A 115,343-nucleotide genomic window follows, 5' to 3' on the forward strand; every position below is an offset into this window, starting at 1 on the left:
TCATGATTTCCGGCACCATCACCGATGCTTCCGGTCGTACCCTTTCTGGTCAAACGACTGAAGCGTTCTACAACTCATTACGTCATGCGGATGCACTCACCTTCGGGCTGAACTGTGCGTTGGGGCCAGATGAGCTGCGTCAGTACGTGGCAGAACTTTCACGCATCGCCGATTGTTATGTCACCGCGCACCCGAATGCCGGGCTGCCAAATGCCTTCGGTGAATACGACCTTGATGCAGATGAAATGGCGCGCCAGATTGGCGAATGGGCACAGGCCGGTTTCCTGAATATCATCGGTGGCTGCTGCGGTACCACGCCTGCGCACATCGCGGCAATGAGCAAAGCTGTTGAAGGCGTTGCACCTCGTCAAGTGCCGGAACTGCCTGTTGCATGCCGCCTGGCTGGCCTCGAGCCGCTGAACATCGGTGCCGACAGCCTGTTCGTGAACGTCGGGGAACGTACCAACGTTACCGGTTCCGCCAAATTTAAGCGCCTGATCAAAGAAGATAAATATAACGAAGCGCTGGAAGTGGCACTTCAGCAGGTGGAAAGCGGCGCGCAGATCATCGACATCAACATGGATGAAGGGATGCTCGACGCCGAAGCGGCGATGGTGCGTTTCCTCAACCTGATTGCGGGTGAGCCGGACATTGCCCGCGTGCCAATCATGATTGACTCCTCAAAATGGGACGTCATCGAAAAAGGGCTGAAATGCATACAGGGCAAGGGCATCGTTAACTCCATCTCCATGAAAGAGGGGATTGAGCCGTTTATCCACCACGCAAAACTGGTGCGCCGCTACGGTGCCGCGATGGTCGTTATGGCCTTTGACGAGGTTGGGCAGGCGGATACGCGCGAACGCAAAATCGAAATTTGCCGCCGTGCCTACAAAATTCTGACCGAGGAAGTCGGCTTCCCGCCGGAAGACATTATTTTTGACCCGAATATCTTTGCCGTCGCAACCGGCATCGAAGAGCACAACAACTATGCCCAGGACTTTATCGGCGCGTGTGAAGACATCAAGCGCGAACTTCCCCATGCAATGATCTCTGGTGGTGTGTCGAACGTGTCGTTCTCGTTCCGTGGTAACGACCCGGTGCGCGAAGCGATTCACGCCGTGTTCTTGTATTACGCGATTCGTAACGGCATGGATATGGGTATCGTCAACGCCGGGCAACTGGCGATTTATGATGACTTATCGGATGAACTGCGTGACGCCGTCGAAGACGTCATCTTAAACCGCCGCGATGATGGCACTGAACGTTTGCTGGATCTGGCAGAAAAATATCGTGGCTCCAAAAGCGATGATGGCGCAAATGCCCAGCAGGCGGAATGGCGTACCTGGGATGTGAAAAAACGTCTTGAATACTCGTTGGTAAAAGGTATCACCGAGTTTATCGAGCTGGATACCGAAGAAGCCCGTCAGCAGGCGACGCGCCCGATTGAAGTGATCGAAGGGCCGCTGATGGATGGTATGAACGTGGTCGGCGACCTGTTTGGCGAAGGGAAAATGTTCCTCCCGCAGGTGGTGAAATCCGCCCGCGTAATGAAGCAGGCAGTGGCATACCTCGAACCGTACATCGAAGCCAGCAAAGAAAAAGGCTCTACCAACGGTAAAATCGTGCTTGCCACGGTAAAAGGCGATGTGCACGACATCGGGAAAAACATCGTTGGCGTGGTGCTGCAATGTAACAACTATGAAATTATCGACCTCGGCGTAATGGTGCCAACCGAGAAGATTTTGAAAACCGCACGTGAAGTGGGGGCGGATATTATCGGCCTGTCCGGCCTGATTACCCCGTCGCTCGATGAAATGGTTAACGTCGCCAAAGAGATGGAGCGCCAGGGCTTTACGCTGCCGCTGCTGATTGGCGGGGCAACGACATCCAAAGCGCACACGGCGGTGAAAATCGAGCAGAACTACAGCGGCCCAACGGTTTATGTGCAGAACGCCTCGCGCACCGTAGGCGTGGTTGCGGCGCTGCTTTCTCCGACCCAGCATGATGAATTTGTCGAACGCACGCGTAAAGAGTACGTCACTGTACGTACTCAGCATGGCCGTAAAAAACCGCGTACTCCCCCGGTTACATTGCAAGCCGCGCGTGAAAACGACCTGGCATTTGACTGGGCAAGCTATACACCGCCTGTTCCACATCGCCCAGGTGTGCAGGAAGTCACCGCCAGCATCGAAACGCTGCGTAACTACATCGACTGGACGCCGTTCTTTATGACCTGGTCGCTGGCCGGGAAATATCCGCGCATTCTTGAAGATGAAGTGGTTGGCGAAGAAGCGCAGCGTCTGTTCAAAGACGCCAACGATATGCTCGATAAACTGCATGCGGAAAAATTACTCACCCCGCGTGGCGTAGTCGGTATCTTCCCGGCAAACCGTGTGGATGACGATATCGAAATCTATCGCGACGAATCTCGTACCCATGTGCGGACCGTCGCGCATCATCTGCGTCAGCAAACGGAAAAAGTCGGTTTTGCTAACTACTGTCTGGCCGATTTTGTTGCGCCGAAACACAGCGGCAAAGCGGATTACCTCGGCGCATTTGCGGTAACCGGTGGTTTAGAGGAAGACACGTTAGCCGAGGCTTTCGACGCACAGCACGATGATTACAACAAGATCATGGTGAAAGCGATTTCCGACCGTCTGGCGGAAGCCTTTGCGGAATACCTGCACGAACGTGTGCGCAAAGTCTATTGGGGTTATGCACCAACGGAAAACCTCAGTAACGAAGAGCTTATTCGTGAAAACTACCAGGGGATTCGCCCGGCACCGGGTTACCCGGCCTGCCCGGAACACACCGAAAAATCGACTATCTGGGAACTGCTGGACGTGGAAAATGTGATCGGTATGAAGCTCACAGAATCCTACGCGATGTGGCCTGGGGCGTCCGTTTCCGGCTGGTATTTCAGCCACCCAGACAGCAAATACTACGCTGTGGCGCAGATTCAGCGTGACCAGGTGGAAGATTATGCGCGTCGTAAAGGGATGGCGGTTACCGACGTTGAACGCTGGTTAGCACCGAATTTGGGCTACGACGCGGATTAACCTCTAATTGGGTGGATGACGCTTTCGCTTATCCACCCAACAACACCGATTCCGTAAGTCGGGTAAGCATCAACGCCACCCGACAAAACCTTCCCTCGCACCCTATTACCGCTAATCCATATATACTGGAAAGAGAAGGAATTTCTTCACTCAAACTAACCAGGAGAAAGAGTGCTTACCTTATTGCATCTGCTTTCTGCGGTGGCGTTACTGGTATGGGGTACGCATATTGTGCGTACCGGCATCATGCGTGTTTATGGTGCCAATCTCCGTAGTGTGCTCAGCCGCAGCGTTGAAAAAAAACCGTTCGCCTTTTGTGCGGGCATCGGTGTAACCGCGCTGGTGCAAAGCAGCAATGCCACCACCATGCTGGTGACCTCTTTTGTTGCTCAAGACCTTGTGGCGCTCACACCCGCGCTGGTAATTGTGCTGGGGGCGGATGTGGGTACTGCGCTGATGGCGCGAATCCTGACCTTTGATCTTTCCTGGCTTTCACCGCTTCTGATCTTTATCGGCGTTATTTTCTTCCTGAGCCGCAAGCAAACGCGTGCCGGGCAACTCGGGCGAGTCGGCATCGGCCTTGGGCTTATTTTGCTGGCGCTAGAGTTGATTGTTGCCGCCGTTACGCCGATTACGCAGGCCTCCGGCGTACAGGTGATTTTCGCCTCGCTAACCGGCGATATCATGCTTGATGCGTTAATTGGGGCGATGTTTGCCATCATCAGCTATTCAAGCCTGGCGGCCGTATTGCTGACGGCGACGCTGACGTCTGCGGGAATCATCTCGTTTGATGTCGCCCTATGTCTGGTGATTGGTGCCAACCTCGGCTCAGGCCTACTGGCCATGATCAACAACAGCACGGCTAACGCTGCTGCGCGCCGCGTCGCACTTGGCAGTTTGCTGTTTAAGCTGGTGGGCGGGGTGATTGTGCTGCCGTTCGTCCATCTTCTGGCCGATGCGATGCAAAAACTTTCGCAGCCGGAATCCGAGCTGGTTATCTATTTCCACGTCTTCTACAACTTGATTCGCTGCCTGGCGATGGTGCCATTTGCGGGGGCGATGGCACGATTCTGCCGCCGCGTGATCAGCGAAACGCCGGAAATTGATGCTCGTATGAAGCCAAAACATCTGGACGTCACCGCGCTTGATACCCCGGCTCTTGGGCTGTCCAATGCGGCGCGTGAAACGTTACGCATGGGTGATGTCCTGGAGCAAATGCTGGAGACCTGGAGCAAAGTCATGCACGGCGAGCCGCGCCAGGAAAAAGAGCTGCGCAAGCTGGCCGATGATGTGGATGTGCTCTATACCGCGATAAAACTGTATATGGCGCAGATGCAGAAAGAGGAACTGGCGGAAGTCGAATCGCGCCGTTGGGCTGAAATCATTGAGATGTCCCTTAACCTCGAACAGGCCGCTGATATTCTCGAGCGTATGGGCAGTGAAGTCGCTGATAAATCGCTGGCCGCGCGGCGGGCATTCTCGCCAGATGGGCTCAAAGAGCTGGATATTCTGCTTCAGCAATTAACCAGTAATCTGAAGCTCAGCCTGTCGGTATTTTTCTCAGCCGACGTCAACAGCGCCCGCCGTTTACGCCGTAATAAACACCGGTTCCGCATCCTGAATCGACGTTTCTCCCACGCGCATGTGGATCGCCTTCATCAGCAAAACGTCCAGAGTATTGAAACCAGCTCGCTTCACCTCGGTTTGCTTGGCGATATGAAGCGCCTGAACTCTCTGTTCTGCGCGGTCGCCTATAGCGTGCTTGAACAGCCGGATGATGACGAGCGCGACGAGTATTAACCTCTCAGGCACTTTCAAAATTGAAGGTGCCTTGCTCTGAATGGCCGCGATGCTGTTCAGGTAGGAAAACGAGAAGGGAAAATATTCGTTCAATGGACGACTTAACAAGAGGCACGATTTGAATCTGGAAAGTAGGCCGCAACGTCATTTAACGTTCTGCGAAACGCCTCCAGATAATCCGACAATGTCTCTCCTTCTTGTTCGCATCGACTCTCAGGTAGGGTATATTCCAGGTTTTACGGAGGAACCATGCTGACCAACTCATCTATACGTCTGAACAAATACATTAGCGAGAGCGGTATCTGCTCCCGTCGTGATGCCGATCGTTACATCGAACAGGGAAATGTTTTTATCAACGGCAAACGCGCCGCGATTGGCGATCAGGTATTTGCCGGAGATGTGGTGAAGGTCAACGGTCAGTTAATCGAACCCCGTGACGAAGATGATCTGGTGCTTATCGCGCTGAACAAACCTGTGGGGATCGTCAGCACCACTGAAGACGGTGAAAGAGACAACATCGTTGATTTTGTGAATCACAGCAAACGCGTTTTCCCCATTGGGCGATTAGATAAAGACTCTCAGGGGCTCATTTTTCTTACCAACCACGGTGACCTGGTAAACAAGATCCTGCGTGCCGGGAATGACCACGAAAAAGAATATATCGTTACGGTCAACAAACCGGTCACCGACGAATTTATTCGCGGTATGGGCGCGGGCGTGCCGATGCTGGGCACGATAACCAAAAAGTGCAAAGTGAAGAAAGAAGCCCCGTTTGTGTTCCGCATTACGCTGGTGCAAGGGCTTAACCGTCAGATTCGCCGCATGTGCGAACATTTTGGCTATGAAGTGACGAAGTTAGAGCGTACTCGCATCATGAATGTCAGCATGAAAGGGCTGCCGCTGGGCGAATGGCGGGATTTAACCGACGATGAATTAATTGAGTTGTTTAAATTAATTGAGAATTCTTCTTCCGAGGCCAAACCTGCGAAGAAACCAAAGGCAAAACCTGCCGCGGTGAACGCTGTGAAAAAACCGGTGGTTAGCGGGCCGAAGAGTACGGCTAAAACCCCGGCGGAGCTTGCATCACGCAAACGCTTTGCCCAGCCAGGGCGCAAGAAAAAGGGACGCTAAGTTAGCGTTTCCCACGGGAGTGGTTGTTTGCAGACCAGGAATAGGTTGCAGACGTATCCGGTTTTAATGCTTTTTGCTTTTTAATCTGGCGGACTTTTTTAGCCGCCAACTCACGTTCTGCTATCAGTTGGTCGATATAGGTTTTTTTAACGTGGTTGATTTCTGAGTTTGTCAGGGGGCGACCATGGGCGATGCGTGCGCGGTCGAGTCGCGTTTTCAGTTCGCGCTGCTCGGCTTCGGTCATATCTTGCTGTGTCAGTCTTGATGTGGACATCGTTGCGGCCTCTTAAGAAGTGGCCTCCAGTGTAAAGCAAAGTGCCCGCCAGCTCAGTAAAAATCACCTTCTCGCAGCAAAGTTACCCTTAATACATGAATGAAATACCCTTTGGGTTATCGCCTGAAACGAAAAATGCCGGAAATAAGTCCGGCATTTGTATTCATTGCATGAGTAGAAACTTTTACTCAAACAGATTGTGATGAAGTTTCTGCACCACTTTTTCTGCGTCATCCCCAGGTACCAGGAAGCACAGGTTATAGCTGGATGCGCCGTAGCAAATCATGCGGATGTTGAACGGGTCAAGCACGCCAAACACCTCTTTACCCACGCCGCAGGCCTTGGATAATTTGTTACCGATGATAGCCACCAGCGCCAGGTTCTCTTCCACTTCTACGCGGCAAAGCGAGGAAAGCTCGGTCAGCAAAGATGTGGTCAGCAGGCTGTCATCTGTAGACGTTACGCAGGTGGTATCCAGCGTCAGGGCAATACTGACTTCAGATGTGGTAATCAGATCTACGGAGACGTTGTGATGCGCCAGAATATTAAAGACTTCCGCAAGGAAACCGTGGGAGTGAAGCATACTCAGGCTATGCAGCGTCACCAGGGTTTGTTTGCGGCGCACGGTCAGAGCGCGGAATAACGGCGGATTGTCCGTTTTGTTGCACACCAGTGTACCGCCTGCTTTCGGGTCTTTGCTGGAGCCAACAAACACCGGGATATCGCTACGAACCGCAGGCAGCAGCGTTGCCGGGTGGAGCACTTTTGCACCGAAAGTCGCCATTTCAGCGGCTTCTTCAAAAGCAATTTTGTCGATACGTTTTGCCGCTGGCACCATACGTGGATCGGTCGTGTAAATGCCCGGTACGTCCGTCCAGATATCAACCCGGCTGGCATGCAGCGCTTCGCCCAGCAGTGCAGCGGTGTAGTCGCTGCCGCCACGGCCTAGTGTGGTCGTACGGCCTTTTGATTCGCTGCCGATAAAGCCTTGAGTGATGACCAGGGAGTCTGCCAGGCGCGGTTGAAGCTGTTGGCTTGCTAATTCACCTAAAGCGGCAACATCAGGTTCTGCACGGCCAAAGCGGTCGTTGGTGCGCATGATTTTACGAATATCAAACCATTGCGCGTCGACTTTACGCTCACGCAGGATCTCGACAAACAGCAGCGTAGACATCAGCTCGCCATGGCTTACCAGTTCGTCAGTTAACGCGGTAGACGTGGCAAGCGAAGCGGCTTCAGCAAGCGTGGTGATGTTTTCAAGCAGGCGCTCAACTTCTTCGCGGATGATCTGGGGATTAGCCAAACGTTCGACAATGTCATACTGAATTTTGCGAATCGCATCGAGCTTCACGAAACGCTCAGTCGCTTCAAGCCCGCCTGCCAGCGCAACCAGCAAATTGGTGATACCAGCGGAAGCGGAAAGTACCACGACGCGAACGTTTTCATCAGCAAGCACGACATCGGCGCTGCGGTTCATTGCGTCGTAATCAGCAACGCTGGTTCCGCCAAATTTGGCAATAACGGTGTGTGGGAAAGACATAACAACCTCGTGTCAGGGAGCCATTTTTTATATGGCATAAAAATTTTAAGCCTTGGCACAAGGGAAGAGCGGGAAAGGGGCAGACGTAGAAAAGTAGACCTGAACTACGGTTACACCCAGAAGCGCCCCACCTTGTCTACCTGTAGCGGCTATTTCCGCTATCCGGTATGAAGCATCCGACTGTCGAATACTTCTGGTGACAACCCAAGGGATTCAGCCCCCGTAGTCGATAACGTGCACTGCCATATGCACATTACCTCGGCGCCGCTCCCCCTCTCGTGTTGTCTGCGGAATGGCTCCTCAAACACGATACCTGGGCGACGCGCCTCTTCTGGCTTACTCACAAGTGAGCAAGTAGCCCTCTAGAAATAAAATTTTACGGCCCCGTTGTCAATAAATAACGGGCTACAGATTATTCTTAGGTACAAAAATCATCACAAATCGCTTTGGGAGATATACAATTGACCGCAGTCACAGTTCTCAAATCAAAAGGGTAACGCTATGAAAAATATCAACCCAACGCAGACTGCTACATGGCAGGCTTTGCAGGCGCATTTTGACGAAATGAAAGATGTCACTATCGCTGAGCTTTTCGCTCAGGATGCTGACCGTTTTGGGAAGTTTTCCGCCACTTTCGATGATTTAATGCTGGTGGATTATTCCAAAAACCGTATCACAGAAGAGACTCTGGCTAAGCTGCAAGCGCTGGCGAAAGAGACGGATTTGCAGGGCGCAATCAAATCCATGTTCTCTGGTGAGAAGATTAACCGTACTGAAGACCGTGCCGTGCTGCACGTTGCATTGCGTAACCGCAGCAACACGCCTATCGTCGTTGACGGCAAAGATGTGATGCCGGAAGTGAACGCGGTGCTTGAGAAGATGAAAACCTTCTCTGAAAACATTATCAGCGGCAACTGGAAAGGCTATACCGGTAAAGCGATCACGGATGTGGTTAACATCGGTATCGGCGGCTCAGACCTCGGCCCATTCATGGTGACCGAAGCGCTGCGTCCATACAAAAACCACCTTAACATGCACTTTGTTTCCAACGTTGACGGCACTCACATCGCCGAAGTGCTGAAAAATGTTGATCCAGAAACTACCCTGTTCCTGGTCGCGTCGAAAACCTTCACCACGCAAGAAACCATGACCAACGCCCACAGCGCGCGCGACTGGTTCCTGGCAACAGCGGGTGATAACAAGCATGTAGCGAAACACTTCGCAGCGCTTTCCACCAATGCGAAAGCCGTTGGCGAGTTCGGTATCGACACCGCGAACATGTTTGAATTCTGGGATTGGGTCGGCGGCCGTTACTCCCTGTGGTCCGCAATTGGCCTGTCCATCATCCTGTCTGTAGGCTACGAAAACTTCGTGGAACTGCTGAGCGGTGCCCACGCGATGGACAACCATTTTGCGAATACCCCGGCAGAACAGAACCTGCCGGTGCTGTTGGCGTTGATCGGTATCTGGTACAACAACTTCTTCGGTGCAGAAACCGAAGCGATTCTGCCATACGACCAGTACATGCACCGTTTTGCGGCGTACTTCCAGCAAGGCAATATGGAATCTAACGGCAAATACGTTGACCGTAACGGCAACGCTGTGGATTACCAGACTGGCCCAATCATCTGGGGCGAGCCGGGCACTAACGGCCAGCACGCGTTCTACCAGTTGATTCACCAGGGAACCAAAATGGTTCCTTGTGATTTCATCGCGCCAGCAACCAGCCACAACCCGCTTTCCGATCACCATCCGAAACTACTGTCTAACTTCTTTGCACAGACAGAAGCGCTGGCGTTCGGTAAAGCTCGCGATGTGGTTGAGCAGGAATACGCAGCCGAAGGTCTTGATCCGAAAACCCTGGACCACGTTGTGCCGTTCAAAGTGTTTGAAGGCAACCGCCCAACTAACTCCATCCTGCTGCGTGAAATCACGCCGTTCAGCCTCGGTGCATTGATTGCGCTGTATGAACACAAGATCTTCACTCAGGGTGCCATTCTGAACATCTTCACCTTCGATCAGTGGGGCGTTGAATTAGGTAAGCAACTGGCGAACCGTATTCTTCCAGAGTTGGGTGACGAAGCAGAAATCAGCAGCCACGATAGCTCCACTAACGGCCTAATCAACCGCTATAAATCCTGGCGCGCACAGTAAGCAATTTGAGTTAAATATAAGCCGACGTTATGTCGGCTTATTCATTTTAATAATTATAAGATTATTCCCCTTGTTGCATTATATCCCTGACTCACTTCCGTGAGGTTAATCCTAAAAGTGTGTAATCCCTGATAATTCAGTAGGGTTATTTTCGGATTAATTAGATTTCATTCGCACGTAAAATTATTTTAATTTACTGTTTTTTATGAAATTAATTAAATTATAAATCTCATATAAATATTATTTTTCTAATAATCTTAAAGCGCCATTCCTATTTCCCGTTTCGGCCTGCCCTTATTACTTGTTGTGTATACTCGAAAACGCCTGAAATTCTTTCGGGCAAATCTCCATTCATTCAATGAAGGGAAATTGTTATGAAGAAAGTTCTTTATGGCGCTTTAGCCATATTTACGCTGGCAGCCGCTGGCACCGCGAGTGCTGACCCGATATCCGTGGGTGAAGCAGCCGGTGCTCAGGCAACGAATGTGTCCGCAGGGAGTTCTACTGCGACCAGCGCCAGCACTGTCGGTTCGGCAGTGGGTGTAGCGCTTGCTGCAACCGGTGGCGGTGATGGTTCCAATACCGGGACCACAACCACCACGACGACCAGCACCCAGTAATTTCACGGGTGATTTAACTCTAACCACACTTCGGTGTGGTTATTTCTCCGGGGAAACCTCGTGCAGCAACTCGCAATCCTTCTTGCCTGCCTGTTACTTCAGGCGTGCTCTGACACGACCAAAGGCCTGGGCTCATCGCTCTGGCACAGCGTGGCTGGTGACGATGGCATCCAGCTAACCAATGACGATATTCAGAATATGCGCTACGCCAGCCAGTACATGCGCATTAATAACGGCCCGCAGCTCTTCGTGGTTCTGGCGTATGACGAAAATGACCAACAAAAATGGGTCACACAAGACCGGGCGATGATCGTCACTGAACATGGCCGCATCGTAAAAACTTCAGGCCTTGGGGATAACCTTCAGCAAGTCACAAATCTGGCAAGCGACCCGCTGGTAAAGGCGAATCAGATTATTGATGGTTCTGGCTGGACGCGCCAGATGGGCTGGACTGAGCAACAGCAGGTACGCATGGCGACAGCGCGCTCGACCTTTACCTGGGATGGCACCGACACGTTAAAAGTTGCCGATAGCACTACGCCTGTGCGAGTGCTCGACGAAGAAATTACCGCCGCCGGTAAAACCTGGCATAACCGCTTCTGGATAGACAGCGAAGGGCATATTCGTCAGTCAACACAATATCTAGGCCCGGCTTATTGGCCGATTACCACGGTTCTTCTAAAGGCGGCGAAATAATGAAAATAAACGCCAAAGTTAATCCATGGTGGATGGCGCTTTGCTTATCCACCCTACAACTGAGTGCAGCTTCTTACGCAGCAGGGAACGTGACGCTTTACCCTTCAAATCAACAACTCACCCAAGTTGATAGGCTAGCCGATTTAGTCACGCAACCCGCACTTGCTCACGCCTGGTGGCCGGGCGCTGTGATTAGCGAAAGGCAGGCATCAGCCGTAGCTGAACAGCAGCATCAAAAATTACTGGCAGCCCTAAGCGGATTTGCCGCCGAGGAAGACGGCGACGATGCCGCAGCCATCAACGGCGTGCGTCAGCAAATGCAGGCTATTCACGTGACAGGGCGGCAGTTTGTCAATCTCGACCCCGATTGGGTACGTGTCCATCCTCGCGCCAATGTTCCGTTGCAGGGCGATTACAGTCTTTGGGCTGGTCCGCAGCCAACCACCATCACATTACTGGGTTTGGTTAGCTCGCCAGGCGTGAAGCCCTTTGTTGCCGGGCGCAGTGCGGATGAATATCTGGATGGCATCGACAAACTGAGCGGGGCGGACGATAGCTACGCCTGGGTGATTTATCCGGACGGGAAAACACAAAAAGCGCCCGTTGCGTACTGGAACCATCGCCACGTTGAACTAACGCCCGGAAGCACCCTGTTTGTCGGCTTTAAAGACCGGCTTTTTAACTCTGATTTCAACGAATTGAATCAGCAAATCCTTAACTCTCTGACTCATCGGAGACCGGATTGATGAAGAATAAATATCTCTACAGTCTGCTGGCGCTGGCGATCTCTTCTGCCTGCCAGGCGGAAACTTTCGCCGATCCCGTCGGCCCGTCTCAATCGGATTTCGGCGGTGTGGGCTTGTTGCAAACACCGACGGCACGCATGGCACCTGAAGGCGAATTTAGCCTTAACTATCGCGATAACGATCAGTACCGCTTTTACTCGGCTTCGGTGCAGCTTTTCCCATGGCTGGAAACCACGCTGCGTTATACCGATGTGCGAACCCGTGAATACAGCAGCGTGGAAGCCTTCTCTGGTAACCAGACTTACAAAGATAAAGCCTTCGACATGAAAGTGCGTCTTTGGGAAGAGGGCTACTATTTGCCTCAGGTGTCGGTCGGCGTGCGCGACTTAGGCGGTACCGGCCTGTTCGACAGTGAATATGTGGTGGCGAGCAAAGCCTGGGGGCCGTTCGATTTCTCGCTCGGCATGGGCTGGGGCTATATGGGAACCAGCGGGAACGTGAAAAACCCGTTTTGCGAAGTCAGCGACGGGTACTGCTATCGCGACAACAGCTATAACCAGGCTGGCTCGTTCAACTTCAGCGGTATGTTCCACGGCCCGGCATCTCTGTTTGGCGGTATTGAATATCAAACTCCATGGCAGCCGCTACGCCTGAAAGCGGAATACGAAGGCAATAATTACACGCAGGATTTTGCCGGGAAACTCGAGCAGCGTAGCAACTTTAACGTCGGCGCGATCTACCGCGTCACCGATTGGGCCGACGTTAACGTCAGCTATGAGCGCGGTAACACTTTCATGTTTGGTGTGACGCTGCGGACGAACTTCAACGATTTGCGCCCGGGCTATAACGATAATCGTCGCCCGCAATACCAGCCGCAGCCGCAGGATGAAATTTTGCAGCCGACGGTGGTGGCGAATCAGCTTACGCTTCTCAAATATAACGCGGGCCTCGCCAATCCCAATATTCAGGTAAAAGGTGACACCCTTTATGTGACGGGTGAGCAGGTGAAATACCGCGATTCCCGCGAAGGCATTGAGCGTGCTAACCGTATCATCATGAATGACCTGCCGGAAAATATCCGCACCATTCGCGTCACTGAAACACGCCTGAATATGCCGCAGGTAACGACGGAAACGGATGTCTCCAGCCTGCGTAACCATCTGGAGGGTGAACCGCTGGGGCACGAAACGCAACTTGTGCAAAAACGCGTTGAGCCCGTGGTGCCAGAGAAAACGGAGCAGGGGTATTATATCGATAAATCGAAGGTCAATTTCTCGATAAATCCGGTGCTTAACCAGTCTGTTGGCGGGCCTGAAAGTTTTTACATGTACCAGGTAGGCGTGATGGGAACCGCCGACTGGTGGATGACGGATCACCTCCTGACGACCGGGAGCCTGTTCGCCAACATCGCCAATAACTACGACAAATTTAACTACACCAACCCGCCGAAAGACTCGACGCTGCCGCGCGTACGTACGCATGTGCGTGACTATGTAGAGAACGATATTTACGTCAATAACCTGCAGGCCAACTACTTCCAGTATCTGGGTAATAGCTGGTACGGGCAGGTATACGGTGGCTATCTTGAAACCATGTATGGCGGTGCTGGCGCGGAAGTGCTGTATCGACCGGTCGACAGTAATTGGGCGATTGGCGCGAATGCTAACTACGTCAAACAACGTGACTGGCGCAGCGCGCAGGACATGATGAAGTTCACCGACTACAGCGCACCAACCGGGCATCTCACGGGATACTGGACGCCGCCGTTTGCCAATGATGTGCTGGTGAAACTCAGCGTTGGGCAGTATCTGGCGAAAGATAAGGGCGGTACGCTGGAAATCTCGAAACGCTTCGACAGCGGCGTGGTGGTTGGGACTTACGCGACCATTACTAACGTTTCCAAAGAAGAGTACGGGGAAGGGGACTTCACCAAAGGTTTCTATGTGAATGTGCCGCTGGATATCTTCTCGTCTTCGGCAACCCGCAGCCGGGCGCAGATTGGCTGGACGCCGCTCACGCGTGACGGTGGGCAGATGCTGGGACGTAAGTTTGACCTGTACAGTATGACGAGCGATCGGAGTTTGAATTTCCGCTAAGGACACTCTCACCCCGGTTTGGACCCCACCCCAACCCTCCCCTTTGTACAGTCCGGGGACATCGTGAACACTTGTTCGGGGACATGGTAGACACTTACAACTAAGGCATGAGTACTTCTTTCAGGAGCCGCTTATGCCGTGGGATGCGAGAGATACCATGTCATTACGTACCGAGTTCGTTCACTTTGCCTCGCAGGACGGGGCCAACATCCGGGCGCTCTGTCGTCGCTTTAACATTGCGCCTGCCACAGGTTACAAGTGGCTGCGCCGCTGGCTGGCTGAAGGCCACGCGGGCCTCACTGAGCGCCCGCGAACACCCCGTCATTCTCCCCACTGCACGCCTGAGGCTGTTGTCGACCTGTTACGCCAGGCTCACGCACGCTATCCGGCATGGGGCGCCCGCAAGATAAAGGTCGCACTCGAGCGCCAGGGCCACACCCTGCCTGCCTTCAGCACCGTCCATAACCTGATGGCACGCCATGGGCTGTTGCCCGGCCTCCCGTCCGGCATTCCTGCCACCGGGCGTTTCGAACATGCTGCCCCTAACCAGCTCTGGCAGATGGATTTTAAAGGGCATTTTCCGTTTGCCGCCGGTCGCTGCCATCCACTCACCCTGCTCGATGACCACTCCCGTTTCTCCCTGTGCCTGGCCCATTGTGCCGACGAGCGCCGCGGGACCGTACAGGCTCAGTTGCGGCAGGTCTTCGAACGCTACGGTTTGCCGGAGCGGATGACCATGGACAACGGCGCGCCCTGGGGAGATACCACCGGAACGTGGACAGCGCTGGAGCTGTGGCTGATGCGCCAGGGTATCTGCGTCGGGCACTCACGGCCTTATCACCCGCAGACCCAGGGCAAGCTGGAGCGGTTTCACCGCAGCCTGAAGGCTGAACTGCTGCAGGGGCGCTGGTTCCTCAGCAGTGAGCAGCTGCAGCAGACGTTCGACAGCTGGCGGGACAGATACAACCTGGAACGGCCTCATGAGGCCCTGGGAATGCAGGTGCCGGCATCACGCTACCAGCCCTCATCGCGGCAGTATCAGGCCCGTCCGGCGGCGGCAGAGTATGATGCCGGGATGATGGTCAGGAAGGTGGATATAAGCGGAAAACTCAGTATTAAGGGGATGCAACTGAAGGCGGGCAAGGCGTTTATCGGCGAGCATGTCGGGTTGAAGGAGACAGGAGAGGGACAATATGAAGTGTGGTGGTACAGCACAAGAGTGGGCGTGATCGACCTGAAAAACAGGTCGATCACGATGGGTAAAGGATGTTAAAAAGTGTTCACCATGTGTCCGAACACCTGTCTACCATGTCCCCGGACTGTACACCTTACCAGGGGAGGGAGCCGTTAACTCCTCCCCCTGGTAAGGGGGAGGCTGGGTGGGGGTCATTTAAACGAAAAATATAGATCCAGATCACATTTTTAACGTATAACAGCTCCTGGACTACAACGAAAGGGAGGCTGATATGCCTGCAACACCCCGTGTCGAATGGATCTCTACCGTCATGCAAATGGTGCTCAATTTGGGCCTGCTGGCTCTCGGCATCATACTTATTATTTTTCTCGGCAAAGAGACGTTCCATTTGGCGAATGTGCTTTTTGCACCTGGCGAACAGGCGAGCAAATATCTGTTTATCGAAGGGCTGGTGGTTTATTTCCTCTATTTCGAGTTTATCGCGCTGATCGTTAAGTACTTCCAGTCTGGCTACCACTTCCCGCTACGCTACTTTATCTATATCGGTATTACCGCCATCGTACGATTGATCATCATCGACCATAAGTCGCCTATGGATGTGATCATCTATTCCGGCGCGATTTTGCTGCTGGTGATTACACTTTGGCTATGCAATAGCAGCCGTTTAAAACGCGAATAAAAAAAGGCGGCCTTAGGGCCGCCGGAAATGATAATAAGGTCAAATTGAGGGTTTGCAGTGGCATTACCCTTTATCTATTGGGCTAGCGCTGCGTTGGCTGCCTTCATTCGCCCCAGTCACTTACTTTAGTAAGCTCCTGGGGACTCTTGCAGTTGTCGCCTTGCTCTAACCCGATATCTCTCGGGTAAAATTACATAATGTGAAGCAATAACTAACAGGAAATCTTAACCTTTCACCCCGCCAGCGGTCAGGCCGCTCACCAGCCAACGCTGCGCCAGCAAAAACACCACGGTAATCGGGATAGCTGAAAGCACAGCCGCTGCGGCAAAGTCGCCCCACAGGTAGTTTTGTGGGTTCAGGTATTGCTGCATACCTACCGCCAGGGTGTAGCTGTTAACGTCTCTCAACAGCAGGGAAGCGACAGGCACTTCGGTAATTGCGGCGATAAACGACAGGATAAACACCACCGCCAGAATCGGCACAGAGAGGGGGAGTAACACCAGGCGGAAGGCTTGCCATGGGGTTGCGCCATCGAGCGCCGCGGCTTCTTCCAGCGAGTTATCAATCGTTTCAAAGTAGCCCTTAATCGTCCAGACATGTAGCGCGATACCGCCAAGATAGGCGAAGATTACCCCGCCATGCGTATTCAGGCCGATAAATGGAATGTACTGGCCGAGACGGTCAAACAACGCATACAGCGCCACCAGGGAGAGCACCGCCGGGAACATCTGGAAAATCAGCATCCCTTTAAGCAGCGTTGCTTTGCCAGGAAAACGCATACGGGCAAAGGCGTAAGCGCATGTCGTTGAAAGCGTTACGATCCCCAGCGCGGTAATTGCCGCGATCTTAATTGAGTTCCAGAGCCACAGCAGCACCGGGAACGGCGGCGGCGTTACGCTGCCGTCGGCGTGTTGAACGCTAAAACCTAGCGCCAGCTTCCAGTGCTCCCAGGAAACCTGGTCCGGGATAATACTGCCCGTCGCGAAGTTACCCGGACGCAGTGAAATCGCAATCACCATCAGCAGCGGGAACATGATTGCCGCGATAAAAATCAGCAGCAGTAAGTGCGTTGTGAATAAACGCAGTTTCTGAGATTTGGGTTGAACCATAGCCATAATATTTCATTACTCCTTAAACACCGTTCCAGGCTATTTTGCTTGCCATTTTGAACCTGGGCTGTGCTCAAAATCCTCACGTACTTCGTGTACGCTCCGGTTTTTCCGCGCAGTCCGTGTTCAAACTGACTGCGCCAATTGCGCCTGGTCTTTTCAGGCTTAATCAAACTTCATGCGGGTGGCTTTCAGGTTAACAATCGCCAGCGCGCCAACCAGAATGAAGATAAGCGTTGCGATAGCCGCAGCCAGGCCAAAGTCCTGACCGCCGCCGCCTTCAAAGGCGATGCGGTAGGTGTAGCTCACCAGCAAGTCCGTATAGCCAGCAGGCGTTGTGGTGCCGAGTCGGTCTGGCCCACCGTTAGTTAACAGTTGAATCAGCACGAAGTTGTTAAAGTTAAAGGCAAAACTTGCGATCATCAGCGGCGTCAGCGGCTTAATCAGCAGCGGCAGCGTGATCTTAAAGAAGTTCTGGAACGGGCCTGCGCCGTCCATTGCCGAGGCTTCATACAGATCGTCCGGAATCGCTTTCAGCAAGCCCATGCACAGAATCATCATGTACGGATAACCCAACCAGGTGTTCACGATAATGATCATCGAACGGGCGGTTGTCGGGTCGCTAAACCAGGCGGGTTTGATACCAAACAGCGAGCTCAACATCATGTTGATTTCACCGAAGCTTTGGTTGAACAAGCCTTTGAAAATCAGGATAGAAATAAACGAGGGCACCGCATAAGGCAGAATTAACATTACGCGGTAAATCGCTTTGCCTTTCAGTGATTCCCACTGCACGACACACGCCAGAACCATGCCTACGGCAACGGTCAGGATTACCGTCAGAACAGAGAAAACCACGGTCCAGACGAAAATCGCCATGAACGGTTTCTGAATGCCTTCGTCATGGAATACGCGCAGGAAGTTCTTCCAGCCAATCGTCACGGTGTAGCCGGGGCTTAATTGCTCGTTGCCCCAGTTGCCGTCGGCGTTAACTGATTGATAGAAACCAATGTCGTTATTCGGGCGGTATTTCACACCGCTTTGGTTGTTGGTCAGCTCACCATTTTCACCCTGGGTATAGAGCGGGCGAGTGCCGGAGAACTGGCGCAGGGAGCTCATGGTCAGCGTGCTTTCATCAGGCATTTCAGCGGTGATTTGCGTCAGCGCCGCGCGGTTTTGCGTAATCACGCGCAGATTGGCTTTCTCGCCGCCTGGCAGGGCATCTGCTTCTTTCAGTTTCAGGTGTTGCTCGCCACCAAATTTAAAGGTGTCGGAGATGAAATTTTTGCCGGTTTCGCCGTCGGTGAGGCCCAGTTGCCACTCATCACCCGCAGGATAAAGGCCGAAATTAAAGGTCTTGCCCGCCTGATACTGGCGGTCCATCAGCACCTGTTGGGCGCGCTCTTGCGTCAGTTGGTTGGTGCTGCTGTAGTTGGTAAAAGCGATGGCAATGGTACACACCAGCGGGAACAGGACGAACAACCCCATCCCGGCCAGACCCGGATAAACATAGCGCCAGGCGTATGCTTTGCGGTTTGCATAAATGTATAAGCCAAGTGAGCTTAAAATCAGCGTCATAATGGCGAACAGGTACTCCCCCTGGGCGTACATCAAGATAATCAGATATCCAACCAGCAGTCCCAACAGGCCGATGACTGACCACTTCAGTACATCGCTTTGCCACCAGTGGCTCTTTTTAACAACATCCATGGGGTGTTCCTCTACCTCTACAACGTCTTAAAGCGGTGGATGGCACGGCGTTTATCCACCCTACACACAGAATATGTAGGGCGGGTAGGCCTGCGCCACCCGCCATTTTTTTACTTAGTAATACGTCCCTGAGCGTCTTTCAGCGCTTCGTCTACGGTCTGACGACCGCTAACGGCGTTGATGACGGCGGTGCGAGTGGCATACCAGAAGGCGGCCATTTGCGGGATGTTAGGCATGATTTCGCCTTTCTGGGCGTTATCCATGGTCGCAGCGATACGTGGATCTTTCGCCAGTTGATCTTGGTAAGATTTCAGTGCAACAGCGCCCAGCGGCTTGTCTTTGTTGACTTCAGCCAGACCCTGATCGGTCATCAGGTAGTTTTCCAGGAACTCTTTCGCCAGTTCTTTGTTCGGGCTGGCAGCATTAATACCAGCGCTCAGAACACCCACGAACGGTTTAGACGGCTTGCCTTTGAAGGTCGGCAGCAGCGCAACGCCGTAATTGATTTTGCTCTTCTCAATGTTGGACCATGCCCACGGGCCGTTAATGGTCATCGCCGTTTCGCCTTTGTTAAAGGCCGCTTCTGCGATGGAATAGTCGGTATCCGCGTTCATGTTTTTGTTTTTAATCATGTCGACCAGGAAGGACAGGCCCGCTTTCGCGCCAGCGCTATCCACGCCCACATCTTTCACGTCATATTTGCCGTTTTCGAGCTTGAATGCATAACCGCCATCAGCGGCAATCAGCGGCCAGGTGAAGTACGGTTCTTGCAGGTTGAACATCAACGCGCTCTTGCCTTTCGCTTTCAACTGTTTATCCAGCGCAGGGATCTCTTCCCAGGTTTTTGGCGGGTTCGGTACCAGGTCTTTGTTGTAAATCAGCGAGAGCGCTTCAACCGCAACGGGGTAGGCGATGATTTTGCCGTTGTAACGAACGGCGTCCCAGGTAAACGGATAGACTTTGTCCTGGAAAGCTTTGTCTGGAGTGATTTCGGCCAGCAGGCCAGATTGTGCGTAACCACCGAAACGGTCGTGAGCCCAGAAGATGATGTCCGGGCCATCACCGGTCGCCGCAACCTGCGGGAATTTTTCTTCTAGTTTGTCAGGGTGTTCGATGGTGACTTTAATACCGGTGTCTTTCTCAAACTTCTTGCCCACTTCGGCCAGGCCGTTATAGCCCTTGTCACCGTTAATCCAGATGACCAGTTTGCCTTCTTCTATTTTTGCCAGTGCAGAGGCGGAAAACATCATCGTTGTCAGAGCAGACAGAGCGAGGATGCGGGCGCCAGTTTTAATTTTCATATGTCCCATCCTTTGAATGGTGGTTTGCACGATACCCGTCATCCTTCGAGCTGCAGGGGTGTTGGCTGCAGAAGCTCACCCGAATCACTTACTGAAGTAAGCTCATCGGGACTCGCTTCCTGGCCGCCTACCTGCAACTCGAATGCTATAGGGTATAGATTGAGTAACTCGGCATGGTTAGTTTGCGCAGATGGCAAGTGCTTCTCATCCTCCTTAGCCCTACGCCCCACCCCTGGTATCTGTGATCTGCATTACATAACTGACAGTTATGTGTACTGGAGCACATAAAACGAGGCCGAATTTTGAAACCACGATCACGAAAATCTCTTGCCCCGAATGTAACCGGTTGCAGACCAGCCCCTCTCATCCTCCCATCTCCTCCCCCATAAAAAACAGCGGGGTGGAGGATTCACGAAATGTATAGATCCGTCATAGTCCGACACATCTTGAATTACCTGCCAATGAGCAGCGTGATGGAATGAAGGGAGAAGTACATGGCAAGCGTACAGCTACGGAACGTAACAAAAGCCTGGGGTGATGTGGTGGTATCGAAAGATATTAACCTCGACATTCAGGAAGGTGAGTTCGTGGTTTTTGTTGGACCGTCAGGCTGCGGTAAATCCACACTGTTGCGCATGATTGCAGGACTGGAAACCATCACCAGCGGGGACTTATTTATTGGTGACACCCGCATGAATGAAATTCCACCCGCTGAACGCGGTGTCGGCATGGTGTTCCAGTCTTACGCGCTTTATCCCCATCTCTCCGTTGCGGAAAATATGTCCTTTGGCCTGAAACTCGCGGGCGCGAAGAAAAGCGAAATTAATCAGCGCGTCACTCAGGTTTCCGAAACGCTGCAACTAGCACATTTATTAGAGCGCCGCCCTAAAGCGCTTTCCGGTGGGCAGCGCCAGCGCGTAGCGATTGGCCGTACGCTGGTGGCTGAGCCGCGCGTATTCCTACTTGATGAACCCCTTTCCAACCTTGATGCGGCGCTGCGTGTGCAGATGCGCATTGAGATATCCCGTCTGCATAAGCGCCTTGGGCGCACGATGATTTACGTCACTCACGATCAGGTCGAAGCGATGACGCTGGCCGACAAAATCGTCGTGCTGGATGCAGGGCGCGTGGCGCAGGTCGGTAAACCGCTCGAGCTGTATCACTACCCGGCGGATCGTTTTGTTGCGGGCTTTATTGGCTCGCCAAAAATGAATTTCCTCCCGGTAAAAGTGACCGCCACGGCAATCGATCAAGTCCAGGTTGAATTACCAAACCGTCAGCAAGTCTGGCTGCCCGTTGAGAGCAAAGAAGTTCAGGTGGGTGCCAATATGTCTCTTGGCATTCGCCCTGAACATCTCCTGCCAAGCGATATTGCTGACGTCACTCTTGAAGGTGAAGTGCAGGTTGTTGAACAGCTTGGCCATGAAACTCAGATTCACATCCAAATCCCCGCCATCCGTCAGAACCTGGTGTACCGCCAGAATGACGTGGTGTTGGTAAAAGAGGGTGCCACATTCGCTATTGGCTTGCCGCCAGAGCGTTGCCATCTGTTCCGAGAAGATGGCACCGCATGTCGTCGGCTGCATCAAGAGCCAGGTGTTTAAGCATTCCCATAAAAAGAAAAGCAATGATCTCAGGAGATAGAACGATGATTACTCTGCGCAAACTCCCACTGGCAGTTGCCGTAGCAGCAGGCGTTATGTCTGTTCAGGCTCTGGCTGTGGATTTCCACGGTTATGCCCGTTCTGGTATCGGCTGGACCGGTAGCGGCGGCCCACAAGAATGTTTCCAGGCAACGGGTGCACAGTCTAAATACCGTCTTGGTAACGAATGTGATACCTACGCTGAAATTAAATTAGGTCAGGAAGTCTGGAAAGAAGCTGATAAGAGTTTCTATTTCGACTCTAACATTGCCTATAACTCGAATCAGTTAAGCGACTGGGAAAACGATAACACCCCAGCAATCCGTGAGTTCAACGTGCAGGGTAAAAATCTGATTGACGCATTGCCAGGCGCCAATATGTGGGCCGGTAAACGTTTCTACCAGCGTCATGACGTGCATATGATCGACTTCTACTACTGGGATATTTCTGGTCCTGGTGCAGGCCTGGAAAACATTGATGTAGGGGTGGGTAAACTGGCATTTGCTGCCACTCGCAACACCGAAGGCGGCGGTTCTGCAGCATCAGGTAAATACAATGCCGATGGTACTCGCAATTATAGCAACAAAGTACCGAACGATACCTATGATGTTCGCTGGTCTGGCCTGGAAATTAACCCAGGCGGTACGCTGGAGTTGGGGGTTGACTATGGCCGCACCAACATTCCAGACGATTACTACCTGCAACCAGGTGCAGCGAAAGATGGTTGGATGGGGACCCTTGAACATACGCAAAGTATGATGAAAGGCTTCAACAAGTTTGTTGTTCAGTATGCTACCGACTCTATGACGTCTAACGGTAAAGGTCGCGCGGAAGGCGGTAGCGTGAACAACGACGGTCACATGATCCGCGTTCTCGACCACGGTGCTATCACTCTGGCGGATCGCTGGGACCTGATGTACGTCGGTATGTACCAGAACCTGGATATGGATGATAACCAAGGTACTGAATGGTACACCGTAGGTGTGCGCCCAATGTTCAAATGGACGCCAATCATGAGTACCCTGCTGGAAGTTGGCTACGACAACGTGAAATCCCAGGAAACGGGCGATCGTAACAGCCAATACAAAATTACCCTGGCACAACAATGGCAGGCAGGTGACAGCATCTGGTCCCGTCCGGCACTACGTGTCTTCGCAACCTATGCTAAGTGGGATGAGAAATGGGGCTATGCCAAAACTACTCCTGGTGGTGATAGCGTAACTCGCTTCGCTATTTCCGATTCTACCAGCAACGGCACCTTCTCCAACAGCCGCGGTAACGACGATGAATTCACCTTTGGTGCCCAGATGGAAATCTGGTGGTAATACGGCGTTAATCTGAAGTGAAGAAATGATGGGGAGTTTGCGACTGAACTCCCCATCATGATTACCCTCTATGCCAATGCCTGTTTCGATGGAAAGCGCTATTGCCTGGCTAACTTTCCACCGATTTCCCATTCGAGGTCTATAAAAATGAAAATGAAAAAAAGTCTCCTCGCACTCTGCCTTTCCGCAGGGTTGCTCGCCAGCGTTCCCGGAATTAGTCTGGCAGATATCAATATCGTTCCGCAGGATGTTTCAGCCGCTCCGTCAATTCCTGAATCTACATTACAAAATCTTGTCTGGACGCCGGTTACCCAAAACAAACTGCATACCACAAACCTTGCGACTGGCGGACAGTCTCTGGGGGTCGCTGACATTATTGGCCCAGTAGCGGCTTACAGCGTTCCGGCGGGTATTGGTGAACTGACTATTACCCTTACTAGCGTCGTTGAAAAAGATACGGTCTTCGCACCAAACGTACTGGTTTTGGATCAAAACCTGCGCCCAGCTGCATACTTCCCAAGCAGTTTCTTTGCCTACCAGGAACCAGGCGTAATGTCTGATAACCGCCTGGAAGGAACGTTTAAATTAACGCCAGCATTGGGGCAGCAAAAACTCTATTTATTGGTCTTCACAACCAGTAAAGATGCACAACAAACCACTAAGATGATTGATCCTGCCAAAGCCTATGCCAAAGGCAATGGTAACGCGATCCCAGATATTCCAGACCCTATTGCGAGCCATGGCACGACAGGCACGCTGAAATTGCGAGTAAAAACCTCTTCTGGTTCAAGCATTTTAGTGGGACCACTCTTTGGTTCATCTGGCCCAGATCCTGTGACTGTGGGTAACACAGCAGCTCCTGCTACCGCTTATGCTGCACCTGTTGCAGCAACAGCCGCAGCGCCAGTAGCCGCCCCAGCTCCTGCCGCGAAAAAAGAACCTGTACTTAGCGATACAGAGAGTTACTTCAACCAGGCTATAAAAGAAGCGGTAGCAAAAGGCGATGTTGATAAAGCCCTGAAACTGCTAGATGAAGCTGAACGCCTGGGATCGACTTCTGCCCGTAAAACCTTTATCAGCAGTGTAAAAGGCAAGGGGTGATCGTTTCCCCGCAGTGCTGATGTTTGAAGTTTGGTGCGCATAGTCATGCGCACCTTTTTTTTGCCCATCATCCTTCTTTATCCTTCGAGCTGACTGGGATTTTGAGTGCAGCCGCCTTGATTCAACGCGAATCATTTAGAAGGCTTCCGTTCTGTTAAATTGTTGTGAGCTTTTGCCTGCCACGCTCTACCTATTCTGCGTTACAATGAAAACCGATTTTGTTTCGGAGAAATTCCCATGTCTGACGCGCTTTCGCCACTGCGCGCCTTACGTTTTGAGGCTACGATCCCTGAGGAGCTGAGCGCGTCGCTTCTTGACTGGTTATTGCTTGAAGACTCAATGACCAAACGCTTCGAGCAATATTGCTCGCGGGTTACCGTTCGCATTGTGCGTGAAGGTTTTTTTGATTCGCGTGCCGACCTTCCTGAAGCTGATATGTTGCCCGAAGCCGAACGTTACTGGCTGCGAGAAGTGGTGCTCTGCGGTGACGATGAGCCGTGGCTGCTGGGGCGCACCGTGGTGCCTGAATCGACCCTTGAAGGTCCTGAACTTGCCTTGCAGCAGCTTGGCACTACGCCGCTTGGGCGTTATCTATTTAATACATCTTCCCTGACACGGGATTTTATTGAGATTGGCCGAAGTGCGGATCTATGGGGGCGTCGTTCCCGCCTGAGATTAGCCGGAAAGCCGTTGATGCTGACCGAGCTGTTCCTTCCCGCATCCCCGCTGTACGAAGAGGAAAAATAATGGAGTGGAGTCTGAAACAGGGCAAATGGCAGGCATATCAACGCCTGATGCGGCTTGATAAACCGATTGGTTCGCTTTTATTGTTATGGCCGACTTTATGGGCGCTGTGGCTTGCGACGCCGGGCGTACCGCCGCTGACGATTTTAGGCGTGTTCGTCGCCGGAGTCTGGATGATGCGCGCCGCCGGATGTGTGGTAAATGATTATGCCGATCGCAAATTTGATGGTCATGTAAAACGTACCGCGCACAGGCCGTTGCCGAGCGGTGCCGTGAGTGAAAAAGAAGCGCGCATATTATTTGTGGTGCTGGTGCTGCTCTCATTTTTACTGGTGCTGACGCTTAACACGATGACGATATTGTTGTCGGTAGCGGGTTTAGCGCTGGCCTGGGTTTATCCCTTCATGAAGCGCTACACCCATTTGCCGCAGGTCGTGTTAGGCGCGGCATTCGGCTGGTCAATCCCGATGGCATTTGCTGCGGTGAGCGAATCTGTCCCGCTGAGCTGCTGGCTGATGTTTTTAACCAACATCTGCTGGGCGGTGGCTTATGACACGCAGTACGCAATGGTTGACCGCGACGACGATCTGAAAATTGGCATTAAATCCACGGCAATACTGTTTGGGCGCTATGACAATCTGATCATCGGTATTTTGCAGGTAGCCGTGTTGGCATTGCTGGTATTGATTGGCTGGCTGAACGGATTGGGCGGGGCTTTCTACTGGTCGATTGCTCTGGCAGGCGCGTTATTTATTCATCAACAACGATTGACGGCTAATCGCGACCGCGATGCCTGTTTCAAAGCATTCCTGAATAATAACTACGTTGGGCTGGTACTGTTTATTGGCCTGGTGCTGAGCTTGATGCACTTCTGATTTGTTGGGCTGGAATGTCGGGTGGCGCTGGCGCTTACCCGACCTACGATTCCAGATACGGCTGCATTTGTAAGGCGGATAAGCGCAAGCGCCATCCGCCATCTACGTTTACTCCACCGCAGCCTGCGACGTCGCACTTTCAATCGTCAAACGCACATCCGGCATGATCAGTTCTGCCAACATCTGGTAGACCTTCATGGTTTCGGTTGGCTCCGCGTCTCCGGTATCGCTGATATAGCCTTCATCACGCAAGGTCAGAACCAGCGAGGTGAAGACCGCTTTATCAAAGAATTCCGGTGCGTTAATGCCATGCAATACCGATAAACGCTGGGCGACGGTGCGGCTTTCGCGCTCCAGTGTTCCACGGTTAATGGATGGATTAGCGCTCAGTAGCCAGAAGGTAATGGCGTAACGTTGCAGCGTTTCACGAACACCCGCAGCCAGTAACTGCATGGTGCGTGAACGAGCCGGATTAATCAGCACTTCATCACCCGCAAGGGTAATCAGTTCCTGACGAACCATCTCGTTAAGCAGCAACTCAATTTCACCAGCGAGTTCAGCGGTGTCCCAGCGCAGGAACAGCTCAGCCTTCAGCATCGGGTAGAGTAATTCAACCTGACGCAGGAGTTCGCTGCGGGAAATATGGCGATGCTGCGTGATGATTGCCGCCAGCAGAGAAGGTAACACCAGCATATGCAGAATGTTGTTGCGGTAATACGTCATTAATACCGCCTGCTCGCGCGGCAGAATAATAATGTCACCGATATTGTCTTTCTCTACTTCAAACTTATTCATCTGCAACGCGTGTTCAATCAACGCTTCTGCCGGTTGGTCTGGTGCAGTTGCATCCGGTGAATACGGCACGTTTCGCAGCAGGCTCAGATAACAGTTGAGCTGCTCGGTCAGTTGTTCACGGGTGAGTGAACGCTGACGCGACGCCAGGAGCGCGGTACAGCACAGGTTCATGGCATTCGCTGCCCCTGCATTGTTAATTCGCACCATCAGCTCGGCGGCAATTTCATTAACCGTTGGCGTCAGCCACGCAGGGCGGATCGATTCGATTGGGTCGATGGAATCGCGCCACTCAGGAACACGCTGGTTCAGGAAGGTCATCAACGGCATCGGTTCGCCGAAGTTAACATAGCCCTGGCCGAGATTACGTAGCTTACTCAGACCACGAACCATCTGCATGAAACCTTCTTTTTCTTTTGTCGCACCGCGCAGTTCTTTGGCGTACGTTCCCACTTCCATTACATGTTCATAGCCAATGTAAATCGGCACTAATGTAATAGGGCGAGTACCGCCGCGCAGCATGGCCTGAATGGTCATCGACAGCGTGCCGGTTTTCGGATCGAGCAAACGACCGGTACGAGAGCGACCACCTTCCACAAAGTATTCAACGGAATAGCCGCGGCTAAACAGTTCGCCAAGATATTCACGGAACACGGTGGAATAGAGTTTGCTGCCCTTAAAAGTACGACGAATAAAGAACGCACCCAGACGGCGGAAAATCGGGCCTGCTGGCCAGAAGTTCAGGTTAATCCCCGCCGCGATGTGCGGAGGCACTAGCCCTTGATGATAAAGCACATAAGACAGCAGCATGTAGTCCATGTGGCTGCGATGGCAGGGCACATAGACAATCTCATGGCCGTCGTGAGCCAGTTGGCGCACGCGTTCTGCATTATGAACGTTGATGCCCTGATACAAACGGTTCCAGGTCAGCCCCAACACGCGGTCAGTTAAACGAACCGCTTCATACGAGAAGTTAGCCGCAATCTCTTCCATTAATGCAACAGCGTTTTGCTGCGCTTTTTCGTGGGAGATTTTCTTACTACGCGCTTCATCTTCTACCGCGCGGGCGATAGCTTTTGAGGCCAAAAGCTTGTTAAACAGATCCTGGCGCACCGGCAGACGCGGCCCGATAGTCGCCAGGCGCTGGCGAGCAAAGTGCATACGCGCCACGCGAGCCAGCTTCTGAGCAATTTTCTTGTCTGTACCGTGATCGGTTGCCATCTGGCGCAGAGAAACAGGTGCGGAGAAACGCACGAAGCTGTCGCGACCCAGCCAGGAAACAGCGAAAAATTTCTGAATGCCGTTTAGCATTTTTAATGGCGGATTCACTTCGCCTTTTTCGCGCCCTGGAGAGCGGCCAAACATCACCGATACCGGCACCATCTGCACATCCAGATTAGGATTGCTGCGGTGCAGGTCGAGGTAATCATGGAACAGCTTAATCGACTCTTCTTTCGGCGTGTAATAAGTGAAGACACGCGGCCCGCCATGGATAAAGACATAGCGTGGCAATAAAGCGCCGTCTATTTCTAACGGCTCCAGAGGATCGGGCAAGTTATGCGCGAGGCATTGCGCGCGCAAGGTTAATAAATCCGCCTTTGAGTTATACGGCAAAACGTACATGATTGGGCGAGTGGGATCTAAGCCCAGTTCGGCCTGTGGATCAGCCGGAATGGACTTGCTCTTTACCAGAACGCCTAATGGTAAATTAAGTAATTTGTAGTAAATTCTTGGCCAGCCTGACATAAACGATGTAAAGCCTCAGGTTAATGATGCAAATTCGCCGCAAGAATATCAGAATCTTGTCTGAATTTCTGTGGCGTTCAACTATTGATAAGCATTGACGCAAATAATTTGAAAAGGTTTCCCTAAATGGCGAGTAGCACCACTGGACTTACCCGTATTATCAAAGCCGCAGGCTATTCATGGAAAGGGCTTAAAGCAGCCTGGATTAACGAAGCCGCTTTTCGTCAAGAAGGCGTCGCCGCGGTTATCGCCATTGCCATTGCCTGCTGGTTAGATGTCGACCCTATTACCCGTATTTTACTGATCGGTTCTGTCGTGCTGGTCATGATTATCGAAATTCTCAATAGCGCGATTGAGGCGCTTGTTGACCGTGTTGGCACGGATTATCACGAACTTTCAGGGCGCGCCAAAGATATGGGCTCTGCCGCTGTATTAATCGCCATTATCCTTGCGGTGATCACCTGGGTCACGCTGCTTTGGCAGCATTTGCGATAGTCTTTCCAGAATAGTTAAGTGCCTGGTTTTTTGCTCAATTTGTGGTTCCAAAATCGCCTTTGACTGTATATACTCACAGCATAACTGTATAAACACCCAGGGGGCGGAATGAAAGCGTTAACTACCAGGCAGCAAGAGGTGTTTGATCTTATTCGGGATCATATCAGCCAGACCGGCATGCCACCGACTCGTGCCGAGATTGCTCAACGTCTGGGGTTCCGTTCTCCGAACGCCGCTGAAGAGCATTTGAAAGCACTTGCCCGTAAAGGCGTGATTGAAATTGTTTCTGGCGCATCACGTGGTATTCGTTTGCTGGTGGAAGAGGTCACAGGTATTCCGCTGGTCGGGCGTGTTGCGGCGGGTGAACCGCTTCTGGCGCAGCAACATATCGAAGGTCACTATCAGGTTGATCCTTCGTTGTTCAAGCCGAATGCTGATTTCTTACTGCGCGTAAGCGGGATGTCCATGAAAGACATCGGCATTATGGATGGCGATCTGCTTGCTGTTCATAAAACTCAGGATGTGCGCAATGGCCAGGTTGTGGTTGCGCGCATTGATGACGAAGTTACCGTTAAGCGCTTAAAGCAGCAGGGTAATACCGTCCATCTGCTGCCAGAAAACAGCGAATTTGAACCGATTATCGTTGACCTGCGTGAGCATAACTTCTCCATCGAAGGCTTGGCGGTTGGGGTTATTCGCAACGGCGACTGGCTGTAAAACTTCTTTAGGCGATGCGCATTCCAGCGCATCGCTATCCTCACTCTCTTTCTGGATTAGCCATGCGATTTTTCTCGACGGCTGATAGCGCGCTCTGGCGCCTCGCCTTACCCATGATTTTTTCCAATATCACCGTTCCCCTGCTTGGCCTGGTGGATACGGCAGTTATTGGTCATTTGGATAGCCCCGTTTATCTCGGCGGTGTCGCTATCGGCGCAACGGCAACCAGCTTCTTATTTATGCTGCTATTGTTTTTGCGCATGAGCACCACGGGTTTAACCGCCCAGGCTTTCGGCGCCAACAATCCCTCAGCTTTAGCGCGTGCTCTGGTTCAGCCTTTAATGCTGGCATTAGGGGCGGGCGCTGCGATTATCCTGTTACGTGACCCGCTGATTTCCCTGGCCCTGCATATCGTTGGTGGTAATCAGGATGTGCTCTGGCAGGCACAGCGTTTTCTTGAGATCCGCTGGCTAAGCGCTCCGGCCTCGCTGGCTAATCTCGTGCTGCTGGGGTGGCTACTGGGTGTTCAATATGCCCGTGCGCCCGTTATTTTGCTGGTTGTGGGGAACGTGCTGAATATTGTGCTCGATGTGTGGCTGGTTATGGGCCTGCATATGAATGTGCAGGGGGCTGCACTGGCGACGGTCACTGCGGAATACGCAACGTTTATCATCGGCCTGTTGATGGTGAAAAAGGTGATGGGGTTGCGCGGCATCAGCGTTGAAATGCTTAAACAATCCTGGCGCGGTAACATCCGGCGTTTACTGGCGCTTAACCGAGACATCATGTTGCGTTCATTGCTGCTCCAGGTGTGTTTCGCATCAGTGACTATTTTTGGGGCGCGTTTAGGCAGTGAAATTGTCGCCGTAAATGCCGTGCTGATGACGCTGTTAACCTTCACGGCCTACGCGCTTGACGGCTTTGCTTACGCCGTTGAAGCCCATTCCGGGCAGGCCTATGGCGCAAAAAATCGAGGGCAATTGCTTGAGGTTTGGGGCGCTGCCTGCCGCCAGTCCGGCTTCGTTGCGCTGATGTTTGTGGTGATATACGCCGTGTTTGGCGAGCATATCGTTTCGTTGCTGACGTCTATTCCTGAACTACAGTTGCAGGCCGATCGCTACTTGCCGTGGCAGATAGTGTTGCCGGTGGTTGGAGTCTGGTGTTATTTGCTGGATGGCATGTTTATTGGTGCCACACGCGGGGCGGAGATGCGTAACAGTATGGCCGTTGCGGCTGCGGGTTTTGGCATAACGTTATTTACCGTTCCGTGGTTGGGTAACCATGGTTTGTGGCTTTCGGTGGCGGTTTTTCTTGCGCTTAGAGGCTTGTCGCTAGGTTGGATTTGGCGTCGCCACTGGCGGGAAAATACCTGGTTCAGCCCTTCCTCAAATTGAGCCGCTTGGTTAAAGATTCTTAATTTTCTCCTTACCGCCATATCGTTGACTACAATTAATTTCACGTCCAGCAGAAACAGGGTGTCAGCCAGTCGGCAGCACCGGGACGTTGTTAACTTTTAGCAGTTCTTAACCGAACGATGAGGATATTACTATGAATAAAGACGAAATCGGCGGTAACTGGAAACAGTTCAAAGGCACAGTAAAAGAGAAATGGGGCAAACTGACTGATGATGACATGACTGTCATTGAAGGGAAACGCGATCAGTTGGTCGGTAAAATCCAGGAACGCTATGGATACCAGAAGGATCAGGCAGAGAAAGAAGTCGGCGAGTGGGAAAGACATAACAAGTATCGCTGGTAATCAGCATCTCTCAGATGTGTAAAATCTCATAGGCTACCCTGCCCAGGTACATGGATGTACCGTTCCCTTTCCCCTCGCAATACATTTCAAACAAAGTTCAAACCAGCCAACCTAGCGCGATTTTTTCTTCGACTGAATTGAGTGATCGTGCTCGCACGCATCATGATGGCTACAGGCTTCAACTTCCGCACACGTACTGCACAAACCATGCGCTTCAATCACATTATGCTGTAAAGCAAAACCCAACTGCGCCGCCAGTTGGTGCATGATGTCTTCTACGCCTTGTGCAGCATGCTCTTTCACCGCTCCGCATCTATCGCAGATAAACATCGCTGAAGAGTGCGTTGGCTGATCGATCAGGTGACACAAAACATAACTATTCGTTGACTCTACACGGTGTACAAAACCTTGTTCGAGAAGAAAATCGAGCGCACGATAGACCGTTGGGGGTTTAGCTTGCGGTTCACTGGCGCGTAATAAATCCAGCAAATCATAAGCGCTGATCGCACCCGCTTGCTGCGTCAGCAAACGCAGCACTTCAAGGCGTTGTGGCGTCAGGCGCACATTACGCTGCTCGCATAGTTTTTCAGCCTGCGCTAACACGTTTTGTGAAGTCGTGATGTCCATCAGCATTCCCCTGTAGATTAGCCCTACACTCTATCACAACGTGCAAAAAACGCCGAATGGTGCGCCATTCTGGTCACATCCTTTTGAGATGACTATCCCGGAGTTGGTTATGAATAAACCTGATTGCATTCGCCACTGGCAAGAACTGGAAGGTGAGGACGACTCAACTTACCCGGACAGCGCTGAGCGATTTTCTATTGGCGCGCCACTGGCTCGTAAACTGGGTTTAACACGCCTGGGGATCCACCATGAGCGTCTGTTACCGGGCCGTCGAACTTCCTATCCACATGCGGAAAGCAGCGAAGAAGAGTTCGCCTACGTTCTGGAAGGGCACCCGCAGGTGTGGATCAACGGGCATCTTTATTCCCTGGAGCCCGGCGATAGCGTTGGTTTCCCGGCTGGAACTGGCGTTTGCCATACTTTTATTAATAATACGGAACATGAAGTTCGGCTGCTGATTGTCGGCGAAGCAAACAAAGCTGAAAACAGAATTTACTACCCGTTAAATGCGAGCTATGCCGCACAACGCCAGGATAGATGGATTGATCATCCCCCGCAGTTTTTCGGCCCGCATAATGGTCTGCCTTCACGAAAACCGAACGGTAAACTATAAATAAGTTTGCATGGAAATTTTGAACTCATAATCCCCACGGATAGAAATGGGATTTTAATGGGCGAAACAGCCCACTTTTAAGCTTTTTATTCACAGCAATAGTCCGCCTCGGTTCAGTCATAACTGGCAGGGGCAAATTTTTATATCTGTTAACAGACGGACGAGCGGTGAATGAAAAAAACTAAAACTCTGGTGGCGCTCAGCGCTGCATCTTTATTTGTGGCAAATCACGCCAGCGCGGCGGGTACCTGGTCAGAAGCACGTAGTGATGCAATGGGGGGAACGGGAGTTGCCTCTGCAAGTTACGGAAGTGGGGTATTAACAAACCCTGCATTACTGGCAAAAGCAAAGCAGGACGACTCGGTGACCGTTATTTTGCCGTCTGTCAGTGCGCAAATTACGGATAAAGATAATCTGCAAGATCAGATTGATGACATCAGCGATAAGGTCGACCAATACAAAGACGTTATCGACGATCTAACCCTGCAGGATATCCTTCTCAATCCCGGTGGTTCACTCAATCAATTACAAAGTGCGGCGGGAGATCTGGCGGGAGAGCTCGAAGACCTGCGAGGGAAAACGGCGCAAGCCAAAGCGGGGGCCAGCATTGCCGTAAGCATTCCCAACGATGTACTTTCGATGGCGTTTGTCGCAAAAGCCTACGCCCGAGCGCACGTCAATTCTTCTATCGATCAGCAGGATATTGATTATCTGCACGGCATCGAAAATTCCGATGTTGTTGCCGGTGGCGTAGCTTTGGATGCCGCAATCAATGGCTCTGATACCATCACCCGCAATTTAAACTCTACAGCTTCTGGCCGCGCGGCTATCGTTTCTGACTATGGTGTGGCGCTGGCGAAGCAATTTGATCTTGGCGGTGTGCCGGTTTCCGTGGGCGTGACGCCGAAGCTACAAAAAACCTGGCTGTATAACTACACCACATCGATTTATGCCTATGACAGCAATGACTGGAACAGTAGCCGCTACCGTAATGACGATACGGGTTTCAACGTGGATGCGGGTCTGGCGGCCGATTTTGGAGAAAACTGGACGCTAGGCCTGAGTGGACAGAACTTGATCTCACGTGACATTGATACCAAGGACGTCCTCATTACCAATGGCAGAACGGGTGAAACAGTAAACTACAAAGACACCTACCAGATTCGCCCATTAGTGACGGCTGGCGCGGCCTGGCATAACGATCTTATTACCCTTAGCGCCGATGGCGATCTCACTGAAACCAAAGGTTTCAAAAGCGAAGAAAATTCGCAGTACGTTGGCGTGGGTGCGGAAGTCCGTCCGCTCTCATGGCTCGCGGTGCGGGCTGGCTATCGCGCAGATGTGAAATCAAACGACAGCAACGTTTTTACCGGTGGCGTCGGTTTTGCACCGTTTAATCGTGTTCATGTCGATTTAATGGGGCTGTACGGCGAAGACGAAACATGGGGGGCGGGCGCACAACTCAGCGTCACTTTCTGATGAATTAAGCCGTCGGGACGAGCGGGTGTCCCGACGCTGCTTTATGCTATAGTAGCGACCCTTTTTTAACCGTAGCCCGTAAACGCCAGTGCCTATGTCCTCACAAACCAACCAGACACCTTTCCAGCCGCATCGTTTCTCTATTGCCCCGATGCTTGACTGGACCGACCGCCACTGCCGCTATTTTTTGCGCCAGCTATCAAGCCAGACGCTGCTGTACACCGAAATGGTGACAACCGGCGCGATCATTCACGGCAAAGGGGATTATCTGGCGTACAGCGAGGACGAGCATCCCATCGCGTTGCAGCTAGGCGGCAGCGATCCGGCAGCCCTTGCGATTTGTGCGAAACAGGCTGAAGAACGCGGTTACGATGAAATTAACCTGAACGTGGGCTGCCCGTCTGACCGCGTGCAAAACGGCATGTTTGGTGCGTGTCTGATGGCAGACGCCCAGCGCGTTGCCGACTGCATCAAAGCAATGCGTGACGTGGTTTCCATTCCCGTCACGGTCAAAACGCGTATCGGCATTGATGACCAGGACAGCTATGAATTTCTGTGCGATTTCATCGGCACGGTAGCCGGGAAGGGTGAATGCGAGATGTTTATCATCCATGCGCGTAAAGCCTGGCTTTCTGGTTTAAGTCCAAAAGAAAACCGTGAAATTCCACCGCTGGATTACCCGCGTGTATACCAGTTGAAGCGTGATTTCCCGCACCTGACGATGGCCATCAACGGCGGCATTAAAACGCTGGAAGAGGCAAAAGCCCATCTGGAACATATGGATGGCGTAATGGTTGGGCGCGAAGCCTATCAGAACCCAGGTCTGCTTACAGCGGTCGATCGTGAGATTTTCGGCATTGACTCGCCGGAAGTCGATACCGTTGCTGCGGTTCGTGCCATGTATCCGTATATCGAGCGCGAACTGGCAAACGGCACTTATTTAGGGCATGTCACTCGCCATATGCTTGGTTTATTCCAGGGCATTCCAGGCGCTCGCCAGTGGCGACGTTATCTGAGCGAAAATGCCCACAAAGCCGGTGCCGGCATTTCAGTGGTTGAACATGCTTTGTCCTTGGTTGCGGATAAGCGCTGATATTTAACCGTAATAGTTGGGTGAATTACTCAGGTACTGCGGAGTTGATCACAACCTGGTATCTTTCTGGCTAAGTTTGCAGGTTGCGGCATATCAATTATTTACCAAATCTGACAATATTAACGGGTTGCGAAAAAACGAATTCATCGCGCTGTACCCTACATACTGTGCGAACAAAAAAAGAATGGGCTTCCCTCGGGAAGCCCAAATTCTTTTAGGGAATCAGTAAACTAGAGCCTTGTGTGCTGCGGCTTTCCAGCGTTTTATGAGCAAGAGCAGCATCCCGCAGGGCAAACTTCTGATTTTCAGCGACATCCACTTTTATCACGCCGCTGGCGATTAACGAGAACAACTCGTTGCAGGCTTCTTCCAGCTCCTCGCGCGTGGTCACGTAACCATTCAATGACGGGCGAGTAACATACAGCGAGCCTTTCTGGTTCAGAATACCCAGATTCACACCCGTAACCGGGCCCGAAGAGTTACCAAAACTCACCATCAAACCCTGTCGTTGCAGGCAATCCAACGACGATTCCCAGGTATCTTTGCCCACCGAGTCATAAACCACCGCGACTTTTTTACCCCCGGTAATCTCTTTAACACGCTCAACCAGATTCTCTTCGCGATAGTTAATCGTCTGCCACGCACCGGCATTTTTGGCGCGTTCCGCTTTTTGTGCGGAGCCCACGGTACCAATCAGTTTTGCCCCCAGCGCTTTGGCCCACTGACATGCGATTAACCCAACGCCGCCTGCGGCCGCATGGAACAAGAAAACTTCATTGGCTTTGATATCGTAAGTTTTGCGCAGCAGATAATAGACGGTTAAGCCCTTGAGGAACGACGCGGCGGCTTGTTCGAAGGAGATAGCATCCGGGAGTTTCGCTGCTTTGTCCGCCTGCACGTTATGAACACTGCTGTACGCGCCTAAGCCAGACTGCGCGTAGACCACGCGATCGCCGACTTTAAGATGAGTTACCGCCCCGCCGACTTTGCTCACCACCCCCGCAGCCTCGGTGCCGAGCCCACTTGGCAGCATCGGCGGTGGATATAAACCACTGCGGATATAGGTATCGATGTAGTTGATACCTATCGCTTTGTTTTCAACTTGCACTTCGTGTTCTGCGGGGGATGTCGGGGTAAAATTAACGACTTTTAAGACTTCCGGCCCGCCGTGCTGACTAAATTCAATGCGTGTTGCCATGAGAACTCCTTCTGTTTCCTCGGAGGGAGATAGAGTAAACTCTCGTCTCTCTTATCTGATTTTGGTAACTCCCTCACTATGGCAGGAAATAAACCCTTCAACAAACCGAAAGAACCCCGCGATCGTCAGATGGAAGGGCTGAAAATGCCGCCACATTCTCTGGAAGCGGAGCAGTCGGTATTGGGCGGTTTAATGCTGGATAACGAACGCTGGGACAACGTTTCCGAGCGCGTCGTGGCCAACGACTTTTTCAGCCGTCCGCACCGCATGATTTTCACCGAAATGCAGCGTTTGCTGGAGATGAGCAAGCCTATCGACCTGATCACGCTCTCGGAATCCCTTGAATTACAGGGAAACCTGGAAAGCGTAGGCGGGTTCGCCTATCTGGCAGAGTTATCTAAAAACACGCCAAGTGCGGCGAACATCAGCGCTTATGCTGATATCGTGCGTGAACGTGCGGTTGTCCGTGAAATGATTGCCGTGGCGAATGAAATCGCCGATGCCGGTTACGATCCGCAAGGGCGTACCAGCGAAGATTTGCTCGACCTCGCCGAATCGCGCGTGTTCCAGATTGCTGAAAGCCGCGCCAACAAAGACGAAGGGCCTAAAAGCATCGACCAAATCCTTGAAGCTACCGTCTCGCGTATCGAATCGCTTTACCAGACGCCGCACGATGGCGTAACGGGTGTCGATACGGGCTATCAAGACCTGAACAAGAAAACCGCAGGTCTGCAAAAATCGGATCTGATCATCGTGGCGGCGCGTCCGTCGATGGGTAAAACCACCTTCGCCATGAACCTGTGCGAAAACGCCGCGATGTTGCAGGAAAAACCGGTGCTGATTTTCAGCCTTGAGATGCCCGGCGAACAGATCATGATGCGTATGCTGGCGTCACTTTCCCGCGTCGACCAAACCAAAATCCGTACCGGTCAGTTGGATGATGAAGACTGGGCGCGTATTTCGAGCACCATGGGTATCTTGCTTGAGAAGCGCAATATGTACATCGACGACTCCTCCGGCCTGACGCCAACCGAAGTTCGCTCCCGTGCGCGCCGTATCTATCGTGAACATGGCGGCCTGAGCCTGATTATGATCGACTACCTTCAGTTGATGCGCGTCCCGTCGCTTTCTGACAACCGAACGCTGGAAATCGCCGAGATCTCTCGCTCGCTAAAAGCGCTGGCAAAAGAGCTCCAGGTGCCTGTCGTGGCGCTCTCGCAGCTTAACCGCTCCCTGGAACAACGTGCCGATAAACGCCCGGTAAACTCCGACTTGCGTGAATCCGGCTCCATCGAGCAGGATGCCGACTTAATCATGTTTATCTATCGCGACGAAGTTTATAACGACAACAGCGACGAGAAAGGCATCGCGCAAATCATCCTCGGTAAACAGCGTAACGGCCCGATCGGCACCGTGCGCCTGACGTTCAACGGCCAGTGGTCACGCTTTGATAACTATGCGGGCCCGCAATACGACGAAGACTAAATCCTCGTCATCCTTCAAGCCACACCTGCGTTGGCTGCACTCACTCACCCGAATCACTTACGTGAGTAAGCTCATCGGGATGAGCTCCCTGGCCGCCTTGTTGTGACTCGAATGATTGAGAGGATTGGTGAGAATAAATAACTATTTTGGCAAGGAATAAACATGCAAGCGGCAACCGTAAAAATTAACCGCCGCGCTCTGCGACACAACCTGCAACGCCTGCGTGAACTGGCACCCGCCAGCCGTATGGTGGCGGTAGTGAAAGCAAACGCATATGGGCATGGTCTGCTGGAGACCGCCCAAACCCTGACCGACGCCGATGCTTTTGGCGTGGCGCGTCTCGAAGAAGGCGTTCGCCTGCGGACGGGCGGCATTACTCAGCCCATTCTGCTGCTGGAAGGCTTCTTTAACGCAAGCGACCTCCCGACCATCGCCGAGCAGAATTTCCAGACCGCCGTTCACTGCATCGAACAGCTCGAAGCGCTGGAACAGGCGGAATTAAGCCAGCCGATTACCGTGTGGATGAAACTCGATACCGGCATGCACCGCCTGGGCATCCTGCCGGAAGAAGCCGAAGCGTTTTATCAGCGGCTTTCACGCTGTAAAAATGTCAGCCAGCCGGTGAATATCGTCAGCCATTTTGCCCGTGCAGATGAACCTGAATCTGACGCCACACCGCGCCAACTCGATATCTTTAACTCGTTTACCGCAGGTAAACCCGGCCAGCGTTCTATTGGCGCGTCTGGCGGAATTTTACTGTGGCCGGAATCGCATCTGGATTGGGTGCGTCCAGGCATCATTCTTTACGGTGTTTCTCCGCTGGAGCAAAAACCGTGGGGCGTGGACTTTGGCTTCCAGCCGGTGATGTCGCTGACATCCAGCCTGATTGCCGTTCGCGCGCACAAAGCCGGGGAAGCGGTCGGTTACGGCGGCACCTGGATTGCTGAACGCGACACGCGTTTGGGCGTGGTTGCCATTGGTTACGGGGACGGTTATCCGCGTGCGGCGCCATCGGGTACACCCGTGCTGGTCAATGGTCGTGAAGTGCCGATTGTCGGGCGCGTGGCGATGGACATGATTTGTGTCGATCTCGGCCCGCAGTCAGAAGAAAAAGTCGGTGATAGCGTGGTGATGTGGGGAGAAAATCTTCCGGTTGAGCGCATTGCAGAAATCACAAAAGTAAGTGCTTACGAACTTATCACCCGGCTGACGTCAAGGGTGGCGATGGAGTATCTAGACTAAACGTTTCGGTGGATGGCGCTATCGCTTATCCACCCTACAAACTCGGTTTTCGTAGGTCTGGTAAGGCGCAAGCCGCCACCCTACAAATCGCACAGTGCCGCATATCACGTAGGTCTGGTAAGGCGCAAGCCGCCACCCTACAAATCGCACAGTGCCGCATATCACGTAGGTCGGGTAAGGCGCAAGCCGCCACCCTACAAATCGCATAGTGCCGCATATCACGTAGGTCGGGTAAGGCGTAAGCCGCCACCCGACGTTCGGCATCCGACAAAATATCGCCAGACTCACCAAACCTCTCGATCTCCCCCCAGCTTCCGGTTTACAGTGGTTACCCGCGACACTGTAAACCAGGAGAACCTCACCGTGTTTCAAAAAGTTGACGCCTATGCTGGCGACCCCATCCTTTCCTTAATGGAACGTTTCAAAGTTGATCCACGCAGTGAAAAGGTAAACCTCAGCATTGGTCTTTATTACAACGAAGATGGGGTTATCCCGCAGTTACAGGCCGTCGCGCAAGCAGAAGAGCGCCTGAATGCCCAGCCGCACGGCGCGTCTCTTTATCTGCCGATGGAAGGGCTGAACACCTACCGCAGCGCCATTGCACCTTTGCTGTTCGGGGCTGAACATCCAGCCTTGCTTGAGGGGCGTATCGCCTCTATTCAAACGCTTGGCGGCTCTGGTGCGCTAAAAGTCGGCGCAGACTTCCTGAAAACGTATTTCCCAAATTCGCAGGTCTGGGTCAGCGACCCTACCTGGGAAAACCACGTTGCTATCTTTGGCGGCGCGGGTTTTGAAGTGAACACCTATCCGTGGTTCGATACCGAAACTAACGGTGTGCGTTTTGAAGCGTTGCTGGAAACCCTGCAAACGCTGCCTGCGCAAAGCATTGTGCTGCTGCATCCGTGCTGTCATAACCCAACGGGTGCTGACCTGACAGAGGCCCAGTGGGATGCCGTTGTCGAAATCCTTAAAGCTCGCGAGCTGATTCCGTTCCTCGATATTGCATACCAGGGCTTCGGTGCCGGTATGGAAGAAGATGCCTATGCGATTCGCGCAATTGCCCGCGCCGGGCTGCCTGCGTTGGTCAGCAACTCTTTCTCTAAGATTTTCTCCCTGTACGGCGAGCGTGTCGGTGGACTTTCGGTGGTGTGTGAAAATGCTGAAACGGCGGGCCGCGTCCTGGGCCAGTTGAAAGCGACAGTACGCCGGAACTACTCCAGCCCACCAAACTTTGGTGCGCAGGTTGTGGCCGCCGTGCTTAACGATGAGCAACTGAAAGCCAACTGGTTGGCCGAAGTTGAAACCATGCGCCGCCGTATTCTCGATATGCGCCAGGCTCTGGTCTCAGTTTTGAAGGCTGAGATGCCAGACCGTAACTTTGATTATCTGCTGCAACAGCGCGGCATGTTCAGCTACACCGGCCTGAGTGCCGCTCAGGTTGATCGCTTGCGCGATGAGTTTGGCGTGTACCTGATTGCCAGCGGCCGTATGTGTGTCGCCGGGCTTAACAGCAATAACGTACACCGCGTAGCGAAGGCGTTTTCGGCTGTAATGTAAGTACTCGCTTACCAGGGGAGGGAGATTTAACTCCTCCACCTGGTAAGGGGGAGGCTGGGTGGGGGTCATTAAGGAAAAGGTTGGAAAGAGATTGGTTTTCCACGCATTTCCCATTCTGTGATCATCACCTTTTTCTATGACAAATCCTGAAAAATTCCTTTTACTGCCAGCCGCTGAAAGGTATGGTCGGGTAGATTTTTGACCAGTCATTCTACTTTCTAACGATAAAAATTAACGATCATAAAAGGGAAAACGATGCGCAAAATTACGCTGGCATTGAGTGCCGCTTGTTTATTACTAGGATTAAATCAGTCGGTTATTGCGAAGGTTTCTGCACCTGCGCCGCTGAATCCTGGCGTCACCGTTGCGGAACTGGCGCAACAAGTTCCGGTTCACTGGGTCTCTGTCGCGCAAATTGAAAATAGCCTGTTAGGGCGCGAACCGATGGCCGTTGGGTTCGATATCGACGACACGGTGCTTTTCTCAAGCCCCGGCTTTTACCGCGGGCAGAAAGAGTTTTCACCCGGCAAACAGGATTACCTGAAAAACCCTGAGTTCTGGGAAAAGATGAACAACGGCTGGGATGACTTCAGTATGCCGAAAGAGGTGGCGAGAAATCTTATCGCGATGCACCTCAAACGTGGCGACAGCATCTATTTTGTGACGGGTCGCAGCCAGACTAAAACAGAAACCGTGACCCAAACGCTCCAGAACGATTTCCAGATCCCACAGGCGGAGGTAAACCCAGTTATTTTTGCGGGCGATCACCCCGGCCAAAATACGAAAACACAGTGGCTAAAAGATAAGAAAATCAAAATATTCTACGGCGATTCAGATGGCGATATTACTGCGGCACAAGATGTAGGCGCACGTGGCATTCGTCTGTTACGCGCTTCGAACTCCAGCTATCAACCTTTACCAAAAGCCGGTGCGTTTGGTGAAGAGGTGATTGTTAACTCCGAATATTAATTTTTCCAACCATTCAACACGGCGATGTGCAAAAGCAGATCGCCGTTTTTTTCATCAAAAATCCCCCGTTGAATTTTACTTTTGGCGAGTTGTTCGCACACTTAAAAAGACCATCTTCTTAAACTGGTCAGCACATCGTTTTCACGGGAGTTTTTTAAGGGGAATAAAAATGACTAATTCGGAGTTATTGCAGTACTGCATGAACAAACCCGGAGCGGAACAAACGGTTCATAGCGACTGGAAGGCGACACAAATTAAAGTCGCAGATGTAATGTATGCGATGGTTCATGACGTGGAACAACGGCCTGCGGTTTCGCTGAAGGCAAGCCCGGATCTGGCCGATTTGCTGCGTGAACAGCATCAGGATGTTTTCCCTAGCGCACATCTCAACAAAGCACACTGGAGCACGGTTTATCTGGATGGGACGCTGCCTGATTCGCAGATCTACTATCTGGTGGACGCCTCCTATCAACAGGCGTTATCGCTGCTGCCTCAACAGACAAGGCAGCAGCTTTCAGACTAATTATTTCAATAACGGTTTAAGGAAACGCGCGGTGTGTGAGGCTTCACACGTTGCGACGGTTTCTGGCGTGCCGGAAACGAGAATTTCGCCGCCGCCGCTGCCGCCTTCTGGGCCAAGATCGACAATCCAGTCAGCGGTTTTAATCACGTCCAGATTATGCTCAATCACCACGATAGTATTGCCCTGGTCTCTGAGCTGGTGCAGAACTTCCAGCAGTTGCTGAATATCGGCAAAGTGCAGGCCAGTCGTTGGCTCATCGAGGATATACAACGTTTGGCCCGTGCCGCGTTTTGAAAGCTCACGCGCCAGTTTCACTCGTTGCGCTTCACCGCCGGATAGCGTCGTTGCAGACTGCCCAAGACGAATATAAGACAGGCCCACGTCGATAAGCGTTTGCAGCTTGCGCGCCAGGGCAGGAACGGCATCGAAGAACTCACGTGCATCTTCAATCGTCATATCCAGCACTTCGTGAATGCTCTTCCCTTTGTACTTAATTTCCAGCGTTTCGCGGTTATAACGCTTGCCTCGGCACTGGTCGCACGGCACGTAAATATCCGGCAGGAAGTGCATTTCGACTTTAATTACGCCATCGCCCTGACAGGCTTCGCAGCGCCCGCCGCGCACGTTAAAGCTGAAACGCCCTGGCGTATAACCACGCGCACGGGATTCCGGCACACCCGCAAACAGCTCACGCACTGGCGTAAACACGCCGGTATAAGTGGCCGGGTTTGAACGCGGAGTACGGCCAATCGGGCTCTGGTCGATATCGATAACTTTGTCGAAATGTTCCAGGCCGTGAACATCGCGGTACGGCGCGGGTTCTGCAATCGTCGCACCGTTCAACTGGCGCTGGGCAATCGGGAACAACGTATCGTTAATCAGCGTCGATTTACCGGAACCCGAAACCCCGGTGATGCAGGTAAACAGGCCCACCGGCAGCGTCAGCGTCACGTCTTTCAGGTTATTGCCTTTTGCGCCAACCAGTTTCAGCACTTTTTCTGGGTCGGCAGGCACACGGTTTTTTGGAACCGCAATTTCGCGTTTGCCGCTGAGGAACTGCCCGGTCAGGGACTCCGGCACATCCATGATGTCCTGCATGGTGCCTTCCGCCACCACCTGGCCGCCGTGCACGCCAGCGCCTGGGCCGATATCGATAATATGGTCTGCGGCGCGAATCGCATCTTCGTCGTGCTCAACCACAATCACGGTATTCCCGAGATCGCGCAGGTGAATCAGCGTTTCCAGCAGGCGCTCATTATCGCGCTGATGCAGGCCGATTGACGGTTCATCTAGCACGTACATCACGCCGACCAGGCCCGCACCAATCTGGCTTGCCAGACGAATACGCTGCGCTTCGCCGCCGGATAGTGTTTCTGCGGAACGTGAAAGCGACAGGTAATTCAGGCCGACGTTAACCAAGAATTTCAGACGATCGCCAATCTCTTTCAGCACTTTTTCAGCGATCTGCGCGCGCTGCCCGCTGAGCTTCATGTTCTGGAAGAACTCCATCGCATGGCCAATGCTCATATCTGAAATCGTTGGCAGCGGGGTATTTTCAACAAATACATGGCGTGCTTCGCGGCGCAGACGGGTGCCTTCGCAGCTTGAACACGAACGGTTGCTGATAAATTTCGCCAGCTCTTCACGCACAGCAGAAGATTCAGTCTCTTTGTAGCGACGTTCCATGTTGTGCAGAACGCCTTCGAACGGATGGCGGCGAACAGAGGTATCGCCACGGTCGTTGATATATTTAAATTCAATGCTTTCTTTACCAGAACCATTGAGCACCACGTTTTTCACGCTGGCGCTCAGTTCGTTCCACGGCGTTTCTACATCGAATTTATAATGCTCTGCAATCGAGCGCATCATGGTGAAGTAATAGAAGTTACGGCGATCCCAGCCGCGAATGGCACCGCCAGCCAGCGAAAGCTCACCGTTTTGCACTACACGTTCTGGGTCGAAATATTGCTGCACGCCAAGCCCGTCACAGGTTGGGCAGGCACCGGCTGGGTTGTTGAACGAGAACAGACGCGGTTCCAGCTCGCGCATGCTATAGCCACAAATTGGGCAGGCGAAGTTTGCGGAGAACAGCAGTTCTTCAGCTTTTTCGTCGTCCATATCGGCTACAACAGCAGAACCGCCGGACAGCTCGAGCGCGGTTTCAAATGATTCAGCCAGACGCTGGCCGATATCTTCACGCACTTTGAAACGGTCAACCACCACTTCAATGGTGTGTTTCTTTTGCAGCTCAAGTTTTGGTGGATCGGACAGATCGCACACTTCGCCGTCGATCCTTGCGCGGATATAACCCTGGCTTGCCAGGTTTTCCAGCGTTTTGCTGTGCTCACCTTTCCTGTCTTTAATGATCGGGGCGAGTAGCATCAGGCGCTTGCCTTCCGGCTGCGCTAAAACGTTATCAACCATCTGGCTGACAGTTTGTGCCGCCAACGTCACATTGTGATCGGGGCAGCGCGGCTCACCCACGCGGGCATACAGCAGACGCAGGTAGTCGTGAATTTCAGTGATGGTGCCGACCGTTGAACGCGGGTTGTGCGACGTGGATTTCTGCTCGATAGAAATCGCAGGCGACAAGCCCTCAATGTGGTCAACATCCGGCTTTTCCATCAATGACAAAAACTGACGCGCATAGGCGGAGAGAGACTCAACGTAACGACGCTGCCCCTCGGCGTATAAGGTGTCGAAAGCCAGTGAGGATTTGCCAGAACCCGAAAGACCAGTCACAACAATCAGCTTGTCGCGTGGAATGACGAGGTTAATATTCTTGAGATTGTGGGTGCGGGCGCCCCGAACTTCGATCTTATCCATTCACCTTTCCCGGTTTAAACGCTTTTTGCCAGGCCGCACTGGAGGCCGCCGACGATCACAAACGGCTAATTATGACACAATAAAACCTGAATGAATATCCAGTGTTTTAATGCAACAATGTATACCCCCGCGACATTCTGGAATGCATCCCGCAGCTATAAAGATTAGGGGTGGCGTGGTAGAATCGAGGGTTTACACTATTCATAAAACGTTTCAGGAGACACGATCATGGCCAGCAGAGGCGTAAACAAGGTGATTCTCGTCGGGAATCTGGGTAATGACCCGGAAGTGCGCTACATGCCAAATGGTGGCGCAGTTGCCAACATTACTCTGGCCACGTCAGAGTCCTGGCGCGATAAGCAAACCGGCGAAACGAAAGAAAAAACTGAATGGCACCGTGTAGTGCTGTTCGGCAAACTTGCTGAAGTTGCGGGTGAATACCTGCGTAAAGGTTCCCAGGTTTATATCGAAGGTGCACTGCAAACCCGTAAATGGACTGACCAGGCTGGCGTTGAAAAATACACCACCGAAGTCGTCGTTAACGTGGGTGGCACCATGCAGATGTTGGGTGGCCGTGCAGGTGGGGCAGGTGCAGCAGCAGGCGGTAACGCAGGCCAGCAGCAAGGTGGTTGGGGTCAGCCTCAGCAGCCACAGGGCGGTAACCAGTTCAGCGGTGGCGGCGCACCACAGCAGGCGCGTCCTCAGCAGAGCGCTCCGGCTCCGTCTAACAATGAACCACCGATGGACTTCGACGACGATATTCCATTCTGATCCCCAATTAGATAACGGGAATAATCATAAAAGCCTCGCGAATATGCGGGGCTTTTCTTATTTTATGGCGCGTAAAATAAGAAAAAACTATTTATTAAAATCATGAATGTATTTCATCTCTCCATAAGAAATCCTGCTTGCATTAAAACGTTATCCAGCTAAGTTAATTTGTGCAAACACACACTTAAATCCCCTAAATAATTCGAGTTGTGGGTAGGCGACAAGGGAGCAACAAATCTGTCTGGAATAGATTTGAACAGCGCTTGCGCTGGCCCGAAGGGTGAGCCTCATGGACGAGGCTCATAATCCCCAGGAGCTTACTTAAGTAAGTGACTGGGGTTTGTGAGTGCAGTCAACACCCCCACAACTTGAAGTATGACGGGTATAACTCCACTGGAGAACAGCATGACGGATTGTATTATCCCTGAAATAAAAGCATCAGAAGATGAAATGATTGCCATACGGCATTATCTACATGCTAATCCTGAATTAAGTCTGGAGGAGTTTAAAACCAGCGATTTAGTGGCTAAACAGCTTGAAACCTGGGGATACAACGTTACCCGGGGACTTGGCACTACAGGTGTTGTGGGTTCTCTGAAAAAAGGTGATTCGAATAAATCAATTGGCCTGCGCGCGGACATGGACGCGCTGCCAATTTTCGAGGAAACCCATTTACCCTGGGCCAGCACCGTGCCGGGTAAAATGCACGCCTGCGGCCATGATGGGCACACGACAATTTTATTAGCGGCAGCGAAATATATTGCCTCTAAGGAATGTGAGTTTAACGGCACAGTGCACCTTATTTTCCAGCCTGCAGAAGAGGCCATCGGCGGTGCGGATTTAATGATTAAAGACGGGCTATTTGACCGTTTCCCATGCGATCGCGTTTTCGCCCTGCACAATATGCCGGGATTACCGACGGGCAAGTTAGGCTTCTATTCCGGGAATTTCATGGCCTCGGCGGATACGGTAAAAATTACTATCACAGGCTACGGCGGGCATGGTGCTTACCCCCATCGTACCGTTGACCCGATTGTCACCGGGGCCGCATTAATCACCGCGCTACAAACCATTGTTTCCCGCAATGTGACACCAGGCGAAACCGCGATTGTTACCGTCGGAACATTTAATTCTGGTATCGCTTCGAACGTCATCCCGGAAAGTGCCGTCATGGAATTAACTGTACGCGCCATGAAACCGGAAATTCGCGACCTGTTAATTAAAAGAATTGAAGAATTAGCCGATTTTACGGCGAAAAGTTTTGGCGCGACTTGTAATGTGGAAGTCTACGACTCTTATCCCGTGCTAATTAATGATGATGAACAAACGGCATTTGCCAGAGAACTTGCCGTGGAGTTTTTCGGTAAAGACGCGGTGCTTGATTCCGTTCTGCCCTCTACCGGAAGTGAAGATTTTGCCTTTATGCTGCAAGAGCGCCCTGGCAGTTATTTCTTATTAGGCAACGGAGAAAAGGGCAATAAAGGCGGCTGCATGGTGCATAACCCAGGGTATGACTTTAATGATGACATTATTTCCACCGGTGCCTCCTTCTTTTCCCGCTTAGTCCAAAATTATTGTCGTTAATACTCTGGAGCGAATATGAAGAAATTTATCCTGCCATTACTTGCTCTGCTGGCGACAAGTTCTGCCCTGGCGAACGATATTAAAGAGATCCGTTTTGGCGTCGACCCGACATTTGCTCCTTTTGAATCAAAAGATTCAACCGGTAAAGTCGTGGGTTTTGATATTGATTTAGGCAACGCCATTTGTGAGAAACTCCAGGCTAAATGCGTTTGGGTCGAAAATAACTTCGATGCGATTATTCCTGCCCTTCAGGCGAGAAAGTTTGATGCCATTCTTTCAGGTATGTATATGACCGAGAAGCGCAAAGAGCAGATCGCCTTTACCGATAAAATCTATAATGGCCCCGTTTTCCTGGTGGCGCATAAAAATACCCCCATTAAACCTGAACTTGCATTGCTGAAAGGCAAAACGATTGGTGTTGAGCAGGGCTCTGCCCAGGAAACTTATGCCAATAAAAACTGGCGTAATGCTGGCGTGAATGTGGTTGCCTATCAAGGGGCAGATTTAGTGGTGCAGGATTTGGAGTCCGGGCGAATTGATGCGGCAGTGCTTTCTGGCGTGATGGCGGAATACAGTTTCCTTAATAAGCCGCAGGGGAAAGATTTTGCTATGGTCGGCGGCGCATTACAGGACCCGGAATTATTTGGTGCCGGGGCTGCGATCGGTCTGCGAAAAGATGATGCGCAATTACGCGAAGCTCTAAACGGCGCGATTAGCCAGATCCTTGCCGATGGCACTTATAAAAAACTGGCGGATAAATACTTTAGTTTCGATATTTATTCCGGTACGTGATGGTTTATTCGCACCACTGATAAAAACAAAAAAGGCCTCATAAATATGAGGCCTTTTACATTTTCTAATCAAACGATACCCAAGATGGTGCAAATCAGGTCAACACCATCGGCCATTCCGGTGGAGCATGGCTTGATATCTCAATCATAATGTCTTTGAACGATGCCCAAATCACCGGGAAATCGGCTAGTGACAAGCCTAATAAACCGGTCGCAAACCACAATGACGCGGCGAGGCCGAGTCCGCTGCTTACTACCGCCAAAAACGTGTAGTCAGATTTACGAAATTGAATGTTCAACGTGCTGGCTAAAAACATCAGAACCGCACTGACTAAAGGCCAGCGCATTAGCAAAACGCTGGTGGTAATTGCCGCCATGAAAACTGTTCCTCAAGCATAACTCATCACGCTCAACGGTTATGCGCGACACAAGGCGCGGCAAATACAGCTCAGGGACCGTCAGGGAAATGAGTGGGTGCAGAAAATGTAATAAAGAATCCTGTCTCACAGGATTTGTGAACTATATCACATTTGCTCTTTTAATCGCCAGTTCTACAGCGCATTTTCTGACCCATTTACACATGCTCAGGAAGGAAAATCTCTCGCAAACCCCGTCAGGCGTGGTGGCGATAGTCGGTTGGCGTGCGGTCAAACTCACGGCGGAATACGCGTGAAAATGTTTGCTGCGACACATAACCGTAATCCATAGCGATATCAAAAATCGGCCGTTGGCTGTTACGCAACTCTTTGGCCGCCATCAGCAGGCGACGCTGCCGAATGTATTCACCCAACGTCTGGCGCTTCACCGTACGGAACATCCGCTGAAGATACCATTTTGAATAACCAGATTTTTTTGCCACAACGTCAATGTTCAGCGGTTGATCAATGTGATCGTCAATCCATTCAGTCAATGTGTGAATAATATCCTGATGTGCCATAGACCATCCTCAAGCGTTAGCAGGTTTTGTTGGCAGCGAGTATAATTCCTCAAGTTAACTTGAGGTAAAGCACATTTATGGAAAAGAAATCACCGCGCTTTAAATCTTTACTGAGTCCGGGCGACGTTGCGAAGCGCAGCGGCGTTGCGGTATCTGCTTTGCACTTTTATGAAAGTAAGGGGCTTATCAAAAGCATACGTAACAGTGGTAATCAGCGGCGTTACACGCGTGATGTGCTGCGAAATGTGGCGATCATTAAAATCGCCCAGCGCATCGGCATTCCGCTGGCGACCATCGGTGAAGCGTTTGGCGTATTGCCCGACGGGCACGCTATAAATATGAATGACTGGAAAAATCTGTCGTCGCAATGGCGGGAAGAACTGGACAGACGCATTCATACCTTAACGGCGCTGCGCGATGAACTCGATGGTTGCATCGGCTGCGGGTGCCTTTCACGCGGCGATTGCCCGCTGCGAAATCCGGGCGATAAGTTGGGTGCAGAAGGGACGGGCGCACGTCTGTTGGAAGATTGAAGGCAAAACTAAAGCGCCCAACTTCGGCGCTTTAGTTTGTTCCCGGTCTTTGTCTTTCGATCTATCCCGCTTTTCGCAAGGAGGGTTTCCCCCGACATCAGCGTCCCTCAATCACACTTTCTCAGGAGGTTCCGGATTGCGCTGACAATTTAAGTGTAGATGCCCTTAGCCAGCTTTCAAGCTATTTTGCGTGTTTTTTGAACAATTCTCATACTCCACACCGCTCACCTTTACCTATAGTTAACTCATCTTGCTAAACAGAAGGTTAACCCATGCTTATCGTCCATCATCTCAATAACTCCCGCTCCCAACGCATTTTATGGATGCTTGAAGAGCTACAGGTGCCGTACCAGATTGTTCGCTACCAGCGTGAACCCACCAAGCTGGCACCCGAGTCATTAAAAGCCGTGCACCCTTTAGGCAAGTCACCGGTGGTGGAAGATAACGGCAATATCCTCGCCGAATCCGGGGCGATTATTGAATATCTGCAAGAGACGTACGATCCCGAAAGCCGTTTTAAACCGATCAGTAGCGAAGATAAACTGCGTTACCGTTTTTGGCTGCACTACGCCGAAGGGTCGTTAATGCCGCTGCTGATGATGAAACTGGTCTTTGGAAGTCTGGGGAAAGCCCCCGTTCCGTGGCTGCTACGCCCGGTGGGAAATGTGCTGGGGCAGGGCGTGCAAAAGGCGTATCTGAATAAGCAGATTTTAACGCATGCGCGCTATCTCGAAGATTCCCTGGAAAAATCCCCGTGGTTTGCCGGGCAGGCCTTTAGCGCCGCAGATATTCAAATGAGTTTCCCGGTTATCGCGTTGCTTTCGCGCGGTGGCATCAACGATCTACCGAATCTTCAGAATTGGTATAGCCAGGTGCAACAGCGTCCGGCCTGGCAACGTGCTATTCAGCAAGGTGGGCCGTTCGAGATCCCATAATATCCGTCATTCTTCAATTTGCCTCTTTGTTGGCTGCGTTCACTTGCCGCCGCGATGCAAATCGAATTATTTAGGATATGAGTTTTGATATCGAAAAATCCTATGAGTAAGGGAAAATCATTACCGGTATCTTGCATCATTGTTGCTAAATTGCGCATCGACGATAACGTTTGCGCACGAGGTGGCGATATTTTCATCGGCTAACGCTTTTTTCGCTCAAAAGCGGCAAAGTTCGGTTGAAAATCCATGCAGGAAGGCCGGATAATCGTTTGCCTTAATTTTGACACCCAGTTTGTATACGCGGAGTTAAACGTTTGCTTTTTTTGTGACGCCTCTTTTGTCACAAATGCTGCTCAGGGATATGACGTTTAATTGTCAGTGGATTGTCCACCACGTATACCGACTTCATCATAAAAATCTCAGGGGATTTTTCACTATGTCTAATCATTCTCCGCGTGCGACCGGCGGTCTTGACGCCTGGTTCAAAATATCTGCACGTGGCAGTACCGTTCGTCAGGAAGTGGTGGCGGGTTTAACCACTTTCCTCGCGATGGTCTACTCCGTCATCGTCGTACCGGGCATGCTCGGTAAAGCAGGTTTCCCTCCTGCGGCGGTCTTTGTAGCGACTTGCCTGGTCGCCGGTGTCGGTTCACTGGTGATGGGCCTTTGGGCAAACCTGCCGCTGGCCATTGGCTGCGCTATCTCACTGACGGCTTTCACCGCGTTTAGTCTGGTGTTGGGCCAACACATCAGTGTTCCCGTCGCGCTGGGCGCGGTGTTCCTGATGGGTGTGCTGTTCACCATCATTTCTGCAACCGGTATTCGTAGCTGGATTTTGCGTAACTTGCCGATGGGCGTTGCGCACGGCACCGGCATTGGTATCGGCCTGTTCCTGCTGCTGATTGCGGCAAACGGTGTCGGTCTGGTTATCAAAAACCCGCTGGATGGCTTACCTGTTGCGCTGGGCCATTTCGCCAGCTTCCCGGTCATTATGTCGCTGATTGGTCTGGCGGTAATTATTGGTCTGGAAAAACTGAAAGTCCCTGGCGGCATTCTGCTAACCATTATCGCGATTTCTATTTTTGGCCTGATCTTCGACCCTAACGTTCATTTCTCTGGCATTTTCGCGATGCCTTCACTGAAAGATGAAGCGGGCAATTCGCTGATTGGTAGCCTGGACATCATGGGTGCGCTGAACCCGGTGGTATTGCCAAGCGTTCTGGCGCTGGTGATGACTGCGGTATTCGACGCAACGGGCACCATCCGTGCCGTAGCGGGCCAGGCAAATCTGCTGGATAAAGACGGCCAAATCATCGATGGCGGCAAAGCGCTGACCACCGACTCCCTGAGCTCCGTGTTCTCAGGCCTGGTGGGTGCCGCGCCAGCGGCGGTTTACATCGAATCTGCGGCAGGTACGGCGGCAGGCGGTAAAACTGGCCTGACAGCTATCACCGTTGGTGTGCTGTTCCTGCTGATTCTGTTCCTCTCTCCGCTCTCTTATCTGGTTCCTGCCTACGCAACCGCTCCGGCGTTGATGTACGTCGGTTTGTTGATGCTGAGCAACGTGGCAAAAATCGACTTCGCTGATTTCGTTGATGCTATGGCTGGCCTGATCACTGCGGTATTCATCGTGCTGACCTGTAACATCGTTACCGGCATCATGATTGGTTTCGCCTCTCTGGTGATTGGCCGCATCGTTTCCGGTGAGTGGCGTAAGCTGAACATCGGCACCGTTGTGATTGCTATTGCATTGGTCGCATTCTACGCAGGCGGCTGGGCGATCTAATCTGTGATAGCGGCGGGTGGCGCTGACGCTTACCCGCCCTACGGTTTTTGTAGGTCGGGTAAGCGTCAGCGCCACCCGACATTAACTCCGGATTCAAAACAACATCTCCTGGCCCCTCCACATTCACTTCAAGTCTTTTCCTGTTTCCCTCCGGTGTAAAAAGTTGTTTTACTATCAGGTAAAATAAGATCCTAAAAAGGGTTCCACAAAACACCGCGACTAAGGAAAGCATGGAAATCTTCTTTACCATTCTCATCATGACCCTTGTGGTTTCGCTTTCTGGTGTGGCAACGCGCATGCTGCCTTTCCAGATCCCGCTCCCGTTAATGCAAATCGCCATCGGCGCGTTACTCGCCTGGCCGCACTTTGGTTTGCATGTCGATTTCAATCCGGAACTGTTCCTCGTGCTGTTTATTCCGCCGTTGCTGTTTGCGGATGGCTGGAAAACGCCGACTCACGAATTTCTGAACCACGGGCGAGAAATCATCGGCCTGGCGCTGGTGCTGGTGCTGGTCACCGTCGTGGGGATTGGCTTCCTGATTTACTACCTGGTGCCGGGCATTCCGCTGATTCCGGCGTTTGCGCTGGCGGCGGTACTCTCCCCAACGGATGCCGTGGCGCTTTCCGGTATTGTCGGCGAAGGGCGCATTCCTAAGAAAATCATGGGGATTTTGCAGGGCGAGGCGCTGATGAACGACGCCTCCGGCCTGGTATCGCTAAAAATGGCGGTTGCGGTCGCCGTTGGCACGATGGTATTTACCGTCGGCGGCGCGACCGTTGAGTTCTTCAAAGTGGCGATTGGCGGCCTGCTGGCGGGGATTGCCGTGAGCTGGTTGTACGGTAAATCGCTGCGCCTGATGAGCCGCTGGAGCGGCGATGAACCCGCAACGCAAATCCTGCTGCTGCTGCTTCTGCCGTTCGCCTCTTACCTGATTGCCGAACACATCGGCGTTTCCGGCATTCTGGCGGCGGTTGCTGCGGGGATGACCATCACCCGCTCCGGCGTGTTGCGCAGTGCACCGTTGGCGATGCGTCTGCGGGCAAACAGCGTCTGGGCGATGCTCGAATTTGTGTTTAACGGCATGGTCTTTTTGCTGTTGGGTCTGCAACTGCCGGGCATTCTCGAAACCTCCGTCGCGGCGGCCAATGCCGATCCCAACGTTGAACTGTGGATGCTGTTCCTCGATGTTGGGCTTATCTATTTTGCCCTGATTGGCGTACGATTCCTATGGCTGTGGTCGATGAAACGCATCAGTTTGCGCTTTATGACAAAGCGCCCGCTGGAGTTTGGCAGCTACACCACGCGTGAGTTGGGCATCGCATCGTTTGCCGGTGTGCGCGGGGCAATCACTCTCGCCGGTGTGCTTTCTATTCCGCTGTTTTTGGGGGACGGAACGCCATTTCCGGCGCGTTATGAGCTTATCTTCCTGTCGGCCGGCGTGATTCTGTTCTCGCTGTTTGCCGGGGTAATTATGCTGCCCATTTTGCTGCGTAACGTTGAAGTGCCGGACAAATCCATGGCGCGCCAAGAAGAGCGCATCGCCCGCGCCGCAACGGCAGAAGTGGCGATTGTCGCGATTCAAAAAATGGAAGAGCGGCTGCATGCTGACGTGGATGAAAACATCGACGACCAACTGCTAAAAGAGGTCAGTTCGCGCGTTATCGGGAATTTGCGCCGCAGAGCGGACGGGCGCAATGACGTAGAGAGCAGCGAGCTTGAAGAAAACCTTGAGCGCCGCTTCCGTCTGGCAGCCCTGCGTTCCGAGCGAGCAGAGCTGTACCATTTGCGTGCCACGCAGAAAATCAGCAATGAAACGTTGATGAAGCTGCTGCACGATCTCGATTTGCTTGAAGCGTTGCTCATCGAACAGCATTAAATTTATTGGCCGGGTAACACCGGCCAAAACTCCTTACAACACGCAATCCACGCCTGCGCACTGTGCGAAATATAAACCCCTTCACGCCAAATCATCGAAAGCTGCCAGGTTAAATCGCTATTTAACGGCAGCCACATCAGCGTGTTTTTATCTAACTTCTGGCAGATAATCTCCGGCAGAATCGCAATCCCCACGCCCGCCTGCACCATCGCCGCCAGGAAATCCCACTGCCCGCTGCGCACCGCAATTCGCGGTGTAAACCCATGCTCGTGAAACATCTGAATAAGCTGACGACTTAACGCGAAATCTTCGTTGTAGATAAGCAGCGGGTGAGCGGCAAGCTCGCCGGGATTGATGCTTTCGCGTGTCGTCCACGGGCCGGAGCGGGGCACCAGAACGCATAAGGGATTGTGGAGCAGCGGCATCGTAGAAAAAGCGTGTTCATCTTCCACCTGCAATGCCGTCATGGCTAAATCCAGCTCGCCGTTGAGCACCGCCTGTTGCACCGTTAACCCGCCAAATTCGGAAATCTTCAGTTCAACGCCCGGATAGCGCTGGCGATAAAGGCTAATCGGCCCGGCCATCATCATGCCGACCATCGGCGGAATGCCGAGGCGAAGCACGCCTTTGTTGAGATGGTTAATGTCGCCCAGTTCGGCTTCCAGTTGGCTAAACTCGGCCAAAATCGCCAGACCGCGCTGATAAACCACTTCGCCGGTATCCGTCAGCAGCAGCTTGCGGCCGTCGCGAATCAGCAGCGTGCAGCCGAGTTCGTCTTCCAGGTTGCGCAGCATCTTGCTGATGGTCGGCTGAGTCACGAACATCTTCTGGGCAGCGCGAGTAAAACTTTGCTGGCGAACCACTTCAACAAAATAACGCAGCGTCCTGATGTCCATAACTATTCCCGTTGACTATACCTCTGATGATTTTAATTCATTTCAATCAATGAAGTGAGCTAACTATAATCGCTACCTCACATTTTCAGGAGTGCCGCTCTCATGGCCGTGGCGTTACGTCGTTTTACGCCTGTTGTTTTCCGCCGCATTCAGGTGCCGCTGCAAGTTGCGCTCTATGCGGGGTTGTTTGTGTTTGCCGAGCAACTGGTGGATTGGCTACATCTGCCGCTGCCTGCAAACCTTGTAGGAATGCTGCTACTGCTGGCGCTGATCGTCTGCCGAGTGGTGCCGTTGAACTGGGTTCGCGCCGGTTCTCGCTGGTTGCTGGCTGAGATGCTACTGTTTTTTGTGCCTGCCGTGGTGGCGGTGGTGAATTACGCCGAACTGCTGATGGTCGACGGCTGGCGCATCTTCCTGGTGATCGCCATCAGTACCCTGCTGGTGCTCAGCACAACCGCGCTGGTGGTCGATAAAGTTTACCGCTTTGAGTTAGCGCGTGAAGCCCGCAGGCAGGCGCGTCATGACTAATTTCCAGTTAAGTCTCCTGTGCCTTGGGATCACCCTCGGGCTCTATTTTGCCAATAAAAAGCTCTATCGCCGCTTTCGTAAATTGCCGTTAATGCCGCTGGTATTAACGCCCTTGCTGCTGGTGGTGATGCTGATTTTGGGCCACATCTCCTATCAGAATTATATGGGCGAAGCGCACTGGTTACTTTGGCTGCTCGGCCCGGCGACCATTGCGTTTGCGGTGCCGGTGTATGACAACCTGAACGTGATTAAGCGCCACTGGATGTCGCTCTCCGCGGGCGTCATTACCGCTACGGTAGTTGCGGTGACCAGCTCGGTTTGGCTTGCGCGGTTCTTCACTTTATCGGACGAAATTCAGCGTAGCCTGGCGGTGCGTTCCATCACCACGCCCTTCGCGTTGGCGGCGGCAAAACCCCTCGGCGGGCAGCCAGAGCTGGTGGCGCTTTTCGTGGTAGTGACCGGTGTATTCGGCATGGCGGTGGGGGATGTGCTGTTCTTGCGCCTCGCGATTCGCGAAGGAATGGCAAAAGGTGCTGGGTTTGGTGCCGCTTCCCACGGTGCAGGCACCGCACGTTCCTACGAGCTGGGCCCGCAGGAAGGTGTGGTCGCAAGCCTGGTGATGATGTTTTCCGGCGTGGTCACGGTGCTGCTGGCTCCGTTGGTTCGCTGGGTGATGTTTTGATTTAATGGTGGATGTCGCTGCGCTAATCCCCCCTACAAAACCCGAGACGTAGGTCGGGTAAGCGTAGCGCCACCCGACAAAATCACTTCTTCAACCGAGAAACCAACTCAAACTCTTTAAACCAAACCGGGCGCTGCTGCTGCATCGAAATATTCCCGGCGATTCCGGTAAGAATCGACATCGCTCCGGCGCGGTGATCGGCGGCGCGTTTTAACGGGTCGTTACCCGGTTCGCCAAACAGATCCGCAAGCATTGCGTTATCGCCCCCGCCGTGGCCGCCTGCGCCAATGCTGAAATCCGCTTTGTAAGGTGCGGCAAACATCGGGAACACGGTAATATCGCAACTTTCCAGGCTGCCTTCGTTTTCACGCTCTCCACCGGCATTCACATACGACATCTCCACCAGTTTCATCTCCAGCCGCCCACGGCTGCCGTTGAACACCACGTTCAACCCTTCCCACGGCAAATAGGCGTTCAGTGAATAGGTCATCTGCACCTGGTTCTGGTATTTCACCAGCACCGAAAGCGTGTCTTCAATAGTGATTCCGTCGCTGAAAACGCTCTGGTCGCGGTAATAGTTATCTTCGTGTTCGGCATCCAGATACAACGCTTTGAGCTGGGCGTTCTCTTGCATATGCAGCGCAAACGGATCGTCTTTGGCGGCCTGATAGCCATGAACACGAGGGTAAAATTGCGAGACACCCCGCTTTTCGGCGTTTTCTTTACCGTAAAAACGCAGGCCGCCTTCCGCATACACGCGTTCCGGATAACTCCCCAGCCAGAAATTCATCAGGTCAAAATGGTGGGTGGATTTATGCACCAACAGGCCGCCGCTGTTGCGTTTTTCGCGGTGCCAGCGGCGGAAATAATCCGCGCCGTGCTCGGTATTCAGCAGCCATTCGAAATGCACCGAGAACACCTCGCCGATGGTTTCATTCATCAGCAATTCGCGGATTTTGCTGTGGTGCGGCGCGTAGCGGTAATTGAACGCGACACGCACCTGGCGGCCCGTCTCTTCAATGGCATCGAGAATGCGTAAAGCACGTTGTTCGTCGATGGTCATCGGCTTTTCGGTAATCACATCGCAACCGGCGTGCAGCGCCCGCACAATATAATCGTCGTGGGTGCGGTCCATGGTGGTGACGATAACAATATCCGGGCGCGTTTCGCGGATCATCGTTTCGAAATCAGCCGCTTTCCAGGTGGAGGCGAGCGGGGCTCCCGCATTGCTCAATAATTTATTGGCGTAATTCATGCGCGTCTGGTTGGTATCGCAAAATGCGACCATCTGCGCATTGTCTTTCCATTTCCCGCTGATGGCCTCGATATATAATCCGGCACGGCCACCGGTGCCCACTAGTGCATATTTTTTCATCATGTCCTCAAGTGTGAACTCATGGTATTTTTAGAAAATCGTTATTATTGGCGCAGCGTATGAAACTGGTTCCGCATCAATTAATGGAGTTAAACAGCCCGTTTATTTGGCACTGGCCGTGGTTTATTTCCTGTGTCGCTGCCGCTAAAAAACACGGATTTACCGGCATTATTCTTCACCAGCAGGAATTACTTTCGTTACTCGCCACGCCGTCACCGCTCAGTTACCGTCATGACGTTGAAAATCTTATTCACCAACAAAAAAATGCCCTGCAATATTTAAAAAAGGTCAGCCTTTATTTGCAGGAAAATAACCTCAGCTTCTGGCTACAAGGCGAAGCGGCCCCGACCGATGACATCATCCGGCGTAAATTTCCCGAGTTTTCTTTTGATGAGCGCAGCACGCCCAATTTCTGGAAACAGTTTTATTCGTCGATATTGTCCCCATTGCTGCCGGTATTACCGTACCTCGGCGGGCTGATATTAAGCCTGACGACGCCGCAATTTCAGACCGACGGCTGGCAGCAAAGCCTGCACCACGTCTGGAGCCTGTTACGCGCCCAGGGTAAAAAACTGGTGCTGCGCGATTTCATTGATACCAGTTGGCCGCGCCAGCAGCTTTCCCGCGTGTTATCGGGACTGCCGGAGGATGTGCGGGCGTCCATCAAAGCCACGGAGCTGGATTACCATCCCGGCTTTGCCAATCACCCCAACATTGTCTCGCTCACTGGCCATAAAAAATGGATCGAATACGATCTCTGGGGGACCGGCTACGGCTGGACGATCCTGCCGTGTTATCTGGCCGATGAAATCCAGGGGCGCCTCAGTTGGGCGACAAGCCTTGCCGACCACAATATCGAAACGATTACCTCGCGCGTTTCGTGGCAGTGGCTGCCGGATGGCCTGGCGATGGACTCCGCCAACGCCATCAATTTAATCGGCCTGAATGCCGCGAATAACACCGCGCCTTCTTCGGTTATTGATGGCTGGATTGAGCAGCAAAACCTCGGCTTTCGCAGCAAATCAGATCGCCAACGTTTTAGCGCTTTGTATGCCTCCAGCTACGACTGGCTGTGCAAAACGCCGAATCTTTTAGGGCGGCGAATGCACTACCAAAGCCAAATCCCGGAAAGCTACGCCCAGGCCCAACAACTGCTGCACACGGACATTCGCAGCGCCAACTGGGCGCAGGCGTTTCAACCGCTCTTTCCAACTGACGATCCTGCACTCGGTGCCGAACAGCGCCAGCTTATCGGGCTTGAAAAAGAGAGTGCCCACTTCATTGCCACCGCAGCGTTGCAACAGCTCCGCGAACTGCGCATCACCTGCCACAATGAAACTCTTGAGCGCCTCGAAGCCGCATGGCGCAACGCTGAAATCTACGGCCAACTGTTCTCGCAAGTCGCTTTTGCGGTAAGCGACCTGCAAATGGCCGAACACTATGGCGATGCCGCGCAGGTGGCGAAAACCGCCGCTCAACATCGCGAAACACTGCTGCGCTTTGCCGATACGCTTGAGCGTTGGGCTGATTCGCCGCCGCCTGGCAGCCCGAACTATGTCTCTGTGCTGTTGAGCGCCGAACGTTTACGCGGGTTTGCCTCAAGCCTGCTGAGATAATCATAAGAAGGCGGAGCGTGGTTGTCGTGCTGGCGTGGGTGAGTAAAACGGCGCGAAACCCAACAATGCTAAAACTCGCGATCGCGCTCGCAGAATGGCGAAATTCTCTGTGATTCTCGTCACGTAGCGTGGGCAAAAAATTGTGAAGGGCGGCGTGTGGCCAGGGGAAAAGTGCGAGGTTGAACGGATGAGTAAAACGTATCGCATGAATAAACTACGCTCAAATCCTGAAATTTGAGCGTAGTTTATGGCGATCACTAAACCCAGAATTCCCCGGCTCTCCTGAGCCGGGAAAAGTTAAAACTAATCAGTGAGCGCGACCCTGCTCAATACCAATCCCGGTCTGAGAGCGGATAAACTGAGCGCGGAATTTCTCGCGTTCCAGGTTACCTTCCGGGCTGTTATCGGTGATTGAGAATACCCAGATCCCCACGAACGCCACCAGAATTGAGAACAGCGCCGGGTATTCGTACGGGAAGATCGCCGTTGCGTGGCCCAGCACCTGCACCCAAACCGTTGGGCCGAGGATCATCAGGATCACCGCGGTTAACAGACCCAGCCAGCCGCCGACCATTGCGCCGCGCGTGGTCAGTTTCGACCAGTACATGGAAAGCAGGATAATGGGGAAGTTACAGCTCGCCGCAATTGAGAACGCGAGCCCTACCATGAAGGCGATGTTTTGTTTTTCGAACAAAATCCCCAGCCCGATAGCCACCACACCCAGTATCACCACCGTAATTTTCGAGACTTTCAGCTCATCACGTTCAGACGCCCCTTTGCGGAACACGTTGGCGTAGAGATCGTGCGAAACCGCAGAGGCCCCCGCCAGCGTCAGACCCGCAACCACCGCCAGAATCGTCGCGAAGGCTACCGCTGAGATGAAGCCCAGGAACAGGCTGCCACCCACGGCGTCTGCCAGGTGAACCGCCGCCATATTATTCCCACCGATCAACGCACCAGCCGCATCTTTAAAGGCCGGGTTTGCACCCACCAACATGATGGCGCCAAAGCCGATGATAAAGGTCAGGATGTAGAAGTAGCCCATGAAGCCGGTGGCATACAGCACGCTTTTACGCGCTTCTTTGGCGTCGCTGACGGTGAAGAAACGCATCAGAATATGCGGCAAACCTGCGGTACCAAACATCAAACCTAATCCCAGCGATAGCGCTGAAATCGGGTCTTTCACCAGGCCGCCAGGGCTCATGATCGCCACGCCTTTCGGGTGGACTGCAATCGCTTCGGCGAACAGGTTATTGAAGCTGAAGCCCACGTGTTTCATCACCATAAAGGCCATGAAACTTGCGCCGAACAGCAGCAATACCGCTTTGATGATTTGTACCCAGGTGGTTGCCAGCATGCCGCCGAACAGCACGTACATCACCATCAATACGCCAACCAGCACCACCGCAACGTGGTAGTTCAGGCCGAACAGCAGTTCGATAAGTTTACCTGCGCCCACCATCTGGGCAATCAGGTAAAGCGCAACCACCACGAGAGAACCGCAGGCCGACAGAATACGGATTGGCCCTTGTTTCAGGCGATATGAGGCCACGTCGGCAAAGGTATATTTGCCCAGGTTGCGCAGGCGTTCCGCAATCAGGAACAGGATAATCGGCCAGCCGACCAAAAAGCCCAGCGAGTAAATCAGGCCGTCGTAGCCGGAGGTAAACACCAGCGCAGAAATGCCGAGGAACGATGCGGCAGACATATAGTCGCCCGCAATCGCCAGGCCATTCTGGAAGCCGGTGATATTGCCGCCTGCGGTGTAGTAATCGCTACGCGTGCGGGTTCTTTTGGATGCCCAATAAGTGATACCCAGCGTAAAGGCGACGAATACCACGAACATAATAATCGCCTGCCAGTTGGTGGGCTGGCGCTGAACCGCTCCTGTAATCGCATCGGCGGCAAATGCGGATGCTGGCAGGCTGACGAGCGGTGCGGCGATAAGGCCGAGAAGACGTTTCATAATACCTTCACCTCGCGCACCACTGCGTTATTGAGACGATCAAACTCGCCGTTTGCCCGCCAGACGTAAACGCCCGTCAGGAAGAAGGAGATCAAAATGACCCCGACCCCAATTGGGATCCCCCGCGTTACGGTCGTGCCTGCATGTAGAGGCGTGCCCAGCCAGCCGGGCGCGAATGCAATCAGCAAAATAAAGCTGACGTAGATCACCAGCACGATGAGAGACAAAATGGTGGCAAACCGTTGCCGTTTTTCGACTAACTCCCTGAATTGCGCACTGTCTTCTATCCGCTGATAAATGTTGGAATCATTCATCACAGAGTCTCCAGAGGATTCCCTTCGTCTTTTGCGCCGCACGGGTGTTGGCTGCATTCGCGTACCCCAGTCACTTACTTGTGTAAGCTCCTGGGGATTTGCTCGTTTGCCGCCTTCCTGCAACGCAAAATCCTTTGGGAATTAGGGTTAGGTTGGGTTTTTATAATTGCCTCTCACCGACAGAAACGGCGTAGGGGGGATAAGCGAAGCGCCATCCACCTTAGAGGAACGTCTCACTGGCGGATGGCGTTGCACTTATCCGCCCTACATCTGGAGATGAGAGGGCGGGGTCAAGAATGGTTATGATGGCATCGTAATAGCTTGCTTTTCCTCCAGTAACTTCTCAACAACGCCCGGATCGGCAAGCGTTGAAGTGTCACCAAAGTTGCTGGTGTCGCCCGCGGCGATTTTACGCAAAATACGACGCATAATTTTGCCGGAGCGGGTTTTCGGGAGTGAATCCGTCCAGTGCAGAATATCCGGCGTGGCGAGCGGGCCAATCTCTTTACGCACCCAGTTGCGCACTTCGGTATACAGCTCAGGCGTTGGCTCTTCGCCGTGATTTAGCGTGACGTAGGCATAAATCGCCTGGCCTTTAATGTTATGCGGAATGCCGACCACAGCCGCCTCGGCGACTTTCGGGTGTGACACCAGCGCCGATTCGATTTCTGCGGTGCCCAGGCGGTGGCCGGAGACGTTCAGCACGTCATCCACGCGTCCGGTGATCCAGTAGTAACCGTCTTCATCGCGACGCGCGCCGTCACCGCTGAAGTACATATTTTTGAAGGTCGAGAAATAGGTCTGCTCGAAACGTTCGTGGTCGCCAAACAGGGTGCGCGCCTGGCCCGGCCAGGAATCGGTGATCACCAGATTGCCTTCGGTTGCGCCCTGCTGCGGATTCCCTTCGTTATCCACCAGCGCAGGTTGAACGCCAAAGAACGGGCGCGTGGCGGAACCGGCTTTCAGCTCGGTCGCACCAGGAATCGGGGTAATCATGAAGCCGCCGGTTTCGGTCTGCCACCAGGTATCCACCACCGGGCATTTCTCGTTACCGATTTTCTTCCAGTACCACTCCCACGCTTCCGGGTTAATCGGCTCGCCGACAGAACCCAAAATACGCAGCGATGAGCGATCGGTGTTCTCAATCGCTTTATCGCCTTCCGCCATCAAGGCACGAATCGCGGTTGGCGCGGTGTAGAGAATGTTTACTTTATGCTTATCAACCACCTGCGCCATGCGGTTTGGTGCCGGCCAGTTTGGCACGCCTTCAAACATCAGCGTGATCGCGCCGCACGCCAGAGGGCCGTAAAGCAGATAACTGTGACCGGTGACCCAACCCACGTCGGCGGTACACCAGTAAACGTCGCCCTGATGGTAATCAAACACATATTTGAAAGTGGTTGCGGCATACACCAGGTAACCGCCGGTGGAGTGCAGCACGCCTTTTGGCTTGCCGGTTGAACCGGAGGTGTAGAGGATAAACAGCGGATCTTCGGCGTTCACTTCCACCGGCTGGTGGTGTGCGCTCGCTTTCTCGACCAGCTCGTTCCACCACAGGTCGCGGCCTTCTTGCCAGTCAATTTTTCCGCCGGTACGTTTCAGGACAATAACGTGCTCAACGGTTTTAACGCCTGGGTTTTTCAGCGCGTCATCGACATTTTTCTTCAGCGGAATGGAACGCCCGGCACGAATGCCTTCGTCGGCGGTTATCACCAGGCGTGAGCTGGAATCGATAATACGCCCGGCGACGGCTTCCGGTGAGAAACCGCCGAAAATGACGGAGTGCACCGCGCCGATACGGGCGCAGGCCAGCATCGCAACGGCAGCTTCCGGCACCATCGGCATATAAATGGCGACGACATCACCTTTCTTGATGCCCAGTTCTACCAGGGTATTGGCAAAACGGCACACTTCGCGGTGCAGTTCGCGATAGGTAATGGTTTTGCTCTGGGTGGCGTCGTCGCCTTCCCAGATTATCGCGGTCTGATCGCCACGATCTTTCAGATGTCTGTCCAGGCAGTTGGCGGCGAGGTTCAGCGTGCCGTCTTCATACCATTTGATAGAGACATTTCCTGGCGCGAAAGAGGTGTTTTTCACCTTCTGGTAGGGCTTGATCCAGTCAAGAATTTTCCCTTGTTCACCCCAAAATGCGTCAGGGTCATGTACCGAGTGCTGGTACATGGATTGGTACTGCTCCGGGTTTATCAGGCAATCGTCCGCAATGTTTGCGGGAATGGCGTGTTTATGTATTTGGCTCATGGCTTTTTTTCTCCTTGTAGGATGTTAATAATATGTCACTCAAACGTTAATGGCAGGGTGCTCAAGGAGCTTTGTTTACTTTTTGGGCGACAGATCACGCATTAATTAAATTGTTGAAAATGTAATCAATACATCCGGCAGGGAGGTAAAGGAGGGAAGTGCATATCTGTTTTGAGAACAATGAGATGTGGTTAGCAGAATTGAAAGGTTTTGTAGGGCGGTTAAGCGTAGCGTCAACCGCCGCATCGCATAAAAATGGGGGATGTCGCTTGCGCTAATCCCCCCTACAAAACCAGTTTGTAAGTCGGGTAAGCGAAGCGCCACCCGACAGCTACATTAACCTGCCGCGCTTTCGCGCAAACTGGCTTTTAACTTACTGTACTCGTCAATCACATACTGCTCGGCGGCGTGCTGATCGGCGATCGGCTCGACGCGCACGGCGCAGTATTTGTACTCCGGCGTTTTGGTAATCGGGCTGAGGTTTTCCGTCACCAGCTCGTTACAGGCCCCAATCCACCACTGGTAAGTCATGTAAACGGCACCCTTGTTCGGGCGTTCGCTCACATTCGCACGCGTGATGACGCGGCCTTTACGAGAATGCACCCACACCAGCGCTTCATCTTCGATACCCAAACGGGCGGCATCATCAATATGAATTTGCGCATAGCCTGGTTCATCCGCAAGGGCTGCCAGCGCCGCACAGTTGCCGGTCATCGAACGGCAAGAGTAGTGGCCGACTTCGCGCACCGTTGAAAGCACCATCGGGTACTCTTCGGTCACGCGGTCGATTGGCGGTGCCCAGTCACAGGTAAAGAACTCACCCAGACCATTTTCACGGTCAAACTTACCGTCGTACAGGAACGAGGTTCCCTGGTCGCTATCGGCTACATCGCGGCATGGCCACTGGATATAACCCAGCTCGCCCATTTTCTCGTAGGTTGCGCCGTAGAAATCCGGGCACAGTCCGCGCAACTCATCCCAAATTTCTTTGGTGTTGTTGTAATGCATCGGATAACCCATACGAGTGGCGATCTCACTGATAATCTGCCAGTCCGTTTTCAGGTCCCATTTCGGTTCCACTGCTTTAAAGAAGCGCTGGAAACCACGGTCGGCGGCGGTGTAAACCCCTTCATGTTCACCCCAGGAGGTGGACGGCAAAATCACATCGGCGGCAGCCGCGGTTTTGGTCATGAAGATGTCTTGCACAATCACCAGTTCGAGCTCTTCAAACGCCTTACGTACGGCGGAAAGTTCCGCGTCCGTTTGCAGCGGATCTTCACCCATAATGTAGGCTGCATACACTTCGCCATGCGCCACACGGTGCGGCAGTTCGCTGATGCGATAGCCGGTGTGAGCAGGTAAAGCGTCCACGCCCCAGGCTTTCGCGAACTTCTCGCGGCTTGCTGCGTCTTTCACATACTGATAGCCCGGATAAGTATCCGGCAGCGCGCCCATATCGCAGGCACCCTGCACGTTGTTCTGACCGCGAACCGGGTTCACACCGACGTTCGGTTTACCCAGGTTGCCCGTCATCAGCGCAAGGCTTGTCAGCGAGCGAACGGTTTCCACGCCCTGATAGAACTGGGTCACGCCCATGCCCCACAGAATCGTGGCGGTTTTCGCCTTCGCATACATGCGTGCCGCTGCGCGAATTTCCGCCGCCGTCACGCCGGTAATTTCTTCAACGGATTCAGGCGTGTAGCCCGCAACAATTTTGCGATACTCGTCGAAACCTTCGGTACGGGCAGCCACAAACGACTGGTCATACAGATTTTCTTCGATAATCACGTGCCCGATTGCGTTAAGCAGGGCGATGTTGGAGCCATTTTTTAACTGCAAATGCATATCGGCGATGCGCGCGGTTTCAATTTTACGCGGATCGACAACAATGATTTGCGCCCCTTTTTGCTTCGCTTTAATTACGCGGTTAGCAACGATAGGGTGTGAATCTGCCGGGTTATACCCGAACACAAACACTAAATCGGTATCCTCAATCTCGACGATTGAGTTGCTCATAGCGCCGTTACCGACCGATTGGTGCAGACCTGCAACCGATGGGCCGTGTCAGACGCGTGCGCAGCAGTCGACGTTATTGGTGCCAATAACCGCGCGCGCAAATTTTTGCATTACATAGTTGGTTTCGTTGCCGGTACCACGAGAAGAACCGGTGGTCATGATGGCATCGGAGCCGTGTTTCGCTTTGATTTCACTCAGGCGAGTACTGACATAGTTCAGTGCTTCATCCCAGGAGACGTTTTCGAGTTTGCCGCCTTTCTGGCGACGAATCATCGGTGATTTCAGGCGCGGGGTGAGGATTTTAGTATCGTTAATAAAATCCCAACCGTAGTAACCCTTCAGACAGAGATCGCCCTGGTTGGTTTTACCCTGGGCTGCTTCCGCCTTGACGACTTTGCCGTTATCGACCACGAGGTTGATTTTGCAACCCGAGGCACAATAGGGGCAAACCGTGATGACTTTTTCCATCAGTGTTGCTCCAGTCAATTCTTTTATGTGTGTGACACCAAATAGCTGATCACATCTCCCTGGCTTAATGCATTATCTATGCCACAAATAAAGTGCGGGATTAACAGGCATCTTACGGGGATGACCGGGCCAAAACCCTGACGAAACACAGGTCATCGTCAAAAGTGACGTGTCGAGCCGCTTGTGGTTTGTGACACTGATTGAAAATTCAGCAAGGTTATCTGTCATTTTTGCGCGACTCCTCTAACAATCGCTCAAACTCAATTATTGGCTCTGTAGCTTCCCGGGAGTTCAACCATGAAGCCTGCAATTTTGCTGGTGGATGACGATGTGGCGATCTGCGATGTGCTGCGAGACGTGCTCAATGAGCACGTCTTTGAGGTGAGAATTTGTCATACAGGGAATGACGCGCTGGCGGCGATAGCGCAGCATCCGGGGATTGCGCTGGTGCTGCTGGATATGATTCTGCCCGATATTAACGGGCTCTTAGTTTTACAGCAGATCCAGCGTCAGCGCCCTGATTTGCCGGTGGTGATGTTGACGGGGTTAGGCAGCGAATCTGACGTGGTGGTTGGGCTGGAAATGGGGGCCGATGATTACATCGCCAAACCGTTTAACCCGCGTGTGGTGGTGGCGCGGGTTAAAGCTGTGCTGCGTCGGACTGGCGCCCTGGCGGTTGAAAGCACGGCGTCAAAAAGCAGCGGCCTGCATTTTAACGGCTGGCGGCTGGATACCGAACGCTGTCAGCTAGTTAATCCGCAACAGGAACAGGTCATGCTGACTCAGGGGGAATATGGCCTGCTGCTGGCATTAATGCAAAATGCGCGCCGGGTGCTATCGCGCGAAAAATTACTGGAACTCACCCACAGTGAAAGCCTGGAAGTGTTCGACAGAACGATTGATGTATTGATTATGCGGCTGCGTAAGAAAATAGAACCGAATCCGCACCAGCCCACATTAATTCGGACTATTCGTGGCGTAGGGTATGTATTTTCTGCCGATGTTATTCAAGCGGAAAATAATGCAGCTTAATGTAGCCGTTTTATTTACCCCTTATTGAGTAAAACACCTCACTCCCCTCTATTTCGGGGAGTTCAGCCTTTCACATTCATTCACTCTTTGGCTTTTTCAAGATCGGCAAGAGAGTACTTCGTCAATTGCCATTCTACGCTCTGGCTCTGGTACTGCGGCATGATATTGCCTTTACTGACGCCGACGACAACCTGGTGGACCTCACTTTTCCAGACGCCGGACTGCGGGCAAAGCTGGCCGGATGAGGCTTTGCTTCCCGGAGGAAGAGGGCTCGTCAGAAAAGGATCATAGGAATTAAGCAGACTACCACCATAGAACGTCACAGAATTAACCATATAACCGCCTATTTATAGAAAGTAATTTTTATATACAGGTTAAAGGCGACCATTTTTAGAGCAGGCTTAAATTTATTTTTCTCACCGTTTAAGTTTTTGGTCTGAAAGGTCATCGGCGTATTAATAGATCGCTAATCATTATTGATGTCGCTATCTTTACTTCTCCTGCTCATTAATAAAATTCTGTAACTCCGCTAATGTTTTCGCGCCATCTATCGCATTGGCGCACAGAAGATTAGCGCGGGCGCAGGCATGGGCTAATTTCAGGCTGTCTATTAGCGGCCATTTTTCATGGCAGCCATATAAGACACCGGCGCAAAAAGCGTCTCCGGCCCCGACGCTGCCGACGATCTCTTCCTGAGCCAGCATAAATGACGGCACCCACACGCCTTCTTTGCCTGGCTCCACGCCCCACGCGCCTTCCGGGCAATGAATGACGACGCGCTGGCGCACGCCCGCCTCGAGCAGTTGGCTTGCCGCCTGAGCAATATGTTCCACATGCGGGGTGCCGTCCCTGTGACGAATGTCCAGGCCGCTAAACTCCCCGGCTTCCAGCTCATTAATCACCAGATAATCCAGCCATTGCAGGGCAGGGAGCACCATCGGGCGGTAGCGCGGATCGCCCTGGCGTGACACCAAATCCAGCGAGGTTTCGTACCCCTGCTGCGCCATCATCGCCAGCAATCTGGCACTGCGCGTGCCGTACTCCGCGTCTTCCATATCCAGGCTATCGAGCAGCAATAAATAACCGAGATGGAAGATTTTGAATGACGTTTCCAGGCGGTCAAAGGCGGGTAAATCGAGCAGACGATTCGCTCCGGGCGAGTGGAAAAAGGTGCGCTGCCCGCTGGGATCGGTCATCACCTGCGACATGGACGTTGGCGCAAAAGTGGTGCGGTGCACGTGCTGGCGATTCACATGGTACTGGTCAAGCATCGCCATAATGTAGTCGCCGTCATGATCGTCACCCACCAGACCCACCGCCTGCAAAGGCAAGCCAACGTGCATTTTGGCCAGCGTCAGCAGCACATTAAGCGGCGCCCCGCCCGTTGAGCGTTCGCTGTGGACAATCTCCGCCAGCCATCCGCGCTGCGGCCACTGCACAATTTGATGCACATGGTCGACCAGCATATTTCCGGCGGCAATAATCCCGCTGCGCTCTGACATATCAACTCCTTACGCTTTGCCCGAACTGCCAAAAATGCGCATCTGCTGCGCCACCACATCGGTAATCGCCTCTTCAATGCCCAGCAACAGTTCGGCGTATTCGTCATAAATGGCGTGACGCTGATTCATACGTTGCTCGACAGCTCCGAGTGCGGCCTGCGACATGCCAGTATAGAAATTTATCTTGTGGATACCGAGGCTTATCGCCTTTCTGAAATCTTCGTCACTAATGCCCGACCCGCCGTGCAACACCAGCGGCAAACCGGTTTGCTGGCGAATGGCGGCAAGTCTGTCGAAATCGAGTTTCGGCTCGCCTTTGTATTTCCCGTGGGCGTTGCCGATGGCGACAGCCAGCGTGTCGATGCCGGTTCTGTCGACAAAATCGCGCGCCCGGGACGGATCGGTAAATTTATTGCTGTCGGCTTCGCCATACAGTGCTCCGCCTTCGTCACCGCCCACCGCACCCAGTTCGGCCTCTACCGAAACGCCGACCGCATGGCACATTTTCACCACTTCCCGCGTCTGGCGAACGTTCTCTTCATATTCAAGTGTAGAACCATCAAACATCACCGAGCTAAAACCGAGACGTAAAGCGCGAACCACCGCTTCAAAATGCAGGCCGTGATCGAGATTAAGCACCACCGGAATATCGTGGCGGGCCGCTTCGAATTTGACGGCTTCGACCAGTGAATCCAGCGAAATATACTTAAAGTGAACTTCGGCAATATTGATGATAAACGGCGAGTTTTCCTGCTTTGCGGCGGCGAAAAGCGCGCGCAAAAAATGGCTGTCGAGGACGTTAAACGCCCCTAACGCATAGCCATTTGCCCGGGCGTGAGCCAGACCGTCGGCAAGTGATATTAATGCCATAATGATTCCCCTGGTGTTGGAAGCAAATTAAAGGTGTTGGCGATATTCGTTGCACAGCAACTGCTGCGCGGGTTCGTCTTCGGTGATGGCGTTAAAACGTTCCAGCGGCTTGAGGAAACGGTTATCGCGATCGTCATCGTTGACCATCGACACTTCCCCCACCAGCACGTCGCCATAACCGGGTTCGCCCCAAAAACTGTGGTAAATCCCCGGCACCAGGCAGATACTCTCTCCTGGCGACAGGCGCACCTGGCTGCCCGCCGCGTGGGTCTGGCAGCATCCGTCGATGACGACGGTGACATCGCTTTCTTCCGTCTGCTCGTACTGATCGGAATTCCATAGTTCGACAATCAAATTCCCGCCGCCGCGATTGATAATGTCCTCGCGTTTGCGCCAGTGAAAATGCATCGGTGTGAGCTGCCCTTCGCGGACATGCATGATTTTTTCGGCGTAGCATTTTGGGTAGGGAGCCCCCTCCGGCGAACCGTTGCGCAGCGTAAACAGTGTCAGCCCCTGTGCGATAAAATCGTCGCCGCCAAACGCCGTCACATCCCAGCCGAGTTTGAGATCGAAAACTTCCTGCCAGATAGCTTTATCCAGTTGCTGCCATTTCGTCAGGTCATACGAGGCGAACGGCGGCAGGTGGACGTCATGCTGCGTAAAGAAATGGCGGGTCTGGGACAGGATCTGGTTTACCTCAGAACGCTTCATAGCACCTCCACAAAACGACCTCCACAAAACGACCCCCACCCAGCCTCCCCCTTGCCAGGGGGAGGAGTTTATTACTCCCTCCTCTGGTAAGGGGAGGAGTTTATCGCTCCCTCCCCTGGTAAGGGGAGGGTTGGGGTGGGGTCGAGTGCCAACAAAAATTACTTCACCGTCCAGCCCTTATACGTCCCGATATTGTTCTTATCGATCATCGTCACCGGAATCAGCACCGGCTCTTTTGGCGCAGGCTTGCCTTGCAGAATGTCATACCCAATCTCCACCGCTTTCGCCGCCATCACCTGCGGGTCTTGTGCAGGCGTAGCCACAAACAGCGTATTTCCGCCGCGTTTCAGCGCTTCTTCTGCATCCGGGCTACCATCCACGCCAACGATAAAGAACTCGTTACGTTGCGCCTGTTTCGCCGCCAGATCGGCACCGATCGCCGTCGGATCGTTGATCGCAAACACGCCGTCGATCTTCGGATTCGCCGCCAGCAATGAGGTCATCACTTCCAGGCCACCTTCGCGGCTGCCTTTGGCGTTCTGGTTAGAAGAGAGGATCTTAATTTCAGGATGCTTTTTAAACTCGGTCAGACAGCCTTCCACACGGTTCTGCACGGCGGAAACCGGCGGCCCGTTAATGATCACCACATTGCCTTTTTCTTTCAGGCGATCCGAAATGTACTTACAGGCAATTTCACCCGCCTGGGTGTTGTTCGAGGTGATCGTTGCGTCCGCACCTTCCGCCGCCACGTCCACCGCGACTACCACGATCCCGGCATCTTTCGCACGTTTTACCGCAGGCCCGATCCCTTTAGAATCCGCGGCGTTCAGGATGATCATGTCCACTTTGGCGGCGATAAAGTTATCGATCTGCGACACCTGCTGGCCGAGATCGTAACCGCTCGACACCAGCGTCACTTTCACGTTGTCCCCCGCCAGTTTTCGGGCTTCAAGCTCTGCACCTTTGGTTATCTGCACGAAGAAGGGGTTGGCGAGATCGCCTACCGTCACCCCGATGGATTTGAGTTCTTTTGCCTGAGCGAACGGTGCTCCGGCGATCATGGCTCCCGCGAGTAATGCGGTAACTATCGGCTTCAAACGCATGTTTTTTTCCCCTTGTAGGGTGGATAAGCGATAGCGCCATCCACCATTTGCGCCCATATTGTCGGGTGGCGCTGTCGCTTACCCGACCTACGAAAGAACAGCTTTGTTATGCACTTTGGTGGTGACGGGTACGGTATTTGTCGATCAGCACCGCAATGATGATCACCGCCCCCTTGATCACCAGTTGCCAGAAATACGAGACGCCCATCAGCGTCATGCCGTTGTTTAACGTGGCGATAATTAATGCGCCAACCAGCGTGCCGGTGATTGTGCCAATCCCGCCCACAAAGCTGGTCCCGCCGAGAATCACCGCCGCGATGGCGTCCAGCTCATAACCCATGCCGAGGTTACCGTTGGCGCTATAGAGCCGGGATGCGCTCATCACGCCGCCAAGGCCGGAGAGCAAGCCGCTCATGCCGTAAACGAACAGCAGCACCATCCACACTTTGATGCCCGTCAGACGTGCGGCCTGCATATTGCCGCCCACCGCATAAATATGAACGCCTAACGTGGTGCGCCTGAGAATGAACCAGCACACCACAATCACCGCCAGAGCAATCACCACCAGCCACGGAATCGGGCCGAGATACGCGTTGCCAATCCACTCAAAATTGATATTGGAGTTAATCACCGTCGTGCCGTCAGCCAGCAGATAGGCCGCGCCGCGCAGGGCGGTATAGGTGCCGAGCGTGACGATAAACGGCGGCAGCCCCGCCCAGGCGACTAACATGCCGTTGAACAGCCCAAGCCCGGTGCCCATCATCAGCGCGGCGGGAATCGACAGCGATTCCCAGCCCGGCATCAGCGAAACCACCATCGCGGTGACCGCCGTCGTACCAAGTATTGAGCCGACCGACAGGTCGATACCGCCGGTCAAAATAATGAACGTCATACCCGCAGCGAGAACGATATTGATAGAGGACTGACGGGCGATATTCAGCAGGTTAGATTCGGTAAAAAAGTTTGGCGTGATAAAGCCAAAAACGGCGACGATCAGGATCAGAATGGGCAAAATGCCGACAGTTTGCATCAAATCGCTGAACAGCGCTTTTTTTAGCGAAGCGGATTTTGCCACGTGTTGCGGGGTGCCTGAATTAGTCATGATTTACCGCCTTTTTGTGAGCCTCTTCTACGCCGGTCGCCAGCGTCATAATGTTTTCTTGCGTAATGTCTGCGGCGTGTAATTCCCCGGCAATACTGCCTTCGCGCATCACGTAAACGCGATCGCTCATGCCGACGACTTCCGGCAACTCGCTGGAGATCATCAGGATCGCCACGCCCTGTTTCGCCATTTGGCTCATGATCCGGTAGATCTCACTTTTCGCACCGACATCCACACCACGCGTCGGCTCATCGAGGATCAAAATACGCGGGCCGATCGCCACCCAGCGTGAGATCAGTAGCTTCTGCTGATTGCCGCCGGACAGCCCACCGGCGCGAACCTGCGCGTGTGGCACGCGGATATTCAGCAGACTGATAGCATCGTCAGAGATGGTCTGGGCTTTTTTGCGATCCAGCCAGCCGTAGTGCGCGTCGCGTTCCAGCGTCGCCATAGTGATGTTGTCTTGCGCGGCCAGTTCGAGGAATAAACCCTGCTCTTTGCGGTTTTCGGTCAGGAAGCCGATACCGTGGTGAATAGCTTCACGCGGTGAATGAATTTTGACGGGCTTGCCGTCGATTTCGATGCTCCCGCCTGTGGATTTACGCACGCCAAAGATAAGCTGCGCCAGTTCAGAACGCCCCGCGCCGACCAGCCCCGCCAGGCCGACGATCTCCCCGGATTTCACCTGTAAACTCACCGGCTGAACCTTGGCGCCATCCGTCAGGTGATGGACATTCAGACGCACGCTGCCCAGCGGAATATCACGCTCTTTATTAAACAGATCGCTCAGCGGGCGGCCCACCATCATGCGCACCAGCTCGTTAGCGTTAAGGTTTTCGCGTATCAGGCTGCCGACATACTGCCCGTCGCGCAGTACGCTCACGCGGTCGGAAAGCTCATACACTTCTGCCATGCGGTGGCTGATATAGATGATCGCCATGCCCTCGTCGCGCAGACGCATAATCAGTTCAAACAGGCGGTGAGTTTCACGGGACGAAAGCGCGGCGGTGGGTTCATCCATCACTAAGATGCGACTGTTGCGGTGCAGAGCGCGGGCGATTTCCACCTGCTGCTGCTCGGCAATCGTCAGGCGCGACACCAGGTCGCTGGCTTTAAACTGTGCGCCCAGGCGGTCGATAACGGTCTGCGCCTGCATTACCATCTCTTTGCGCTTCACTAAGCCGCCGCGTGAAAGCTCGCTCCCGAGGAAAATGTTTTCGGCGACCGTCAGGTTTGGGGCGAGCTGCATCTCCTGATAAATCAGCGTGATACCTGCGTTTAACGCATCTTTCGGCCCTTTGATGCTGTATGGCTGGCCGTTAATTAAAATCTCGCCGCTGGTGGCGGTATAAGCCCCCGCCAAAATCTTCATCAGCGTGCTTTTACCGGCCCCGTTTTCCCCCATTAAGGCGTGAATTTCGCCGGGGAAAACCGTTAAGTCGACGCCTTTCAACGCATAAAACTTGCCGAATGACTTGGCAATATTGCGCATCTCCAGAATGGGAACGCTACTCATGGCGCGGCTCCTGCGGGCAAATTGACGATTGCTGCCAGTGAACCACGCGCAGGTAAATGCAAGATGTCAGAAGCCGTTCATATTTGTCATATTGTTGAATAGTTAATGGAGATCACATTCCCGGGAGGGAATGATTTTCAAAACTGTATATGGGTCAGAAATGTAATGAGAGAGCTATTTTTCAAGATGCTTCGCTAACTTCCATACTCCCAGGATAACCAGAAAAATTGATAGTAAAGTAAGTTTCCCCCAATGTTCAGGAAAAAAATGGAGAGATAGATAAGAGAAGAAAATAATTAATGCCACTGGCACATATGAATAAATAGTCTCTGTTTTTATCCAATCAAAAATAAATTGTTTAATAAACTTTTTCACTTAATCATATCTCCAATAATAGTAATGGCATCATCTTCACTGAGCATTGTGTTTAGATGGCCGATATTCTTCTGTACAATTGGTTCAATGATAAAATAAAGCATCTCCAATTTGTTCAGATATAACACTTTATAAAATGATGGGTTAAATGTTTTCAGTCGCCTCGCTGAAAGCGCTGCTTTTTGAACGTAGCTATAAAAATCAAGTAATGTAAGAATAGCATTGCTTGTTTTGCCAATAGTTGCGCGAATTTTAGTCGTGAAGTTTATTGAATCTGAAATCGATTTTGCTATTAAGTATGACATGCTTGATTTTGTTACAAACACTACCCTATTTTTTGCCAAAAGACCTGTAATCTGAGTAACTATATTTTTCCTTGCTGATTCATTAAAATTATCTAAAATATATTCTATGTACATTTCAATCATGTTAAATATTACGTCTTTTCTATTAAAAACCTCATTAATGGCTGCAATCATTCTTCTATCTTCTTCTTTTAACTCTTGGCATACATCTTTATAATCATCAAAAAAACAAGATGAGTACCAGGATACCCTCTCTGCACCAGAGTAGATGCTACTGATTACATCTTTTCCGTTTCTTTGAACATTTGCTAATCCTTTTTCTAATGAAATTGATATTTTTCTGTTTGCATCCATGCTCATGCGTAAATAATCTGCATTGTCCATTAGCTTATTCCTTTCTTTTTTTACAGTTTTCTACTATTCGACTTGCCAGTTAAAAAACACGGTCCATCCATAAACTGTAAGTGCTCGTTCCAGCGGTACAATGTTCCCAACTTATTGCCTCATATATAAATGACACCGTCTCTTCGGCTAATCCTTTGCTATCATCTACCACATGGGGGATAGTAAGTTGTATATCGCAAATGCGGGCTTCCGTAAGTTTTATAATATAATACAGTTCATTCATGCCAAAACGGTTAGTGCGATAGACAGGAAATTCACAGGTCAGAACTTCATTGTCATTAATTGATTTGCTTAATAATGGTGAAGATTTATCAATAGGTTTTCTGATGGTCAGGCTGTGATGGTTGACATTATCAATGCGTGTCAGGCGATGATTTAGTTCATACACCATAATTTGGTCCAAATGTGCGATTTGTGCTTTATTTCCCATTGAATCAAGTGACATGCATCCGGCAGAGATCGCGCCTTGAGTTTTTCCGGTAAGTTTTAAATAAATGGAATTTGCCATAATGCATCCTTGTCTTTATATGAAATATCAATGGTGTCAGAATGATATATTTATACTGTTAATATTTAATGCTTACTCATCATCGTGAGTAAATAAACTTACTTGATTATTGATATTTTTATGTAAGGTTTAAGTGCTTTATTGTTGCGCTAGTTTTTATATTTAGAGTATGAATACGGACAGAAGAATAATGGGCTGTTGGTTTATGGCTTTCTGCTACAGTTTTGCTAGCAAATAAGTCAAAAAAACAGATAGCGGAAGGCTTATAAAAATGTGAGCAGTTTTAATTGGTCACTACACTTTGCTTAATGCCTTTTATCCGGAGCCAAAACATGCCGCAACCCCGCACACCCTTTCTCACCAGCGCTCGTGGCCGCCTGCTCTCCTTTAATCTGCTGGTGGTGGCGGTGACGTTGATGGTCTGCGGGGTGGCGGTGTGGGGTTTTAATCACGCGAGCCGTTTGCAGGAGCAGGTTCAGGGGCAAACGCTGAGTGATATGTCTGGCAGCATGGAGCTGGCGCGAGACACCGCGAATGTGGCGACGGCAGCGGTGCGGCTCACGCAAGTCGTGGGTGCGCTGGAATACCAGAGCGAAGCGCAGCGTTTGCAGCAAACTCAACAGGCGCTCCAGAACTCGCTTGATCACCTCGCCAATGCGCCGCTCGCCAGCCATGAGCCCGCGTTAGTCAAACGGATTACGGACCGCAGTAACGAGCTGGAAAGCAGCGTTACGCGCATGTTAGAGCTCGGTCATCGCCGCCATCTGGAACGTAACGCGCTGCTCAGTGCGCTCTATCAAAACCAAAGTTATCTGCATCATATTCAGGATATTAATGCTCGCGACGGCCTGGCGATGCCGGAATCCAGGCTGTTAACCGAAATGGACAGGCTGATCCTGATCGCCATTCAAACGCCTTCCCCAAAGGCGACGGTGGTGCAACTTAGCGAAGTGATGGCGCAGTTGCCGCTTCATGCCGATTCCCCGCTGGTTAATGAAATATTGCAGGATTTAACGACGCATTTGCAGCAATTGCTGCCGCTTTCCCAGGCATTAGAAAATAGCGACCTGGGGATCTCCTGGTACATGTATCACATCAAAGCGCTGGTGGCGTTTTTGAATCAGGACATCAATCAGTACGTGCAGAGAGTGGCGCAGGAGTCGCTAAACCGCACCGAGCAGAGCCATAAAGAGCTGCAATCGATGATTGCTTTTATCGGCCTGTTTGCCCTGCTGGCGCTGGTGATTACCGGTTTTGCTGGCTGGTATATTTACCGTAATCTTGGCTCGAATCTCACGGCGATTTCTCATGCGATGACGCGGCTGGCGCGTGGCGAGCGCGATGTCAGCGTGCCCGCGCTACAGCGGCGGGATGAACTGGGCGAGCTGGCGCGGGCATTCAACGTTTTTGCGCGCAACACCGCATCGCTTGAGCACACCTCGAAACTCCTTAAAGAAAAAAGCACCCAACTGGAAACCACTTTTCATGCGATGCGCGACGGCTTTGCGCTGTTTGATAACGCCGGGATTCTGGTGGTGTGGAACCCGCAATACCCGCTGTTGCTGGGGCTGGAACCCGAGCGCCTTTCGCGCGGGCAGCACTATCTCACGTTGCTAAAACAGGTAACGCCGCTTCAGGAGCATATTCTCGACAACCTTTCGCGCCCGTTACCCAAACCACAGGAACTCAGGCTTGCGGATAACCGGACTATCGAGCTGCGTTTTAGTCCGGTGCCGGGGCGCGGAATGGTCAACGTAGTGCTTGAGCGTAGCGAGCGCAAAGCGCTGGAGGAGGCGCTGGTGCACAGCCAGAAAATGAAAGCCGTGGGGCAGTTAACCGGCGGTTTAGCGCATGATTTTAATAACCTGCTGGCGGTGATCATCGGCAGTCTGGAGCTGACATCTACGGATTCGCCGGACGCCACGCGCATTCAGCGAGCCTTAAAAGCCGCCGAGCGCGGGGCGCAACTGACCCAGCGTTTGCTGGCCTTTTCCCGCAAGCAATCCCTGCACCCCCACGCGGTTTCGATGAAAAACCTGCTGGAAAACCTCGACCCGCTGATTCGCCACTCGCTGCCCGCCGGGCTCACTCTTGAGATTGAAGCCCAACATCCGGCGTGGCCCGCATGGATTGACGTTAATCAGCTTGAGAATGCGATTATCAACCTGGTGATGAACGCCCGCGACGCCATGGAAGGGCAAAGCGGCACCATTAAAATCCGCACCTGGAACCAGCGCGTGGTGCGCTCAAGCGGGCGTAAACAGGATATGGTCGCCCTGGAAGTGATCGACCCCGGACACGGAATGTCGGCGGAGGTAAAAGCCCAGGTCTTTGAGCCGTTCTTTACCACCAAACAGACCGGCAGCGGCAGCGGGCTGGGTTTATCCATGGTTTATGGATTTGTCCGTCAGTCTGGCGGGCGCGTGCAAATTGAAAGCGCGCCGGGGCAGGGAACGCTGGTGCGCCTGCAACTTCCACGCGCCCCTTCGCAGGCGGCGAGCGAAGCGCTACCGGAACCGCTGGCGGCGAATCTCGAGCAGGATCAATTGGTTCTGGTTCTGGAAGATGAACACGATGTGCGCCAGACGCTGTGCGAACAGTTGCATCAGCTTGGCTATTTGACACTGGAAACCAGCGACAGCCAGCAGGCGCTACAGCTACTCAACGATGTGCCGGATATTCAGATTATTATCAGCGATTTAATGCTGCCGGGACCTATGAGCGGGGCGGATGTTGTGCAGCACGCGCGTGAGCATTATCCGCATCTTACTTGCCTGCTAATTAGCGGCCAGGATTTGCGCCGCAGCGGGCAGCAATTGCCGCAGGTTGAGCTGCTGCGTAAGCCTTTTAATCAGCAAAAACTGGCGCAGGCGCTGCGGCGGGCCCGTCTCCAGTGATATTTTAGGTATAGATTGCAAATCAATGAAAAGGTCAGTCGCAAACAATTGACTCAGCGTGCAGAAGCGGACATTAATAGAAAGACCCCTTCCAGTATCCCAGGAGGAAGTGGGTGGGTTTAGGAATGCAACTTAGCCGCCACATTAATTGATATGCACCTCATTGATCATCCTGTAGCAAGGACTTAGCCCCTCTGCAAAGAGGGGCTGACTTTGGTGCAATTCTGGTGGATGACGCCTTCGGCTTATCCACCCTACAAAATCAAAAACTCTTCCACTTATCCACCCTACAAAATCAAAAACTCTTCGGCTTACCCACACTGCAAAATCAAAAACTCTTTGGCTTATCCACACTGCAAAATCAAAAACGTAGGTCGGATAAGCGCAGCGCCATCCGACAATCAAGCCTGAAACTACCCCTCTTTCCCCATGCCCGTTTGCTGAATCAGCATCAACGAGACGCTATTAAACCAGCGATGGGCGAGGCTTTGACGCTGACTCTCTACAGAAATATCCGCGAGATTTTCTCGGCTAAGCCGCGCGGTGTTGCCGCTCCCTTCAATCGACACGCGATACCACACGCCTTGCGGGCGCAAATCTTTTGCCTGAGCCGTCGGGTTAAGCTGCACCGGGCCGCCGTGATCTTTCGCCAGCAGCAACGAAGGCAGGCGCGTCACCACGTTATGATCGATAGAGACCACGCGGCCCATCAGCGGCTGCCACTCGGCGTTTTGATAAACTTTAGCCGTCGCGCCCACTTTTAACCGCGCCAAATCCTCTTCGCCCACCAGCGCTTTTACCCGCCAGCGGTCGGCATTCACAAGGGTTGCGATGTGCGTGGACGTGGAAACCCAACTGCCCGGTTGCAGGGAGAGATCGCGGTCTTCAATCCGGCCATTTGAAGCGGCAACCAGCCGCAGCCGCAGTAATTCACTGTTTCCTGCGTTTTGCTGGAGTGAGAACTGACGCGCCATCTGTTCGGCAAGCACCTGTTTTGCCGGGCCATCTTTATCAAGCCCTAACGCCCCGCGCGCGCTAAATTCCCATGCGCGGCGCATCTCCTCGGCTTTGCGCTGCGAGGTTTCCGGCAGCGGGGCAATCAGCTCAAAAAGCGGCTGCCCGGCTTTAACCTGCTGCCCGTCGGTGACAAAAACTTTCTCCAGGCGCGCGCTGTACGGGGTATAAATCGGCTGCACAAAACCTGCTTCGATGACGCCCGGCATCGTCACTTTATTCGACCACGGGACAAAAATAACCAGCAGCGCGGCGATGACAATCAGCAGCAATCTGCGCCGGTAAAACGGCTGGCTTTCGTGCCTGCGGGCCCAACAGGTTTTCATTTCTCTGATCATCGGTTGCACCACAAAAGTCACAATCTCTACTAAAAACAGAATTACACCCAGCGCCTTAAAAAAGGCGTGATACACCACCACCGCGATACCGATAAACAGCAGCAGGCGGTAAATCCAGGTGGCGAAAGCAAAGAGCGTCAGAAAGCGGGCAAAAGCAGGCGTGACGTTATCGGGCGCGGGGTCGTTAATGCCAAACAAATGCCAGCGCATCGCCCGTTTCGCCCAGTTTCCTGCCCGCTCGTGAAGCCCAGGGAAATCAAGAATATCGCTTAAAATGTAGTAGCCGTCGAAACGCATAAATGGGCTGGCGTTGACTACAACCGTCATTACCCAGGCGGTGGTGGCGAGGAAAAACAGCGCGTTTTTGACGCTACCTTCCGGGGCGAAAGACCACAGCAATGTGGCCCACGCCGCCAGCACCAGCTCGGAAACAATCCCCGCGGCGGCAATTTTTAGCCGGTCACGCGAGCGGAACAGCTTCCAGCTTTCGCCGGTATCGGTGTAGGCCATCGGCAACATCACCAGAAGCGCAACGCCCATATGCCCGACCCGCACGCCGTGGCGCGTGGCGGTAAGCGCGTGGCCCATTTCATGCCAGCATTTCGAAAACACCAGGGCGATAGCAAATGCCACTGCGCCGTGCCAGCTCACCGAATTGTGCAGCGTGGCGACCACCGTATCCCACTGCCGCGCCGCCAGCACGATGCCGGTAATCGCCACAAAGAGCGTCAGCCACAAAAAGGTTTTGCTGAACAGCGGTTGCAGCCAGGGCAGCGCTTTGCGCAGCGCTTTTTCAGGGTGGACCAGCGGAATGCGGATAAACAGATAACTGTGCAGCAGCCATTTCCACACCGACGACGCGGGGCGGTAGCGAGCGGTGCGCAGAAGCTGTTGCTGCTGCAAAAACAGCACAAAGGCTTTGATGTCCTCTTCGTCGACATTCAGCGTGGTTTGCTGATTAATCGCCTGGGCGATTTGTCCGGCATCCGCCAGTTGCCAGCGTTTGAGGATCTCTATTTCCAGCCAGCCAAGACGGAAAAAGAGATTGCGCACCGGATCGGCCAGGTGCCAGGCAGGCGAGCCGTCGCGGTTGCTGCCCGCGCTGTTGAGCCGCAGTTCATCACGCAGCGCGGGCCACGGCGGCGCAGTTGCTGCGGCATCGCTAATCACCAGCCGCTCCCGGCGCGCAGGGTGGCGATAGGGCGGCGCAACAACAGGTAACCGAGCAGCGCCCAGTCGCCCGTCACACGAGCCGTACCCTGCAAGCCAATTCGCGCTACGTCAGGTTTACCTTCCAGCGTTCCGCGCAGCAGATAGCTGGCGATGCCGTTTGGCGCCTCCACCGTTTGATAGCCCGCGTAATCCAGCTTCGCGGTAAACGAATCCAGCGGTGCGACCTTCAAAAACACTTTCATCGGTGCGCCATGATTCAGGTTGGTGGATTCACTCACCGGAGCCCAGGCGCGTATGCCGAGATTATTGGGATCGGCCAGCAGGCCAATGCGCTCCCCGGTTTGTACCGGGCGACCGGCCCAATCGTCCGGATCGGAATAGACGAAAACTCCGTTGCCCGGCGCGCGAATGGTTAACTTATCGAGATCGCGTTTTATCGATTCGACTTCGACCTTTTTCTCGCGCCATTTCCCTTCCGCCATCGCCAGCTCTGACTTGGCCTGCTGATCTTCTATCGCCTGCTGCGAAGCCTGATGCAGCGTGGTTTCGGTGGTTTCCAGTTCAGCCTGCGCCACCGCCAGGCGGTTATGCAGCGTGGTGTCATCAAGCGTTGCCAACACCTGGCCTTTCACCACATTGGTATTCGGCAATACCATCATGCGTTTAATCACGCCCGAATCCGGGGCGGCAATCACTTCGCTTTGTAGCGAGATAATTTCCGCAGGCACCAACGTGTATTCCCGCACCGGAATACAGAGCACCAGCAGCACCGCCAGCAAAATGTAGCCGAGGCGGCGTCCGGTGTTGCGCTGCCAGAACTGCCTGAAACGCGACGGGCGGGCGGTTAATGCCCACCAGGCGTAGCCGTACAAACCGCTGAGTTGTAACAGCGTAAATTCGGGGGTAGTCGGGGCGAGAGAGGTCGGCCACGCTTCATCGCGCCCCAGGAACCAGAGGGCGTGAATTTCCCCGTCGGCACCGGTCAGCGGCAGTACCCAGACGTGCGGTGGGAGCCATTCATTCCACTGATGGGCGAGGGGTTCGCTCAGTTGTGCGGACGACAGCGCCAGCACGCGGGCTTCCGGCGGCAATGCCCGGCAGTGCGGGGCAATTTCTTTGGCGACATCCGCAAGCCACAGGGCATACGGCGTATTGTTGTCGGTATCGCTGAGCCCGGAATGGGCGACCAGTTTTGCGCGATTATTAGGGGCGAGGGAGATCAGCGCCGCCTGGCGGTAATCCACCAGTTGGCGCGTTTCATTGCAAATAGCGAAGCCTAACTCTGCGGAGTTGCTTATCGCTTCTACCCTGGCTGCAAGCTGGTAGAAGGCTGTACTGGTGGTCACGAATTTGCGGCTCCGCTATTCAGGCAACGGCTCTCATTCGGCGGGCAAATGGCAACGGCCTGGCCACTCATGCCCGGCAGCACATCGTCGGTTTTTTCCGGGAAGCGGGTTTCGATTTCGATGGTCTGGCTGACGGCGTCGACTTTGCCGCTAATATTCGTCACGGTGAGCGGGTATTGCTTGCCGGTTTCACCTACGGATGCATTAAGTTGAGAGCCAATTTTCAGCCACGCCACCCAGCTTGAAGGCACGTTCAAACGCGCCCGCAACGTGCCGCTGCCTACCAGGTCAATCACCGGCGCGCCGGCGCCAATGCCCTGGCCTTCTCTGACATAGATTTTCGCCACGCGCCCGTTGAACGGGGCCACAAAGCGGCACTGCGCCAGTTGGGCGTCAAAAATCCCCACTTGGCCTTTGGTGCGGTTAACTTCCGATGCGGCTAAACCCACTTCAAGCGCTGCGGCAGACTGCAAACCTTGCAGTTTGGCTTTGGCTTCGTAGCGCAGTTGGGCGGCGTGATACTCCGCTTCGGCGGCATTTTTCCGCGCCACCAAATCGCTACAGTCCATGCTTGCCAGCACTTTTCCCTGGGTAACCGTGTCGCCCAGTTGCACGTTAATTTTCGCCATTCGTCCCGGCACGACGCTTGAAAGCGGGCTTTCGCGGTTGGCGAGCACCAGGAATCGCACGTTAGTGCTTCCCTGTGCGGCGGGCGTTTCGGCGGCAAAAGTGGGTGCCGAAAACCAGACCAGTGAGAAAATGAGGGCGGTACGCAAAAGAGTCATGATGTTCATATTCCAATGAAATGGTTCTGTTATTGCCGTTTTAAGGTCGGCGACCTACGACGGACCCCACCCCAGCCCTCCCCTTGTCAGGGGAGGGGGTATTTAACTCCTCCCCCTGGCAAGGGGGAGGCTGGGAGGGGGTCATTTGTTCCCGATACAGACAGAGTTACGGCGCCGCGCTCAAAACCGGCGTCGCCCCTGCAAGCCGCTGCAAATCACTGGTGATTGATAACGTTGCCGCTTCCGCGAGAGCGCTGATGGACCGCGTGCTGGTTTCGTTTGGCAAATAGCTGGTGTACTGGCGCGTTAACACTTCCGCGCCGGTGGCGTCTTTGACGCGCATCGTCCATATGCCTTTGCGGGTGCCGCTGCTGGAGCCGGAGCTAAAGCTCATTTGCAGATTGATGCTGTTCGGGGACGGCTCAAGCGACAGATGATTCGCCTCTATCACGCGGCCCACGGACTGCTCAACAGTGCCACGGGAAATGCCCGACGGCAGGCGAGTGATCTGCACCGCTATTGGGTGTTTTTCCACCACGACGCCTGCGGTGCGGGCAAACACGCTGCTCTCTTGCTGGCGCAAACTTGTCTGGATTTGTCGCGATAAGCTGGCAACGTCGGTTTTGTCGACCTGATCCGGCAGCAAATCAATGCCCACGGAGTTCAGCACGCGCCCGTAAGCGGCCTGCGCTTCGGCATACGATGAGGCTTCCTGGAAGCGTGAAACAATTGACCGCGCCTGGGTTCTCAAGGTTTCCAGATCGCTGGTCAGGGAGTTGTCCGATCCGGCGCGGGAAATGCTCGCCAGACGCTGGTCAACCTGGGCGGATTGTTCGGCAATCTGGAAGTCATAGGAGGCCAGTTTGTAGCGTTCGGTGGCGACACGAACCTGCGTCAGAACCGCCATGCTCAGCGCCATGCGGCGAGCGTCATCGGTTTGGGCGCGGGCGTCGTTCGCGGTGCTAATCGACGGAATACTCAGCAGTTTGAACAGGTTCATTGAGACGCCCACGCCGCTCTCAATCCAGTTGCTGTTGTAGAGATAGTCGTTGGAGTCGTAGTTGATGCTGGCGAACAGATTCAGATTCGGGAATAGCGACGCAATCTGGCGCTTGGTTTCGTAGCTGTCGATACGGGTTTTGTAATCTTCTTCGCGCAGTTCCGGGCGGCGTTCGAGCGCCATCTGCTCAAGTTTATCGATGTTGGTCGGAGCCGGAGCCAGCGGCCCTGGCGTGTCCTGCAACACCAGCGGCGTGCCCGGCGGCAGGTTGATCAGCGCCGTCAGCTCGCTTTTCGCCAGCTCCATTTGCTGACGTTTTTGGTTCAGCAGCGTCATCCCATCGAGCAGGGCGCGTTGATATTCCAGCCCTTCGATTGGCGGCAGGATCCCGGCCTGTTCGGCTTCACGGGTTTTATCCAGCGCCTGCGCAATTTGTTCGGCGAGCGGTTGGGTTTCGTCGAGCAAACGCTGGGCGCCTAATGCACGCCAGTAGGCGTCACGCACTTCCTGCACGATGTTTTGCAGCACTTTGCGACGGCGCTCTTCGGCAATATTGACTTCGTCGGCCTGCTGTTTGGCGCGGAAGTAGCTCATGCCGAAATCAAGCACATCCCAGGAGAAGGTGGCGCTGGAAAGATAGTGCTCGCGCTCTTCAGACGTGGAAGGCCGCAAACTCACCACGCCATCGTCGATACCGACGCTGGTGCCGCCTGAGTCGTTATCGCGCCAGCGATAGCCCGCATCCGCCATCAGTTTTGGCAGCATATCTTGCTGCGAAACATCCAGCAGGCTGCGGGAGAGCGCGGTTTCCATCATTTTCAGACGGTAGTCGAGGTTGTATTTCAGCGCGCGAGCCATCGCATCAGACAGCGTTAAGGGGCCGCGCAGTGCCTCTTGCCCACGGTACATCTCTGTACGGTCGCGGTTCACTCGCGCGGTAATTTCGTCCTGGGTGAGCGGTTCCGGTTTAATGGTGCCGCAGCCTGCCAAAATCAGTACCGCTATCAACCCAGCAACAGGTTTGACTAACGGCACGCCACGTTTTTTTGCCAACACCATCACGTTTGCGTTCATCGTTGTTATTTCCATCTTAATACCCGTCATCATTCAAGCTGCTGGTGCGTTGGCTAGCCTGCCCGCAACGCGAATGATTTAGGGTATATACAGTTGCTTCAGCCATTTACCGGCGAGGAATTGTCGGGACTGTAATGTGCTTTCCAGACGCCAAATTGTGTTTTTCTAAAGCCGCGAGCTGCGCGGATAGCGGTTGTGCTCCCAAAGTAATGACCGGCACTTCCTCCGCCTGCGGCAATTCCTGGGCCACGGCCGTCGGGGCTGCCGGTGTTTCTGGGGCAGCGCCTGAACGTTGATCGGCTTGTCCTATGGCAAACGGGCCAAAGGAATGGCCCAGGGCGTTTTGCCCCAGCGCGTTGTTTTCTAAACCCGGCAAACTGCGCTGGGCGCGGGTGTCGTTGTACCAGCGTGAGAACAGCACGGCCTGCTGCATCACCGGAGCGTTGGCATGCTCGATGCCATAGCCATAGGCGGCGAACTGGCTGTTAAGCCGGAACTGCAGACCCACCGCATCGCTTTGTAGATCATAGACGAGTGGCAAAATAAACAGGCCCGGTTCGTAGCTTTGGCTGTAAGCCTGGAGCGGCTCTTCGTCCTCCGGGCCAAATCGTTGATCGCCATTGACGTTTGGCATGGCGGTGACGCCATGAATCTGGATGGTCAGACGCGCTTCGCTGACATCGCCGTCGCTGTCGGTGATGGTGTAGACAAAGACTTCGGTCAGCGTGGCGTTGGCCTCAAGGGCAGCGACGCGCGGGTCGCTGGTGTTAACCTGATAGCGCCAGTTGCCCTGGCTATCGAGGAACAGCGCGCCGTATTGCCCGTTGCTGGTGCCGCCGATGGTGCCTGCGGCCCCGGTATTTTGCGAGATAACCCCGGTCACTGGCCCGTTGTTCGCCGCGCCATCAGCCCCGATGCGGTCATCGCTAAAGACATTCCCGCTGGCCGATTCCTGGCCCTGGTCCTGCAAAATTTCAGCGCCGTCATTGGAGGCCGTTGGGTTGTCGTTAAATACGGTGATGCGTAGCTGGCCGACGGTCACGCCGTTCACCTGCACGCCGTAGTCGTTATAAGTGCTGACCTGGCCTGGCTGGGAAACCGCTTCGCGCAAGGTGAAGCGATAATCAATGTGCGCTTCGCCATCCCGCGGGCTGTAGTACGCCAGCAGGGTTATGGTGCCGGTCGCGGTTTCGATGGTGATCGGCGAGAGCGGATTGAGCTGCAGCAGTTGCTCGGCGGTGATCACGCGGCCCTGGAAGGTGAACGTTTGCAGCTTATCGAGCGAGAGCACATCCAGCGTGCCGCTAACTTCTTGCGCCCCCGGCTCAAGCGGCGTCAGGCCGGACTCTTTCACCTGAATTTCCACCGACGGAGCGACCAACAGGCGCAGCGTGCCGTTGGTATTGCCGCCTTCGTTGCCGTCGCTGATGGTATAGGTGACGGCGGGAACGAAGCCGTGCCAGTTGGCGTCTGGGGTAAAGCTGTAGCGGCCGTCAGCCAGCACGGTCAGGCTGCCGATGCCCGCCAGCACGGCGGTGTCGCCCGCATTGTAGCGATTGCCGTCAACCAGGAAGCCAGAGAGATAAATCGGGTCGCCGTCCGGGTCGCGGTCGTTGGTGAGGACGTTTCCGGAAACCGGCGTGCCCTGCGGCGTAATGGCCCCTTCCGGATTCACTACCGGCACGCTGTTAGTGACGATGACGGTGACCGTTGTGGTTTCCGTCACGCCACCGCTGGTTACGGTGTAGGTGTATGTATCGGTGCCGACAAAACCGCTGCGCGGGGTGTAAATAATCTGCCCGTTTTGCAGGGTCGCCGTGCCGTTTGTACCATTGGTGACGGCGGTGATGGTGGCGTCAGGGTTGCTGAAACTGTCGTTTGCCAGCACATCGGTTGTGACCGGGCGACCCGCGTGCGTGGTGGCGGTATCGGCATTAATGTCGGTCACTGGCGAAACGGTGATGTTCAGCGTGCCGGTGGCGGTGCCGCCCAGCAGCGTATCGCTGACGGTGTAAGTAACCGTCGGCACGGTGCCGTTCCAGTCGGCAATCGGCGTCAGCGTGTAGCTGCCGTCACTGCGTAGGGTAAATTCGCCGACGCCCGCAATAATCACCGGATAGCCCGCCGGAGCCGTCTGCCCGTCGACGTTAAACTGCGTGACGATGAGCGGATCGCCATCCGGATCGCTATCGTTTAGCAGCACATTTCCGGTGACGACGTTATCTTCAGGCGTGACATTGGTGTCGGGGCCGGTGACCGGCAAGCGGTCTATCACCGTTACCAGAACTGTCGCCGTTTCCTGGATTCCGCCGCTCAGGACGGTATAGGTGTAGCTGTCGTTGCCCACAAAACCGACGTTAGGTTTATAGGTAATCTGCCCGTTGACGATAGTGACCGAGCCGTTCGCGCCCTGGGTGACGCTCTGAATCACTTTGTCGCTATTCTGGAAAGTGTCATTTGCCAGCACATCGGTGGTGACCGAGCTGTTGCCGTGAACGGAAATCTGGTCGTTAAACGCATCTTGTACCGCTGTGATGGTGATGCTTAACGTGGAGCTGGAGACGCCGCCGTTATTGCCATCGCTGATGTTGTAGCTCACCAGCGGTACGGTGCCGTTCCAGTCGGCAACGGGCGTAAATGTCCAGTCGCCGTTCGCCTGGACGGTCAGCACGCCCATGCCAGCAAGCGTTGCCGCAGCTCCTGGGGCATACAGGGTGCCGTTGACGGTAAATCCGGTGACGGTGAGCGCATTTTTGTCTGCAATGTCTACGTCGGTGTCGTTAGCCAGCAGATTGCCGCTCGCCACGGTGTCTTCTGGCGCTTCGCCAGGATCAGGGTTGGCGACGGGCGGCGTGTTGGTGATTTGAACCGTGACAAACGTGGTTTCGCGCACGTCGCCGCTGGTGACGGTATAGGCGAACACATCGGAGCCGACAAAACCGGCTACCGGCGTGTAGATGACCTTCCCGTTCACAATGGTGGTTGTACCGTGCAGGCCGTTGGTGGTGGCGGTGATCTGCTTATCGCTATTGGAAAAATTGTCATTGGCGAGCACGTCGATTTCGACCGGAACACCCGCATGGGTGGTCGATGTGTCCTGCACGATGTCGTCAACTGGCGTCACCGTTAAGGTGAGGGTGCTGCTGGCGGTTCCGCCGTTATGCCCATCGCTTATCTGGTAGGTGATCACCGGCAGCGTGCCGTTCCAGTCGGCAAGAGGGACGAATTTATAGCTGCCATCCGCGTTCAGGGTAAATCGCCCCTGCCCGGCAATAAAGACCTCGCTCCCGACCTGGCGCGGCAGGGTTTCGCCGAGCAGGTTGAAGCTGGTGACGCGCAGATTATCCTGCACCGTTGAGCTGTTATCCGCATCGCTATCGTTGCTTAACACGTTGCCTTCGATCGTGGTGTCTTCAAGGCCTGAATTGACATCAGGCTGCGCGACCGGCGCGGCGTTGGTGACGGTGACATAAACCGTGGCGGTTTCCGTAATCCCCCCGCTGGTGACGGTGTAGGTATAGCTGTCGCTGCCGACAAATTCAGGGGACGGGGTGTAGGTAATGTCACCGTTCGCGCCAATAGTGACGGTGCCGTAATTCCCGTTGGTGACGCGGGTAATGGTTTTATCCGGATTGACGAAACTGTCATTGGTCAGGACGTTAACCGTGGAGCTCGTTCCGGCATGAATTGTGTCGTTGTCATTTTGGGCGTCGACACGCGAATTGACGACAATATCAATCAGGCCGGTGGTTTCCCCGCCGTTGTTATCATCCGTCACCGTGTAGCTGATTTGCGGCACCACACCGTTCCAGTCTGGCACTGGCGTAAAGGTGTATTGCAGGGTAGAGGTGAGCGTGAACACCCCGACGTTCGGAATGGTGAAGGAGACCGGGGTCGTCGAGTTGTCCGGAACCGTAATAACACCAAAGCCTTCGACCTGGAAAGAGGTTACGCGCAGCACGTCGTTATCAGGGTCGGTGACATCCAGCCGACCTGCGAGCGGGGACGCATCTTCGTCCATGGTGAGCTGCATATTGCCGCTTTGAGGCGAGGTGTTACTCACCACAATCGAAACGATACTGGTTTCTGTGATGCCGCCGCTGGTGACCGAATAGGCAAAACTATCGCGCCCGGCAAAACCCTGCGGTGGCGTGTAGCGCACGGTGTTATCCGACAAGACTTCTACTCTGCCGCCTTGCTGAGTGACGGACGACGCCGTGACGGTGCGATCGGCATTTCTGAACGTGTCATTTGCCAGCACATTAATCACTACCGCGTCATCGGAGTGGGTGCTTGCCTGGTCAGGCTGAATATCGACAACCGGCGTCACGTTGATCACCAGGGTGCTGGTCACCTCGCCGCCGTTATTCCCGTCGCTTACGGTATAGGTAATCGGCGGTAGCGTGCCGTTCCAGTCTGCGACCGGGGTGAAAGCATATAACCCTTCCTGGGTGATGGTAATTCTTCCCATGCCGGGGATCACCACGCCGGTAAGCCCGGCGGGGTAGTCGGTGCCGTTAATCGTGAACTTGACGATGCTCAGATTATCGTTGTCGCTATCGGTCGCGCCACCCAGCAGCGTGTCGAGAATAATGCCGTCTTCTGCGGTGGTGATATAGACATTCGGCACGGTCGGCAAGGTGTTGGTCATGGTGACGGTGACGCGGGCCGTTTCCGTCACGCCGCCGCTGGTGACGGTATAGGTAAAGGTGTCGTCGCCGACATATCCGGCGGCTGGCGTGTAGACCAACTGATTATTCACAATACTCACGGTGCCATGCTGCGCCGTACCCGTCGCGGTGATGGTGGCATCGGTATTGGTAAAGCGGTCGTTTCGCAGCGCATCGATGGTTACGGGCGTGCCCGCGTGGGTCGACACCGTGTCTGACACAATATCGACTACCGGCGTGACGGTAATATCCAGCGAGCTTTGGGTCGGCGGGTCGAAGGTGTTATCCGAGACGTTAAACGTAATAGTCGGCACGGCGCCATTCCAGTCGGCAACGGGAATAAACGAGTAGCTGCCGTCGGTGCGTAAGGTAAAGGAGCCTTTCCCGGCGATATTCACGGTTTCGCCAGCCTGATGCGTTCCAGCAATGCCCGCGATCTGGAAGTCAGTGACATGCAGCGGGTCGCCATCCGGGTCGATCAATACGCGCAGGACGTTACCGTCAAGGGCGGTATCTTCATTGGTGGACGCAAACTGGTTGCTGGCGGTCGGCGGGGTGTTGGTCAGCAGAATAAACACGGTCGCGGTTTCCGTGACGCCGCCGCTGGTCACGGTATAGGTGTAACTGTCCTGGCCGACATAACCCTGTGTCGGGGTGTAAATCAGGCTATTTCCCGGCCCAACGGTGACGGTGCCGTATTGCCCCTGGGTAAAGCTGGTGATTCTTTTATCCGCATTAACAAAAGTGTCGTCCGCCATGACATCGGTGGTGATGACCGTCCCGGTGTGGGCGATTTCGACATTATCTTTGGCATCTTCTACCGCGGCGACGTGCAGGCCGAGCCTGCCGACGGTATCGCCGCCCATATTGCTATCGGTGACGACATAGGTCACCGGAATATCACCGTGCCAGTCGCCGCCTGGGGTGTAGGTGTAACTCCCGTCCGTATTAATGCGAAGAGTACCGTGACTGCCCGCAAGCGTAACGGTTGTGCCCGCCGCGTACGTTTGCCCTTCAACGGTGAAAGACTTCACGGTCAGGGTGTCGACCGCGCCGTCCGGGTCCCTGTCATTTGTCAGGACGTTACCCGCAGCGGAGGTGTCTTCGTTGATGGTTTGGTTGTCGTTTACGGCGATCGGCGCGAGGTTGGTGACGTTTATCGTCACCGTGGCTTTTTCAGTAATGCCGCCGCTCACCACGGTGTATTCGTAGCTGTCGACGCCAACAAAGCCCCGGTTTGGCGTATAGGTCAGCACGCCGCCGACATAGGTCAGCGTCCCGTTTGTCGGCTGCGTGACGGCGGTAATCGTTTTATCCGCATTGGTGAAGGAGTCGTTACTCAACAGATCGCTGGCGTTTTTCACCAGCGGCACATTGGCGTGAGTGCTCCAGGTGTCATTCGCCGCATCGGCAACCGCAGTGATATTGACCGCAAGCGTGGCTTCATTCGACCAGTGTTTCGTCAGGTTAGTGTCGCTTGAGAAATCGCTCAAATTAACGCGCTGGTTAAATACGCCAATTAATCCTGTGTCTGCGCTGTCGGAAGCGCGCAGTTGCAGGCCGCCGGTCACTGTCCCGTTGTAATCGGCCAGTGGCACAAAGCGCATCTGCGCGGTGCTGGCCAGTACAAAGGCGTTATCAAAGGTGATATTAGTTGGGAGCGTCGTCCAGGTGGTTCCGTCTGCGCTGTATTCCCAGTGGCCTTTGCTGGCGTCTGTGGTATTGCCGTAAATCGCGATGTAACCCAATGCGCCGCTGGCGTTACCGCCGCCTGCAATACCGCTCTGGTTATCGGTGGCGTCGCTGTAAACCGGCTGGAATAACTCGCCCACCGTTTTAGGCGTCGGCGTATCTTCGGCGATGGTCAGCGTGGTGTCGCCAAGCGTTGGGCGGTCATTAATGTTGCTGATGACGGTGTTCAGCGTGACCAGACCCTGGCTGAATATTGACGTGCCGCCGTGTGCTGAGGTGGCGCTGATATTAACAACGCTACCGTTTGCCGGAACGCCTGGAGAGGTAGAAACATCGCCGTTAGCGTTGGTTTCTACCAGGCGTACACCAAGCGTTGCAGGTGTACCAAAGTAGTTGGCTGCGGGCACAAAACGCAGGGAGGCGGTGGCGGTGAGTACTAGCGCGTTGCTGTCGCTGCGGTTGCCAACCGCAAGCCAGTTAACGCCATCCAGGGAATATTGCCATTCACCCTGGGCGGCGTTAGTCGTTACCTGCGTAATCGCCACGCCATAGAAGCTGTCAGCCGTGGTGCCGCCCGTTCCGCCGTTGCCGCTGTTATTAATGGTGTCGCGCTCGTCGTTAAAGAATCCGGCAAACAGACTCCCAACGGTTGAGCCGGAAACGCTCCCCGCGAGGGTGTCTTCTTCAAGCGTAGGAATGGTGACCGAAGGCGTGCCGGAAACAACAGGCGCGTCATTCACCGGATTAACGGTGAAGGTAAACTGACGGGTGGTGATCAGCACCGCCGAGGTGCCGTCTGCGTAATCAACCTGGCCGGGATCGGCGTTCGGATCGGTGAGGTTAGGTAACGTCCCCGGACGCGATCCGGAGTTGCCGCCGTCGTTCACCGTGACGGTCACGCCAAAGCTCCCGTTCCAGTCTGCGGCGGTCGCACTGCCTGGCGCATCTGGCAGAGTCACTTTCAGCCCCGCCAGGTAGCTATTAATTTGGGTATAAGATCCGGTAAATGTCAGGGTATCGGTGCCCGCGCCCGCCACGGTGCCGCCGCTGCCGGTTGGGGCAACAAACACAAAACCGGTGGGGAGTTTCACGGTCACCGTCATGGACTGGCTGCCCGCATCGGAATCGCTGATGGTAATCGGCGGCAGCGTGACCGTGGCGCTGCTTTCGTTGGTGTTAAGAACCGGGCTGCCGCCAAGCTCAATATGGGCCGGATCGTTAATGCTGCTCTGGAAAACGGTGCGATAAGTCGAGGCGACGTTTTGCTCAAGGCCGCCTGGAATTGCCCCGTACGGGTTTATCACCGCGTTGGGTACCGGCGAGGTGCCCACGCCGCTTGCGCTAAGGTTTTCCCCGCCGTTGGCGGTTCCCGTCAGGTTGCCGTTTGCATCGCGAACCCGATCGTCAACGATCACTTCAACGTGGAAGTATTGATCCGCATCGTCCAGCGAGATCCCGTTCATTCTGACTTGTAACTGCGCCAGATAAGCATTGATTTGCGCGACGGTGCCAGTAATGACCAGCGGGGCGTTAACCCCGTTGGAAGGCGGGTTAATGCCATCCGGGCTGGTGGTCTGAACCGTAACGCCAGAGGTCGTATTCAGGGAAGAGATATTGATCGCTGAGTTTTGCTGATTGCGGTACTGCTCGATGGTGAAAGGCGTGCCGTCCTGGTTGGTAATGCGCACCGTCACCTGAACAATGTCGTTTTCACCCGTTGCGATGCCGCCCGCGTCTGTGACATCCGGGTCAGCAATCACGAAGCCGCCGACGCTATTTCCGCCCGGCGCGTTGTTGTCGAGCAGCAACGTATCAGACGGCGCGGTAATGGTCGGCGCATCGTTGACCGGGGTGATGGTTATCGCAATCTGCACATCTGCTGGCGGAGTGCCGGTATTATCCCCGACGTTTGACGCGGTAGTGTCGAGGTGAATATTCAGCGTCACATCGCCTGCCGCCGCGCCGTTCTGGTCGTGGTTGGCATCTTTCGCGCTCAGGTAAGTCAGGCCATTTGTCGGGTCATTGAGCAGCGCCTGAATCGCGCTGGCGGTGCCGGTTAAAATCAGCGTGCCGCTGTTATCGCCCTGAATCGTCACACCGTTTAATTCGGTGTCACCTGTCGCCCCGCCAATGCCCAACTGCCCCTGTGGGACGGTGAGCGTGACGGTAACCGGTTTGCCAAAGGCGTTCGATTCCACGTCGGTAATGGTGATGTCCCCGCCGATACGCGTAGGCTGATCTTCAAAGGTGGTTTTATCGGTATTGCCTACCGCCAGCGAGCCGGGATCGTTAATTTCTGAGGCGTTGATCACCACCTGATTGGCGGTGATGTTCCCGTTGTTAGCCGGAACGCCGTCCAGATACCAGTTGTAATTTGTGGTATCGACAGCGCCAGGTGCTGTGCCAAACGCAGGCGTTGCGGGCTGGTTTACCGGGCCGCCGTTTGCCGTTCCCAGGAGCTGACCGGTATTGTCACGCAGACGGTCATCGGTGATCACCTGCACCTGGTAGGTGGTGTTGCGGTCGTCAGGGAAAGCCACACGTAAACTGGCAAGCGCACCGTTAATCTGTGCCACGGTGCCGGTCAGCACCAGATAGCTGCCGGTACCTCCGCTAACCGTTGCGCCGCCTGGGTTATCGGTACTCAGTAAAATGTTGTTGTAGTCACTCAGGGTGAAGGCGGAGCCGTCGCTATGCAGCAGGCGCACCGTGGTCTGAAGGATATTGGTGGCGCTCGAACCGCTGGAAATATCCGGGTCGGCAATCACAAAACCGCGAACGTTATGACTATCGCCGCCAATATCAATCGGCCCGGAGGGGGCGGTTACCGTCGGTTTATCATTAGTTGGCGTGACATTAATCGCAAAGCGATTACCGGTTTGCTCTTTGTCGCCATCAGAGATCGTGAAATTAAAGCCATCGTTGTTCAGGCCGTTTCCGGTGATCTCATCCCCGTTATTCAGGTAATAAATATAACCTTTGTTGATGTCATCCTGAGTGAAGGTTGAGCCGCTGCCTATGGCGCTGAAATTGACGCCGTCCGTCGAATAAGCAAGACGCCCATGAGCCGGGGCGGTGGTTACGGTGTATTGCACCTGGACGGCGGAACTGTCCGGATCGTAGGCCTGGAGCTGGGTGTTATTGAGCTGGACATAGCCGCCCTCAACGACCGTAGCCGGATTATTGGCAGGCTGGCCGCCGATATTGTTCGGTGAATCCGGCGGAACCACCACGCCGGGGCTATCCGGCGTGAGAGGAATTTGCGGGCCATCGTTAACGTTGGTGATAACAATGCCCACCCTCGCGTTGACGGCAGACGACGCTCCCCACCGGTCAACCGCCGAGACGATAAACTCCGTGCTACGCACCTCAGACCCGTTACTGACAAACCGCAGGCCGCTGCTGTTATCGCTTTTCAATAAGCTGGCATCGAGTTTGAGCGTGCCGATATCCGCGCTGGTGATCGTCACCCACGTCGTGCCGTTAAAATATTGCAGCACGCCGCCGGTCGGCAGCGACTGGAAGACGATTTTGAGCGCATTCGCGCCCGTTGCGTCGTTGTTCAACGCAAAGTTATTACTGCCGTTGATTTGCGTCAGCGTTTCCCACGGCGAGCCGCTATTGGCATCGTCCGGGTCGCTGAGTTGTAGCTGAGACGTGGTGATATAAATCGTTTCGCCTTCTGCCAGAACCGTGTTGGAGGAGCCGGAAATCACCGGCGCATCGTTAACGGGCGTGACGAAGATTTTCAGATCCGGGTTCCAGGTCACCGGAACCGGATTGCCGCGGGCATCCAGCGTGACTTGCCCTGCGGAAACAGAGAAATGGGCGTTAAAGACGAAGTTTTCCCCACCGTCATGCACAATGCGCACAAGCCCCGCATCCAGATCCGCCTGGGTAAACGTGCCAAACGTGTTGATGGTTGTCGTGCCGCCATTGCCATCGCTTTTCAGGATAGTCAGGCCGTTTTGACCCGCATCGGTGCCGAGATAGGTATAGACGATCTGCTCGGGGTCGATGCCGGGCAACACATAGCTCAGACCCGGCGTGGAGTTAGTGATATTCCCGGTGCCGGAAAGCACCAGCGAGCCCCCTTCGTTAATCGAACCATGCGGCGGCAGCGTTGGGTTCGTGACATCAATCCCGATGTAACCGGAGTTATTGGTCGCGGGGGGAACATCCCACGGGGCGACCTGGTCCGGCGTGGGGTTATTGGCAAGGCGAGCTAAACCGATGGTGAACTGGAAATGGGTTAACTGATCGCTTGCGCTGTTGCCATCCCAAATCCCGCCCTGGCGCGTAAACGTGCTGCCGTCCGCATTCCAGCGCAGGGCCGTTGAGTGGTCGATGACGCGGAAGTTAAAGACATCAATGCCGCCGGGCTGCGCGTTGAGATACTGCACATACGCGACTTTGCCTTCAATCACGTCTTCCATGCTGAAGGTGTCACCGGTTCTTAAACGTAACCCGTTGAGCGTCAAATAGCCGTGGGTTAGCCCTGCGGCATCGACCACAAAACTGACGCGCTCAGCGGGGGAGTCGGTATCAAGACCTGAGAGCATCTCAGGTGTTAAAACCACATCCGCCGGGCCGGGGGTGACATCCGCATGCAAACTGGAATTAGTATCCAGGAACGGGTCGTCATCAACCGGTTGAATGTTAAGAGCAATTACCGCATCGCTGCTGGCCGGTGTGCCCGTCCCGCCACCCTGGTCGGTGACGCGCACGCCAAAGTTATCCTGCGCAATCCCATCTTCGCCGTCATTGGCGTAGGTTAAGCGGCTGCGATCGGCGTAGGCAATTTGCTGCCCGACCTGCACCGGAACCCCATCAAAATAGAGCGTGCCATGGGCTGGCAGCGAGGTGATGGTCAGGGTGAGATTGGTGTCCTGGGTATCGCCGCCGCTGGTGGCAACAATGTACTGCCCGACGTTTCCGGTATTCGCCGCATTGGCGGGCTGGCCTTCAAAGACGATGCCGCTGCCCTGAACCGTCGGCAGTTGGTTTTCAGGCACAATTTCAAGGCTGACCGTCACGCTTGCAGACTGGTCGATTGGCGTTGCGCCGTCGTTCGCCCGGGCAGAAAAACTGTCGGCGGTGTTTTGCGCGCTGCCCGTAGCGGTGTGGACATACTTCAGCGCGCCATTGCGCACATCTTGCTGCGTAAACACCGAACCGGCGCCCAGCCGCGTGCCGTTTAACGTCAGATAACCGTATTGCGGCATCGCCGTCAGGCTGTAGACAATTTGCGACGCATTTTGCGCGCCAATATCCAGTTCGGGATCAATGGCCTGGAGCGTGGCTTCGGTAATCACGGTGCCCGAGCCGTTGTTTTCCGGCACGGATAACGGCGTGGTGACAATGGTTACCGGATCGTTGGCAGGTGTGATGGTGATATGCGTGACGAGGCTGTCATTGCCAGAAAAACTCAGGACATAAAACTGCACGTCGGTTGAAACCGATTGATGGCCCAGCTCCGTATCGCTGGCGGTAAATCTCAGCGCGTTAAGCCAGGCCTGCGCATCCGCCGCTGAACCGACAAATTCCAGTGATTTCCCGGATGTTGCCCCGTTAACGAGATTGCCCGCGGCTTCGTTCGTCAGGCTCACGCTTATCGCGACATTTTCATCGCTGGCATTAAGCGTTATGCCGCTAAAACTGCCTGTTTCGGCTCCGGGATGCAGCGTGGTTGGCTCGGAAACCACCATATCGGGCGTAGTGATGGTGAGTTCGGGCGCTTGCAAAACGCCATCATATGCCAGCGAGAGCGACCGCGTTTCGATAACGCCGGTGTGGGATTCCAGCGTCCAGTCGGCGGCTTTTTCCGCGCTGCCGGTTTCGTCATTCGACGCCGCGACATCTGCATGGGTGTAATCCGCCAGACGGGTGATCAGCGTGGTGTCTTGCGATGTGACGTTGCAGCCGTACAGCAAAATATCGCCGTCGGCCGTGAGCTTTTCGCCAAGCTGTTCTAATTGCTGCTGATATTGCCCAATGGTCTGGTTATTAAGTTTGTCGCTACCGAGCGTGATTTCGTCGCTGGCACCGTGGCTGATGATGTGAATCGCCGTGATGTTTTTATCATTTTTTAGCGCGTCGTTGATCTGCTCAAGCCCGGAATGCTGCGCGTCCAGCACCAGTACGCGGCTGCCTTCTGGCAACTGGCTAACCAGTGATTGCCAGTTCTGAACGTGACTATCGACGACATAAACTTCATGTGGGGCAGGGGCGTCAGCAGGTGCTGGGGCGGTGATGGATGCCGGTGCCGGAACAGGGGCGGGCGGCACGAAGACCGCTTTCGATGCGTCAGGCGCGTTATCGTGATGCGGGGCATCCAGCGGATTATCCGCATGATGTGCGGCTTCAACAACGGCTGCACCATCAAACAATTGACGTGGCTCCAGAGCGAAACGGTGATGACGTGGACGGGTGGGATTATCGTTTCTTTGTCTGGACATGGCGCATCACTCTGTTAGCAACTTCGGTAGCATTAACAACAATGATACATGCAACTTACATAATATGAATGTATTAGATCCCCTTATTACATAATATTTACGAATGTTTATGAGAATAATCCTGGAGAAATCGACTTTCATTTCAGGTCGGTTTTTGGCCTGTGGGTGTGAAGTGAAACCAGAATAAAACGCTGAATTATTTCTCGTAGAAATGATAAATAACCTGAGGGTGATTGTTTGTGCTTTCCCTGATGCAAGAAAATGGCGCTTTTCCCGTAGGCCATTAATCTGCCTGATTTTTTAATTCCCAGGCTAACTCATTGTTCACGAATAGCTTAAATAATAAGCAATACATTTGTGTGGTTAATAGAAAATGATTGCAGATGAAATAGTTGGTAACGAAAGAGAGTGTAAATAACCGATGCATTATACTTTTATCACGCGTGTGAAATTGGGAATCCTCCGCTGTTGAGCATCAGGCGTTTTTCCTATCGTCCGAGAAGTTAATTCCTCGTGAGATGGGCCTATGAATCGATATTCCACCGCGGTACTGCTCAGTACCCTGACCATGACGACAGCGGCTCAAGCCGATGCGCTGGGTGGCCTGTTCGATAATTCCATTGTCGGGTCGATTACGCAGGCGATTAACGACGCCTATAAACCCAATGATAGCCGCAACGATGACGGTGACGATCGGCGTTGGGAAGGTGAAGATCGAAATCGTAGCGATGATAATCGCCGCCAGTACGAAGACCGCCATCTCCAGCTTGAAGATCGCCGCCGTCAGCTTGATAACCAGCAGCGTCAGCTTGACGACCAGCGCCGCCAGCTCGAAGAAGATGAGCGCCGTTTGGATGATGATTATCGGTAAGTTGTGTATTTTGCGAGAGAGGTTCTGAATTTTTTGTTTGTCGAAATTTTTTAGATCGCTCTGTGCTAGTTTGGGGTTCTTTCGGTGGATGGCGCTATCGCTTATCCACCCTACAAAATACTTTTGTAGGTCGGGTAAGGCGTAAGCCGCTACCCGACGTTACGCAAGGACGCTCAAATGCCCAACTATCGACGTATGCGGGTTTTCGGTGGAACATGGTTTTTCACCGTCAATCTCCATGATCGCAACAGCGATCTGCTTATTCGACATATTGCGGAACTAAGACGTGTTGTTCACCATGTGAAACAAAGACATCCATTCGAGATCAATGCGTGGGTCATCTTACCCGACCATATGCATTGCGTCTGGACGCTTCCTGTGGCGGACTGTGATTATTCCGGCCGATGGCGTGAGATAAAGAAAACTTTTACGAAATCTTTATCTGGCGTACCGGACCAGGTCTGGCAAAAACGGTTTTGGGAGCATTGCATAAGGGATGAAACAGATTACGAGGCGCATCTAAATTACGTCTATATCAATCCCGTAAAACACGGATGGGTAAACAAAGTGAGCGATTGGCCCTATTCCTCTTTTCATCGGGATGTGAAGCGAGGGCTTTATTCGGTTGATTGGGCAGGTGATAAAAACGATTTCATTGCCGGCGAGCGTTAATAATCGGTGGATGGCGCTAACGCTTATCCACCCTACGAAAAACCGAGGTGTTGTGTAGGTCGGGTAAGGCGTAAGCCGCCACCCGACGCAAACTCATTAATCCACCAAAATAACCATCCCATCAAACCCAGCTTCAAACCCTTCTGGCAGCTCATTCTCCATCATCCAGCAATCAAACTGGTGGCTGATATGCGTGAGAATTACTCGCGGGCAACCGATGTGTTCATTCAACGCGATAACCGTATTTAAATCGCAATGGTTTTTCGGCGTTTGCGGGCGCGGTTCATGGCTGCAATCAATCACTATCACCTGCGGTTTATGGTTTGCCAGAAACTTCAGCGTTTTTTCCGGTAAACCTGCGGTATCACTCAGCCACGCCACGCGGCTATGCGGCGTTTCAAACAGATAGCCGAGCGTCAGTTTTGAATGGTTGAGCGGCAGGGGGGTTACGCGCAGCGCTTGCAGCGTAAAACCAACAAACGGCTCAAGCGTGTGGCTGAAATCCAGAATACCGGGATGTTTAAACAGATCGTCGCAGCCCTGTTCATCGGCGGGGCCGTAAACGGGAATTTTCGCCTCAACGCCCCAGCGCAGCGGGAACAAGCCCTGAACGTGGTCCATATGGTAATGGGTGAGTAAAAACTGCTGAAATTCACCAGGCTGCCAGTGATCCATCAAATCGGGAATCCCCGCATCCAGCAGCGTCACCGCATCGTTGAACTTCACCACTGCGCTACAGGGTTTACGGCGATATTGCGTGTTTTTGCGAGCCCGCTCGCAGGCGGCACAAAAACATCCAAATGCGGGCACCAGTTGTGCGCCGCCGGTGCCGCTAAGGGTTAGTGTCAGGCTCATAGTTTGTCTCCCCCTCATACTTCAGGTTGCCTCTTTGTTGGCTACGTTCACTCACCCAAATCCCTTACCTGAGTAAGCTCATTGGGATTCATTCTCTTGCCGCTGCGATGCAACTCGAATTATTTTGGGGGCCACCGCTTTGGTAAAACGGAAATGGGTATGCTGATACCCTTCGCGTTGGTAAAAACGGTGAGCATCAAGACGTTTGGCGCTGGTGGAAAGCTCGGTCAGTTCTGCACCCGCGATGCGCGCTTTATCTTCTGCCCACGCCAGCAATTTGCTGCCAACGCCGTAGCCACGTGCCTGCGGCACCACCACCAGCTCCTGAATTTCACCCACCCAGTTCACATGGTGCAGGTGGAACTGCATATGCAGACTCACCATTCCCACGACTTCGCCGTTTAGTTCCGCGAGTTGGTAACATAGGTTGTGATCCTGGAGGTTTGCCGCAAACCCTACGTTAAATGCCTGGCGATTAAATTCCGCCTGTTTTAATTCGCAAATTAAAGCGTAGACGGCATCGGTATCGGCAAGCGTGGCGGGGCGAATTTCCAACATGGCGCGTTTCCTTGTGAATTTGGTGGATGACGCTGTCGCTTATCCACCCTACAAAACCCGAGTCGTAGGTCGGATTAGCGTAGCGACATCCGACATTAAAGCAGCTCAGTAGATCAAATGCATAAACGACGAGACAGACTCATCAAGACTGCCATCGTTATTCAGTATCATGCATTCGTCCTGATCCGGCGTGTAGAATGCCGCACGTTGCAGGCGCTGCTCGATCTGCTGTGCCGTTTCGCGCCCGCGTTCTTCAAGGCGCTTACGCAAAACGTCCGTTGAAACGTGCAGGCAAATCGGCACCAGCGCTTCGCCATATCGCGCCCGCGCCTGTGCCAGATGCTGGCGCGAACCGTTAACTACCACATCGAAACCGGTATCGAGCCAGATATCCAGTTCGATCCCCACGCCATAACTCTGGTGATGCGCCTGCCAGCACAGGGCGAACAGCCCCTGTTTCTCGCGCTGGGCGAACTCCTTTTCACTCAGTGCGATATGGTTTTCGCATCCGGCGTCTGCGGCGCGGGTGATGTAGCGATGAGCCACCAGCAGTTGATTATTCTCCTGCTGGCGGAGCGCCGTCAGCAGGCTGTCTTTCCCGGAGCCCGACGGCCCCATCAACCAGACCATTTTGCTCATCAGAACACCCGTATTCCCTGGCGCCAGACATGGCCGACGCGGACATGGTCGCCGTGACGATGGGCCAGCACCATGTCGGCGCGTTTCCCTTCCGCCAGCACGCCGCGATCGGCCAGATTCAGCGCCTTGGCCGGGTTGCGCGTCACCAGCGCCACGGCCTGCGGCAATGTGAAACTGTTGGTTTCGTCTTGCGCCACGCGGAACGCGGCATCGAGCATACTTGCCGGATAATAATCAGAGGACAGAATGTCCAGCAGGCCGACTTGCGCAAGCTGATGCGCCGCCACGTTACCGGAATGCGAGCCGCCGCGTACGATGTTTGGCGCACCCATCAGCACGCTTAAACCATGCTGGCGTGAAGCCTGCGCTGCTTCAAGCGTGGTCGGAAACTCGGCGATCACGCTGCCCAGCTCGTGGGATTGCGCAACGTGTGCGCCCGTCGCGTCGTCGTGGCTGGCGAGAGCGATATTGCGCGCGCGGCACTCGGCGGCAATCGCCAGGCGGTTCGGCTGCGACCAGCGTTCGGCGAGCGCCAGTTGTTCAGCTTCATAGCTGTTCATCTCGGCGTCGCTCAGGGAATATTTGCCCTGATAGTACTCGCGGTATTTGACCAGATTCGAAAACTGGCGCTGACCTGGGGAGTGGTCCATCAGGGATACCAGCGACACGCCTTCGCGTTCGATTAACTGCTGAAACAGCGGCAGCGTGGTGTGGTGCGGCAGTTCGCAGCGCAGATGCAGGCGGTGCTCGGCGCGGTTTACGCCACGTGCCTGGCTGTCCATCACCGCGTTAATCATCTTATCGAGGTTTTCCAGGCGATCGCCGCCGTCACGCACATCGCCCAGCGCTACGGCATCCAGCACCGTAGTGATACCGCTCGCCACCATCAGCGCGTCGTGGCTGCTCATCGCGGAATGCGCGGGCCAGTCGACTTTCGGGCGCGGGGTGAAGAATTTGTCGAGGTTGTCGGTATGCAGCTCGATAAGCCCCGGCAACAGCCAGCCGCCTTCGCCGTCCAGTGCCTGCGGGAGCTGGCTTGGGCTGTCGGCAAAATTACGGATTACGCCATCGGCTACTTCCAGCGAGCCATGTACCACTTCATTTTCCAGCACCAGCCTGACGTTATTAATGATCATTTTTGGCCTCAACGGTTGCCATGTTATGGAGTCTGTCTGCCACCTGATTGCGCACCGCTTCGTCGTGGAAGATACCGACGACCGCCGCGCCTCGCGCTTTCGCTTCCTGAATTAGCGCGACCACGGCGGCGCTGTTTTTCGCATCCAGTGAAGCCGTTGGCTCATCAAGCAGCAAAATCGGATAATCGACGATAAAGCCGCGGGCGATATTTACGCGCTGCTGTTCGCCGCCGGAAAACGTTGACGGAGCCAGGTTCCACAGGCGCTCCGGCACGTTCAGGCGGGTGAGTAACATTGAGGCTTTGTCTTCGCAGACGTCACGCGATACACCTAAATCAAGCAGCGGCTGCATCACCACTTCCAGGGCAGAAATTCGCGGGATGACGCGCAAAAACTGGCTGACCCAGCCGATGGTCTGGCGGCGCACCGCCAGCACGTCACGCGCCGGAGCTTGCACGATGTCCAGCCAGGCGTCGTTATGTTTGACCCAGATATGGCCTTCGTCCGGCAAATAGTTGGCGTAGAGCGAGCGCAGCAACGTGGATTTCCCGCTGCCGGAATGGCCGTGCAGAACTACGCACTCCCCGCTTTTTACTTCGAGGGAGGCATCCGCCAGCACCGGCAAACGGATGCCGTGCTGATGGTGTAACACAAAGGTTTTGCTTAAATTTTCAACCCGTAAGAGGGACATATTGATTCCTTAATACGTATGCCATGACGTCGGATGGCGGCTTGCGCCTTATCCGACCTACAGGTGCGTCGCTCGTTGTTCGTAGGTCGGATAAGACGCGTAAGCGTCACCATCCGACAAAGGTGCATCGCTCGTTGTTGTAGGTCGGATAAGATGCGAAAGCATCGCCATCCGACAAAGGTGCGTCGCTCGTTGTTCGTAGGTCGGATAAGACGCGGAAGCGTCACCATCCGACAAAGGTGCGTCGCTCGTTGTTGTAGGTCGGATAAGATGCGAAAGCATCGCCATCCGACAAAGGCCTGTCGTGTAGGTCGGATAAGACGCGTAAGCGTCACCATCCGACGATGACGAAAGTCAATTCTGCAATACTGATGACACCAGCAACTGGGAATACGGATGATGTGGGTCATCCAGCACGCGGTCGGTCAGGCCGCTTTCCACCACTTGCCCCTGTTTCATCACCAGCAGGCGGTCTGCCAGTAAACGTGCCACGCCCAAATCGTGGGTGACAATCACCACCGCCAGGTTCAGTTCCCGCACCAGGCCGCGCAGCAGGTCGAGCAAACGCGCCTGCACCGAAACGTCCAGCCCGCCGGTAGGCTCGTCCATAAATACCAGCTTCGGGTGCGTGACCAGGTTGCGGGCGATTTGCAGACGTTGCTGCATCCCGCCAGAAAAAGTGGTCGGCAGGTCGTCAATGCGCGAGGCCGGGATTTCTACTTCTTCTAACCAGCGCTGGGCGGTGGCGCGGATGTCCCCGTAGTGCCGTGCGCCGGTTGCCATTAATCGTTCGCCGATGTTGCCGCCAGCGGAAACGTGGCGGCGCAGGCCGTCCATCGCATGTTGATGCACCACGCCCCACTCGGTGCGCAGCAGGCGGCGGCGCTCGCCTTCGCTCATGTCATACAGCGAGGAATCCAGATAAACCACTTCCCCGTTTTGCGGGGCGAGACGGGCGGAAATCGACTTCAACAGCGTGGTTTTACCCGAGCCGGATTCGCCTACAATGCCCAGCACTTCGCCGGGATACAGTTCGAATGACACGTCGCTGAAGCCTTTGCCTGGGGCATAAAGGTGCGTCAGGTTATTGACGGAAAGTAACGGTTGAGTCATTGGGATGCGGCCTCGCTGTTCTGGCGGCAGAAATCGGTATCGGAGCAGACGAACATGCGGCTGCCCGCATCATCGAGCACCACTTCATCCAGGTAACTGTGGTGGGAGCCGCAAATCGCGCACGGTTCCTCCCATTCCTGAACGGTGAATGGATGGTCGTCAAAATCGAGACTTTCCACGCGGGTAAACGGCGGCACCGCGTAGATGCGTTTTTCACGTCCGGCTCCGAACAGTTGTAGCGCGGGCATCATGTCCATTTTCGGGTTATCGAATTTTGGAATCGGCGACGGGTCCATTACGTAACGCTCGTTCACCTTCACCGGATAGGCGTAAGTGGTGGCGATATGGCCGAAACGGGCGATGTCTTCGTACAGTTTCACCTGCATCACGCCGTACTCCTCCAGGGCGTGCATGGTGCGGGTTTCGGTTTCACGCGGCTCGATAAAGCGCAGCGGCTCAGGGATCGGCACCTGATAAATCAGGATCTGATCTTCGGTCAGCGGCGTTTCCGGGATGCGGTGGCGCGTCTGAATCAGCGTGGCGTCGGCGGTCGATTCGGTGGTGGCGACGTTGGTCACGCGCTTGAAGAAGTTGCGAATCGACACGGCGTTGGTCGTGTCATCCGCGCCCTGGTCAATCACTTTCAGCACGTCGTTTTCGCCAATCACGCTGGCGGTAATTTGAATGCCGCCGGTTCCCCAGCCGTAAGGCATCGGCATTTCGCGCCCGCCAAACGGCACCTGGTAGCCGGGAATGGCGACGGCTTTCAGGATCGCGCGGCGCAGGGTGCGCTTGGTTTGTTCATCCAGATAAGCAAAGTTGTAGCCGGTGAGTGCCTTAGTCACGATTGCGCTCCTTTTGCAGACGTTTGAGCAGTTCCAGTTCGGCCTGGAAATCGACGTAGTGCGGCAGTTTCAGATGCGAGACAAACCCGGCGGCTTCGACGTTATCGGCGTGGGCCAGCACGAACTCTTCGTCCTGCGCCGGGCCTGCCACGGTTTCGTCGTAGTCAGGGGTTTGCAGGGCGCGGTCGACCAGCGCCATCGCCATCGCTTTGCGTTCGCTCATGCCGAATACCAGCCCGTAGCCGCGCGTAAAGTGCGGGTCTTCATCAGTCGGCGCGACAAAGCCGTTAACCATTTCGCACTCGGTTATCAGCAGTTCACCGATGTTCACCGCAAAACCCAGCTCTTCCGGCGTGATTTCCAGATCCACATAGCCGCTACGAATTTCCCCCGCAAACGGGTGGTTACGCCCGTAGCCGCGCTGGGTGGAGTAGGCGAGAGCCAGCAAATATCCTTCGTCGCCGCGCACCAGTTGTTGCAGGCGCGAGGAGCGGGAACACGGGTAAACCGGCGGGTTGCGGGTGATGTCATCGGGCTTTTCACCGTTATCTTCTTCCACCTTCGCCAGCCCCTGTTTTGCCAGCAGGCTGAACACGTGCGGCGCGGGTTCGGCGTTATCGTCAGCCTGTTTTAGCGATGGCGCTTCGCCGTTTGCCAGCAAAGTGAAATCCAGCAGGCGGTGGGTGTAATCGTAAGTCGGGCCGAGCAACTGGCCGCCCGGCACGTCTTTATAGACGGCAGAAATGCGGCGCTCTAAGCGCATATCGGCGGTGTTGAGCGGCTCGCTCACCGCCAGGCGTGGCAGCGTGGTGCGGTAGGCGCGCAGCAGGAAGATGGCTTCGACCATATCGCCGCTGGCCTGTTTGATGGCGAGTGCCGCCAGTTCGCGGTCGGCAATGCCGCCTTCGGTCATCACGCGGTCAACCGCCAGGCCGAGCTGTTGTTCGATTTGCGCGACGCTCAGTTCCGCAAGGTTTTGGTCGCCACGACGGTTGTGTTCCTGAAGTTGGTGGGCGCTCGCAATCGCCTTCTCGCCCCCTTTGACGGCTACGTACATCAGCACACCTCCACATGAGTGGTGCGAGGAATGGCCAGCAGGCGATCGCCGCAGGTGAGAATTAAATCGATGCCCAGCGGGAACGGGTGCGGGCGCTCCGTTAGCTCAAAGATCACGCAATCAGGCAGTTGCGGGGCAATCATGCGTTCTTCGCGAATCCCCGCGCCGGTTAAGCGCAGCATGCGGCCGCCGCTCAGGCTCGGCACCTGCAAAATCAGTGTGGCGCTGGTGTCGGGTGCCACATCGGTTCCCTGGGCCAGGGCGTTGAGTTCTTCTGCATAAATCGTGCTGTCAGCAACCGCGAACTGCGCGTGTTCTGGCGTCAAGGAAATCGGTGCATTTGTATGGAATCGGACATTTTGCAGCGTGACGTCGTTGCTTAGCGCGTCGCTAATCCACACCGGCGTGTCGTTATCGGCAAGGGTCAGCAGCACGCTGGTGGAGGCGACATTCAGCGGTTTCCAGCCGTGTTGCAGGGAATGGAGTGCCACGATCACGCCCGGCTCGCTCATCGCTTTCAGCAGGCGACGGAAGCTCTGTTGGGCATCCTGCACGGGCAGGTTAAAAGCGGTCATCAGGGTCATGCGTTATCTCCGCGAACCAGAGTGAAGAAGTCGACTCGGCTGCTGTTAATTTGTGTGCGGCGGGCGGCCTGGCGCTGTTCGCGGTTTGCCGCCAACGGTGCAATTAAGGTTTCTTGTAAAGTCCGGAATCGAACTTTTTCTTGCATCAGCGCGTCGATCACCGCGCAGAGTTCGGCGTGGGCTTTATCGCGCCCTAATAAATAGCTGTAGCCGTAGGTGCCGTTGGCAAGCTGTACTACGGCGCGGGTGACGGTGGTGTCACCGGCAAAAAAACGCTGCCCGGTTGCGCCCATTCGCGCCTGAATTTGCACGAGTCCGGTTTCGGACTTGCGGATAACCTGGTAATCAGGATCGAGTTTTTGTTCTGCCCAAAGTGCGGCCAGCTCGTGCGGCAGGCTGTGGGCGAGCACGGCCATCCACTGCTGGCGCTGTGCGACATTAAAATGCGGTGCGTCCATTTAGTGCTCCATGGTGAATTCAATCATGTCGGCGCGCGTCAGGCTGACGGAGTACTCCGCAGGTGACGGATGGCCTTCACGGTGGTTGAGGGTGCGCACGCAAAGCAGCGGTGCCATGTTGGGAATTTCCAGCAGGCGGCTCTCTTTGGCCTGCGCGCGGCGGGCGCTGATGCGTGTTTGGGTGCGTTTAAGGTTGATGCCGATCCGGGTCTGAATCACGTCGTGCAGCGAGCCGCTTCTGAACTGTTGCAGCGCAGGCCACCAGTCGAGCTCGGCAAAGTAGTGGTCGATGAGACATACCGCGATGCCGTTAACGCGGCGCAGGGTGCGCAGGTGAATAATGTCTTCGCCCTCGGTGATGCCTAACGCGTCAGCCACGTGGCTTGATGCCGGGCGCAGCACCGCGAGTAAGCGCTCGCTGGTGGGGTGGCTTCCCTGGTCGAGCAGGTTCTGGCTAAAGCGCGCCTGGGCATTCAGCGGGTAATCGAACGGGCGCATCAGCACCAGAACCCCGATTCCCTGGCGACGCTGAACCCAGCCTTTTTCGACCAGTTGGTCGATAGCGCGGCGCAGGGTGTGGCGGTTAACGTCGTAACGCGCCGCAAGCTGGCCTTCGGCGGGCAGGTAGTCGCCGCAGCGGTAGTTTTTACGCAGATCCTGTTCGAGCAGGGCGGCGATTTCCTGATAGCGCGTCGGGTAACTGGTCGGATGTCTGGATAAGTGCATGTCAGCAAACCTCTTTTAAGGGCATTTGTCGGGTGGCGCTGGCGCTTACCCGACCTACGCCGTAGGGGGGATAAACGCAGTGCCATCCACCGCTTTTGCCGTCGTTCATAAGGCCTCAGATAAAATGCTTACGCAGGCGCTGGGACATAAAGTCCAGCAGGCTGACAGTGACGATGATGACGATCATCAGGGCGCAGGTTTGCTGAAACTGGAACCCGCGAATGGCCTCCCAAAGCGTGACGCCGATACCGCCTGCGCCGACCATGCCGACCACCGTTGCGGAACGGACGTTCGACTCAAAGCGATAGAGCGAGTAGGAGATAAGCAGCGGCATAACCTGCGGCAGTACGCCGTAGAGAATTTCTTCAAGTTTGTTAGCGCCGGTGGCGCGAATGCCTTCAACCGGGCCGGGCTCGATGGCTTCCACCGCTTCGGAAAGCAGTTTGGAGAGCACGCCGGTGGTGTGAATAAACAGTGCTAATACACCGGCAAAGGGGCCGAGGCCGACGGCGACCACGAATAACATCGCGAACACCATTTCGTTGATGGCGCGGCAGGCGTCCATCAGGCGTCGCATCGGCTGGTAAACCCACCATGGCACCAGGTTGTCGGCGCACATCAGGCCGCAGGGAATGGAGAGTACGATGGCAAGTGCGGTGCCCCAGACGGCGATTTGCAGGGTGATAGACATTTCGCCCAGGTAATCTCGCCATTCGCTGAAGTCCGGCGGGAAGAAGTCGGCGGCGAAGGTTGCCATGTTGCCGGAGTCTTTAATTAAGGTGAGCGGAGACATTTCCGCGCCTTGCCAGGAGGCGACTAGCACCGCCAGTAAAATCGCCCAGCTCAGTAGCGAGAACCAGCTACGTTTTGGTGCGGCGACCTGGATTGTTTGTTGCATGGATTGCTCCGTTAATGGTTTTGGGACCCCACCCCGGACCCCCTCCCAACCTCCCCCTTTCCAGGGGGAGGAGTAAAAGCTCGCTCTTGGTTGAGGGAGGAGTTAAAACTCCCTCCCCTGGTAAGGGGAGGGCTGGGGTGGGGTCCAGAGTGTCACTGCACCGCTTTATTCACGCTGCTCATCGCGCCGAGCGCCGCGGTCAGGCGATCCAGGTCATTAAGCTGAGTTTGCAGCTCGGTGACTTTCACGGTTTTGTCTTTCTCGTCCAGGCCCTTGTTGTCCTTCACGCCTTGCATCTGCTTGAACAGGGCGAGCTGGCGAATCGGCACCAGTTGCAGGTCGCTGGATGGACGGAACGGCGCCCAGCCCAGACGGGTCAGCACTTCTTTCTCTTCCGGCGTTTTGCCGTAGGTCATAAAGAAGTCATAGATTTTGTCTTTGGTGGCTTCAGAGAGGTTTTTACGCCATGCGATTGGGTCGCCTGGGATCAGCGGCGATTTCCAGATAACTTTCAGCTGTTTAAGCTTTTCTGGCGCTGAGGTTTTCAGCTTGTCGAGGTTTTCGGTGTTGTTGGTGGCCACATCGACTTGCTTGTTGGCAACGGCCAGGGCGTTGGTTTCATGGCTGGCATTCACGGAACGTTTAAATTCATTCACAGAGGCATTGTTCTTCGCGAAAACATAGTAGCCAGGGACGAGGTAGCCTGAAGTAGAGTTCGGGTCGCCGTTGCCGAAAGTCAGCTCTTTACGTTTGGCCAGCATGTCTTGCAGGTTATTGATTGGGCTGTCTTTGTTGACGATCAGCACGCTCCAGTAACCCGGAGAGCCATCCACGGCGACCGTTTGAGCAAAGACCTGGCCGTTGGCGCGATCCACCGCTTCCATCGCCGAAAGGTTGCCGTACCAGGCGATATCCACTTTGTTAAAACGCATGCCCTGGATAATCCCCGCGTAGTCCGGTGCGAAGAAAGCATTCACCTTCACGCCCAGTTTCTTCTCCATATCCTTCAGGAACGGTTCCCACTGCGGTTTCAGGTTTTGCTGCGATTCGGTGGAGATAATGCCGAAATTCAGGGACTTTTCTTGTTCATCCGCATGGGCTGGGCTGAACAGGGCGCTAACGCTTAACAGGCTGGTAAAGGCGAGGGCTTTTACGGCTTTGTAGCTCATGACTGTTCCTTGGAGTAGATGACAAAGTGGTTACGCAGCCGCCGCGTCAACGCGGTTCATGCTGCGGTAGAGATTCCCCAGCCGTTCGTTGTCGAACGCCGAGCTGCTTCCGTCGTAAAACACATGACCCTGGCGGAGTGCGACAATGCGTTCGCAATAGCGCAGGGCGTAATCCACTTGATGCAGCGTCACCACCACGGTGATGCCGTCCAGACGGTTAATGTCGTGCAGCGTTTCCATCACGATGCGGGCGGATTCCGGGTCGAGGGAGGCAATCGGTTCATCGGCCAGAATTACTTTGGCTTGCTGCATCAGCGCACGGGCAATCGCCACGCGCTGCTGCTGCCCACCGGACAGGGTGGAGACGCGCTGATAAGCAAACTGCGTCATGCCGACGCGGGTCAGCGCCTGCAGCGCACGCTGCTTTTGTTCGCGGGTAAACCAGTTAAAACAGGTGCGCCAGAACGGCGTGGAACCCAACGCGCCAATCAGTACGTTTTCAAGCACCGTCAGGCGATTCACCAGGTTGAACTGCTGGAAGATGTAGCCGGTGTGGGCGCGGCTTTTGCGAATGTCACTTGCCAGGCGGCCCGCTTTTTGAACGGTGCGGCCAAGCAGTTCCACATGGCAGTCTGCTGATTTATCTGAGGTAATCAGGCCGCTCAGATGGCGTAAGAGGGTGGATTTGCCTGAGCCAGACGGCCCCAGCAGAGCGACCATCTCACCTTCCTTTACCTCCAGGCTGACAGCGTTTAACGCCTGGTGCTGGTTGAAGGTTTTGCTCAGTTTGTTGACGCGAATAATCGTTTGCATCACACGGGCTCCTTAAAAAGTTGCCTCATGGTGCCGATGAAATGTGACATTTTTGTTAAGAATAAGTTTCGATATGATGAAGAGTGAAGCGATGCCTGGAAGTCATCAGGCTAATCAGCTATTTGTCGTATTGTGACGCGCTTCGTTTTTGTCTTTGCTTACAGCTATCCTCTGGTCTTGGGAAAGCCGCAATGAGCAAGAACATTATTTTTTGTGCCGATGGCACATGGAGCGCTCCCGGTGTAGTACAAAATGCAGATGATGAAGCTGTAGCTAGCAATGTTTATCAGTTATTTATTGATTTGAAAGGGAATGTCGACCAGCAAAGTTTGCTGTTAGCCAATGAGCAAGAAAAGGTCTTCACCGACAGCAGCGGTAAAGTGGTGCAGGTTGCCAAGTACATTCACGGGATGGGCGATCCGCACAATGGCCTGGTGAAGCGGCTGGCGGGGGCATTTGGCGCAGAGTTGATCGTGCCGATCATTCGCGGATACACCTTTATTAGCCGTCACTGGCAGGCGGGAGATCGCATCTATCTGGTGGGGTTTAGCCACGGGGCTTATACCGCGCGGGTGCTGGCGGAGATGATCATTGATCGGGGCTTATTAAGCCGTGAAAAGCTGCATTTAAACCTGCGCAATAAAGATGAAGCATGGCGGTTTGGCGCGTCCGTGTGGGCGCAATATCTCGCTCATGCGCCGGACATGAGCCCGAGCCTGCTGGGAAGTGTGGTACGCGAGCTGCCGGGTTTTTTTTGCGACAGCGTCGATCCCACCTGTATTACGCGCCCGGCTTCCATCGAAGCGGTGGCGGTCTGGGAAACGGTAGGTCAGATGGGGATCCCCAGATATTTCAATGATAAGCGATATAACATTTTCCGCTTCAACAATACCGAACTGCATTCACGGGTGAAATACGGGCTGCAGGCCATCGCGATTGATGAGCAGCGCGTCGATCTGGCTCCGGTGCTGTGGGATAACCGGGATCGCATTCTGCAGGTGATGTTTCCGGGGATCCACCATGACGTGGGCGGCGGGTATAACGGCGTGGACGACGATCGCAGTTTGTCGAATGGGGCGTATTTGTGGATGCATGATGCGCTCGACGATCTGGGGATTAATCTTGCGCCGAGCGGCGTAGTGGCGGATCCGCTCGGGCCGCTGCATTGCGACTGGTATCCGCCAACGCGTTATTTGCGCATTATGCCCAGGCTGCTTCCGCCCCCGGTTAATTCATCCATGATGGTTCATCACTCGGTCATCGAGCGGCTTAGCGGGGGAGCGGCGCTGCTTCAGCAGTCCCCGATTAACGGCGAGTGGGTGGCGGGATCTTATGACCCGAGGTCATTGCAGGATTATCTGAACGGGCAACGCGCGATCCCCATAAACTGGGCTATTGCGCGATAACGGGTGGGAAGGCTACCGTCTTTTGGGCCGGACGGTAGCAACCCAATCCTGGTTACATCGGTTTTTCGACATTTACCATCCAGGGGATGCCGTATTTGTCAGTCAGCATACCAAAGCCTTTTGCCCAAAACGTTTCGCCCCAGGGCATGGTGATGTCGCCCCCTTCGGCAAGGCTTTCAAACCATCGTTTCCCTTCGTCGAGGTCTTTGCTGGCAAGGCTCAGTGAATAGCCGGTGTGTTTCACTTTATCGGCGCACATATTGCCGTCGCTCATCATTACTTCACCGTCACCGATGCGGACATTGGCGTGCATGATTTTATCGTCTGGCCAGTTAAAACCGCTGCCGCAACCTTCGGGTGCGTTATCGGCTTCCTCCTTTGGCATTTCGCCAAAAGTCATTTTAAACAGCAGTTCAGCACCGATGGCTTGTTGATAAAACGCTATTGCTTCTTCGCAGGTGCCGTCAAAAAAGATGTAGGGACTAACAGACATTTTTTTATCCTCGAATGCGGAGTGCATAAGAAGTTTAGTCGTGGGGAGTGGGGCAAGCCAGGCGGGGGAGGGAGGGATTTTTCCAGGGGTAAATGATTGCCTCTGACCCCCTCCCAGCCTCCCCCTTGCCAGGGGGAGAAGTAATTAACTCCCTCCCCTGGTAAGGGGAGGGCTGGGGTGGGGTCAGAAATAACGATATTAATTCTTTTTCACAAACTCAGACTTCAACTTCATCGGCCCAAAACCATCAATTTTACAATCAATGTTATGGTCGCCTTCTACCAGGCGGATACCCTTAACTTTGGTACCAATCTTCAGCATAGAAGAGCTGCCTTTAACCTTCAGATCTTTAACAACGGTCACGTTGTCGCCGTCCGCCAGCAGGTTACCGTTAGCATCTTTAACAATCAGTTGGTCGCCGTCTTGTGCCGGTTCTGCATCGTTCCATTCATGCGCGCATTCCGGGCAGATAAACATACCGTTGTCTTCGTAGGTGTACTCAGAATTGCATTTTGGGCAATGAGGGAGTGTCATCGTAATATCCTCAAAAATAGCGAGTTAACGCCAAAAGTGGCGCAATTATACATTAAAACCTAACTTTTGTGGGGATGATTGCTGTTGCACCTTGTGCCATCAGGGGTGGCGAGGTGGAAGTATTGATATTTTGTTTCTTTATTCGATTGCTAAATTCGGGATGAAAATACAGAATTAGATTATTGAAATGCGCTACTGTCTCTGAATCCGGCTATATGGCTGGAGACGTTTCATATGAAAAAAATAATCCTGAATATCATATTTTTTAAATAAGTGATTTCCGCACGTAATTATAATTACCGGTATTGCACTGCCACATAAAAATATAAATTTCTAAAAATCCGGATAATTTGATTTAAGTAAGGATTTTTTATGCACACACAAGCAATATTTGAGTTAAGTCAGGAAGCGGAGCGGTTGTTACAGTTATCTCTGCAAAATCTGAATGTCCTAAAAACAACGTCTTTCACGGCACAGCAGGACGTTAATTATTTTACGCAATTCCAGAACAGTTCGGCTGCTCCTTCTAAGTTTTGCCCGCGCAGCATTCAGGCGCAGCAGGCTTTGTTGCAAAATGAGCTACGTAAAATCACCCAGCACGAGATGGTGCTGGCGATTGTCGGCACGGTAAAAGCGGGCAAATCTACCACCATTAACGCCATTATTGGCACGGAAGTCTTGCCGAACCGTAATCGCCCGATGACGGCATTGCCGACGCTTATTCGCCACACGGCGGGTCAGCGTGAACCGGTGCTGCATTTTCCCTATGTTCAGCCGATTGAAAAATTAATGAATACGTTGCAACAGCGTTTGCAACAAACGGACAGGGAAACACTGACAAAACATCTGGAAATAGACAGAGATATGTCGGGGTTATTAACGCGTATTACCGAAGGTAAATCTTTTGATAAACATTATCTTGGTGCTCAACCTATTTTTCAGTGCCTGAAAAGTTTGAATGATTTAGTCCGTTTATCAAAAGCACTGGATGTCGCTTTTCCTTTTAAAGCCTATGCCGCAATTGAACATGTTCCGGTAATTGAAGTGGAGTTTGTGCATCTGGCAGGAATCAATGACGGCCACGGGCAACTGACATTATTAGATACGCCGGGGCCGAACGAGGCCGGGCAGCCGCATCTGCAAAAAATGCTTCAGGAACAGTTGGCGCAGGCTTCTGCAGTACTGGCGATACTGGATTATACCCAGTTGAAGTCCGTTTCTGACGAAGACGTGCGAAAAGCGATATTAGGCACCGGATCGTCCGTTCCGCTCTACGCCCTGGTGAATAAGTTCGATCAAAAAGACAGAAATGGTGATGACGAAGAACAGGTGAAGGCGCTGATTTCCGGCACGCTTATGAAAGGTACGATTGAGCCGAGCCATGTATTCCCGGTGTCATCCATGTGGGGCTATCTGGCAAACCGCGCCCGCCATGAATTGGCACTGCATGGCAAATTGCCGGAGCCCAGTGAACAGCGCTGGGTGCAGGATTTTGCCGATATTGCGCTAGGCCGCCGTTGGCACCGTGACGATTTGGCAGATAAAGACGCATTGTGTAAGGCAGCGGAACTGCTTTGGGAAGATTCACAGTTCGCCGCCCCCATTAAAACGGTGCTTCATGCGGCGCATGCCCACGCCTCGATGTACGCCCTGCGTTCTGCCTGCCAGAAGCTCCTCAATTACACCCAGGGCGTAGA

The 115,343-nt window shown here is 53.8% G+C and carries 89 protein-coding genes, 1 pseudogene and 1 riboswitch (2 of these 91 only partly in view); of the genes and pseudogenes, 43 read left to right on the top strand and 47 right to left on the bottom strand.

Features of this window, described 5'->3' with window-relative positions; genetic code table 11:
- From metH to rluF, 3 genes are all read left to right on the top strand, one after another.
- Positions 1-3,059, top strand: partial view of a methionine synthase gene (gene metH / locus AB1E22_RS10830; protein ID WP_367595321.1) — the 3' portion only. It extends 625 nt beyond the left edge of the window; only the last 3,059 of its 3,684 coding nucleotides appear in the window; its start codon lies off the left edge, out of view; its stop codon occupies positions 3,057-3,059.
- 171 nt (positions 3,060-3,230) lie between these two features.
- On the top strand, positions 3,231-4,859 hold the full coding sequence (locus tag AB1E22_RS10835; RefSeq protein ID WP_367595322.1) for a Na/Pi cotransporter family protein: 1,629 nt from the start codon (positions 3,231-3,233) through the stop codon (positions 4,857-4,859).
- 249 nt (positions 4,860-5,108) lie between these two features.
- The gene (gene rluF, locus AB1E22_RS10840; RefSeq protein WP_367595323.1) at positions 5,109-5,990 is read left to right on the top strand and encodes a 23S rRNA pseudouridine(2604) synthase RluF; all 882 of its coding nucleotides are present in this window, start codon (positions 5,109-5,111) and stop codon (positions 5,988-5,990) included.
- Between the two features lies 1 nt (position 5,991).
- Here rluF and AB1E22_RS10845 read toward each other — a convergent pair whose 3' ends face one another.
- Entirely contained in the window at positions 5,992-6,264 is a 273-nt protein-coding gene (locus tag AB1E22_RS10845; RefSeq protein WP_367595324.1) for a DUF3811 domain-containing protein, read from the bottom strand.
- Positions 6,265-6,448: 184 nt separating this feature from the next.
- Entirely contained in the window at positions 6,449-7,804 is a 1,356-nt protein-coding gene (gene lysC / locus AB1E22_RS10850; protein ID WP_367595326.1) for a lysine-sensitive aspartokinase 3, read from the bottom strand.
- Positions 7,805-7,916: 112 nt separating this feature from the next.
- A riboswitch (Lysine riboswitch) is annotated at positions 7,917-8,143 on the bottom strand.
- A 162-nt stretch (positions 8,144-8,305) separates the two neighbouring features.
- Here lysC and pgi point away from each other — a divergent pair.
- The 7 genes and pseudogenes from pgi to psiE all read left to right on the top strand — a co-directional run bounded on the left by pgi (position 8,306) and on the right by psiE (position 15,990).
- Positions 8,306-9,958: a glucose-6-phosphate isomerase gene (gene pgi / locus AB1E22_RS10855; protein ID WP_367595327.1), complete on the top strand. Its 1,653-nt coding sequence runs from the start codon at positions 8,306-8,308 to the stop codon at positions 9,956-9,958.
- A 374-nt stretch (positions 9,959-10,332) separates the two neighbouring features.
- Positions 10,333-10,578 carry an exopolysaccharide production protein YjbE gene (gene yjbE, locus AB1E22_RS10860; protein WP_367595328.1) on the top strand — a complete coding sequence of 82 codons (246 nt, stop codon included), beginning with the start codon at positions 10,333-10,335 and terminating at the stop codon, positions 10,576-10,578.
- Between the two features lie 60 nt (positions 10,579-10,638).
- Complete coding sequence (locus tag AB1E22_RS10865; RefSeq protein ID WP_367595329.1) at positions 10,639-11,274, top strand: YjbF family lipoprotein; 636 nt, start codon at positions 10,639-10,641, stop codon at positions 11,272-11,274.
- 32 nt (positions 11,275-11,306) lie between these two features.
- The gene (locus AB1E22_RS10870) at positions 11,307-12,020 is read left to right on the top strand and encodes a capsule biosynthesis GfcC D2 domain-containing protein (protein ID WP_367597363.1); all 714 of its coding nucleotides are present in this window, start codon (positions 11,307-11,309) and stop codon (positions 12,018-12,020) included.
- A complete protein-coding gene (locus AB1E22_RS10875; protein WP_367595330.1) occupies positions 12,020-14,116 on the top strand; it encodes a YjbH domain-containing protein in 2,097 nt (698 codons plus the stop codon). Before AB1E22_RS10870 ends, AB1E22_RS10875 begins: the two co-directional genes overlap by 1 nt.
- A 133-nt stretch (positions 14,117-14,249) precedes the next feature.
- Positions 14,250-15,386: pseudogene (locus tag AB1E22_RS10880) on the top strand (IS481 family transposase); the annotation flags it as partial.
- A gap of 196 nt (positions 15,387-15,582) precedes the next feature.
- Positions 15,583-15,990: a phosphate-starvation-inducible protein PsiE gene (psiE, locus tag AB1E22_RS10885; RefSeq protein ID WP_367595331.1), complete on the top strand. Its 408-nt coding sequence runs from the start codon at positions 15,583-15,585 to the stop codon at positions 15,988-15,990.
- 224 nt (positions 15,991-16,214) lie between these two features.
- On the opposite strand, the gene malG is transcribed toward psiE, so the two are convergent.
- From malG to malE, 3 genes are all read right to left on the bottom strand, one after another.
- A complete protein-coding gene (gene malG / locus AB1E22_RS10890; protein ID WP_367595332.1) occupies positions 16,215-17,105 on the bottom strand; it encodes a maltose ABC transporter permease MalG in 891 nt (296 codons plus the stop codon).
- Positions 17,106-17,264: 159 nt separating this feature from the next.
- Complete coding sequence (gene malF / locus AB1E22_RS10895; RefSeq protein WP_367595333.1) at positions 17,265-18,809, bottom strand: maltose ABC transporter permease MalF; 1,545 nt, start codon at positions 18,807-18,809, stop codon at positions 17,265-17,267.
- 110 nt (positions 18,810-18,919) lie between these two features.
- The gene (malE, locus tag AB1E22_RS10900; RefSeq protein ID WP_367595334.1) at positions 18,920-20,110 is read right to left on the bottom strand and encodes a maltose/maltodextrin ABC transporter substrate-binding protein MalE; all 1,191 of its coding nucleotides are present in this window, start codon (positions 20,108-20,110) and stop codon (positions 18,920-18,922) included.
- A gap of 494 nt (positions 20,111-20,604) precedes the next feature.
- Here malE and malK point away from each other — a divergent pair, with 494 nt between their 5' ends.
- The 5 genes from malK to ubiA all read left to right on the top strand — a co-directional run bounded on the left by malK (position 20,605) and on the right by ubiA (position 25,798).
- Positions 20,605-21,714 (top strand): maltose/maltodextrin ABC transporter ATP-binding protein MalK, encoded by a 1,110-nt coding sequence (malK, locus tag AB1E22_RS10905; protein WP_367595335.1) that lies wholly within the window; start codon positions 20,605-20,607, stop codon positions 21,712-21,714.
- A 23-nt stretch (positions 21,715-21,737) separates the two neighbouring features.
- On the top strand, positions 21,738-23,078 hold the full coding sequence (locus AB1E22_RS10910; protein WP_367595336.1) for a maltoporin: 1,341 nt from the start codon (positions 21,738-21,740) through the stop codon (positions 23,076-23,078).
- Positions 23,079-23,225: 147 nt separating this feature from the next.
- Positions 23,226-24,179 carry a maltose operon protein MalM gene (gene malM, locus AB1E22_RS10915; RefSeq protein ID WP_367595337.1) on the top strand — a complete coding sequence of 318 codons (954 nt, stop codon included), beginning with the start codon at positions 23,226-23,228 and terminating at the stop codon, positions 24,177-24,179.
- Between the two features lie 237 nt (positions 24,180-24,416).
- Positions 24,417-24,926 carry a chorismate lyase gene (gene ubiC / locus AB1E22_RS10920; protein ID WP_367595338.1) on the top strand — a complete coding sequence of 170 codons (510 nt, stop codon included), beginning with the start codon at positions 24,417-24,419 and terminating at the stop codon, positions 24,924-24,926.
- On the top strand, positions 24,926-25,798 hold the full coding sequence (gene ubiA / locus AB1E22_RS10925; RefSeq protein WP_367595340.1) for a 4-hydroxybenzoate octaprenyltransferase: 873 nt from the start codon (positions 24,926-24,928) through the stop codon (positions 25,796-25,798). Before ubiC ends, ubiA begins: the two co-directional genes overlap by 1 nt.
- Positions 25,799-25,906: 108 nt before the next feature.
- On the opposite strand, the gene plsB is transcribed toward ubiA, so the two are convergent.
- Positions 25,907-28,336 (bottom strand): glycerol-3-phosphate 1-O-acyltransferase PlsB, encoded by a 2,430-nt coding sequence (gene plsB / locus AB1E22_RS10930; protein WP_367595341.1) that lies wholly within the window; start codon positions 28,334-28,336, stop codon positions 25,907-25,909.
- 126 nt (positions 28,337-28,462) lie between these two features.
- On the opposite strand from plsB, the gene AB1E22_RS10935 reads away from it, so the two are divergent.
- The 4 genes from AB1E22_RS10935 to AB1E22_RS10950 all read left to right on the top strand — a co-directional run bounded on the left by AB1E22_RS10935 (position 28,463) and on the right by AB1E22_RS10950 (position 31,306).
- Complete coding sequence (locus AB1E22_RS10935) at positions 28,463-28,831, top strand: diacylglycerol kinase (protein ID WP_367595342.1); 369 nt, start codon at positions 28,463-28,465, stop codon at positions 28,829-28,831.
- Between the two features lie 108 nt (positions 28,832-28,939).
- Positions 28,940-29,548: a transcriptional repressor LexA gene (lexA, locus tag AB1E22_RS10940; protein ID WP_367595343.1), complete on the top strand. Its 609-nt coding sequence runs from the start codon at positions 28,940-28,942 to the stop codon at positions 29,546-29,548.
- A 62-nt stretch (positions 29,549-29,610) separates the two neighbouring features.
- Entirely contained in the window at positions 29,611-30,942 is a 1,332-nt protein-coding gene (gene dinF, locus AB1E22_RS10945; RefSeq protein ID WP_367595344.1) for an MATE family efflux transporter DinF, read from the top strand.
- Between the two features lie 154 nt (positions 30,943-31,096).
- Positions 31,097-31,306: a CsbD family protein gene (locus AB1E22_RS10950; protein ID WP_367595345.1), complete on the top strand. Its 210-nt coding sequence runs from the start codon at positions 31,097-31,099 to the stop codon at positions 31,304-31,306.
- A 111-nt stretch (positions 31,307-31,417) separates the two neighbouring features.
- On the opposite strand, the gene zur is transcribed toward AB1E22_RS10950, so the two are convergent.
- The gene (gene zur, locus AB1E22_RS10955; RefSeq protein WP_367595346.1) at positions 31,418-31,933 is read right to left on the bottom strand and encodes a zinc uptake transcriptional repressor Zur; all 516 of its coding nucleotides are present in this window, start codon (positions 31,931-31,933) and stop codon (positions 31,418-31,420) included.
- A gap of 109 nt (positions 31,934-32,042) precedes the next feature.
- Here zur and AB1E22_RS10960 point away from each other — a divergent pair, with 109 nt between their 5' ends.
- The 3 genes from AB1E22_RS10960 to dusA all read left to right on the top strand — a co-directional run bounded on the left by AB1E22_RS10960 (position 32,043) and on the right by dusA (position 35,118).
- Complete coding sequence (locus AB1E22_RS10960) at positions 32,043-32,546, top strand: cupin domain-containing protein (RefSeq protein ID WP_367595347.1); 504 nt, start codon at positions 32,043-32,045, stop codon at positions 32,544-32,546.
- Positions 32,547-32,717: 171 nt separating this feature from the next.
- Positions 32,718-34,025, top strand: a complete 1,308-nt coding sequence (locus AB1E22_RS10965; RefSeq protein ID WP_367595348.1) for a conjugal transfer protein TraF — start codon at positions 32,718-32,720, stop codon at positions 34,023-34,025.
- A 94-nt stretch (positions 34,026-34,119) separates the two neighbouring features.
- Positions 34,120-35,118 carry a tRNA dihydrouridine(20/20a) synthase DusA gene (gene dusA, locus AB1E22_RS10970; protein WP_367595349.1) on the top strand — a complete coding sequence of 333 codons (999 nt, stop codon included), beginning with the start codon at positions 34,120-34,122 and terminating at the stop codon, positions 35,116-35,118.
- Between the two features lie 214 nt (positions 35,119-35,332).
- Here the strand turns inward: dusA and AB1E22_RS10975 are convergent, their stop codons facing one another.
- The gene (locus AB1E22_RS10975; protein ID WP_367595350.1) at positions 35,333-36,316 is read right to left on the bottom strand and encodes a quinone oxidoreductase; all 984 of its coding nucleotides are present in this window, start codon (positions 36,314-36,316) and stop codon (positions 35,333-35,335) included.
- Positions 36,317-36,394: 78 nt separating this feature from the next.
- Here AB1E22_RS10975 and dnaB point away from each other — a divergent pair, with 78 nt between their 5' ends.
- From dnaB to AB1E22_RS11000, 5 genes are all read left to right on the top strand, one after another.
- Positions 36,395-37,801, top strand: a complete 1,407-nt coding sequence (dnaB, locus tag AB1E22_RS10980; protein ID WP_367595351.1) for a replicative DNA helicase — start codon at positions 36,395-36,397, stop codon at positions 37,799-37,801.
- 162 nt (positions 37,802-37,963) lie between these two features.
- Positions 37,964-39,043: an alanine racemase gene (gene alr, locus AB1E22_RS10985; protein WP_367595352.1), complete on the top strand. Its 1,080-nt coding sequence runs from the start codon at positions 37,964-37,966 to the stop codon at positions 39,041-39,043.
- 363 nt (positions 39,044-39,406) lie between these two features.
- Positions 39,407-40,600 carry an aromatic amino acid transaminase gene (tyrB, locus tag AB1E22_RS10990; RefSeq protein WP_367595353.1) on the top strand — a complete coding sequence of 398 codons (1,194 nt, stop codon included), beginning with the start codon at positions 39,407-39,409 and terminating at the stop codon, positions 40,598-40,600.
- 255 nt (positions 40,601-40,855) lie between these two features.
- On the top strand, positions 40,856-41,569 hold the full coding sequence (gene aphA / locus AB1E22_RS10995; RefSeq protein ID WP_367595355.1) for an acid phosphatase AphA: 714 nt from the start codon (positions 40,856-40,858) through the stop codon (positions 41,567-41,569).
- 169 nt (positions 41,570-41,738) lie between these two features.
- Positions 41,739-42,092: an MmcQ/YjbR family DNA-binding protein gene (locus tag AB1E22_RS11000; RefSeq protein WP_367595356.1), complete on the top strand. Its 354-nt coding sequence runs from the start codon at positions 41,739-41,741 to the stop codon at positions 42,090-42,092.
- On the opposite strand, the gene uvrA is transcribed toward AB1E22_RS11000, so the two are convergent.
- Complete coding sequence (gene uvrA / locus AB1E22_RS11005) at positions 42,093-44,918, bottom strand: excinuclease ABC subunit UvrA (RefSeq protein ID WP_367595357.1); 2,826 nt, start codon at positions 44,916-44,918, stop codon at positions 42,093-42,095.
- A 228-nt stretch (positions 44,919-45,146) separates the two neighbouring features.
- On the opposite strand from uvrA, the gene ssb1 reads away from it, so the two are divergent.
- The 3 genes from ssb1 (at position 45,147) to AB1E22_RS11020 (ending at position 48,065) form a co-directional block, all read left to right on the top strand.
- On the top strand, positions 45,147-45,689 hold the full coding sequence (gene ssb1, locus AB1E22_RS11010; protein WP_367595358.1) for a single-stranded DNA-binding protein SSB1: 543 nt from the start codon (positions 45,147-45,149) through the stop codon (positions 45,687-45,689).
- Between the two features lie 405 nt (positions 45,690-46,094).
- A complete protein-coding gene (locus tag AB1E22_RS11015) occupies positions 46,095-47,273 on the top strand; it encodes a M20 aminoacylase family protein (protein WP_367595359.1) in 1,179 nt (392 codons plus the stop codon).
- A 15-nt stretch (positions 47,274-47,288) separates the two neighbouring features.
- Positions 47,289-48,065: an ABC transporter substrate-binding protein gene (locus AB1E22_RS11020; RefSeq protein ID WP_367595361.1), complete on the top strand. Its 777-nt coding sequence runs from the start codon at positions 47,289-47,291 to the stop codon at positions 48,063-48,065.
- A 94-nt stretch (positions 48,066-48,159) separates the two neighbouring features.
- Here AB1E22_RS11020 and AB1E22_RS11025 read toward each other — a convergent pair whose 3' ends face one another.
- Positions 48,160-48,441, bottom strand: a complete 282-nt coding sequence (locus tag AB1E22_RS11025) for a YjcB family protein (protein WP_367595362.1) — start codon at positions 48,439-48,441, stop codon at positions 48,160-48,162.
- 236 nt (positions 48,442-48,677) lie between these two features.
- Positions 48,678-49,001: a superoxide response transcriptional regulator SoxS gene (soxS, locus tag AB1E22_RS11030; RefSeq protein ID WP_367595363.1), complete on the bottom strand. Its 324-nt coding sequence runs from the start codon at positions 48,999-49,001 to the stop codon at positions 48,678-48,680.
- A 77-nt stretch (positions 49,002-49,078) separates the two neighbouring features.
- On the opposite strand from soxS, the gene soxR reads away from it, so the two are divergent.
- The 4 genes from soxR to AB1E22_RS11050 all read left to right on the top strand — a co-directional run bounded on the left by soxR (position 49,079) and on the right by AB1E22_RS11050 (position 54,132).
- Positions 49,079-49,534, top strand: a complete 456-nt coding sequence (gene soxR / locus AB1E22_RS11035; RefSeq protein WP_367595364.1) for a redox-sensitive transcriptional activator SoxR — start codon at positions 49,079-49,081, stop codon at positions 49,532-49,534.
- 272 nt (positions 49,535-49,806) lie between these two features.
- A complete protein-coding gene (locus tag AB1E22_RS11040; protein WP_367595365.1) occupies positions 49,807-50,469 on the top strand; it encodes a glutathione S-transferase family protein in 663 nt (220 codons plus the stop codon).
- A 436-nt stretch (positions 50,470-50,905) separates the two neighbouring features.
- On the top strand, positions 50,906-52,255 hold the full coding sequence (gene ghxP / locus AB1E22_RS11045; protein WP_367595366.1) for a guanine/hypoxanthine transporter GhxP: 1,350 nt from the start codon (positions 50,906-50,908) through the stop codon (positions 52,253-52,255).
- A 230-nt stretch (positions 52,256-52,485) separates the two neighbouring features.
- Complete coding sequence (locus AB1E22_RS11050; protein ID WP_367595367.1) at positions 52,486-54,132, top strand: Na+/H+ antiporter; 1,647 nt, start codon at positions 52,486-52,488, stop codon at positions 54,130-54,132.
- A gap of 2 nt (positions 54,133-54,134) precedes the next feature.
- Here the strand turns inward: AB1E22_RS11050 and AB1E22_RS11055 are convergent, their stop codons facing one another.
- Entirely contained in the window at positions 54,135-55,028 is an 894-nt protein-coding gene (locus AB1E22_RS11055) for a LysR family transcriptional regulator (protein ID WP_367595368.1), read from the bottom strand.
- A 102-nt stretch (positions 55,029-55,130) separates the two neighbouring features.
- On the opposite strand from AB1E22_RS11055, the gene AB1E22_RS11060 reads away from it, so the two are divergent.
- Complete coding sequence (locus AB1E22_RS11060) at positions 55,131-55,556, top strand: CidA/LrgA family protein (protein WP_367595369.1); 426 nt, start codon at positions 55,131-55,133, stop codon at positions 55,554-55,556.
- Positions 55,549-56,238, top strand: coding sequence for an LrgB family protein (locus tag AB1E22_RS11065; RefSeq protein ID WP_367595370.1), 690 nt, complete (start codon positions 55,549-55,551; stop codon positions 56,236-56,238). The genes AB1E22_RS11060 and AB1E22_RS11065 overlap by 8 nt, the downstream gene beginning before the upstream one ends.
- Before the next feature lie 82 nt (positions 56,239-56,320).
- On the opposite strand, the gene AB1E22_RS11070 is transcribed toward AB1E22_RS11065, so the two are convergent.
- Positions 56,321-57,613: a Gfo/Idh/MocA family protein gene (locus tag AB1E22_RS11070; protein WP_367595371.1), complete on the bottom strand. Its 1,293-nt coding sequence runs from the start codon at positions 57,611-57,613 to the stop codon at positions 56,321-56,323.
- A 59-nt stretch (positions 57,614-57,672) separates the two neighbouring features.
- Here AB1E22_RS11070 and AB1E22_RS11075 point away from each other — a divergent pair, with 59 nt between their 5' ends.
- Positions 57,673-59,229, top strand: coding sequence for a hypothetical protein (locus tag AB1E22_RS11075; RefSeq protein ID WP_367595372.1), 1,557 nt, complete (start codon positions 57,673-57,675; stop codon positions 59,227-59,229).
- Between the two features lie 307 nt (positions 59,230-59,536).
- Here the strand turns inward: AB1E22_RS11075 and actP are convergent, their stop codons facing one another.
- From actP to fdhF, 4 genes are all read right to left on the bottom strand, one after another.
- The gene (gene actP / locus AB1E22_RS11080; RefSeq protein ID WP_367595373.1) at positions 59,537-61,195 is read right to left on the bottom strand and encodes a cation/acetate symporter ActP; all 1,659 of its coding nucleotides are present in this window, start codon (positions 61,193-61,195) and stop codon (positions 59,537-59,539) included.
- Positions 61,192-61,509, bottom strand: a complete 318-nt coding sequence (locus tag AB1E22_RS11085; RefSeq protein ID WP_367595374.1) for a DUF485 domain-containing protein — start codon at positions 61,507-61,509, stop codon at positions 61,192-61,194. Before AB1E22_RS11085 ends, actP begins: the two co-directional genes overlap by 4 nt.
- A 300-nt stretch (positions 61,510-61,809) precedes the next feature.
- Complete coding sequence (gene acs / locus AB1E22_RS11090) at positions 61,810-63,768, bottom strand: acetate--CoA ligase (protein ID WP_367595375.1); 1,959 nt, start codon at positions 63,766-63,768, stop codon at positions 61,810-61,812.
- Positions 63,769-64,104: 336 nt separating this feature from the next.
- Complete coding sequence (gene fdhF / locus AB1E22_RS11095) at positions 64,105-66,252, bottom strand: formate dehydrogenase subunit alpha (RefSeq protein ID WP_367595376.1); 2,148 nt, start codon at positions 66,250-66,252, stop codon at positions 64,105-64,107.
- 297 nt (positions 66,253-66,549) lie between these two features.
- Here fdhF and AB1E22_RS11100 point away from each other — a divergent pair, with 297 nt between their 5' ends.
- Positions 66,550-67,284, top strand: a complete 735-nt coding sequence (locus AB1E22_RS11100; RefSeq protein ID WP_367595377.1) for a response regulator — start codon at positions 66,550-66,552, stop codon at positions 67,282-67,284.
- Positions 67,285-67,364: 80 nt separating this feature from the next.
- On the opposite strand, the gene AB1E22_RS11105 is transcribed toward AB1E22_RS11100, so the two are convergent.
- From AB1E22_RS11105 to AB1E22_RS11145, 9 genes are all read right to left on the bottom strand, one after another.
- Positions 67,365-67,619 carry a hypothetical protein gene (locus AB1E22_RS11105; RefSeq protein ID WP_367595378.1) on the bottom strand — a complete coding sequence of 85 codons (255 nt, stop codon included), beginning with the start codon at positions 67,617-67,619 and terminating at the stop codon, positions 67,365-67,367.
- Between the two features lie 156 nt (positions 67,620-67,775).
- Positions 67,776-68,786, bottom strand: coding sequence for a carbohydrate kinase family protein (locus tag AB1E22_RS11110; RefSeq protein WP_367595379.1), 1,011 nt, complete (start codon positions 68,784-68,786; stop codon positions 67,776-67,778).
- A gap of 9 nt (positions 68,787-68,795) precedes the next feature.
- Complete coding sequence (locus AB1E22_RS11115) at positions 68,796-69,656, bottom strand: ketose 1,6-bisphosphate aldolase (RefSeq protein ID WP_367595380.1); 861 nt, start codon at positions 69,654-69,656, stop codon at positions 68,796-68,798.
- Between the two features lie 27 nt (positions 69,657-69,683).
- Positions 69,684-70,367 (bottom strand): D-lyxose/D-mannose isomerase, encoded by a 684-nt coding sequence (locus AB1E22_RS11120; protein WP_367595381.1) that lies wholly within the window; start codon positions 70,365-70,367, stop codon positions 69,684-69,686.
- 158 nt (positions 70,368-70,525) lie between these two features.
- A complete protein-coding gene (locus AB1E22_RS11125) occupies positions 70,526-71,470 on the bottom strand; it encodes an ABC transporter substrate-binding protein (RefSeq protein ID WP_367595382.1) in 945 nt (314 codons plus the stop codon).
- A gap of 106 nt (positions 71,471-71,576) precedes the next feature.
- On the bottom strand, positions 71,577-72,572 hold the full coding sequence (locus tag AB1E22_RS11130) for an ABC transporter permease subunit (protein WP_367595383.1): 996 nt from the start codon (positions 72,570-72,572) through the stop codon (positions 71,577-71,579).
- Entirely contained in the window at positions 72,565-74,088 is a 1,524-nt protein-coding gene (locus AB1E22_RS11135; RefSeq protein WP_367595384.1) for a sugar ABC transporter ATP-binding protein, read from the bottom strand. The genes AB1E22_RS11130 and AB1E22_RS11135 overlap by 8 nt, the downstream gene beginning before the upstream one ends.
- Before the next feature lie 371 nt (positions 74,089-74,459).
- Positions 74,460-75,152 (bottom strand): hypothetical protein, encoded by a 693-nt coding sequence (locus AB1E22_RS11140; protein WP_367595385.1) that lies wholly within the window; start codon positions 75,150-75,152, stop codon positions 74,460-74,462.
- Between the two features lie 49 nt (positions 75,153-75,201).
- Entirely contained in the window at positions 75,202-75,681 is a 480-nt protein-coding gene (locus AB1E22_RS11145) for an Hcp family type VI secretion system effector (protein WP_367595386.1), read from the bottom strand.
- A 332-nt stretch (positions 75,682-76,013) separates the two neighbouring features.
- On the opposite strand from AB1E22_RS11145, the gene AB1E22_RS11150 reads away from it, so the two are divergent.
- Complete coding sequence (locus AB1E22_RS11150) at positions 76,014-78,578, top strand: ATP-binding protein (protein WP_367595387.1); 2,565 nt, start codon at positions 76,014-76,016, stop codon at positions 78,576-78,578.
- A gap of 413 nt (positions 78,579-78,991) precedes the next feature.
- Here the strand turns inward: AB1E22_RS11150 and AB1E22_RS11155 are convergent, their stop codons facing one another.
- From AB1E22_RS11155 to AB1E22_RS11175, 5 genes are all read right to left on the bottom strand, one after another.
- Entirely contained in the window at positions 78,992-81,100 is a 2,109-nt protein-coding gene (locus tag AB1E22_RS11155) for an HlyD family efflux transporter periplasmic adaptor subunit (protein ID WP_367595388.1), read from the bottom strand.
- On the bottom strand, positions 81,097-82,449 hold the full coding sequence (locus AB1E22_RS11160; protein ID WP_367595389.1) for an efflux RND transporter periplasmic adaptor subunit: 1,353 nt from the start codon (positions 82,447-82,449) through the stop codon (positions 81,097-81,099). Before AB1E22_RS11160 ends, AB1E22_RS11155 begins: the two co-directional genes overlap by 4 nt.
- Entirely contained in the window at positions 82,446-83,234 is a 789-nt protein-coding gene (locus tag AB1E22_RS11165) for an efflux RND transporter periplasmic adaptor subunit (protein WP_367595390.1), read from the bottom strand. The genes AB1E22_RS11160 and AB1E22_RS11165 overlap by 4 nt, the downstream gene beginning before the upstream one ends.
- A 166-nt stretch (positions 83,235-83,400) precedes the next feature.
- A complete protein-coding gene (locus AB1E22_RS11170) occupies positions 83,401-85,323 on the bottom strand; it encodes a TolC family protein (RefSeq protein ID WP_367595391.1) in 1,923 nt (640 codons plus the stop codon).
- 91 nt (positions 85,324-85,414) lie between these two features.
- Positions 85,415-98,128 carry an Ig-like domain-containing protein gene (locus AB1E22_RS11175; protein ID WP_367595392.1) on the bottom strand — a complete coding sequence of 4,238 codons (12,714 nt, stop codon included), beginning with the start codon at positions 98,126-98,128 and terminating at the stop codon, positions 85,415-85,417.
- A gap of 526 nt (positions 98,129-98,654) precedes the next feature.
- Here AB1E22_RS11175 and yjdP point away from each other — a divergent pair.
- Both yjdP and AB1E22_RS11185 read left to right on the top strand, forming a co-directional pair.
- Positions 98,655-98,999: a DDRRRQL repeat protein YjdP gene (gene yjdP / locus AB1E22_RS11180; protein ID WP_367595393.1), complete on the top strand. Its 345-nt coding sequence runs from the start codon at positions 98,655-98,657 to the stop codon at positions 98,997-98,999.
- A gap of 177 nt (positions 99,000-99,176) precedes the next feature.
- Entirely contained in the window at positions 99,177-99,671 is a 495-nt protein-coding gene (locus AB1E22_RS11185; RefSeq protein ID WP_367595394.1) for an REP-associated tyrosine transposase, read from the top strand.
- Positions 99,672-99,767: 96 nt separating this feature from the next.
- Here AB1E22_RS11185 and phnP read toward each other — a convergent pair whose 3' ends face one another.
- The 14 genes from phnP to phnC all read right to left on the bottom strand — a co-directional run bounded on the left by phnP (position 99,768) and on the right by phnC (position 111,213).
- On the bottom strand, positions 99,768-100,526 hold the full coding sequence (phnP, locus tag AB1E22_RS11190) for a phosphonate metabolism protein PhnP (protein WP_367595395.1): 759 nt from the start codon (positions 100,524-100,526) through the stop codon (positions 99,768-99,770).
- Positions 100,527-100,604: 78 nt separating this feature from the next.
- Positions 100,605-101,084, bottom strand: coding sequence for an aminoalkylphosphonate N-acetyltransferase (phnO, locus tag AB1E22_RS11195; RefSeq protein WP_367595396.1), 480 nt, complete (start codon positions 101,082-101,084; stop codon positions 100,605-100,607).
- 105 nt (positions 101,085-101,189) lie between these two features.
- The gene (phnN, locus tag AB1E22_RS11200; protein WP_437178382.1) at positions 101,190-101,723 is read right to left on the bottom strand and encodes a ribose 1,5-bisphosphokinase; all 534 of its coding nucleotides are present in this window, start codon (positions 101,721-101,723) and stop codon (positions 101,190-101,192) included.
- Positions 101,723-102,859 carry an alpha-D-ribose 1-methylphosphonate 5-triphosphate diphosphatase gene (phnM, locus tag AB1E22_RS11205; RefSeq protein ID WP_367595397.1) on the bottom strand — a complete coding sequence of 379 codons (1,137 nt, stop codon included), beginning with the start codon at positions 102,857-102,859 and terminating at the stop codon, positions 101,723-101,725. The genes phnN and phnM overlap by 1 nt, the downstream gene beginning before the upstream one ends.
- A complete protein-coding gene (gene phnL / locus AB1E22_RS11210; protein WP_367595398.1) occupies positions 102,849-103,550 on the bottom strand; it encodes a phosphonate C-P lyase system protein PhnL in 702 nt (233 codons plus the stop codon). The genes phnM and phnL overlap by 11 nt, the downstream gene beginning before the upstream one ends.
- Before the next feature lie 354 nt (positions 103,551-103,904).
- The gene (gene phnK, locus AB1E22_RS11215) at positions 103,905-104,663 is read right to left on the bottom strand and encodes a phosphonate C-P lyase system protein PhnK (RefSeq protein ID WP_367595399.1); all 759 of its coding nucleotides are present in this window, start codon (positions 104,661-104,663) and stop codon (positions 103,905-103,907) included.
- Positions 104,660-105,508 (bottom strand): alpha-D-ribose 1-methylphosphonate 5-phosphate C-P-lyase PhnJ, encoded by an 849-nt coding sequence (locus AB1E22_RS11220; protein WP_367595400.1) that lies wholly within the window; start codon positions 105,506-105,508, stop codon positions 104,660-104,662. Before AB1E22_RS11220 ends, phnK begins: the two co-directional genes overlap by 4 nt.
- On the bottom strand, positions 105,501-106,565 hold the full coding sequence (locus AB1E22_RS11225) for a carbon-phosphorus lyase complex subunit PhnI (protein ID WP_367595402.1): 1,065 nt from the start codon (positions 106,563-106,565) through the stop codon (positions 105,501-105,503). Before AB1E22_RS11225 ends, AB1E22_RS11220 begins: the two co-directional genes overlap by 8 nt.
- Positions 106,565-107,149, bottom strand: coding sequence for a phosphonate C-P lyase system protein PhnH (phnH, locus tag AB1E22_RS11230; RefSeq protein ID WP_367595403.1), 585 nt, complete (start codon positions 107,147-107,149; stop codon positions 106,565-106,567). The genes AB1E22_RS11225 and phnH overlap by 1 nt, the downstream gene beginning before the upstream one ends.
- Positions 107,146-107,607, bottom strand: a complete 462-nt coding sequence (phnG, locus tag AB1E22_RS11235; protein WP_367595404.1) for a phosphonate C-P lyase system protein PhnG — start codon at positions 107,605-107,607, stop codon at positions 107,146-107,148. Before phnG ends, phnH begins: the two co-directional genes overlap by 4 nt.
- The gene (phnF, locus tag AB1E22_RS11240; RefSeq protein WP_367595405.1) at positions 107,608-108,333 is read right to left on the bottom strand and encodes a phosphonate metabolism transcriptional regulator PhnF; all 726 of its coding nucleotides are present in this window, start codon (positions 108,331-108,333) and stop codon (positions 107,608-107,610) included. It abuts the gene before it with no gap.
- A gap of 115 nt (positions 108,334-108,448) precedes the next feature.
- A complete protein-coding gene (gene phnE, locus AB1E22_RS11245) occupies positions 108,449-109,231 on the bottom strand; it encodes a phosphonate ABC transporter, permease protein PhnE (protein WP_367595406.1) in 783 nt (260 codons plus the stop codon).
- Positions 109,232-109,383: 152 nt separating this feature from the next.
- Positions 109,384-110,400, bottom strand: coding sequence for a phosphonate ABC transporter substrate-binding protein (gene phnD, locus AB1E22_RS11250; protein ID WP_367595407.1), 1,017 nt, complete (start codon positions 110,398-110,400; stop codon positions 109,384-109,386).
- Between the two features lie 30 nt (positions 110,401-110,430).
- Entirely contained in the window at positions 110,431-111,213 is a 783-nt protein-coding gene (gene phnC, locus AB1E22_RS11255; RefSeq protein WP_367595408.1) for a phosphonate ABC transporter ATP-binding protein, read from the bottom strand.
- Between the two features lie 191 nt (positions 111,214-111,404).
- Here phnC and AB1E22_RS11260 point away from each other — a divergent pair, with 191 nt between their 5' ends.
- A complete protein-coding gene (locus tag AB1E22_RS11260; RefSeq protein ID WP_367595409.1) occupies positions 111,405-112,619 on the top strand; it encodes a phospholipase effector Tle1 domain-containing protein in 1,215 nt (404 codons plus the stop codon).
- 52 nt (positions 112,620-112,671) lie between these two features.
- Here the strand turns inward: AB1E22_RS11260 and yjdN are convergent, their stop codons facing one another.
- Together yjdN and AB1E22_RS11270 are read right to left on the bottom strand one after the other, a co-directional pair.
- The gene (gene yjdN, locus AB1E22_RS11265) at positions 112,672-113,112 is read right to left on the bottom strand and encodes a VOC family metalloprotein YjdN (RefSeq protein WP_367595410.1); all 441 of its coding nucleotides are present in this window, start codon (positions 113,110-113,112) and stop codon (positions 112,672-112,674) included.
- A 198-nt stretch (positions 113,113-113,310) separates the two neighbouring features.
- On the bottom strand, positions 113,311-113,646 hold the full coding sequence (locus tag AB1E22_RS11270; RefSeq protein ID WP_367595412.1) for a zinc ribbon domain-containing protein YjdM: 336 nt from the start codon (positions 113,644-113,646) through the stop codon (positions 113,311-113,313).
- Between the two features lie 372 nt (positions 113,647-114,018).
- Between AB1E22_RS11270 and AB1E22_RS11275 the strand changes: the two genes are divergently transcribed.
- A protein-coding gene (locus tag AB1E22_RS11275) for a dynamin family protein (RefSeq protein WP_367595413.1) crosses the window boundary here: on the top strand, positions 114,019-115,343 show its 5' portion. The gene runs 1,042 nt beyond the window's last position; 1,325 of the gene's 2,367 nt are visible here — the first part of the coding sequence; it begins with the start codon at positions 114,019-114,021; its stop codon lies off the right edge, out of view.

The sequence above is a fragment of the Buttiauxella gaviniae genome (assembly GCF_040786275.1).
In the GTDB taxonomy this organism is placed as follows: domain Bacteria; phylum Pseudomonadota; class Gammaproteobacteria; order Enterobacterales; family Enterobacteriaceae; genus Buttiauxella; species Buttiauxella gaviniae_A.

Coding starts and splice junctions, on each gene's coding strand:
- rluF (WP_367595323.1), top strand. CDS start 5,109: ATGCTGACCAACTCATCTATACGTCTGAACAAATACATTAGCGAGAGC.
- AB1E22_RS10845 (WP_367595324.1), bottom strand. CDS start 6,264: ATGTCCACATCAAGACTGACACAGCAAGATATGACCGAAGCCGAGCAG.
- lysC (WP_367595326.1), bottom strand. CDS start 7,804: ATGTCTTTCCCACACACCGTTATTGCCAAATTTGGCGGAACCAGCGTT.
- pgi (WP_367595327.1), top strand. CDS start 8,306: ATGAAAAATATCAACCCAACGCAGACTGCTACATGGCAGGCTTTGCAG.
- yjbE (WP_367595328.1), top strand. CDS start 10,333: ATGAAGAAAGTTCTTTATGGCGCTTTAGCCATATTTACGCTGGCAGCC.
- AB1E22_RS10870 (WP_367597363.1), top strand. CDS start 11,307: ATGGCGCTTTGCTTATCCACCCTACAACTGAGTGCAGCTTCTTACGCA.
- AB1E22_RS10875 (WP_367595330.1), top strand. CDS start 12,020: ATGAAGAATAAATATCTCTACAGTCTGCTGGCGCTGGCGATCTCTTCT.
- psiE (WP_367595331.1), top strand. CDS start 15,583: ATGCCTGCAACACCCCGTGTCGAATGGATCTCTACCGTCATGCAAATG.
- malG (WP_367595332.1), bottom strand. CDS start 17,105: ATGGCTATGGTTCAACCCAAATCTCAGAAACTGCGTTTATTCACAACG.
- malF (WP_367595333.1), bottom strand. CDS start 18,809: ATGGATGTTGTTAAAAAGAGCCACTGGTGGCAAAGCGATGTACTGAAG.
- malE (WP_367595334.1), bottom strand. CDS start 20,110: ATGAAAATTAAAACTGGCGCCCGCATCCTCGCTCTGTCTGCTCTGACA.
- malK (WP_367595335.1), top strand. CDS start 20,605: ATGGCAAGCGTACAGCTACGGAACGTAACAAAAGCCTGGGGTGATGTG.
- AB1E22_RS10910 (WP_367595336.1), top strand. CDS start 21,738: ATGATCTCAGGAGATAGAACGATGATTACTCTGCGCAAACTCCCACTG.
- malM (WP_367595337.1), top strand. CDS start 23,226: ATGAAAATGAAAAAAAGTCTCCTCGCACTCTGCCTTTCCGCAGGGTTG.
- ubiC (WP_367595338.1), top strand. CDS start 24,417: ATGTCTGACGCGCTTTCGCCACTGCGCGCCTTACGTTTTGAGGCTACG.
- ubiA (WP_367595340.1), top strand. CDS start 24,926: ATGGAGTGGAGTCTGAAACAGGGCAAATGGCAGGCATATCAACGCCTG.
- plsB (WP_367595341.1), bottom strand. CDS start 28,336: ATGTCAGGCTGGCCAAGAATTTACTACAAATTACTTAATTTACCATTA.
- AB1E22_RS10935 (WP_367595342.1), top strand. CDS start 28,463: ATGGCGAGTAGCACCACTGGACTTACCCGTATTATCAAAGCCGCAGGC.
- lexA (WP_367595343.1), top strand. CDS start 28,940: ATGAAAGCGTTAACTACCAGGCAGCAAGAGGTGTTTGATCTTATTCGG.
- dinF (WP_367595344.1), top strand. CDS start 29,611: ATGCGATTTTTCTCGACGGCTGATAGCGCGCTCTGGCGCCTCGCCTTA.
- AB1E22_RS10950 (WP_367595345.1), top strand. CDS start 31,097: ATGAATAAAGACGAAATCGGCGGTAACTGGAAACAGTTCAAAGGCACA.
- zur (WP_367595346.1), bottom strand. CDS start 31,933: ATGGACATCACGACTTCACAAAACGTGTTAGCGCAGGCTGAAAAACTA.
- AB1E22_RS10960 (WP_367595347.1), top strand. CDS start 32,043: ATGAATAAACCTGATTGCATTCGCCACTGGCAAGAACTGGAAGGTGAG.
- AB1E22_RS10965 (WP_367595348.1), top strand. CDS start 32,718: ATGAAAAAAACTAAAACTCTGGTGGCGCTCAGCGCTGCATCTTTATTT.
- dusA (WP_367595349.1), top strand. CDS start 34,120: ATGTCCTCACAAACCAACCAGACACCTTTCCAGCCGCATCGTTTCTCT.
- AB1E22_RS10975 (WP_367595350.1), bottom strand. CDS start 36,316: ATGGCAACACGCATTGAATTTAGTCAGCACGGCGGGCCGGAAGTCTTA.
- dnaB (WP_367595351.1), top strand. CDS start 36,395: ATGGCAGGAAATAAACCCTTCAACAAACCGAAAGAACCCCGCGATCGT.
- alr (WP_367595352.1), top strand. CDS start 37,964: ATGCAAGCGGCAACCGTAAAAATTAACCGCCGCGCTCTGCGACACAAC.
- aphA (WP_367595355.1), top strand. CDS start 40,856: ATGCGCAAAATTACGCTGGCATTGAGTGCCGCTTGTTTATTACTAGGA.
- AB1E22_RS11000 (WP_367595356.1), top strand. CDS start 41,739: ATGACTAATTCGGAGTTATTGCAGTACTGCATGAACAAACCCGGAGCG.
- uvrA (WP_367595357.1), bottom strand. CDS start 44,918: ATGGATAAGATCGAAGTTCGGGGCGCCCGCACCCACAATCTCAAGAAT.
- ssb1 (WP_367595358.1), top strand. CDS start 45,147: ATGGCCAGCAGAGGCGTAAACAAGGTGATTCTCGTCGGGAATCTGGGT.
- AB1E22_RS11015 (WP_367595359.1), top strand. CDS start 46,095: ATGACGGATTGTATTATCCCTGAAATAAAAGCATCAGAAGATGAAATG.
- AB1E22_RS11020 (WP_367595361.1), top strand. CDS start 47,289: ATGAAGAAATTTATCCTGCCATTACTTGCTCTGCTGGCGACAAGTTCT.
- AB1E22_RS11025 (WP_367595362.1), bottom strand. CDS start 48,441: ATGGCGGCAATTACCACCAGCGTTTTGCTAATGCGCTGGCCTTTAGTC.
- soxS (WP_367595363.1), bottom strand. CDS start 49,001: ATGGCACATCAGGATATTATTCACACATTGACTGAATGGATTGACGAT.
- soxR (WP_367595364.1), top strand. CDS start 49,079: ATGGAAAAGAAATCACCGCGCTTTAAATCTTTACTGAGTCCGGGCGAC.
- AB1E22_RS11040 (WP_367595365.1), top strand. CDS start 49,807: ATGCTTATCGTCCATCATCTCAATAACTCCCGCTCCCAACGCATTTTA.
- ghxP (WP_367595366.1), top strand. CDS start 50,906: ATGTCTAATCATTCTCCGCGTGCGACCGGCGGTCTTGACGCCTGGTTC.
- AB1E22_RS11050 (WP_367595367.1), top strand. CDS start 52,486: ATGGAAATCTTCTTTACCATTCTCATCATGACCCTTGTGGTTTCGCTT.
- AB1E22_RS11055 (WP_367595368.1), bottom strand. CDS start 55,028: ATGGACATCAGGACGCTGCGTTATTTTGTTGAAGTGGTTCGCCAGCAA.
- AB1E22_RS11060 (WP_367595369.1), top strand. CDS start 55,131: ATGGCCGTGGCGTTACGTCGTTTTACGCCTGTTGTTTTCCGCCGCATT.
- AB1E22_RS11065 (WP_367595370.1), top strand. CDS start 55,549: ATGACTAATTTCCAGTTAAGTCTCCTGTGCCTTGGGATCACCCTCGGG.
- AB1E22_RS11070 (WP_367595371.1), bottom strand. CDS start 57,613: ATGAAAAAATATGCACTAGTGGGCACCGGTGGCCGTGCCGGATTATAT.
- AB1E22_RS11075 (WP_367595372.1), top strand. CDS start 57,673: ATGAAACTGGTTCCGCATCAATTAATGGAGTTAAACAGCCCGTTTATT.
- actP (WP_367595373.1), bottom strand. CDS start 61,195: ATGAAACGTCTTCTCGGCCTTATCGCCGCACCGCTCGTCAGCCTGCCA.
- AB1E22_RS11085 (WP_367595374.1), bottom strand. CDS start 61,509: ATGAATGATTCCAACATTTATCAGCGGATAGAAGACAGTGCGCAATTC.
- acs (WP_367595375.1), bottom strand. CDS start 63,768: ATGAGCCAAATACATAAACACGCCATTCCCGCAAACATTGCGGACGAT.
- AB1E22_RS11100 (WP_367595377.1), top strand. CDS start 66,550: ATGAAGCCTGCAATTTTGCTGGTGGATGACGATGTGGCGATCTGCGAT.
- AB1E22_RS11105 (WP_367595378.1), bottom strand. CDS start 67,619: ATGGTTAATTCTGTGACGTTCTATGGTGGTAGTCTGCTTAATTCCTAT.
- AB1E22_RS11110 (WP_367595379.1), bottom strand. CDS start 68,786: ATGTCAGAGCGCAGCGGGATTATTGCCGCCGGAAATATGCTGGTCGAC.
- AB1E22_RS11115 (WP_367595380.1), bottom strand. CDS start 69,656: ATGGCATTAATATCACTTGCCGACGGTCTGGCTCACGCCCGGGCAAAT.
- AB1E22_RS11120 (WP_367595381.1), bottom strand. CDS start 70,367: ATGAAGCGTTCTGAGGTAAACCAGATCCTGTCCCAGACCCGCCATTTC.
- AB1E22_RS11125 (WP_367595382.1), bottom strand. CDS start 71,470: ATGCGTTTGAAGCCGATAGTTACCGCATTACTCGCGGGAGCCATGATC.
- AB1E22_RS11130 (WP_367595383.1), bottom strand. CDS start 72,572: ATGACTAATTCAGGCACCCCGCAACACGTGGCAAAATCCGCTTCGCTA.
- AB1E22_RS11135 (WP_367595384.1), bottom strand. CDS start 74,088: ATGAGTAGCGTTCCCATTCTGGAGATGCGCAATATTGCCAAGTCATTC.
- AB1E22_RS11140 (WP_367595385.1), bottom strand. CDS start 75,152: ATGGACAATGCAGATTATTTACGCATGAGCATGGATGCAAACAGAAAA.
- AB1E22_RS11145 (WP_367595386.1), bottom strand. CDS start 75,681: ATGGCAAATTCCATTTATTTAAAACTTACCGGAAAAACTCAAGGCGCG.
- AB1E22_RS11150 (WP_367595387.1), top strand. CDS start 76,014: ATGCCGCAACCCCGCACACCCTTTCTCACCAGCGCTCGTGGCCGCCTG.
- AB1E22_RS11165 (WP_367595390.1), bottom strand. CDS start 83,234: ATGACTCTTTTGCGTACCGCCCTCATTTTCTCACTGGTCTGGTTTTCG.
- AB1E22_RS11170 (WP_367595391.1), bottom strand. CDS start 85,323: ATGGAAATAACAACGATGAACGCAAACGTGATGGTGTTGGCAAAAAAA.
- AB1E22_RS11175 (WP_367595392.1), bottom strand. CDS start 98,128: ATGTCCAGACAAAGAAACGATAATCCCACCCGTCCACGTCATCACCGT.
- yjdP (WP_367595393.1), top strand. CDS start 98,655: ATGAATCGATATTCCACCGCGGTACTGCTCAGTACCCTGACCATGACG.
- AB1E22_RS11185 (WP_367595394.1), top strand. CDS start 99,177: ATGCCCAACTATCGACGTATGCGGGTTTTCGGTGGAACATGGTTTTTC.
- phnP (WP_367595395.1), bottom strand. CDS start 100,526: ATGAGCCTGACACTAACCCTTAGCGGCACCGGCGGCGCACAACTGGTG.
- phnO (WP_367595396.1), bottom strand. CDS start 101,084: ATGTTGGAAATTCGCCCCGCCACGCTTGCCGATACCGATGCCGTCTAC.
- phnN (WP_437178382.1), bottom strand. CDS start 101,723: ATGAGCAAAATGGTCTGGTTGATGGGGCCGTCGGGCTCCGGGAAAGAC.
- phnM (WP_367595397.1), bottom strand. CDS start 102,859: ATGATCATTAATAACGTCAGGCTGGTGCTGGAAAATGAAGTGGTACAT.
- phnL (WP_367595398.1), bottom strand. CDS start 103,550: ATGTCCCTCTTACGGGTTGAAAATTTAAGCAAAACCTTTGTGTTACAC.
- phnK (WP_367595399.1), bottom strand. CDS start 104,663: ATGACTCAACCGTTACTTTCCGTCAATAACCTGACGCACCTTTATGCC.
- AB1E22_RS11225 (WP_367595402.1), bottom strand. CDS start 106,565: ATGTACGTAGCCGTCAAAGGGGGCGAGAAGGCGATTGCGAGCGCCCAC.
- phnH (WP_367595403.1), bottom strand. CDS start 107,149: ATGACCCTGATGACCGCTTTTAACCTGCCCGTGCAGGATGCCCAACAG.
- phnG (WP_367595404.1), bottom strand. CDS start 107,607: ATGGACGCACCGCATTTTAATGTCGCACAGCGCCAGCAGTGGATGGCC.
- phnF (WP_367595405.1), bottom strand. CDS start 108,333: ATGCACTTATCCAGACATCCGACCAGTTACCCGACGCGCTATCAGGAA.
- phnE (WP_367595406.1), bottom strand. CDS start 109,231: ATGCAACAAACAATCCAGGTCGCCGCACCAAAACGTAGCTGGTTCTCG.
- phnD (WP_367595407.1), bottom strand. CDS start 110,400: ATGAGCTACAAAGCCGTAAAAGCCCTCGCCTTTACCAGCCTGTTAAGC.
- phnC (WP_367595408.1), bottom strand. CDS start 111,213: ATGCAAACGATTATTCGCGTCAACAAACTGAGCAAAACCTTCAACCAG.
- AB1E22_RS11260 (WP_367595409.1), top strand. CDS start 111,405: ATGAGCAAGAACATTATTTTTTGTGCCGATGGCACATGGAGCGCTCCC.
- yjdN (WP_367595410.1), bottom strand. CDS start 113,112: ATGTCTGTTAGTCCCTACATCTTTTTTGACGGCACCTGCGAAGAAGCA.
- AB1E22_RS11270 (WP_367595412.1), bottom strand. CDS start 113,646: ATGACACTCCCTCATTGCCCAAAATGCAATTCTGAGTACACCTACGAA.